The sequence below is a fragment of the Agrobacterium sp. 719_389 genome (assembly GCF_900188475.1).
Lineage (GTDB): Bacteria > Pseudomonadota > Alphaproteobacteria > Rhizobiales > Rhizobiaceae > Agrobacterium > Agrobacterium radiobacter.
In genome coordinates this window covers 1-113,839 of record NZ_FYEM01000014.1, presented here as the reverse complement: position 1 = coordinate 113,839, position 113,839 = coordinate 1, and the positions used below count along the sequence as shown (strand labels likewise).

General features: G+C 60.8%; 107 protein-coding genes and 1 pseudogene (1 of these 108 cut by a window edge). 59 read left to right on the top strand and 49 right to left on the bottom strand.

Annotated elements, in window-relative coordinates; genetic code table 11:
- On the top strand, positions 1–592 hold the 3' portion of the coding sequence (locus CFB10_RS22285) for a carbohydrate ABC transporter permease (RefSeq protein ID WP_020008934.1). It extends 404 nt beyond the left edge of the window; the window shows 592 of its 996 coding nt (coding positions 405–996); its start codon lies off the left edge, out of view; the stop codon is at positions 590–592.
- 2 nt (positions 593–594) lie between these two features.
- Entirely contained in the window at positions 595–1,644 is a 1,050-nt protein-coding gene (locus CFB10_RS22280; RefSeq protein WP_020008935.1) for a carbohydrate ABC transporter permease, read from the top strand.
- A gap of 9 nt (positions 1,645–1,653) precedes the next feature.
- On the opposite strand, the gene CFB10_RS22275 is transcribed toward CFB10_RS22280, so the two are convergent.
- The 10 genes from CFB10_RS22275 to CFB10_RS22225 all read right to left on the bottom strand — a co-directional run bounded on the left by CFB10_RS22275 (position 1,654) and on the right by CFB10_RS22225 (position 12,161).
- The gene (locus CFB10_RS22275) at positions 1,654–2,700 is read right to left on the bottom strand and encodes a LacI family DNA-binding transcriptional regulator (RefSeq protein ID WP_026372485.1); all 1,047 of its coding nucleotides are present in this window, start codon (positions 2,698–2,700) and stop codon (positions 1,654–1,656) included.
- A gap of 213 nt (positions 2,701–2,913) precedes the next feature.
- Entirely contained in the window at positions 2,914–3,699 is a 786-nt protein-coding gene (locus tag CFB10_RS22270; protein WP_020008937.1) for a TIM barrel protein, read from the bottom strand.
- A gap of 8 nt (positions 3,700–3,707) precedes the next feature.
- The gene (locus CFB10_RS22265) at positions 3,708–4,718 is read right to left on the bottom strand and encodes a Gfo/Idh/MocA family protein (RefSeq protein ID WP_020008938.1); all 1,011 of its coding nucleotides are present in this window, start codon (positions 4,716–4,718) and stop codon (positions 3,708–3,710) included.
- Between the two features lie 10 nt (positions 4,719–4,728).
- A complete protein-coding gene (locus CFB10_RS22260) occupies positions 4,729–5,628 on the bottom strand; it encodes a sugar phosphate isomerase/epimerase family protein (RefSeq protein WP_088567176.1) in 900 nt (299 codons plus the stop codon).
- Positions 5,629–5,793: 165 nt separating this feature from the next.
- A complete protein-coding gene (locus CFB10_RS22255; RefSeq protein ID WP_020009025.1) occupies positions 5,794–6,708 on the bottom strand; it encodes a substrate-binding domain-containing protein in 915 nt (304 codons plus the stop codon).
- Between the two features lie 152 nt (positions 6,709–6,860).
- Positions 6,861–7,802: a sugar ABC transporter substrate-binding protein gene (locus CFB10_RS22250; protein ID WP_026363366.1), complete on the bottom strand. Its 942-nt coding sequence runs from the start codon at positions 7,800–7,802 to the stop codon at positions 6,861–6,863.
- Positions 7,803–8,081: 279 nt separating this feature from the next.
- Positions 8,082–9,110 carry a LacI family DNA-binding transcriptional regulator gene (locus CFB10_RS22245; protein WP_020009027.1) on the bottom strand — a complete coding sequence of 343 codons (1,029 nt, stop codon included), beginning with the start codon at positions 9,108–9,110 and terminating at the stop codon, positions 8,082–8,084.
- Positions 9,111–9,545: 435 nt separating this feature from the next.
- A complete protein-coding gene (gene pcaF / locus CFB10_RS22235; RefSeq protein WP_020009028.1) occupies positions 9,546–10,751 on the bottom strand; it encodes a 3-oxoadipyl-CoA thiolase in 1,206 nt (401 codons plus the stop codon).
- A 10-nt stretch (positions 10,752–10,761) separates the two neighbouring features.
- On the bottom strand, positions 10,762–11,457 hold the full coding sequence (locus CFB10_RS22230; protein ID WP_020009029.1) for a CoA transferase subunit B: 696 nt from the start codon (positions 11,455–11,457) through the stop codon (positions 10,762–10,764).
- Positions 11,454–12,161 (bottom strand): 3-oxoacid CoA-transferase subunit A, encoded by a 708-nt coding sequence (locus CFB10_RS22225; RefSeq protein ID WP_020009030.1) that lies wholly within the window; start codon positions 12,159–12,161, stop codon positions 11,454–11,456. Before CFB10_RS22225 ends, CFB10_RS22230 begins: the two co-directional genes overlap by 4 nt.
- A gap of 136 nt (positions 12,162–12,297) precedes the next feature.
- On the opposite strand from CFB10_RS22225, the gene CFB10_RS22220 reads away from it, so the two are divergent.
- A complete protein-coding gene (locus tag CFB10_RS22220; protein WP_020009031.1) occupies positions 12,298–13,059 on the top strand; it encodes an IclR family transcriptional regulator in 762 nt (253 codons plus the stop codon).
- Here CFB10_RS22220 and CFB10_RS22215 read toward each other — a convergent pair.
- Positions 13,029–13,952 (bottom strand): helix-turn-helix domain-containing protein, encoded by a 924-nt coding sequence (locus CFB10_RS22215; protein ID WP_020009032.1) that lies wholly within the window; start codon positions 13,950–13,952, stop codon positions 13,029–13,031. The genes CFB10_RS22220 and CFB10_RS22215 overlap by 31 nt on opposite strands.
- A gap of 117 nt (positions 13,953–14,069) precedes the next feature.
- Here CFB10_RS22215 and pobA point away from each other — a divergent pair, with 117 nt between their 5' ends.
- Positions 14,070–15,242: a 4-hydroxybenzoate 3-monooxygenase gene (gene pobA / locus CFB10_RS22210; protein ID WP_020009033.1), complete on the top strand. Its 1,173-nt coding sequence runs from the start codon at positions 14,070–14,072 to the stop codon at positions 15,240–15,242.
- 122 nt (positions 15,243–15,364) lie between these two features.
- On the opposite strand, the gene pcaQ is transcribed toward pobA, so the two are convergent.
- Positions 15,365–16,300 carry a pca operon transcription factor PcaQ gene (pcaQ, locus tag CFB10_RS22205; RefSeq protein WP_020009034.1) on the bottom strand — a complete coding sequence of 312 codons (936 nt, stop codon included), beginning with the start codon at positions 16,298–16,300 and terminating at the stop codon, positions 15,365–15,367.
- Positions 16,301–16,394: 94 nt separating this feature from the next.
- Here pcaQ and pcaD point away from each other — a divergent pair, with 94 nt between their 5' ends.
- The 12 genes from pcaD (at position 16,395) to aroQ (ending at position 25,663) form a co-directional block, all read left to right on the top strand.
- A complete protein-coding gene (gene pcaD, locus CFB10_RS22200; RefSeq protein WP_020009035.1) occupies positions 16,395–17,192 on the top strand; it encodes a 3-oxoadipate enol-lactonase in 798 nt (265 codons plus the stop codon).
- Between the two features lie 3 nt (positions 17,193–17,195).
- Entirely contained in the window at positions 17,196–17,615 is a 420-nt protein-coding gene (gene pcaC, locus CFB10_RS22195) for a 4-carboxymuconolactone decarboxylase (protein ID WP_020009036.1), read from the top strand.
- Positions 17,612–18,352, top strand: a complete 741-nt coding sequence (pcaH, locus tag CFB10_RS22190) for a protocatechuate 3,4-dioxygenase subunit beta (RefSeq protein WP_003505508.1) — start codon at positions 17,612–17,614, stop codon at positions 18,350–18,352. Before pcaC ends, pcaH begins: the two co-directional genes overlap by 4 nt.
- A gap of 2 nt (positions 18,353–18,354) precedes the next feature.
- Positions 18,355–18,975 (top strand): protocatechuate 3,4-dioxygenase subunit alpha, encoded by a 621-nt coding sequence (gene pcaG, locus CFB10_RS22185; RefSeq protein ID WP_020009037.1) that lies wholly within the window; start codon positions 18,355–18,357, stop codon positions 18,973–18,975.
- Positions 18,976–18,987: 12 nt separating this feature from the next.
- A complete protein-coding gene (locus CFB10_RS22180) occupies positions 18,988–20,049 on the top strand; it encodes a 3-carboxy-cis,cis-muconate cycloisomerase (protein WP_020009038.1) in 1,062 nt (353 codons plus the stop codon).
- Positions 20,050–20,413: 364 nt separating this feature from the next.
- Positions 20,414–21,082, top strand: coding sequence for an amino acid ABC transporter permease (locus CFB10_RS22175; RefSeq protein ID WP_003505505.1), 669 nt, complete (start codon positions 20,414–20,416; stop codon positions 21,080–21,082).
- Between the two features lie 10 nt (positions 21,083–21,092).
- Positions 21,093–21,743, top strand: a complete 651-nt coding sequence (locus CFB10_RS22170) for an amino acid ABC transporter permease (RefSeq protein WP_020009039.1) — start codon at positions 21,093–21,095, stop codon at positions 21,741–21,743.
- Positions 21,744–21,783: 40 nt separating this feature from the next.
- The gene (locus CFB10_RS22165; protein ID WP_020009040.1) at positions 21,784–22,623 is read left to right on the top strand and encodes a transporter substrate-binding domain-containing protein; all 840 of its coding nucleotides are present in this window, start codon (positions 21,784–21,786) and stop codon (positions 22,621–22,623) included.
- Positions 22,624–22,653: 30 nt separating this feature from the next.
- Positions 22,654–23,493, top strand: a complete 840-nt coding sequence (locus CFB10_RS22160) for a transporter substrate-binding domain-containing protein (protein WP_020009041.1) — start codon at positions 22,654–22,656, stop codon at positions 23,491–23,493.
- 29 nt (positions 23,494–23,522) lie between these two features.
- On the top strand, positions 23,523–24,281 hold the full coding sequence (locus tag CFB10_RS22155; protein ID WP_026363367.1) for an amino acid ABC transporter ATP-binding protein: 759 nt from the start codon (positions 23,523–23,525) through the stop codon (positions 24,279–24,281).
- Between the two features lie 72 nt (positions 24,282–24,353).
- Positions 24,354–25,223 (top strand): shikimate dehydrogenase, encoded by an 870-nt coding sequence (locus tag CFB10_RS22150; protein ID WP_026363368.1) that lies wholly within the window; start codon positions 24,354–24,356, stop codon positions 25,221–25,223.
- Positions 25,220–25,663 (top strand): type II 3-dehydroquinate dehydratase, encoded by a 444-nt coding sequence (gene aroQ / locus CFB10_RS22145; RefSeq protein WP_020009044.1) that lies wholly within the window; start codon positions 25,220–25,222, stop codon positions 25,661–25,663. The genes CFB10_RS22150 and aroQ overlap by 4 nt, the downstream gene beginning before the upstream one ends.
- On the opposite strand, the gene CFB10_RS22140 is transcribed toward aroQ, so the two are convergent.
- The gene (locus CFB10_RS22140; RefSeq protein ID WP_020009045.1) at positions 25,635–26,330 is read right to left on the bottom strand and encodes a TetR/AcrR family transcriptional regulator; all 696 of its coding nucleotides are present in this window, start codon (positions 26,328–26,330) and stop codon (positions 25,635–25,637) included. The genes aroQ and CFB10_RS22140 overlap by 29 nt on opposite strands.
- A gap of 119 nt (positions 26,331–26,449) precedes the next feature.
- On the opposite strand from CFB10_RS22140, the gene CFB10_RS22135 reads away from it, so the two are divergent.
- The gene (locus tag CFB10_RS22135; protein ID WP_020009046.1) at positions 26,450–28,351 is read left to right on the top strand and encodes a bifunctional sugar phosphate isomerase/epimerase/4-hydroxyphenylpyruvate dioxygenase family protein; all 1,902 of its coding nucleotides are present in this window, start codon (positions 26,450–26,452) and stop codon (positions 28,349–28,351) included.
- A gap of 62 nt (positions 28,352–28,413) precedes the next feature.
- On the opposite strand, the gene CFB10_RS22130 is transcribed toward CFB10_RS22135, so the two are convergent.
- The gene (locus tag CFB10_RS22130; RefSeq protein ID WP_026363369.1) at positions 28,414–28,716 is read right to left on the bottom strand and encodes a putative quinol monooxygenase; all 303 of its coding nucleotides are present in this window, start codon (positions 28,714–28,716) and stop codon (positions 28,414–28,416) included.
- A gap of 211 nt (positions 28,717–28,927) precedes the next feature.
- On the opposite strand from CFB10_RS22130, the gene CFB10_RS24100 reads away from it, so the two are divergent.
- From CFB10_RS24100 to CFB10_RS22105, 6 genes are all read left to right on the top strand, one after another.
- Complete coding sequence (locus tag CFB10_RS24100; protein WP_020009048.1) at positions 28,928–29,065, top strand: hypothetical protein; 138 nt, start codon at positions 28,928–28,930, stop codon at positions 29,063–29,065.
- 138 nt (positions 29,066–29,203) lie between these two features.
- Positions 29,204–31,024, top strand: coding sequence for an ABC transporter ATP-binding protein (locus tag CFB10_RS22125; protein ID WP_020009049.1), 1,821 nt, complete (start codon positions 29,204–29,206; stop codon positions 31,022–31,024).
- Between the two features lie 41 nt (positions 31,025–31,065).
- Positions 31,066–32,601 (top strand): ABC transporter substrate-binding protein, encoded by a 1,536-nt coding sequence (locus CFB10_RS22120; RefSeq protein WP_026363370.1) that lies wholly within the window; start codon positions 31,066–31,068, stop codon positions 32,599–32,601.
- 89 nt (positions 32,602–32,690) lie between these two features.
- Complete coding sequence (locus CFB10_RS22115) at positions 32,691–33,614, top strand: ABC transporter permease (RefSeq protein ID WP_003505487.1); 924 nt, start codon at positions 32,691–32,693, stop codon at positions 33,612–33,614.
- A gap of 6 nt (positions 33,615–33,620) precedes the next feature.
- Positions 33,621–34,469 carry an ABC transporter permease gene (locus CFB10_RS22110; RefSeq protein ID WP_004430999.1) on the top strand — a complete coding sequence of 283 codons (849 nt, stop codon included), beginning with the start codon at positions 33,621–33,623 and terminating at the stop codon, positions 34,467–34,469.
- Positions 34,470–34,474: 5 nt separating this feature from the next.
- On the top strand, positions 34,475–36,208 hold the full coding sequence (locus tag CFB10_RS22105; RefSeq protein ID WP_020009051.1) for a M14 family metallopeptidase: 1,734 nt from the start codon (positions 34,475–34,477) through the stop codon (positions 36,206–36,208).
- Between the two features lie 27 nt (positions 36,209–36,235).
- Here CFB10_RS22105 and CFB10_RS22100 read toward each other — a convergent pair whose 3' ends face one another.
- Positions 36,236–36,607 carry a hypothetical protein gene (locus tag CFB10_RS22100; RefSeq protein WP_020009052.1) on the bottom strand — a complete coding sequence of 124 codons (372 nt, stop codon included), beginning with the start codon at positions 36,605–36,607 and terminating at the stop codon, positions 36,236–36,238.
- Between the two features lie 377 nt (positions 36,608–36,984).
- Here CFB10_RS22100 and CFB10_RS22095 point away from each other — a divergent pair, with 377 nt between their 5' ends.
- The 11 genes from CFB10_RS22095 (at position 36,985) to CFB10_RS22040 (ending at position 49,664) form a co-directional block, all read left to right on the top strand.
- Positions 36,985–38,157 (top strand): ABC transporter substrate-binding protein, encoded by a 1,173-nt coding sequence (locus CFB10_RS22095; RefSeq protein WP_020009053.1) that lies wholly within the window; start codon positions 36,985–36,987, stop codon positions 38,155–38,157.
- 88 nt (positions 38,158–38,245) lie between these two features.
- The gene (locus CFB10_RS22090; protein ID WP_026363371.1) at positions 38,246–39,109 is read left to right on the top strand and encodes a branched-chain amino acid ABC transporter permease; all 864 of its coding nucleotides are present in this window, start codon (positions 38,246–38,248) and stop codon (positions 39,107–39,109) included.
- A 1-nt stretch (position 39,110) separates the two neighbouring features.
- Positions 39,111–40,118 carry a branched-chain amino acid ABC transporter permease gene (locus tag CFB10_RS22085; RefSeq protein WP_020009055.1) on the top strand — a complete coding sequence of 336 codons (1,008 nt, stop codon included), beginning with the start codon at positions 39,111–39,113 and terminating at the stop codon, positions 40,116–40,118.
- The gene (locus CFB10_RS22080; protein ID WP_003505479.1) at positions 40,115–40,879 is read left to right on the top strand and encodes an ABC transporter ATP-binding protein; all 765 of its coding nucleotides are present in this window, start codon (positions 40,115–40,117) and stop codon (positions 40,877–40,879) included. Before CFB10_RS22085 ends, CFB10_RS22080 begins: the two co-directional genes overlap by 4 nt.
- Positions 40,860–41,576 carry an ABC transporter ATP-binding protein gene (locus tag CFB10_RS22075; protein ID WP_020009056.1) on the top strand — a complete coding sequence of 239 codons (717 nt, stop codon included), beginning with the start codon at positions 40,860–40,862 and terminating at the stop codon, positions 41,574–41,576. The genes CFB10_RS22080 and CFB10_RS22075 overlap by 20 nt, the downstream gene beginning before the upstream one ends.
- A 168-nt stretch (positions 41,577–41,744) precedes the next feature.
- Positions 41,745–42,560, top strand: a complete 816-nt coding sequence (locus tag CFB10_RS22070) for a MurR/RpiR family transcriptional regulator (RefSeq protein ID WP_026363373.1) — start codon at positions 41,745–41,747, stop codon at positions 42,558–42,560.
- A gap of 203 nt (positions 42,561–42,763) precedes the next feature.
- The gene (gene iolC / locus CFB10_RS22065; protein WP_020009058.1) at positions 42,764–44,680 is read left to right on the top strand and encodes a 5-dehydro-2-deoxygluconokinase; all 1,917 of its coding nucleotides are present in this window, start codon (positions 42,764–42,766) and stop codon (positions 44,678–44,680) included.
- Positions 44,677–46,503 (top strand): 3D-(3,5/4)-trihydroxycyclohexane-1,2-dione acylhydrolase (decyclizing), encoded by a 1,827-nt coding sequence (gene iolD / locus CFB10_RS22060; RefSeq protein WP_020009059.1) that lies wholly within the window; start codon positions 44,677–44,679, stop codon positions 46,501–46,503. Before iolC ends, iolD begins: the two co-directional genes overlap by 4 nt.
- A 1-nt stretch (position 46,504) precedes the next feature.
- Positions 46,505–47,413 carry a myo-inosose-2 dehydratase gene (iolE, locus tag CFB10_RS22055; protein WP_020009060.1) on the top strand — a complete coding sequence of 303 codons (909 nt, stop codon included), beginning with the start codon at positions 46,505–46,507 and terminating at the stop codon, positions 47,411–47,413.
- A 95-nt stretch (positions 47,414–47,508) separates the two neighbouring features.
- Positions 47,509–48,321, top strand: a complete 813-nt coding sequence (gene iolB, locus CFB10_RS22050; protein WP_020009061.1) for a 5-deoxy-glucuronate isomerase — start codon at positions 47,509–47,511, stop codon at positions 48,319–48,321.
- 215 nt (positions 48,322–48,536) lie between these two features.
- Positions 48,537–49,664, top strand: a complete 1,128-nt coding sequence (locus CFB10_RS22040) for a Gfo/Idh/MocA family protein (protein WP_020009062.1) — start codon at positions 48,537–48,539, stop codon at positions 49,662–49,664.
- A 232-nt stretch (positions 49,665–49,896) separates the two neighbouring features.
- On the opposite strand, the gene CFB10_RS22035 is transcribed toward CFB10_RS22040, so the two are convergent.
- The 3 genes from CFB10_RS22035 to CFB10_RS22025 form a co-directional block, all read right to left on the bottom strand.
- A complete protein-coding gene (locus CFB10_RS22035; protein ID WP_026363374.1) occupies positions 49,897–50,859 on the bottom strand; it encodes a 2-hydroxyacid dehydrogenase in 963 nt (320 codons plus the stop codon).
- A gap of 495 nt (positions 50,860–51,354) precedes the next feature.
- A complete protein-coding gene (locus tag CFB10_RS22030) occupies positions 51,355–52,377 on the bottom strand; it encodes a LacI family DNA-binding transcriptional regulator (RefSeq protein ID WP_003505469.1) in 1,023 nt (340 codons plus the stop codon).
- Positions 52,378–52,510: 133 nt separating this feature from the next.
- On the bottom strand, positions 52,511–53,020 hold the full coding sequence (locus CFB10_RS22025; protein WP_003505467.1) for a MarR family winged helix-turn-helix transcriptional regulator: 510 nt from the start codon (positions 53,018–53,020) through the stop codon (positions 52,511–52,513).
- 79 nt (positions 53,021–53,099) lie between these two features.
- Between CFB10_RS22025 and CFB10_RS22020 the strand changes: the two genes are divergently transcribed.
- From CFB10_RS22020 to CFB10_RS22005, 3 genes are all read left to right on the top strand, one after another.
- Positions 53,100–53,900 carry a creatininase family protein gene (locus CFB10_RS22020; protein WP_026363375.1) on the top strand — a complete coding sequence of 267 codons (801 nt, stop codon included), beginning with the start codon at positions 53,100–53,102 and terminating at the stop codon, positions 53,898–53,900.
- 113 nt (positions 53,901–54,013) lie between these two features.
- Positions 54,014–55,129, top strand: a complete 1,116-nt coding sequence (locus CFB10_RS22015) for a GTP-binding protein (protein ID WP_020009065.1) — start codon at positions 54,014–54,016, stop codon at positions 55,127–55,129.
- 484 nt (positions 55,130–55,613) lie between these two features.
- Positions 55,614–56,606: a WD40 repeat domain-containing protein gene (locus tag CFB10_RS22005; RefSeq protein ID WP_020009067.1), complete on the top strand. Its 993-nt coding sequence runs from the start codon at positions 55,614–55,616 to the stop codon at positions 56,604–56,606.
- Positions 56,607–56,794: 188 nt separating this feature from the next.
- Here CFB10_RS22005 and CFB10_RS21995 read toward each other — a convergent pair whose 3' ends face one another.
- Positions 56,795–57,976: an MFS transporter gene (locus tag CFB10_RS21995; protein ID WP_020009068.1), complete on the bottom strand. Its 1,182-nt coding sequence runs from the start codon at positions 57,974–57,976 to the stop codon at positions 56,795–56,797.
- A 210-nt stretch (positions 57,977–58,186) separates the two neighbouring features.
- Positions 58,187–58,834, bottom strand: a complete 648-nt coding sequence (locus CFB10_RS21990) for an outer membrane protein (protein WP_020009069.1) — start codon at positions 58,832–58,834, stop codon at positions 58,187–58,189.
- A gap of 269 nt (positions 58,835–59,103) precedes the next feature.
- Here CFB10_RS21990 and CFB10_RS23870 point away from each other — a divergent pair, with 269 nt between their 5' ends.
- Entirely contained in the window at positions 59,104–59,301 is a 198-nt protein-coding gene (locus CFB10_RS23870; protein ID WP_141097746.1) for a hypothetical protein, read from the top strand.
- Positions 59,302–59,375: 74 nt separating this feature from the next.
- Here CFB10_RS23870 and CFB10_RS21985 read toward each other — a convergent pair whose 3' ends face one another.
- Positions 59,376–59,663, bottom strand: coding sequence for a hypothetical protein (locus CFB10_RS21985; RefSeq protein WP_003505460.1), 288 nt, complete (start codon positions 59,661–59,663; stop codon positions 59,376–59,378).
- Between the two features lie 270 nt (positions 59,664–59,933).
- Between CFB10_RS21985 and CFB10_RS21980 the strand changes: the two genes are divergently transcribed.
- The 3 genes from CFB10_RS21980 (at position 59,934) to CFB10_RS21970 (ending at position 62,904) form a co-directional block, all read left to right on the top strand.
- Positions 59,934–61,112 carry a hypothetical protein gene (locus CFB10_RS21980; protein WP_020009070.1) on the top strand — a complete coding sequence of 393 codons (1,179 nt, stop codon included), beginning with the start codon at positions 59,934–59,936 and terminating at the stop codon, positions 61,110–61,112.
- A gap of 107 nt (positions 61,113–61,219) precedes the next feature.
- Entirely contained in the window at positions 61,220–61,861 is a 642-nt protein-coding gene (locus CFB10_RS21975; RefSeq protein ID WP_020009071.1) for a DUF1007 family protein, read from the top strand.
- On the top strand, positions 61,855–62,904 hold the full coding sequence (locus CFB10_RS21970) for a nickel/cobalt transporter (protein WP_020009072.1): 1,050 nt from the start codon (positions 61,855–61,857) through the stop codon (positions 62,902–62,904). The genes CFB10_RS21975 and CFB10_RS21970 overlap by 7 nt, the downstream gene beginning before the upstream one ends.
- On the opposite strand, the gene CFB10_RS21965 is transcribed toward CFB10_RS21970, so the two are convergent.
- From CFB10_RS21965 to CFB10_RS21950, 4 genes are all read right to left on the bottom strand, one after another.
- Positions 62,895–63,125, bottom strand: coding sequence for a hypothetical protein (locus CFB10_RS21965; RefSeq protein ID WP_020009073.1), 231 nt, complete (start codon positions 63,123–63,125; stop codon positions 62,895–62,897). The genes CFB10_RS21970 and CFB10_RS21965 overlap by 10 nt on opposite strands.
- The gene (locus CFB10_RS21960; protein WP_020009074.1) at positions 63,118–63,804 is read right to left on the bottom strand and encodes a GNAT family N-acetyltransferase; all 687 of its coding nucleotides are present in this window, start codon (positions 63,802–63,804) and stop codon (positions 63,118–63,120) included. The genes CFB10_RS21965 and CFB10_RS21960 overlap by 8 nt, the downstream gene beginning before the upstream one ends.
- 273 nt (positions 63,805–64,077) lie before the next feature.
- Positions 64,078–64,773 carry a tellurite resistance TerB family protein gene (locus tag CFB10_RS21955; RefSeq protein WP_003505454.1) on the bottom strand — a complete coding sequence of 232 codons (696 nt, stop codon included), beginning with the start codon at positions 64,771–64,773 and terminating at the stop codon, positions 64,078–64,080.
- Between the two features lie 108 nt (positions 64,774–64,881).
- Positions 64,882–65,520 carry a 2-dehydro-3-deoxy-phosphogluconate aldolase gene (locus CFB10_RS21950; protein ID WP_020009075.1) on the bottom strand — a complete coding sequence of 213 codons (639 nt, stop codon included), beginning with the start codon at positions 65,518–65,520 and terminating at the stop codon, positions 64,882–64,884.
- Between the two features lie 170 nt (positions 65,521–65,690).
- On the opposite strand from CFB10_RS21950, the gene CFB10_RS21945 reads away from it, so the two are divergent.
- From CFB10_RS21945 to CFB10_RS21935, 3 genes are all read left to right on the top strand, one after another.
- Entirely contained in the window at positions 65,691–66,179 is a 489-nt protein-coding gene (locus tag CFB10_RS21945) for a CYTH domain-containing protein (RefSeq protein WP_003505452.1), read from the top strand.
- Entirely contained in the window at positions 66,163–67,071 is a 909-nt protein-coding gene (locus CFB10_RS21940) for a CHAD domain-containing protein (protein WP_020009076.1), read from the top strand. The genes CFB10_RS21945 and CFB10_RS21940 overlap by 17 nt, the downstream gene beginning before the upstream one ends.
- Before the next feature lie 276 nt (positions 67,072–67,347).
- The gene (locus CFB10_RS21935) at positions 67,348–68,292 is read left to right on the top strand and encodes a rhodanese-related sulfurtransferase (RefSeq protein ID WP_020009077.1); all 945 of its coding nucleotides are present in this window, start codon (positions 67,348–67,350) and stop codon (positions 68,290–68,292) included.
- Positions 68,293–68,508: 216 nt separating this feature from the next.
- Here CFB10_RS21935 and CFB10_RS21930 read toward each other — a convergent pair whose 3' ends face one another.
- The 12 genes from CFB10_RS21930 to CFB10_RS21865 form a co-directional block, all read right to left on the bottom strand.
- Complete coding sequence (locus CFB10_RS21930) at positions 68,509–70,752, bottom strand: bifunctional diguanylate cyclase/phosphodiesterase (RefSeq protein WP_020009078.1); 2,244 nt, start codon at positions 70,750–70,752, stop codon at positions 68,509–68,511.
- 197 nt (positions 70,753–70,949) lie between these two features.
- Entirely contained in the window at positions 70,950–71,729 is a 780-nt protein-coding gene (locus tag CFB10_RS21925) for a MetQ/NlpA family ABC transporter substrate-binding protein (RefSeq protein ID WP_020009080.1), read from the bottom strand.
- A gap of 33 nt (positions 71,730–71,762) precedes the next feature.
- Positions 71,763–72,431 (bottom strand): methionine ABC transporter permease, encoded by a 669-nt coding sequence (locus tag CFB10_RS21920; RefSeq protein ID WP_020009081.1) that lies wholly within the window; start codon positions 72,429–72,431, stop codon positions 71,763–71,765.
- Positions 72,421–73,461 carry a methionine ABC transporter ATP-binding protein gene (locus CFB10_RS21915; protein ID WP_081629427.1) on the bottom strand — a complete coding sequence of 347 codons (1,041 nt, stop codon included), beginning with the start codon at positions 73,459–73,461 and terminating at the stop codon, positions 72,421–72,423. The genes CFB10_RS21920 and CFB10_RS21915 overlap by 11 nt, the downstream gene beginning before the upstream one ends.
- Before the next feature lie 368 nt (positions 73,462–73,829).
- A complete protein-coding gene (locus CFB10_RS21910) occupies positions 73,830–74,459 on the bottom strand; it encodes an NAD(P)H-dependent oxidoreductase (protein WP_020009083.1) in 630 nt (209 codons plus the stop codon).
- A 239-nt stretch (positions 74,460–74,698) separates the two neighbouring features.
- Positions 74,699–76,078: a GH1 family beta-glucosidase gene (locus CFB10_RS21905; protein WP_020009084.1), complete on the bottom strand. Its 1,380-nt coding sequence runs from the start codon at positions 76,076–76,078 to the stop codon at positions 74,699–74,701.
- 815 nt (positions 76,079–76,893) lie between these two features.
- Positions 76,894–78,204 carry a xylose isomerase gene (gene xylA, locus CFB10_RS21895; protein WP_020009085.1) on the bottom strand — a complete coding sequence of 437 codons (1,311 nt, stop codon included), beginning with the start codon at positions 78,202–78,204 and terminating at the stop codon, positions 76,894–76,896.
- Between the two features lie 240 nt (positions 78,205–78,444).
- The gene (gene xylB / locus CFB10_RS21885; protein WP_026363377.1) at positions 78,445–79,899 is read right to left on the bottom strand and encodes a xylulokinase; all 1,455 of its coding nucleotides are present in this window, start codon (positions 79,897–79,899) and stop codon (positions 78,445–78,447) included.
- 104 nt (positions 79,900–80,003) lie between these two features.
- Entirely contained in the window at positions 80,004–81,026 is a 1,023-nt protein-coding gene (locus CFB10_RS21880; protein WP_020009087.1) for a LacI family DNA-binding transcriptional regulator, read from the bottom strand.
- Positions 81,027–81,143: 117 nt separating this feature from the next.
- Positions 81,144–81,794 (bottom strand): pyridoxamine 5'-phosphate oxidase family protein, encoded by a 651-nt coding sequence (locus CFB10_RS21875; protein WP_020009088.1) that lies wholly within the window; start codon positions 81,792–81,794, stop codon positions 81,144–81,146.
- A 228-nt stretch (positions 81,795–82,022) separates the two neighbouring features.
- Positions 82,023–83,606, bottom strand: a complete 1,584-nt coding sequence (locus CFB10_RS21870) for a DHA2 family efflux MFS transporter permease subunit (RefSeq protein WP_020009089.1) — start codon at positions 83,604–83,606, stop codon at positions 82,023–82,025.
- A 34-nt stretch (positions 83,607–83,640) separates the two neighbouring features.
- Complete coding sequence (locus CFB10_RS21865) at positions 83,641–84,855, bottom strand: HlyD family secretion protein (RefSeq protein ID WP_020009090.1); 1,215 nt, start codon at positions 84,853–84,855, stop codon at positions 83,641–83,643.
- Between the two features lie 160 nt (positions 84,856–85,015).
- On the opposite strand from CFB10_RS21865, the gene CFB10_RS21860 reads away from it, so the two are divergent.
- The 6 genes from CFB10_RS21860 (at position 85,016) to CFB10_RS21830 (ending at position 94,290) form a co-directional block, all read left to right on the top strand.
- Entirely contained in the window at positions 85,016–85,708 is a 693-nt protein-coding gene (locus CFB10_RS21860; protein ID WP_020009091.1) for a TetR/AcrR family transcriptional regulator, read from the top strand.
- Positions 85,709–85,890: 182 nt separating this feature from the next.
- The gene (locus tag CFB10_RS21855; RefSeq protein ID WP_020009092.1) at positions 85,891–86,652 is read left to right on the top strand and encodes a TerC family protein; all 762 of its coding nucleotides are present in this window, start codon (positions 85,891–85,893) and stop codon (positions 86,650–86,652) included.
- A 279-nt stretch (positions 86,653–86,931) separates the two neighbouring features.
- Positions 86,932–88,704 (top strand): SLC13 family permease, encoded by a 1,773-nt coding sequence (locus CFB10_RS21850; RefSeq protein WP_020009094.1) that lies wholly within the window; start codon positions 86,932–86,934, stop codon positions 88,702–88,704.
- A gap of 245 nt (positions 88,705–88,949) precedes the next feature.
- The gene (gene gltX / locus CFB10_RS21845; RefSeq protein WP_020009095.1) at positions 88,950–90,407 is read left to right on the top strand and encodes a glutamate--tRNA ligase; all 1,458 of its coding nucleotides are present in this window, start codon (positions 88,950–88,952) and stop codon (positions 90,405–90,407) included.
- A 252-nt stretch (positions 90,408–90,659) separates the two neighbouring features.
- The gene (gene lysS, locus CFB10_RS21835) at positions 90,660–92,159 is read left to right on the top strand and encodes a lysine--tRNA ligase (protein ID WP_020009096.1); all 1,500 of its coding nucleotides are present in this window, start codon (positions 90,660–90,662) and stop codon (positions 92,157–92,159) included.
- Between the two features lie 391 nt (positions 92,160–92,550).
- A complete protein-coding gene (locus CFB10_RS21830; RefSeq protein ID WP_020009097.1) occupies positions 92,551–94,290 on the top strand; it encodes a patatin-like phospholipase family protein in 1,740 nt (579 codons plus the stop codon).
- Positions 94,291–94,344: 54 nt separating this feature from the next.
- On the opposite strand, the gene CFB10_RS21825 is transcribed toward CFB10_RS21830, so the two are convergent.
- Positions 94,345–95,256 (bottom strand): hypothetical protein, encoded by a 912-nt coding sequence (locus tag CFB10_RS21825; RefSeq protein WP_020009098.1) that lies wholly within the window; start codon positions 95,254–95,256, stop codon positions 94,345–94,347.
- Between the two features lie 314 nt (positions 95,257–95,570).
- Here CFB10_RS21825 and CFB10_RS21820 point away from each other — a divergent pair, with 314 nt between their 5' ends.
- The 5 genes from CFB10_RS21820 to CFB10_RS21800 all read left to right on the top strand — a co-directional run bounded on the left by CFB10_RS21820 (position 95,571) and on the right by CFB10_RS21800 (position 99,342).
- Positions 95,571–96,461: a metal ABC transporter substrate-binding protein gene (locus tag CFB10_RS21820; protein ID WP_020009099.1), complete on the top strand. Its 891-nt coding sequence runs from the start codon at positions 95,571–95,573 to the stop codon at positions 96,459–96,461.
- Positions 96,458–97,366: a manganese/iron ABC transporter ATP-binding protein gene (locus CFB10_RS21815; protein ID WP_026363378.1), complete on the top strand. Its 909-nt coding sequence runs from the start codon at positions 96,458–96,460 to the stop codon at positions 97,364–97,366. The genes CFB10_RS21820 and CFB10_RS21815 overlap by 4 nt, the downstream gene beginning before the upstream one ends.
- On the top strand, positions 97,347–98,207 hold the full coding sequence (locus CFB10_RS21810) for a metal ABC transporter permease (protein WP_003505419.1): 861 nt from the start codon (positions 97,347–97,349) through the stop codon (positions 98,205–98,207). Before CFB10_RS21815 ends, CFB10_RS21810 begins: the two co-directional genes overlap by 20 nt.
- Positions 98,204–99,058: a metal ABC transporter permease gene (locus CFB10_RS21805; protein ID WP_020009101.1), complete on the top strand. Its 855-nt coding sequence runs from the start codon at positions 98,204–98,206 to the stop codon at positions 99,056–99,058. The genes CFB10_RS21810 and CFB10_RS21805 overlap by 4 nt, the downstream gene beginning before the upstream one ends.
- A gap of 110 nt (positions 99,059–99,168) precedes the next feature.
- Complete coding sequence (locus CFB10_RS21800; RefSeq protein ID WP_003499086.1) at positions 99,169–99,342, top strand: DUF1328 domain-containing protein; 174 nt, start codon at positions 99,169–99,171, stop codon at positions 99,340–99,342.
- Positions 99,343–99,400: 58 nt separating this feature from the next.
- On the opposite strand, the gene CFB10_RS21795 is transcribed toward CFB10_RS21800, so the two are convergent.
- The gene (locus tag CFB10_RS21795) at positions 99,401–100,132 is read right to left on the bottom strand and encodes an SDR family oxidoreductase (RefSeq protein WP_003499083.1); all 732 of its coding nucleotides are present in this window, start codon (positions 100,130–100,132) and stop codon (positions 99,401–99,403) included.
- Positions 100,133–100,331: 199 nt separating this feature from the next.
- On the opposite strand from CFB10_RS21795, the gene CFB10_RS21790 reads away from it, so the two are divergent.
- Positions 100,332–101,105, top strand: coding sequence for an IclR family transcriptional regulator (locus CFB10_RS21790; protein WP_020009102.1), 774 nt, complete (start codon positions 100,332–100,334; stop codon positions 101,103–101,105).
- Positions 101,106–101,211: 106 nt separating this feature from the next.
- On the opposite strand, the gene tal is transcribed toward CFB10_RS21790, so the two are convergent.
- Complete coding sequence (tal, locus tag CFB10_RS21785; protein WP_003505415.1) at positions 101,212–102,177, bottom strand: transaldolase; 966 nt, start codon at positions 102,175–102,177, stop codon at positions 101,212–101,214.
- A gap of 205 nt (positions 102,178–102,382) precedes the next feature.
- On the opposite strand from tal, the gene CFB10_RS21780 reads away from it, so the two are divergent.
- Positions 102,383–103,357, top strand: coding sequence for a sugar-binding transcriptional regulator (locus tag CFB10_RS21780; protein ID WP_026363379.1), 975 nt, complete (start codon positions 102,383–102,385; stop codon positions 103,355–103,357).
- A 264-nt stretch (positions 103,358–103,621) separates the two neighbouring features.
- On the opposite strand, the gene CFB10_RS21775 is transcribed toward CFB10_RS21780, so the two are convergent.
- Positions 103,622–104,494 carry a bifunctional helix-turn-helix domain-containing protein/methylated-DNA--[protein]-cysteine S-methyltransferase gene (locus CFB10_RS21775; RefSeq protein ID WP_020009104.1) on the bottom strand — a complete coding sequence of 291 codons (873 nt, stop codon included), beginning with the start codon at positions 104,492–104,494 and terminating at the stop codon, positions 103,622–103,624.
- A 94-nt stretch (positions 104,495–104,588) separates the two neighbouring features.
- Positions 104,589–105,071, bottom strand: a complete 483-nt coding sequence (locus tag CFB10_RS21770; protein ID WP_003523126.1) for a DUF2244 domain-containing protein — start codon at positions 105,069–105,071, stop codon at positions 104,589–104,591.
- A gap of 37 nt (positions 105,072–105,108) precedes the next feature.
- Here CFB10_RS21770 and nth point away from each other — a divergent pair, with 37 nt between their 5' ends.
- Entirely contained in the window at positions 105,109–105,891 is a 783-nt protein-coding gene (gene nth / locus CFB10_RS21765; RefSeq protein ID WP_020009105.1) for an endonuclease III, read from the top strand.
- On the opposite strand, the gene CFB10_RS21760 is transcribed toward nth, so the two are convergent.
- On the bottom strand, positions 105,853–106,590 hold the full coding sequence (locus CFB10_RS21760) for a sulfate transporter family protein (RefSeq protein ID WP_020009106.1): 738 nt from the start codon (positions 106,588–106,590) through the stop codon (positions 105,853–105,855). The two genes, nth and CFB10_RS21760, sit on opposite strands and share 39 nt — an antisense overlap.
- Positions 106,591–106,888: 298 nt before the next feature.
- Here CFB10_RS21760 and CFB10_RS21755 point away from each other — a divergent pair, with 298 nt between their 5' ends.
- Entirely contained in the window at positions 106,889–107,722 is an 834-nt protein-coding gene (locus CFB10_RS21755) for a MurR/RpiR family transcriptional regulator (protein ID WP_020009107.1), read from the top strand.
- 211 nt (positions 107,723–107,933) lie between these two features.
- Here the strand turns inward: CFB10_RS21755 and CFB10_RS21750 are convergent, their stop codons facing one another.
- The 6 genes and pseudogenes from CFB10_RS21750 to CFB10_RS21725 all read right to left on the bottom strand — a co-directional run.
- The gene (locus CFB10_RS21750; protein WP_020009108.1) at positions 107,934–109,508 is read right to left on the bottom strand and encodes an FGGY-family carbohydrate kinase; all 1,575 of its coding nucleotides are present in this window, start codon (positions 109,506–109,508) and stop codon (positions 107,934–107,936) included.
- A gap of 60 nt (positions 109,509–109,568) precedes the next feature.
- Entirely contained in the window at positions 109,569–110,288 is a 720-nt protein-coding gene (locus tag CFB10_RS21745; protein WP_026363380.1) for an HAD family hydrolase, read from the bottom strand.
- 7 nt (positions 110,289–110,295) lie between these two features.
- A complete protein-coding gene (locus tag CFB10_RS21740; RefSeq protein ID WP_020009110.1) occupies positions 110,296–111,780 on the bottom strand; it encodes a mannitol dehydrogenase family protein in 1,485 nt (494 codons plus the stop codon).
- A 61-nt stretch (positions 111,781–111,841) separates the two neighbouring features.
- A complete protein-coding gene (locus tag CFB10_RS21735; RefSeq protein WP_020009111.1) occupies positions 111,842–112,618 on the bottom strand; it encodes an L-iditol 2-dehydrogenase in 777 nt (258 codons plus the stop codon).
- A complete protein-coding gene (locus CFB10_RS21730; RefSeq protein ID WP_088567174.1) occupies positions 112,615–113,613 on the bottom strand; it encodes an ABC transporter ATP-binding protein in 999 nt (332 codons plus the stop codon). Before CFB10_RS21730 ends, CFB10_RS21735 begins: the two co-directional genes overlap by 4 nt.
- Positions 113,614–113,625: 12 nt before the next feature.
- Positions 113,626–113,839, bottom strand: a pseudogene (locus tag CFB10_RS21725) (carbohydrate ABC transporter permease); the annotation flags it as partial.

Here is a 113,839-nt window from a genome sequence, read left to right as displayed (position 1 = left end):
GGCGATCGCCGCGCGCGGTTTCTTCCGGGCCATGTTCTTTTACCCGGTCCTGCTGTCACCCGTCGTCATCGGCCTCATCTGGAAATGGTTCCTCGACCGCAACGGCCTGCTCAACGCCTTTTTCCAGATGCTCGGCGTACCGCCGGAAATCTTCCTGCTGGATGTCGGCTGGTCGCGTTTCTTCGTCGTAGTGGTCTCGGTCTGGTTCCACATGGGCTTTTATACGCTGATCCTGCTGGCGGGCCTTCAGGCCATCCCGAAGGACCTCTATGAAGCAGCAGCCATCGATGCCGCCTCGCCCCGGCGCACGCTCTTCCGCATCACCCTGCCATTGCTTGGTCCCAACCTGCTCGTTGTGCTCATCCTGTTGATGATCCGCTCGGTGCAAATATTTGATGAAGCATGGGTTCTCACCAATGGCGGCGGGCCGGGCACGGCCAATACATTCGTGGTGCAATATATCTACCAGATGGCCTTCGGCAGCGATCTGAGGCTGTTCGGTCTTGCATCCGCCGCATCGGTTCTCATGGGCCTTGTGCTTCTTGCGCTGACGCTCGTGCAATTGCGCCTTGGCAAAAAGATGGAGTCCTGACCATGTCCAACGCCGTCTCCTTCCTCACGCGCACCCGCCGCCCCGGCCGGATCGGCATCACCGATATCCTCTCCTGGGTCTGGCTCATCGGCGGCACGCTTGCCGTCCTCATCCCGGTCGTCTGGGCCGCCATGTCTTCGCTGAAACCGGAAGCCGAGATCACGCGGTTTCCGCCGAGCCTTCTGCCGCGCGCCGCCGTGCAGGTGGAGGTGCAGGGTTACGACAAGCCGCTCAGCCTGTGGAAAGCCAGCATCGATGGCGTGGAACGGGAAATGGCCATGATCCGCCGCGTCGGCCTCAAAGCCCAGATGGTCGACCCGGCCAATCCCGGCCCGCCCGTCAGCGTCGACACGCGCGGAATAACGCCGGTTCAGAAACTGACCATTGCGACGGAGAACTTCACCGATCCGCTGACACAGTTCAGCTTCTTGACCTTCCTCAAGAACTCGGTCTTCGTTACCTTTGTCGCGACGGTTCTGACCTTGATCGTCAACGCCATGGCGGCCTTCGCGCTCTCGAAATACCGTTTCCGTGGCGAGAAGGCGATTTTCGTGCTGATCATCTCGACGCTGATGATCCCGCTCACCGTCGTCATGGTGCCGGCCTATCTTGTCATCGTCGGTGTCGGCCTCGTTGACAATCTCTGGGGCGTCATCATCCCCACCGTCGCAACGCCGACGGGCGTGTTCCTGCTCCGGCAATATATGCTGACCATCCCCGACGAGCTGATCGAGGCGGCGCGCGTCGATGCCGCCAGTGAATTCCGCATCTTCTGGCGCATCATCCTGCCGCTGACGGCCCCGGCGCTTGCGGTTCTCGCCATCTTTTCGGTGCTCTGGCGCTGGAACGACTTTCTCTGGCCGCTGATCGTTCTCAGCAGCCGCGAAAACTTCACGCTACAGGTGGGCCTCAATGCCTTCCAGGGCGAGTTCTCGGTGCAATGGCACTATATTCTCGCCATGACCTTCCTCAGCCTGGCGCCCGTCACCGTCGTGTTCCTGTTCCTGCAGCGCTACATCACGACGGGCATTGCCGGCACGGGAATGAAATAAACCCTGACATCACTTGGGGGGCGGTGCGATGCTGCCCCTCAACACCAGCCGACAACCGAGCTCGAGCCGGTGCGCCGGACGTGTCGGATCGGCCGCCATAAGCCGCTGCTCCAGCAGCGCAAGCGCCGCACCGCCCAGCCTGTCAGCGGGCAACTGGATGGTGCTGAGTGGCGGCGCACTGAAGGCTGCCGGCATGATATCGTCAAACCCCAGCACCGAGATATCGTCCGGCACTCGAATTCCTGCCTCCGTCAGTGCCTTCAGACAACCGAGCGCCAGATTGTCGGCGGCGCAGAAAATGGCGGTGGCGTTTCTGAGCGGCTTGTCTTCGGCGAGCAGACGGCGGATGGCGGCTTCCCCCCATTCGGGCTCGTAACTTTCCACCTCGATGACCATATCGGCGGGAACTGTCAGGCCCGCCGCAAGAAAGGCGTCGCTATAACCGTCATAACGGCGGCGAATCGTCGTGCGGCCCTTCCAGGTGATGTGCAGAATATTGCGATGCCCGAGCGACAGCAGATGCTCGATACCAAGCCGCGCGCCAAAACGGTTCTCGGCCGTCACCGTATCGACGATCATGGCCGGATCCTCGCCATTGATCAGAACCACCGGCCGCGCAAGCGCCGACAGCGCCTCGACCAGCTGCGGCCTGTCATCGTTCAGGATCACGATGCCATCGACATTGTCGGCATCCGCCGCCGCTGCCACCAAGGCGGGATCGAGCCGGCTCGTCGCGCTCACATAGGGAACGATACGAATGCCGCGCCGCTCGCATTCGCGCCGGAAGCCGTTCAGCATCGTCCAGCTGACCATGTTAAGATCGCTCTGCGGTGCCGCATCATTGGTCATGGCGAGCAACACGACGCGCAGGGTGGCGATCGTCGCCTTCTGCCTGCGGTTTTCGAGGTAGCCGAGCGTGCGGGCCGCCTCCAGCACCCGGTCGCGAACCTGCGTGGTCAAGGGTGCCGTGCCATTGATGGCATGCGACGCTGTGCTCAGCGAAACATTCGCTTCCCGCGCCACGTCCTTAAGCGTCGTTTTCCTATCCGCTTTCATATAGGGAAAATTCAACCACTCTTCTTCAGACGGTGCGGGCAGAAAGCCTGCCTCGCGCAGTCGATCTGGAGAATACCCGTGCCTGTTTACTGCTCTCTCGTCAGCGGAAGACTACAGCATCATCCGTAAATGCGGAATTGATTTCTCTGGGTTTTTACCGATCGTTTATCCCCCGGGAACGCCGCCCGCAGCAAACCGCGGGCGGCAAGGCGGTCAAAGCGCCCGGGAGATATGGTCGATGCTATCTTTCAAGGCAGCGACCGGGTTCTTCAACGCGTGCACCTCCGCCGCAAAGGGCTCGAAACTGTAAAGCCCCATGTAACCGGCCGCCTCAAGCGTTCTGATCTGGGCAATATTTTCCAGCCGGTCACCGCCATCCACCAGTACACGGTGGGCGTCCAGCATATCGGCGACGGAGACGGCGGGGTCGGTAACGCCGGAAACATGCACGAGGCCGGTACGTTCGGGGAAGAACTCTGTCTCGCCCGCAAGATGGTGGTGGAAGGTATCGTGCACCAGCCTGTAGACATCACCGCCGCCTGCCGCGTCGATGGCCTTGATGGCCTCGGCCTTGGTGCGCAGCGACGAGACAGGGAAACCGAGCGGCTCGACGAGGCCGGTCAGTCCACGTTCCGCAAGGATCGGCTTCATGGCCTTCAGCGCGGCCACGAGATCATCGAATGAGACTTCCTTTCCGTCGTTGAGCGGGCACATGACCAGCGCCTTCGCACCGCTTGCCGCTGCATAGTCCGCCATGGCAACAGCCCGTTTTGGCAAATCGCCCGACCAGACGTTGAAGGGATAAAGCGCGTTTATCGAGATGATCGTCACGCCGGCCTTTTCGGCCGCCGCCTTCACGGCAGCCGGCTGCACCGTGCTGACGATGTCAGGCAGGTCGTTGCGGATTTCAACTTCGGTGAGGCCGAGTTCGCGGGCTGTGGCGAAGAACTCCTCAAGGGAGAGCTTCGGGGCGGTGATGTGGTTGATGGCGAAACGCATGAAAGACCTCACTGATAAAGGGCGGGACGCGTGGGAAGCTTAATTGCGACGGCTGCTCCGTCGGTCTCCTGCGCGGCCACGCAGGCGTCGGAGGTGATGGCCGCCACATAGCCGTCCCAGGAGCTGGGACCCGATGCCGTTCCATTCGCCGCCGCGTGGATGAAGTCCTGCAATTCCACATCGTAGCTGGCGATGAAGCGATCCTTCCAGTCGGTGAGGATATCGTTCTGCAGCTTGGCTCCGAGGCGCGTCTGCACCGACATCGGCTCCGGCAGGCTGGCAATGCCGTCCTCGCCCACCACCTGGCACTGGATATCGTAGCCATAATGGCAATTGACGAAGATTTCGACGTCGATGATCGTGCCCTTCGCCGTCTCCAGAATGACGATCTGCGGGTCCTTCAGCCGCGCATGGCTTCTGGCCGCCGAGCGGGGAAAGAGAACCCGGGCCGAAATATAGTCATCATCGAGCAGCCAGCGCAGCACGTCGATCTCGTGGATCATCGTGTCGTGGATCGCCATCGGGGTCACATATTGCTCCGGAACCGCCGGGTTGCGATGGGCGGCATGCACCATGATCGGCGCGCCGATCCTGTTGTCGACGGCCTGTTTCAACGCCACGTAACCGGCGTCATACCGGCGCATGAAACCCACCTGAACCAGCCGTCCGCCATGGGCCACCTCGGCATCGACGATGCGTCTTGCACCTTCCGCCGTTGTCGCCAGCGGCTTTTCGCAAAAGCAGGGCTTGCCGGCGGCGATTGCCGCCAGCACATATTGCTCATGCGTCGCGCCCCAGGAGGTGACGAGCACGGCATCCACATCGGGTGAGGCGATCAGCTCCTCGCCGGTGGCGAAGATTTCCGCGTCCGGGGCGATGTCATCACGCACCGCTTCCGCCGATCCATGATTGACATCGCTCAGCGCGACGACCTTTGCGCCGCCGAGGACCCTGTTGATGCGGCGGGCATGGTCGCGGCCGATGGCGCCGGTGCCGATAACACCAATTCTCACAGTCATTTTCAAAACCTCACTTCCGGTATTTTTCGATGTAATTGTTGATCTCGGCACACATGAACTTGCTCGATTCATCGGCCCTGTCCTCCCAGGCGAAGACGCAGGAGGTCATGATGCCGTCGAAACCGATTTCGGCGAGCGTGCCGAAGAAGTCGTCCCATGGCACTTCGCCCTGGCCGATATTCAAGTGCTGATGCACCCGCGCCTGTGTGCCCGGTGGATTGAGAATGTAGCGCAGCCCGGAACTGGCCTTGTGGTTGAAGGTATCCCCCACATGCACATGCGCCAGCACATCCTTCGCCTCGCGCAGCATCGCTTTGGTGTCGTCGCCGAAATAGAAGGTGTGCGGCGCGCAATAGAGGAATTTGACGTTCTTCGAATTGACGGTGCGTATGATGTCGAGCGCCGGCTGCAGCGTTTCGCACCAGTCTTCCGGATGCGGCTCGACATGCAGGTTGATGTTTTCGCGTTCGAAGATCGGCACCAGTTCTTCCATCGAGCGCCACCATGCATCCTCGCAGGCTTCGATCATCGAGCCGGTGTGGCAGCAATAACATGACCCCTTGTCGGGATGCGGACCGCGGCCGAATTCGGAGTTCATCGTGTCGACCTCCAGTTCGATGGCGATCTCGATGGCGCGTTTCCAGTGTTTAACCGCCGCCTGCCGTTCGGTCTCGTCATTGGAGGCCCAGCGATACATCGGCAGCAGCGAGGCGATACCGACATCGGCATCTTTCAGCGCCTTCTTGAAGGATCGGATGCGCTCGGGAAACACACGCGGCGCCTTGAACCATTCGAGGAAATCGGCGCGCGGGCTGAGTTCGATCCAGTCGTAGCCGAGTTCCTTCACTTTGGCCGGGAGGGCTTCGAGGCTGAGATGGCGGTGCATGAAAGGGTCGATGGCGATGCGCATATACGCTTCCTTGTCATTATTGTCTGTCGAAGGGCCCTTGCGGGCCGGTTATGTAAGGCCGCGGTCCGGGAGAGGAGACCGCGGCCTTTGGCCGACTTTTTCGCGGGCGGCCATGTTTGTGCTCTGCCGACGGCATTCGGTCAGCATGCCGGCCAAAACTCCGGTTCAGTTCCGGGCCTGATATTCCCCAAGGTTTTCGGGCATCACCAGTTCGAAGGGCACCCAGAGCGTCTTTTCGACTTTTTCACCGGCAGCGGCTTTCACCGCCGTCTGAACGGATACTTCGCCCTGCTTCGTCGCGTTCTGGTAGACGGTGATGTCGAGATCGCCTGTCTGCATGGCGGCGAGGCCGTCAGGCGTGGCGTCGATGCCGGCGATGACGACATCCTTCATGGAAACGCCCGCCGCCTTCAGCGCCTGCGCGGCCCCGATCGCCATTTCGTCATTGTTGGCGATGACGGCATCAAACTGCACACCCGCCGTCAGCCAGGAGGAGACGAGATCCTGCGCCTGCGTGCGGCTCCAGTTCGCCGTCTGCTTTTCGAGGATGTCGATCTTGCAGTCCGGCCGGGAAAACACCGTTTCCACATCCTTGGTGCGCACCAGCGCGGCATGGTTCTCCAAAGGTCCCATCAGGATGACGGCCTTGCCCTTGCCGCCCATCAGCTTGCAGGCCGCTTCCGCCTCCATGGTGCCGGAATCGAGCTCGTTGGAACCAACGAAAGCTGTCCCATCAGGCAGGCCGGTTTCCAGTTCGGCTGGCGGATGATTGACATAAACGAGCGGAATTTTGGCGGCGGACGCGGCTTTGGTGATCGCGGCCGTGGCATCACCGTCAACGGCATTGACGATGATCGCATCGACGCCATTGGCGATAAAATTCTGCACCTGATTGAGCTGCTTCGATGGATCGAGCTGGGCGTCTTCCACCAGAAGTCCGATATTTTTATCACGCCCGGCCTCGGCCCTGATGCCGTTAAGCAGGATCGTCAGAAACGGATTGTCGAAAGACGTCATGGAGACCGCAACGCGGGTCTCGGCAAGAGCCGGCGTTGCGAAAATGCAGAGCGCCGTCGCCATCAGTAATTTTTTCAAGGTTTCCTCCTGCGGAAATCGCCGCTGGTTGCATCATTCTATGTCGCCGGAGCCGGCCATTCCGCCGGCTCCGGCGCGTTCGGCCCGCCCGGCGGCGCTCCCCGGGAGCGGAGAAGCCGCCTGGGCGAGGCCATGGCTCAATTCCTGGCCTGATAGTTCTTGAGGTTCGCCGGCGTCACCAGCTCGAAGGGAACGAAGACCTTCTTGTCGACCGCATCGCCCTTGGCGAGTTTCAGCGCCGCATCCAGGGCACCCTTGCCCTGCCCGGCGGCATTCTGGAAAACGCTCACATCCAGATCACCCGCCGCCATGGCGGCAAGCGCGTCCTGCGTGGCGTCGATACCGGCGATGATGACACTGTCCATCGACCGGCCAGCCGCCTTCAGAGATTGAATAGCGCCGATGGCCATTTCGTCATTGTTGGAAATGACGGCATCGAACTGCACCCCGGCAGAGAGCCAGTTGGTCATCAGATCCGACCCTTGAGTACGCGACCAGTTGGCGGATTGTTCCTCGACAAGCTTGAGGAAGCTGCAATCGGGGGTGGCCACCACATCCTTGATATCCTGCGTGCGCATGCGGGCCGCCTGGTTGGAAAGCTCGCCCATCATCACCACCGCCTTCGCTTCCGTCTTGCCGGCCGCCTTCAGCAAACGGCAGACTTCCTGCGTCTGCAGGGTGCCCGACTGTTTTTCATCGGAGGCAACGAAGGCCTGTTTTTCCGGCAGGCTGTCGAGATTGACCGGCTGGCGGTTGACATAGACGAGCGGAATGCCGGCGGCCGCGGCAGCCTGCGAAAGGGCCACGGTCGCATCCGTATCCACCGGGTTGACGATGATGGCGTCGACGCCGGCGGCGACGAAGTTCTGCACCTGGCTCAGCTGTTTGCCGACATCGTTCTGCGCATCCTCGATCTGCAGCGAAACGCCGTTCATGCCCTTGGAATAATCGACCATGCCATTGCGCAGCACGGTCAGGAAATTGTCATCGAACAGGGCCATCGAAACGCCGATGGTCTCAGCCGACGCGGTGGTCGCCAGCATGGTGGCGAGCGCTGCAATCGCTAAATGTCTTTTCATGTCGTTCTCCTCCAAAACCCTTGAAAAGAAGCCGGCCACGCAAACTTCGTCACATCGTGCTGCAACCGCGCCGGCAAAGGAATACCGGTCACCGGAGACGGTCATCTGCGGCGTGCGGCAATCCGGAAACATCGTTGGTGTCGTGGACCAGCCTCCTGCCCGTTCCACATGCGGCCAAGATTTCCCAGTCCGCGCCCGGCGTCAACGGGTCAGCGACAGCCGAAACCATCAAGGCTGATAGAAAGAGACGCGGAATTTATGATGGAATCTATCAAACCATCAAAGGCTTTCAGGAACCCATAGATGGGAGGGCACAAACCGCTGCCCCGGCGTTTCCGCCATGCCATGTTCGATGGTGTGCACCATGGTCGCGATGAGATCGGTGCATAATTCGCGAAGCGGCGTCTGGAATATGCCGCTGATACGCTTTTCCAGCAGCGCCTGACGTGACTCGGGCGTCAGTTCGTTGACAAGACAGACAATGCTCTCCTGCCGGTTTTCCTGCTGCAGCGCCTCGATCACGCCTTCCATGCCGCCGCCGACGCAATAGATGCCGACCAGGTCCTTGTGCTTTGCGATGGTGTCCATCACTAGCTCATAGGTCAGCCGCCGCGTTTCCAGCGTGATCAGCGCATCCATCACCTCGAATTCCGGCGCATATTCGCGCATATAGCTGCGAAAGCCGGTCTCGCGCAGCGAATGGCCGTGAAAACGGTGACCGCCGAGCAGCAGAAGTACCTTGCCCTTGCTGCGCGCCAGCCGCGAGATCATCCAGGCCGCCGTGCGCCCCACTTTCATGTTGTTGGCGCCGAGATAGGCTTCCCGCACCCCCTGGGCGAAATCCGAAAGCAGCGAAAATGTAGGAATGCCCTTCGCCTTCAGGGCCTCGACGGCGGCAGTGACATCGTGATGGTCCGGCCCGGTGGCCGCCACGGCCTGCACGCGGCCCTTCATCCCCGTCAAAAGGGCTGCAAGCTCGCTCGGCTCGCCCGACTGGGCAAATTCGATGCGCAGATTGAGATGGCGATCCCGGACGTTGCGCGCCGCAAGCTCCAGCTCGTCGGCAAAGGTCTGGTAGAAGGCGTGCCGTTCCTTGCGCAGGATGATACCGAGACTATAGGAAGGCAGATCGGCCAGCATGCGCTGGCGAATGATGTTGGTTGCGTGAAAACCGATCTTCTCCGCCGCCTCGAACACCCGCCGGGAGGTTTCCTCACGCACCGGCAGCCGACCGTTCAGCACGCGGTCGACGGTGGCGACGCTGACGCCTGCGGCCTTTGCCACATCTGTGATGGTGGGACGTTTCATGCGGGCACCCCATAGACGGAAAGATTCCTGTCATGTCTTGCAAAACATGTCACGGATGGTGATGGAATCCAACATGTGCGAAGGGATAAGGGCGTGGAGTACTTTATCAGGGAATAATCGACCGGGGCCTGCATCGCAGGGCCGGCTTGCTTGGCCCAGCACGCCTCCTCCCCTCATCTCTGTGCTTGTCACAGAGATCCAGCCAACCCAAGTCGTTGGGCTGAAAGGAGTCCTTCCGCCGCGCAGACGCGCGTCGGCTGGATTCCTGTGACAAGCACAGGAATGAGGGGGCTGGGATGCGTCAGATCAAAAAAATCACCTGCCGAGTAACCTGAATGGCCACTGTCACACGTAAGGAAGCTGCGGCAGCGGGCATTCGTACCGTTTTACGGCGGCATTTGCACCGTTATCACGACGCCGAATGCCGCTATCCCGTCAGACCCGCTCCAGCGCCACGGCAATGCCCTGCCCGACGCCGATGCACATGGTGGCGAGCGCAAGGCGCTTGCCGGTCAGCGAAAGTTCAAGCGCCGCGGTGCCGGCAATGCGCGCACCGGACATGCCGAGCGGATGGCCAAGCGCGATGGCGCCGCCATTCGCATTCACCCGTGCATCGTCATCCGCAATGCCGAGTTGCCTCAGCGTCGCAAGGCCCTGGCTGGCGAAAGCCTCGTTCAACTCGATCACGTCAAGCTGTTCCTGCTTCAGCCCGAGCCGCGCCAAAAGCTTGGCCGAGGCCGGGGCCGGGCCGATGCCCATGACGCGCGGCGGCACGCCGGCGGCGGCGCCGCCGAGAATGCGGGCGATCGGCGTCAGCCCGTATTTCTTCGCGGCTTCCGCCGATGCGACGATGAGTGCGGCCGCACCGTCATTGACGCCTGATGCGTTGCCCGCCGTCACCGTCGCGCCTTCGCGCCTGTTGACCGGCTTCAGCTTCGCCAGCGATTCGAGGCTTGTGGCGCGCGGATGTTCATCCTTCGATACCACCAGCGGATCGCCCTTGCGCTGCGGGATCGTCACCGGCACGATTTCCCTGTCGAGACGGCCATTGGCCTGCGCGTCGGCCGCCTTCTGCTGGCTGCGAACGGCGAAGGCGTCCTGATCCTCGCGGGAGACCTGATAATCAACGGCGACGTTATCCCCGGTTTCCGGCATGGAATCGACGCCATATTGCGCCTTCATCAGCGGATTGACGAAACGCCAGCCGATGGTGGTGTCATAGATTTCGGCATTGCGGGAAAAGGCGCTCTCCGCCTTCGGCAGAACGAAGGGCGCGCGGCTCATGCTTTCGACGCCGCCGGCGATCATCAGTTCCGCCTCGCCGGATTTCACGGCGCGGGCGGCCGCGATGAGGGCATCCATGCCCGAACCGCAAAGGCGATTGATGGTGGTTCCGGTAACCGAAACCGGCAGGCCGGCAAGCAGCAGCGACATGCGTGCGACATTGCGGTTATCCTCGCCCGCCTGGTTGGCGCAGCCGAAGATCACGTCTTCGACGGCTTCCCAGTCAACGGACGGGTTGCGCTCGACAAGCGCCTTCAGGGGAATTGCACCGAGATCGTCGGCCCGCACCGAAGAAAGCGCACCGCCGAAGCGGCCGATCGGCGTGCGGATATAGTCGCAGATGAATGCATCGGTCATCGGTTTTTCCTCACAGTTCCGGGGCGACGAGATCAACGACCTCGCCATCGACCGTCAAAGGCGCGCCGGTCATGGCCTGCAATTCGTCAAACGTCATCGACGGCAGTTTTTCACGCAGCACGAAGCGGCCATCCACCACGTCGATGACGGCATGGCTGGTATAGATGCGGGTGATGCAGCCGACGCCGGTCAGCGGGAAGGCGCATTTTTCAACGAGCTTCGGCTCGCCATTCTTGGTCACATGTTCGGTGATGACGAAGACCTGCTTGGCGCCATGCACCAGATCCATCGCGCCGCCCACGGCCGGCACGCCCTTGGAGCCGACGCGCCAATTGGCGAGATCACCATTCTGCGCCACCTGATAGGCCCCGAGGATCGCCACATCCAGATGCCCGCCGCGCACCATGGCGAAGCTGTCGGCATGATGAAAGAAGGCCGCACCCGGCTTCAGCGTCACGGCCTTCTTGCCGGCATTGATGAGGTTCCAGTCCTCTTCGCCTTCCGGCGGCGCTTCGCCGAAATTCAGGATGCCGTTTTCAGTGTGGAAAATCGCCTGACGGCCGGGCGGCTGGTAACGCGCCACCATTTCCGGAAAGCCGATGCCGAGATTGACGTAGGCGCCGTCCTCGATGTCCTGCGCCGCGCGCCAGGCGATCTGGGCGTTGGAAAGCTTGATGTCTTCGCGGGTGTCGATGGTCGTGGTCATGCGTAGGCTACTCCCGCGCGAATGAGGACTTCTTCCTGTTGCGGATCGGGAATTTCCACGACGCCGTTCACGAAAATGCCGGGCGTCACGACATGCTCCGGATCGATCTCGCCGGCTTCGACGATCTTCGAAACCTGCGCGATGGTGGTCTTCGCGGCCATGCACATCAGCGGGTTAAAATTGCGCCCCGCCTTGTTGTAGGTGAGGTTGCCATAGGTATCGCCAAGCTCCGCCTTGACGATGGCAAAATCCGCCTTCAGCCAGCGTTCCTGCACGTAAGACCGCCCGTCGAATTCCGCGATGACCTTGCCTTCAGCCAGTTCCGTGCCGAAGCCTGTGGGGGTGTAGAAGGCCGGAATGCCGGCACCGCCGGCGCGGATGCGCTCGGCAAGCGTGCCCTGCGGCACCAGTTCCAGCTCGATATCGCCTGCCAGATAGCGATCCGTAAAGGCGCGCGGATCGGACGAGCGCGGGAAGGAGCAGATCATCTTCCTGACCATGCCCGCGTCGATCATCGCCGCAATGCCGATGCGGCCGTTGCCGGCATTGTTGTTGATGACCGTCAGGTTCTTCGGCCCCTTGTCGATCAGCGCATGGATCAGCTCGATCGGCGCGCCGGAGCCGCCGAAACCGCCGATCATGATCGTCGCACCATCACCGATGCCGGAAAGCGCCTCTTCAGCGCTCTTGATTGTCTTGTCCATTAAAACCTCCATCCAGCCGGACGGATGAAACCCGCAAGGCTGCCTGACCGTGAGGTAAATCCGAAATTGCCTCGACGGCAAGGATTTTGTGCGTTATATGATTTTTGTTCGTATATCGCACAAATGGAGCCGTGACATGGCCGTCAACGAAAGAGACATGATGGGCGGTCTCGCCAAGGGATTGTGGGTGATCGAGGCCTTCAGCGCCGAACGGCCGCGCCTGTCGATTTCCGATGCCGCCGAGATTGCCGGGCTGGACCGCGCCACGACACGGCGTTGCCTGCTGACGCTTTCGGAACTCGGTTATGCGGCTTATGACGGCAAGTTCTTTACCGTGACGCCGAAGGTGCTGCGGCTCGGCACCGGCTGTCTTGCCACCATGCCGCTGCCGCGCATCGTGCAGCCGCTGCTCGACCGGCTGTCGGAGGAAATCGGCCAGAGCACCTCCGTCTCCATTCTGGATGAGACCGAGATCGTTTATGTTGCCCGCGCCGCGCAGCAGCGGGTGATGTCGATTGCGCTGATGCCGGGTTCGCGCCTGCCCGCTTATTGCACCTCCATGGGCCGGGTTCTGCTTTCGGCGCAGACGGCCGAGCGGCAGCGCGACATTCTCGAAGCCTCCCGGCTGGTGGCGCGCACGGAAAAGACCATTATTGCCATGGACGCCCTGCTCGCCGAAATCCAGGCCACCGGCCATCGCGGTTATGCGCTGATCGATCAGGAGGTCGAGATCGGCCTTCGCTCCATCGCCGTGCCGCTGAAAAGCGTGCGCGGCCAGACGGTTGCCGCGCTCAATGTCGGGCTTGCCGCCTCGGTCGCCTCGATGGAGGATCTGGTGGAGCGATACCTGCCCGCCCTTCTTGCCGTTCAGCGCGAACTGGCAAGAATGCTGGTCTGAGACGGCGCCTGCCGAACACCGGAATCCCCCATTTTCCGCTGCTCCGCCAGCCGCCAGGCGCGCGGCGTCATGCCGGTCTCGCGCTTGAAGAACCGGTTGAAATAGGCCGGATCGGCAAAACCCAGTCCCTCGGCAATCATCTGCACGCTCGAGACCGTGAAGATCAGTTCCTGCTGGGCAATCTCGATCTGACGCTTAGCGATCAGCCGCTGCAGGCTGAGGCCGGAAACGGAACGGACGAGGCGATTAAGATGCGTCTCGGAAAGACCGAGCTTTTTCGCATAAAACTCCGCCTTTTGCGGCTCGCGAATATGGCGTGCAATCAGCGACAGCAAAAGTTCGAAACGCTGCTCCGCAAGACCTTCGCCGGTTCCCTCAAGCAGAGGCCGCGCCGCCCGCGCCAGAAGCGCCGTCACGATGGCGAACTGGCCTTCGATGATGGCATCCCGGCCTGTTTCGCGGGTTTCATATTCGGCGGAAATCTGTTCGAACCCGCTGCGCAGGCGTTCGCCATCGGTAAAATCCCGCAGCGGCAACAGGACGGGCCGCTGAAAATTCCGCAGCAACAGCGCCTGCACCGATGCCGGCAACGCGCCCGGCAGCACGGTGACGATAACCCCGCCAATATCGCGCGAAAACCGGAAGCCGTGTTCGAAACCCGGCGGCACGACAATGGCAACCGGCGGGTGGATCGCCTCGATGCGGCCATCCAGCAGGGCATCGCCCTCACCGCCCCAAATGTACAAGATTTGTTGAAAGGCAGCGTGACGGTGCAGGCCGATTTCAAAGCGGTGCAGGCTGCTTCTGGAAAAAAGCGTCTCGCAATGAAAGCGAAAATCAGTGCCTTGCGCCGCTTCTTCGCCATACAAACCTTCACTTGCAGCAAGCCGCATGTTCGTTCGCTCCTCCTCACAATGGTCGGATTGTGCAATTTGCAGATCAGAAAGTCCATTGAGCTTTCCGCATCCCCTCGGCAATTTCTTGATAGGAGACAAGTTCGGGAGGAAACAATGCGCACCCAGGTCGTCATCATCGGCTCCGGCCCGTCAGGGCTTCTGCTTGGCCAGCTTCTGGCCAGAGAAGGCGTCGAGACCGTCATTCTCGACCGGGTCAGCAAGGACTACATCCTCGGCCGTGTCCGCGCCGGCGTGCTGGAAGAAGGCACGGTGCAGCTCATGGAAAAGGTCGGCGCGGATAAGCGCCTGCGCCGCGAAGGCCTGCCGCATGACGGTTTTTCTCTCACCTTCGACGGCCGCGACCACCGTATCGATCTCTTCGACCTGACCGGCGGCAGCCATGTGATGGTCTATGGCCAGACCGAGGTGACCCATGACCTGATGGATGTGCGCGACGCAGCCGGCCTCGTGACCATTTACGATGCATCTGATGTCGAGCCGCATGATTTTAATGGCGCCAGCCCCTATGTCACCTATCAGAAAGATGGCGTAACCCACCGGATCGATTGCGATTTCATCGCCGGCTGCGACGGCTTCCACGGGGTCAGCCGCAAATCGGTGCCTCAGGGCGCGATCAAAGAATTCGAGAAGGTCTATCCTTTCGGCTGGCTCGGCATTCTCGCTGACGTGCCGCCCGTCAACCACGAGCTCATCTACGCCAACCATCCGCGCGGTTTTGCGCTCTGTTCCATGCGGTCGCACACGCGCAGCCGTTATTACATCCAATGTTCGCTGGATGACCGGCCGGAGGACTGGAGCGACGAGCGTTTCTGGAACGAAATCCGCCGCCGCCTGCCGGAAAATCATGCGGACGCCATGGTGACGGGCCCATCCTTTGAAAAATCCATCGCACCGCTCCGCTCCTTCGTCTGTGAACCGATGCGGTTCGGCCGACTGTTCCTTGCCGGAGACGCCGCCCACATCGTGCCGCCCACCGGCGCGAAGGGTCTCAACCTCGCCGCCAGCGATGTGCATTATCTGAGCGAGGCGCTGATCGAATTTTACCGCGACCGGTCAGAGGCCGGTATCGACGGCTATTCGCAGAAGGCGCTGTCCCGCGTCTGGAAGGCCGTGCGTTTCTCGTGGTGGATGACGACGATGATGCATCGTTTCCCCGATACCGGAGATTTCGGCCAGCGCATACAGGAGGCGGAACTGGATTACCTCGTGCAATCGCGCGCGGCGTCGACCGCGCTTGCGGAGAATTATGTGGGGCTTCCCTATTAGGTGGGCCACGCCACTTGTGTCGAAGTCATCCTCGGGCCTGTCCCGAGGATCTGCAACGTAGTGATTTTACTCGACGTGATTAAATCCTCGGCACAAGGCCGAGGATGACGTCGAGAGCGTGATCACCCTTCAGCCCTACCATCCAGCAACTCGCCCGCCGCCTCGCGGATGGCCTGCATCAGCAGCGACAGCGGCAGCGTGGGCTGCGTGTCGGCCCTCACCGTCAGCCCCACCGGGCCGCTGGTATCGCCGGTCTCAACAGGCAGGATTGCGAGAATACCATCCGCCACATCCGCCGCCACCACACCTTCCGAGATGATCCAGATCGCATCGCTGGTGCGCAGGAAGGCGCGGCCGAAGGCGTCCGATACGGTTTCGATGCGGATAGGCAGGGCCGGAACGCCGTTGGCGATCAGGAACTGCTCGACGACGGGGCCGATGACCGATTGCCGTGTTGGCATCAGCACCGGATATTCGTGCAGATGGTCGAACACCGAAAGGCCGGGCGATAACAGCGGGTGGCCGGCGCGCACCACGAAGCGGACCTTTTCCGAATAGAGATGCTCAAAGGAAAAGCCCGCCATTTTCTGCGGCGCGGCCAAGCGGCCGACAACAAGATCGAGATCGCCGACCCGTAATTGTTCCAGCAGCACGGCGTTTTCGCCCGTGACGATCTTCACCGGGCTGCCGGTCTTTTCCGCCAGAAAACCGGCCATCGCCTTCGGCATGATTCGCACCGAAACCGTAGGCAGAGCGCCGACCCGCACCGGCGGACCGGCGCGCGCGGCCTCCTGCGAAACGGAATCAACCGCCTGCCGCAGCGCCGTCATCGTCGCGCCCGCATGACGCAGGAACACCTCGCCATAACGGCTGATGCGGATGCCGCGCCCCTCCCGATCGAACAGCGAGACACCGAGAATATCTTCCAGCTCACGGATCGTCTTCGTCACCGCCGGCTGGCTGACATGCAGGATTTCCGCAGCCCGGATGACGCTTTTCTGCCGCGCCACCTCCACGAAAGTCTGCAGGTGGCGGAACTTGATACGTTGATCGACCATCGTTCATATAATCCACAGGTTATGATTTTCATCGATAATGTCATTTTACTTAACCGGAACACGCTTGCAATATCCCTGACAGGAGGAGCACATCATGCATTTTCTGCGCTGCGGCGAGACCGTGATCCATTATAGCGTCAAGGGATTGGACACAGGCAAGCCGGTCATCGCCTTCATCAATTCGCTCGGCACCGATTTCCGCATCTGGGATGCGGTGATTGAAGCGCTTGGCGATGATTATGCTTATGTGCTGCATGACAAGCGCGGCCACGGGCTTTCCGATGTCGGGCATGCTCCCTATTCCATCGACGATCACGCCGTTGACCTGATCGCGCTGCTCGATCATCTCGGCGTAAAAGGCGCAATCATCTGGGGTCTGTCCGTTGGCGGCCTGATTGCGCAGGGGCTTTATGCCCGCCGTCCCGATCTCGTCCGCGCGCTTGTACTCAGCAACACCGCCCACAAGATCGGCACGGCCGAGATGTGGAATGCCCGCATCGACAAGATCGCCGCCGATGGCCTCGCCTCGCTGGTCGATCCCGTCATGGAGCGCTGGTTCACACCCGCCTTCCGCCAGCCTGACAATGCCGCCTATGCCGGCGCGCGCAATATGCTCTCGCAACAACCGGAAGCCGGTTATAGCGGCACCTGCGCCGCCATCCGCGATGCGGATTTTACCGAAAAGGCCGGGCGTATCGCCGTTCCGGCGCTTTGTATCGCGGGTGATCAGGACGGCTCGACACCGCCGGAACTGGTGCAATCGCTGGCGGGTCTCATTCCCGCAAGCCGCTTCGTCACCATCGCCGGCTGCGGCCACATTCCCTGCCTTGAACAGCCGCTCGCTTACGCGCAGGCAGCCACCATTTTTATCAAGACATTGCCGGAGCATTGACCGATGGCGGACCATATCGACAAGAACGAACGTTTCGAACAGGGCATGAAGACCCGCCGCTCCGTGCTCGGCGACGCCCATGTGGACCGGGCGCAGACCATGACGTCCGGTTTCGACCAGCCTTTCCAGCAGCTCATCACCGAAGCCGCCTGGGGAACTGTGTGGTCCGGCAACCACTGGACGAAGCGGGAGCGCTCGATGGTCACCATCGCCCTGCTCGCCGCGCTGGGGCAGGATGAGGAGCTGGCCATGCATGTTCGCGCCACCGCCAATACCGGCGCCACCGAGGCGGATATTCGCGAGGCGCTGCTGCATGTGGCGATCTATGCCGGCGTGCCCGCCGCCAACCACGCTTTCAAGATCGCCAAGCTTGCCCTGGCCGGTATGAAAGCCGATAGTTCCAGCGAGGAGGAGACGAAATGAGCAACCAACCGCCCGAAACCGGGCCGTTCTTCGCGCGCAACCGCGATATTCACCCGCTGGCCTATGCACCCGGATACAAGACCTCGATCCTGCGCTCGCCGCAGCGCGCTCTGATTTCGCTTGAGGGCACCAAGAGCGAGATCACCGGGCCGGTCTTCGGCCATGGCATGCTGAACCCGCTGGATAACGATCTCATCCTCAACTATGCCCGCCCCGGCGAAATGCCTGTTGGCCCCCGCATTCTGGTGCACGGCCGGGTGCTGGACGAGCGCGGCCGCGGTGTGGATGGCGCACTGGTGGAATTCTGGCAGGCCAATGCCGGCGGCCGCTACCGCCACAAGAAGGAAAGCTACCTCGCCGCCATCGATCCGAATTTCGGCGGCGTCGGCCGCACGATCACCGATGAAAACGGCTATTACTGGTTCAAGACCATCCAGCCGGGCGCTTATCCCTGGCCGAACGGCGTCAATGACTGGCGGCCGGCTCATATTCACTTCTCGGTCTTCGGCCACGGTTTCGCCCAGCGTCTCATCACCCAGATGTATTTCGAAGGCGATCCGCTGATCTGGAAATGTCCGATCGTCAAGACCATTCCGGATGAGGATGCGATCAGAAGACTGATCGCGCCGCTGGACATGAATGCGACGCTGCCGATGGATATGCTCGCCTACAAGTTCGATATCGTCCTGCGCGGCCGCCGCTCGACCCTTTTCGAAAACCGCATGGAGGGCAACTGACCATGGTTCAGCCGCTCAACTATTTCAAGGAAACCGCCTCGCAGACGGCGGGCCCCTATGTGCATATCGGCTGCACGCCCAACTTCGTCGGCATCGAAGGTGTGTTCGAAAAGGATCTCGGTTCCGGCCCGCTTTATAACGACAAGGCGCGCGGCGAACGCATCAGCGTGCGCGGCACGGTCTATGACGGCGCGGGAATGCCGCTCAAAGACGCGCTGATCGAAATCTGGCAGGCCGATACCGATGGGTATTACAACAGCCCCAGCGAAACGCGCGGCAAGGCCGACCCGAATTTCATCGGCTGGGGCCGCTCGCCCGGCGACATGGATACCGGCGAGTTCGTTTTCGAGACGATCAAGCCTGGTACGGTGCCGTTCCGCGACGGCCGGCCGATGGCGCCGCACATCACCTTCTGGATCGTCGCACGCGGCATCAATATCGGCCTGCAGACCCGCATGTATTTCCCGGAAGAACAGGAGGCCAACGCTGCCGATCCGGTTCTTGCCCGTGTTGAGCAGAAGAGCCGCATCGCCACGCTTGTCGCCCAGAAGGAGCAAGGTAACGTCTATCGTTTCGATATCCGCCTTCAGGGCGAAGGCGAAACCGTGTTTTTCGATATTTGAGCGAGACAGAAGATGAGCCTTTCCCCCTTCGAGCATCCGTTTCTGTCCGGCCTTTTCGGCGACAGTGAAATCGTCGAGCTGTTTTCGGCAAGAGCGGATATCGACGCCATGGTCCGTTTCGAGACGGGGCTGGCGCAGGCGGAAGCGAAGGCCGGCATCATCTCCGAGGATGTGGCGGAAGCGATCGTCTCGGGACTTTCGGACTTTGCCGCCGATATGACCGGGCTTCGCAACGGCGTCGCAAAGGACGGGGTTGTGGTTCCCGAACTCATCCGGCAGATGCGGGCCGCGGTCGCCGGTCAGGCGGCGGACAAGGTGCATTTCGGTGCAACGAGCCAGGATGTCATCGATACCAGCCTGATGCTGCGGTTGAAGATGGCGGCGGAAATCATCGCTGCCCGGCTCGGTCACCTCATCGACACGCTGGGAGACATTGCGGCCCGCGACGGCCATAACCCGTTGACGGGCTATACCCGCATGCAGGCCGCCATCGGCATCACCGTGGCCGACCGAGCGGCAAGCTGGATCGCACCGCTGGAACGTCACCTGCTGCGTCTGGAAACCTTCACGCAGGGCGGTTTTTCCCTGCAGTTCGGCGGGGCTGCCGGCACGCTGGAAAAGCTCGGCGACAATGCCGAAGCGGTGCGCGCCGATCTTGCAAAACGGCTCGGCCTTGCAGACAGACAGCAATGGCAGAGCCAGCGCGACGGCATCGCCGAATTCGGCAATATTCTCTCGCTTATCACCGGTACGCTCGGCAAATTCGGGCAGGATATCGCGCTGATGGCCGAACTCGGTGGGGAAATCCTTCTCTCCGGCGGCGGCGGCTCCTCTGCCATGCCGCACAAACAGAACCCGGTCAATGCCGAAACGCTGGTGACGCTCGCACGCTTTAATGCCGTGCAGATATCGGCGCTGCACCAGTCTCTGGTGCACGAACAGGAAAGGTCGGGCGCCGGCTGGATGCTGGAATGGCTGTCGCTTCCGCAAATGGTGACGGCAACGGGCGCCTCGCTGCTGATCGCCGAGCGATTGGCGGGGCAGATAGACAGGCTGGGCGCAGGCGAAAACTAGCCGCAAGGCGGTCCATTTGGTGTGCCAACAGGGCTTCCGGACACTGCCGAACGGCAGGCCGAAGGCGGCTCGACGACGCGTGGAAAGCGCTTGCGCTTCTTCGCATTAGTCATTGATAAAAAAGACTTTATTCAAAAATACAGAGAATGAAAAAACAGCGCGGAAGCTGCTTTTTAACCGGACATAGCGCTTGACACAAAAATGAACTAACTGGTACAAACATTAAGATTAACAGGACGCCGCCGACAAGGGTTTGAAACCTGCAGTGGCACCGACAAATGGAGGGCTTTGGCGCCGCAAGGTTTCCAAAGCGATGCGGGCAAGGCGAAACGCCTGTCCGGACCCGAACGGGTTGGGAGGAAGAATGTCTTACAGTCTCGATTTTTCGGCGGTCATAGACCGCCTGCCCGAGCTGCTTTTGGCGTGTCTGGCGACGATCGGCCTTGCGATTGCGGGCATGTCACTCGCCACCGTCATCGGCGTTCTGGGCGTGGTCGCCCGCCGCTCGCGGTTCAAGCTGCTGCGCGGGCTCGTCATCGGCTTTGTGGAAGCCATCCGCAACACGCCGTTTCTGGTGCAGATATTCTTCATCTTCTTCGCCCTGCCGCAGATCGGCATCAAGCTCAACCCGACGGTGACGGCCATCATCGCGCTGGCTCTGAACGGCGGCGCCTATGCGATTGAAATCATTCGCGGCGGTGTCGATTCCATTCCCAAGGGCCAGGTTGAAGCGGGACTGGCGCTCGGTCTTCACCGCACGCAGATCTTCCGCCATATCATCCTGAAGCCGGCGCTGCGGGCAGTCTACCCGTCGCTCACCAGCCAGTTCATCATGCTGACGCTGACCACCTCGGTCTGCACCTCGATCGCGGCTTACGAACTGACCTCGGTGGCGCAGAAGATCGAGGCGGATACGTTCCGGTCCTTCGAGGTCTATTTCTCGATCACGCTGCTTTATCTGGTCATTTCCTCGCTGATGATGGGCATTTTCTCGCTCATCTCCCGTGCATCCTTCAGCTATCCGGTCAAGTGAGGAAAAGACAATGGCATCCATCGGTCCCAACGAACTCTTCTTCCTGCTGCAAGGTCTGAAATGGACGCTTGCGCTGACCATCATCGGCTTTATCGGCGGCGGCGTTTTTGGCCTTTGCGTGGCGCTTGCCCGCGTCGCGGACAGCCCGGCAATCCAGCGCGCCAGCACCGGTTACATCGCCGTTTTCCAGGGCACGCCGCTCCTGATGCAGCTTTTCGTGGTGTATTACGGCGTGGCGCTTGCGGGCTTTAATGTCGATGCGTGGATCGCGGTCGCCATCGCCTTCACGCTGCATGCCAGCGCCTTTCTCGGCGAAATCTGGCGCGGCGGCATCCAGGCGGTGCCGAAGGGCCAGACGGAAGCCGCCAATGCGCTCGGCCTGCATTACATCTCGCGCATGAAGGACGTGGTCCTGCCGCAGGCATTCAAGATTTCGCTGCCGGCCACCATCGGTTTCCTCGTGCAGCTCATCAAGGGCACCTCGCTTGCGGCCATTGTCGGCTTCGTCGAGCTGTCGCGCGCCGGCCAGATCGTCTCCAACCAGACGTTCCGCCCGCTCACCGTCTTCGCCCTCGTCGGCATCATCTATTTCCTGATCTGCTGGCCGCTTTCCCTGTGGGGCGCCAGCGTTGAAAAGCGGCTGCAGACCGCAACCCGCTAAGTCGTGAAGAACTCATCAGCTTTGTAAGGAGGAGCCAAAGATGAAAACCACCAGCATGAAATTCTCTCGTCGCGCCCTGCTCGCGCTCGCCGCGGCAACGGTTGCCCTGCCCTTCGTCGTACCGGTCGATGCTTTCGCCGGCACGGTGGAAGAGGCCAAGGCCAAGGGCAAGGTCGTCATCGGCATTCAGGGCGACAACTCGCCGTGGGGCTTCGTCAATTCCAGCGGCGTGCAGGACGGCCTCGATGCCGATATCGGCAAGGCCTTTGCTAACTATCTCGGCGTCAAGGTGGAATTCGTGCCGCTCGCCGTGGCCAACCGCATTCCCGCTTTGCTGACCGGCAAGGTCGACCTGCTGTTCGCAACCATGGGCATGACGGCAGAACGCGCCAAGACCATTCAATATTCCAAGCCCTATGCCGGCAACGTGCTCTCCGTCTATGGCCCCAAGGACAAGAAAATCGGCGGCTATGACGATCTGACCGGTATTGACGTCGGCGTGCCGAAATCCAGCGCCATGGATACGGCGATTACCGCCGGCGCCGGCTCCAAGGCCAATATCCTGCGCTTCGATGATGACGCCGCCAATATTCAGGCGCTGATCTCAGGCCAGGTCGAGGTTGTCGGCGGCAACCAGTTCTACGGCGACCGCCTGAACAAGGCTGCCGAAGGCAAATACGAACCGAAGTTCGACCTGACGACGCTTTATAACGGCGCCGGCACCCGCCCGGGTGAAAAGGACTGGAACGAAACCGTCAACGCCTTCCTCGACAAGATCAAGTCCGACGGCCAGCTCGCCAAGATCTACGACAAGTGGATGAAGCGCGAAGTTCCGGCCTTCCCGGACAGCCTGCCCGACATCCCTTTCACCGTGAAGTAACGGCTGTCTGGATTTGGGAGGAGAAAAGCAATGAGTATCTTGAAAACCCTCACGGGTTGGCGAGCAACCGTTGCGGTGGGACTGGCGGCAGCTTTGCTGCCGGTTCTGACGCCCGCAGCGGCGGATGCCAGAACCCTTGACGAGGCAAAAGCCAGCGGCAAGGTCGTAATCGGTATCCAGGGCGATAATGCGCCCTGGGGTTTCATCAATTCCACCGGCGTTCAGGAAGGCTATGATGCCGATCTGGCGAGGGGGTTTGCGGATTATCTGGGGCTGAAGGTGGAGTTCGTGCCGCTCACAGTCGCCAACCGCATTCCTTCGCTGCGCACCGGCAAGGTGGACGCCCTGTTCGCATCGATGGGGATGACGCCGGAGCGCGCGAAGAACGTGCAATATGCGCAGCCTTACGCGCATAATGTCATGTCGGTCTATGCCACGAAGGACAAGAAGATCGCCAGTTTCGACGATCTGACGGGCATGACGGTCGGTGCGCCGAAATCCAGCCCGATGGACACGGCCTTGACCGCCGGCGCGGGTTCGAAAGCGAATATCCTTCGTTTCGATGACGACGCCGCCACCATCCAGGCGATCCTGTCGGGCCAAATCGAGGCGATCGGCGGCAACCAGTTCTATGGCGACCGGCTTTCGGCCGCCGGCGGCAAGGATTATGAGGTGAAGTTCGACCTCGTGACCCTCTATAACAGCGCCGCCACGCGCCCCGGCGAAAAGGACTGGAACGAAGCGCTGAACGCCTATCTGGACAAGATCAAGGCCAATGGCGACCTCGCGAAAGTCTACGCCAAATGGATGAAGCGCCCGGTGCCGCAGTTTCCGGCCTCGCTTCCCGACATTCCCTACACCATCAACTAAAACTGCTGCCAAGCATGAAGGAAAGTTCCATGCCGCAATCCGCCGCTCAGGCTCCGCTGATCGCCCTTGAAGGGGTAGGAAAGTGGTATGGAGCCTTCCACGCGCTTAAAAGCGTCAATATGACGGTTCGCAAAGGCGAAAAAATCGTTCTTTGCGGCCCGTCCGGTTCGGGCAAATCCACGCTCATCCGCTGTATCAACCATCTGGAGGAGATCCAGGAGGGCAAGATCACGGTCGAGGGAACGACGCTGTCGGATTCCAGCCGCGCCATCGATGCGGTTCGCCGCGAAGTGGGCATGGTGTTCCAGAGCTTCAATCTCTTTCCGCACAAGACCATCATGGAAAACTGCACGCTCGCACCCATGCGGGTGAAGGGTCTTTCCAAGGCCGATGCGGAGGCGACGGCGCGCAAATATCTGGAACGCGTGCGCATTCTCAACCAGGCCGACAAGTACCCGGCCCAGCTTTCCGGCGGCCAGCAGCAGCGCGCAGCAATCGCCCGGGCGCTGTGCATGGAACCGAAGGCCATGCTGTTCGATGAGCCGACCTCGGCGCTCGACCCGGAAATGGTGAAAGAAGTGCTCGACACCATGATCGGCCTTGCCCGCGACGGCATGACGATGATCTGCGTGACCCATGAAATGGGCTTCGCACGGCAGGTGGCCGATCGGGTGATCTTCATGTCGGAAGGCGAGATCATCGAGGAAGGCCCGCCGGAGGAATTCTTCCGCGATCCCAAGCACCAGCGCACGCGCACGTTCCTCGGCGAAATTCTCGCCCACCACTGAGGTTCGCGCGCTCTTAAGGCGGGCGGGAATAATCCCGCCTCTCCCACACCGTCCGATGAGCGACACGTGATCATGACAGAGAAAACATCCTTCAAGGTCGGCCTGATAGGCGCCGATATACAACTTTCCAAATCGCCCGCGCTGCACATGCGCGAAGGGGCGGCCCATGGTCTCGACTATTCCTACGAGCTTGTCGATGTCACCGCCCGCAAACTGCCGGCCAGCGCCCTTCCCGACCTGCTGGACGAGCTGGAGTCGCGCGGTTTTGCCGGCACCAACATCACCCATCCCTTCAAGCAGGCCGTCATACCGCATCTGCACGAACTGTCGGACGATGCCCGCATGCTGGGCGCGGTCAACACCGTCGTCTTTAAGGATGGACGCCGCATCGGCCACAATACCGACTGGTACGGCTTTTACGAAAGCTTCGTTCGCGGCCTGCCGGATGCCAAGCGTGACCGGGCGCTTCTGGTCGGCGCCGGTGGCGCGGGTGTGGCGGTCGCCCATGCCGCGTTGAAGCTCGATATTATCAGTCTCGACATTTTCGACCGGGATTTCCCGCGGGCGCAACAACTGGCCCGGGAACTCAATGCCCGCTTCGGCGAAGGCCGCGCGCATGCCGTGAACGATCCCGCCGCCTCGCTGCCCTTTGCCGATGGCCTGATCCACGCCACGCCAATGGGCATGCCCGCCCATCCCGGCATGCCGGTTGCGGCCGATCTCATCGAACAGCGGCACTGGGTGGCCGATATCGTCTATATGCCGCTCGTCACAGAGCTGCTGGCGACGGCGGCGAAAAAGGGCTGTCGCACCCTGCCCGGCGGCGGCATGACGGTGTTTCAGGCCGTTGGCGCATTCCGCCTCTTCTGCGGCCGCGAACCGGATGCCGGGCGCATGACCGCGCATTTCACCGAGCTTTGCATGGCGGAGGGGGTCGCATGAGCCTTTTCACCATCCTCAACGGCCCCAACCTCAACCTGCTCGGCCAGCGCCAGCCGGAAATCTACGGTTATGAGACGCTCGCCGACATCGAGGCCAACTGCCGCAGCATGACCGAAGCCGCCGGTCACACGCTGTTTTTTGCCCAGAGCAACCGGGAATATGAGCTGATCGACTGGATTCACGAGGCCCGCGGCAAGTCCGCGGGCATTGTCATCAATCCGGGGGCCTTCACCCACACTTCCGTGGCCATCCTCGACGCCCTCAATGCCTTCGAGGGGCCGGTGATCGAGGTGCATATTTCCAACATCCACAAACGCGAGGTTTTCCGGCACCATTCTTATGTCTCGACCCGCGCCGAAGGCGTGATCGCCGGTCTCGGCATCGAAGGTTATGACGTGGCGCTGCGCCACCTCATCGGCCGTCTTTCGCGCCCGTCGTGATATGGGCGGGCGTCAGCACATAACGCAACACCATGTCGCTGACATGCCGCGACAATGTCTCCTGGCCCCTGTCCGTATAAAGGCTGTCGCCGAAGATGAACGAGAAGGTCGCGACGTTCGAGACGTTGAAAAAGGACAGCGCGCTGATCTGCCAGTGCAGTTCCAGCGCATCGATGCCTTCACGAAAGATGCCGCGCTTCTGGCCGCGCAGCAGCACGCCTTCCAGCGCGTCGATGGCCGGGCGGTTCAACTGGCGGATCGTTTCGGAAGACTGCATGTGCCGGCCATGATGGATGTTCTCGATCATCACCATGCGGATGAAGGCCGGATTACGCCTGTGGTGATCGAAGGTGAACCGACAGAGCTTGTCGAGCGCCGCCGCCGGCTCCAGATCGTCCAGCTCCAGATCGCTTTCGCCGCCGCGCACCTTGGCATAAGCCTCCTCCAGCACGCGCTGGTAAAGGCTCTCCTTGTCGCTGAAATAATAATAGATCATGCGCTTGGAGGTTCGCGTGCGGGCAGCGATCTCGTCTATGCGCGCGCCCGACAGGCCGTTTTGCGAAAACTCTTCCATCGCGACCGAAAGAATGTCCCGGCGCACCCCTTCCGGGTCGCGTTTCGCCTGCCGGGTATCGCGGGCGTCGCTCAAGGTCGTGCTTTTGCTCATGCTTCATTCCCTGGACGGGGCTGCCATCCGGCGGCGTCCCCTTTATTAACCAATTAGTACATAAGGCTGAAAAGGAAGGCAATATGGCGAGCTATGACACAACAGGACACGGCATGCCAATGCGCACATCCATCGCAACCGTGTCGATCAGCGGCGAGTTCCCGGAAAAACTGGCGGCCATCGCCAAGGCGGGTTTCAGCGGCGTGGAGATTTTCGAGAATGATTTCCTCGCCTATGACGCCTCGCCGCGCGAGGTGAAGGCGCTGGCCGCCGACCACGGGCTGGATATCACCCTTTTCCAGCCTTTCCGCGATTTCGAGGGCATGCCGGAACCGCACCGCGCCCGCGCCTTCGAGAGAGCGCAGCGCAAGTTCGATATCATGGGCGAACTCGGCACCGATCTGATGCTGATCTGCTCGAATGTCTCGCCGGTCTCGCTCGGCGGCATCGACCGCGCCGCCGCCGATTTCCATCAACTGGGGGAGCTTGCGGCGAGACACGGCGTGCGCGTCGGTTACGAGGCGCTGGCCTGGGGCCGCCATATCAGCGATCACCGTGATGCCTGGGAAGTGGTGCGCCGCGCAGACCACGCCAATGTCGGCATCATTCTCGACAGTTTCCACACGCTGTCGCGCAAGATCGACCCGAATTCGATCCGCTCCATTCCCGGCGACAAGATATTCATCGTGCAGCTGGCCGATGCGCCGCTCATCGACATGGACCTGCTTTATTGGAGCCGCCATTTCCGCAACATGCCGGGCGAAGGCGATCTGCCGGTCGTGGATTTCATGCGCGCCGTGGCCGCAACCGGCTATAGCGGCCCGATATCGCTCGAAATCTTCAACGACCAGTTCCGCGGCGGCTCCGCGCGCCTGCTCGCCGAAGACGGTCACCGCTCGCTCATCAACCTTATGGATCAGGTGCGGCGTCTCGAACCGGATATCCGCATCGACGTGCCCGCCATGCCGGAACGGGTTGAGACGCAAGGCGTGGAATTCGTGGAATTCACCACCGCGCCGGAAGAAAAGGCCAATCTGGAGGCTCTGCTTGCCACGCTTGGTTTTGAGAAAACCGCACGGCATCGCAACCGCAGCGTCGATCTTTATACGCAGGGTGACATCCGCATCGTTATCAATACCAGCGATGACGGCGACAGTTTCGCCGGTGCGTCCTATTCCATCCACGGCACCAATGCCTATGCCTTCGGCCTGAAGGTGGATGATGCCGGGGCGGCGCTTGCCCGGGCCGCAGCGCTCGGCGCGCCCACCTTCGCCGAGCCGCGCAAATCAGGCGAAGTCGCCGTTCCCGCCATTCAGGGTGTGGGCAACGGCGTCATCTATTTCCTTGATGCTTCGCCGGCGCTCGCCTCCATCTGGGACAAGGAATTCGTCTCCACGGGCGCCCCGGAAACGGAGGGCGATGCCGGGTTGAAGCGCATCGATCATCTCGCGCAAACAACGCATTATGATGAAATGCTGACCTGGCTTCTGTTTTACACTTCACTGTTTTCCACCCGCCGCACGCCGATGGTCGATGTGGTCGATCCGGGCGGACTGGTGCGCAGCCAGGCCATCGAAAGCGTTCCCTCGCCGCATTTCCGCCTGACCATGAACGGTGCGGATAATCGCAAGACCTTCGCCGGCAAATTTCTGGCCGAGGGCTTCGGCACCAGCATCCAGCACATCGCCTTCGCCACCGACGATATTTTCGCGACGGCCAGAGCGATGCAGGCGCGCGGTTTCCACGCCCTGCCGATCTCGCGCAATTATTACGACGATCTGGAAGCCCGTTTCGGGCTGGAGCCGGAATTTTCCGACGCGTTGCGGGCCGCGAGCATTCTCTATGACCGCGACGACAATGGCGAATATTTCCAGATCTACAGCCGCACCTTCGGCGAGGGTTTCTTCTTCGAAATCATCGAAAGGCGCGGGGCCTATGGCGGTTATGGCGCAATGAACGCGCCCTTCCGTATTGCCGCACAACGACGGCTTGCCCCGCCGGTCGGCATGCCGAAGGAATAAGTCCCGGCGCAGAATCGGAACAGGCCGCAGCCGGCAGGAATGCCGCTGCGGCCTGTTTTCATTCACGCCAATGTCGTTATCTCGTAGTCGCGTGGAATGGCGGAAGTCATTGTGAACCACTCCGACGCCCGCGTCCGCTGCTGATGAAAATCGAAGGCGGCACGATCGGCAAAAAGCTCCTCCACCTGCCAGATCAGGGGATCGTCTGTCTCGGACACATCGAAGGAAAGACAGCCGGGTTCCGCTCTGGTCAGACGCAGATGTTCGGGAAGGTGGCGTCGCACCAGTTCGACATCATCCTTGGACAAGCACCGTAAAAAGCCCCTCAGCCTGACTGCGCCTGCCTTGTTGTTCATGCCCGGCATTCCCGTTCCTCATCGTTCTTCTCAAAGGTTTTTAACGACAATTATCCTGGAATACACGCATCATTGCGAAGCATTCTTCAGGAACTCGCGCTCAAAATCGATGCAGCTGCGTATTTGTAGAGCAGTACACAAAAATTGTTCAACACTCTGGACATGATTGTTCGGTTTTGTTAGCTTTTTCGGCAAAACAAGGGTGGGGAATTTAAGTTACATGCGCATCGTCGAATCTGCGGCCGACGCCAATCATCCGGCCGATACTGATGAGGTTGCCTTCGGCGCTTCGGTGACATCGAATGTGCCGCGTCTGCGGGCGACGGCCTATGTGCATTCCGCCGACAAAACGGCCTGAAGACATGCAGCTCTTCGCGACATCCCCGTCCTTGCCCATGGCGTCGTCCAGCACCCGCCTGCCCGAGACATTTTGCCCTTCCCCATTTTCAGATGGCCGCGCCAGCTTTGCCGCGTGCGCCACGCCGGAGACGCTGACATGACTGCCGCACACGCAAACGCCCTCCTCTCGGTCGAAGGCCTGAGCGTCGAGTTCGGCAATAGCCGCGTCGTGGACGATATCTCCTTCAGCGTGAAGCCCGGCCGCACGGTCGCGGTCGTCGGCGAATCCGGATCGGGAAAATCGGTCACATCGCTCTCCACCATGCGCCTTGCGGACATGATGGGCGCGACCTACCCCACCGGCAAAATCCTGTTTGAAGGCAGGGACTTGCTGAAGGCTTCGCAGAAAGAGATGCGCGCGATCCGCGGCAAGGAGATCGCCATGATCTTCCAGGAGCCGATGACCTCGCTCAACCCCGTCTTCACCATCGGCGACCAGATCTGCGAAGTGCTTGTGCTGCATGAGAAGATGGGCAAGCAGGCGGCGATGGCGCAGGCGCAGGAACTCCTCGAAATGGTGCGCCTGCCCGACGCGGCCGAACTTCTGAAACGTTATCCGCACCAGCTTTCCGGCGGCATGCGCCAGCGCGTGATGATCGCCATGGCGCTCGCCTGCCAGCCGAAGCTTCTGATCGCCGACGAGCCGACCACGGCGCTTGACGTCACCATTCAGGCGCAGATCCTCAACATCATGCGCGACCTGCAGAAGAAGCTCGGCATGGGCATGGTCTTCATCACCCACGACATGGGTGTGGTGGCGGAAATGGCCGACGACGTCGTCGTGATGTGGAAGGGCAAGAAGGTCGAGGAAGGTCCTGTAAAAGATATCTTCGCCAATCCGCAGCATCCTTACACGCGCGCCCTGCTTTCCGCCGTTCCGCGCCTCGGCAGCATGGAAGGCGAGGAGTTTCCAAAGCGCCTGCCCCTCACGGTGCTGCAGGACGGCCAGCCGATCGTGGTTGGTGAGGAGCGCGTGCAAAACACCGCGAAATACGACGCCAAGCCGCTGCTGTCGGTCAAGGACCTGTTTGTCCGTTTCGATATCCGCAAGAACCTGTTCGGCAAGGCGACCCACCGTTGCAGCGCCGTGCAGAAGGTGAGCTTTGATATTCATGCCGGCGAAACGCTGGCGTTGGTCGGCGAATCCGGGTCGGGCAAATCCACCATCGGCCGCACCATCCAGCAGCTGCAATCGGCGGTGTCAGGCGAAATATCCTTCAACGGCCGCAGCTATTCGCAGATGTCGGCGGCGGAACGTTTTCGCATGCGCCAGGAAGTGCAATATATCTTCCAGGACCCCTTCGCCTCGCTCGATCCGCGCAAGACGGTCGGTTTTTCGATTGCCGAACCGATCAACACCCATGGTTTGATCAATCATCAGAAGGCCGTAAGGCGGCGTGTGGATGAATTGCTGGAGCGTGTGGGCCTCTCCTCCGAGCACGCATCGCGGTATCCGCACGAGTTTTCCGGCGGCCAGCGCCAGCGTGTCTGTATTGCCCGTGCGCTGGCTTCCGATCCGAAGCTCATCATCGCCGACGAGGCGCTGTCGGCGCTCGACGTCTCCATTCAGGCGCAGATCATCAATCTGTTCATGGACCTGCAGGCCGAACGCGGACTCGCCTATCTCTTCATCAGCCACGACATGGCTGTCGTGGAAAAGATGAGCCACCGCGTCGCCGTGCTCTATCTCGGCCAGATCATGGAAATGGGCAGCCGCCGGCAGGTGTTCGAAACACCGACGCATGATTATACCCGCCGCCTGCTTTCGGCCGTGCCGGTCGCCGATCCGACCATCGAGCGCCGCATCGCCATGATCGAGGGCGAAATCCCCAATCCCGTGCGCCGTGTGGGCGACGAGCCGGCCATTCTCGCCCATGAGGAAATCAATCCGGGCCACTTCATCGCGAAGAGCGCCTGAATAACAACCAGAACCGCAACCATCTGAAGAGGAACAGGTAGATGACAATAATCAAGAAGGGGATGACGACAACGTTCGTCGCACTTGCCATGGCCGCCACGGCCTTCACCGCCGCACCGGCTCTTGCCGCCGGCAAGATGACCATTTCCAGCCCACAGGACCCGGGCAGCTGGGATCCGATCGACACCTTCCTCGTGCAATGGGCGGCTGTCGCCACCAACATCTTCGATGGCCTCACCTATCGCGGCCCGGACCTGAAGGTCGTGCCCGGCCTTGCCGAATCCTGGGAAGAGCTGGATGAAGGCAAACGCATCCGCTTCAAGCTGCGCCAGAACGTTAAGTTCCACAATGGTGAGCCCTTCAACGCCGCCGCCGTCAAGTTCACCTTCGAGCGCCTTCTCGGCGAACAGGGCGCCAAGGGCCCGCAGCGCTCCAACTATGTCGCCATCGAAAGCGTCGACGTTATCGACGATTACACCGTCGACATGAAGCTGAAGGCGCCCGATCCGGTGCTGCTGACCAAGCTTGCCGGTTATGGCGGCATGATCGTTCCGCCTGCCTATATCAAGGAAAAGGGCGAGGACAATTTCAACCTCAACCCAGTCGGCACCGGCGCATTCAAATTCGTTTCCTACGCGCCGAAGACCAATATCAAGCTGGAAGCCAACCCGGATTACTGGGGCGGCGCGCCAAAGCTTTCCGAACTGGAATACCGCTTCATCGCCGAGCCGGCGACCGCCGTTGCCGAGTTGCAGGCCGGCCGCGTCGATCTCGTCATTCCGCCCACCATCCCGATCGGCATGATCCCGGTTATCGAGGGCGATTCCAAGCTTGAGATCGTCAGTGTGCCCGGCCCGACGGTCGATGCGCTGCGCTTCAACACCCGTGACGGCATCACCGCCGATCCGAAGGTGCGCAAGGCGATCATCATGGCCGTCGACCGTGGCACCATCGTCAAGTCGATCCTTGCCGGCCAGGCATCGGAAATCGCAAGCTTCCAGAGCGCGCTGTCCTTCGGTTACGATCCGGAGCTGAAGCCGCTGCCTTACGATCCGGAAGGTGCAAAGAAGCTGCTCGCGGAAGCCGGCGTCAAGCCGGGTGCGGCGTTGCAGATCGATATCCGCGGCAATGACGCGACGATGAACGAGGTGGCGCAGGTCATTTCCAGCTACCTCTCCATGGTCGGCATCACCGCCACCATCAAGCCCTATGAAACCAACGTGCTGCTGAACGACATCATCCCGCAGGGCAAGACCGGCGCGATGTTCCAGCAGAAATGGGGCGGCTGGACCTTCGATTACGACAACACGGCCTATTCCATGTACCACTCGGGTGAAAAGTGGAACCCTTACGACAAGGACGAAAAGCTGGACAAGCTGCTGGAATCCCAGCGTCCGCTGACCGACCGTGCCGAGCGCGAAAAAATCCTCAAGGAAATCGGCAGCTATACCGCCGAACGCGCGCTGGAAATTCCGCTTTACAACACCAATGCCATTTACGGCATCAACAAGCGGGTCAAGGGTTTCGTCGCACCGCCGGATAACCGCCTGAAGCTGACCGACGTGACCGTCGAATAAGCGGGTTGATCCTCTGACACGCCGCCTTGTCCGCCTCTCGCGGGCAAGGCGGGATTTCTCTTCCCCCGTTTCCTCGCAAGGTAAAAAACGTGGCCGGTTTCCTCATCAAGCGATTGCTGCAGGCGATTTTTGTCGTCATCGCCATCACCCTTCTCGTTTCCTTCGCCATTCGCCTCACCGGCGATCCGGCTGTCACCATGTTCCAGGGCGGCGGCAGCATGACGGAAGACGATCTGGCGCGCATTCGCGCGGCGCTGGGCACTGACCGGCCGTTCTTCGTGCAATATTTCAGCTTCCTGAAGGGCCTTGTGACGCTGGATTTCGGCCGCAGCTTCACTGGAAGCACACCGGTCTCACGCCTCATCGCCGATGCCCTGCCCGCGACGCTGCTTCTCGCCTTCATCTCCATGGCGGTGTCGATTGCGCTTTCCATCCCGCTCGGCATCAAGGCCGCGACCTCGCGCGGCAAGACGGCCGATCAGGTGATCCGCATCTTCTCGCTCGTCGGCCTGTCCTTCCCGAATTTCTGGCTCGCCACCATGCTGGTGCTCTTGTTCTCCATCACGCTCGGCTGGCTGCCGCCCAGCGGCATGGGCGGTTTTGCAAGCTACATCATGCCGTCAGTCACCATGGGCGTGATCCTGACAGCCACCAATGTGCGTCTGGTGCGCACGGCCATGCTCGATACACTGCGCTCGCAATATGTCATGGTGGCGCGCGCCAAGGGCCTGAGCGAAAGCAAGGTTCTCTACAAACACGCGCTGCGCAACTGCGCCATTCCGCTCATCACCTATTTCGGCCTGCAATTCGGCGGACTGCTCGGCGGCATCGTCGTCATTGAGCGTGTCTTCAACTGGCCGGGCCTCGGCACGCTCGCCTTCGATGCGGTGGGCGCGCGCGATTATCCCGTGCTTCAGGCCGTCATCACCGTGCTGTCGCTGATGATCGTCGGCATCAACCTTCTGGTCGATATCGCCTACGGGCTGGTCGATCCGCGCATCCGCACGGAGTAATTGACGATGGCTGCCAAAACCTCGCGCCTGTCGCGCTTCAACAATCTCGAATTCATCCTCGGCGCCCTGCTTACCGTCGTCATCTGCCTTGCCGTTCTTCTTTCCGACGTGCTGTTTCCGGGCGGTGCCGAAAAGATCGACCTGATGGCGCGCCTTGCCAAGCCCTTTACTAGCGCCGCCCATCCGCTCGGCACCGATCCGCTCGGCCGTGACGTACTGGCCCGTGTCGTGGCCGGCGGCAAGATTTCGCTGCTCGTCGGTTTCACCTCGGTCATCGGGGCCGTGGTCTTCGGCGTGATCGTCGGCCTGGTCGCCGGTTATTATCGCGGCTTCTGGGATATGCTGGTCATGCGCTTTGCCGATATCCAGCTCGCCATGCCCTTCATTCTCTTGGCCATCACCTTCATCGCCATTGTCGGCGGCAGCCTCACCAACACCATCATCCTGCTGATCGTCTCGCAATGGGTGCAATATGCCCGCCTCGTGCGCGGCTCGGTGCTGACGCTGCGGGAGCGGGAATTCATCCTTTCCGCTCGCGCCATCGGCGTGAAGGACTGGCGCATCATTCTCCAGCACCTGCTGCCGAACCTGATCGGCCCTGTCATCGTGCTGATGACGCTGAATGTCGCAAACAATATCCTCCTGGAAAGCAGCCTCACCTTCCTCGGCCTCGGCGTTGATCCGACCATTCCGAGCTGGGGCGGCATGCTGGCGGATGGCCGCACCTATCTGCAGACGGCATGGTGGGTCAGCGTTTTCCCCGGCCTTGCCATTCTGCTCACCGTGCTTGGCCTCAACCTTCTCGGCGACTGGCTGCGCGACAGCCTCGATCCCACCGGCAGAACCTCGAGGTAACAGCGATGAGCCAGATTTTCGACCAGACCTTCGAACGCACTCTGGATGCTCTTGTCGCCAGTGCCGAGCCCGGCCAGTCCTTCGAGGCATGGACCTTCGATGACGCCAAAAGCCGCCGCGACGCCGAAAACAGGCTGAAGAAAAAGGGGGTCAGCGCCCGCATCCGCAGCGCCTACAAGCCGCTCCTCTTCACCTTTCTGGAAGAGATCAATCTGGATGGCGTCGACACCATCGCGGTGCGTTACCCGGTGCACGCCAACGCCCCCGCCAATCGTTTCCGGCTGGAAGCCTATCCGCTGGCGGCTTTGGTGGGCGATGCGAAAATCGATTTCATCGGCCGCGAGGACGACGCCTTCCATTACGACGTTACGCTGAGCCGCAACGGCAAGAAGGAAACCCTGAAGGTTCTCGCCCCAAACCGGGTTCACGCCGATATCGTCGGCGAAACCAATGTCTCGCCCACCGGCTGGTTCCGGCTTGCGGGCGATGCTGCGGGCGAGCGGCTGGAGACGGACTACGAGCGGTTGTTCAAAGCGGCGATCGATGCTGTCGCCAGCTATGGCTGGGGCGATGAAGAACCCTATTTCGAAGAGCTGAACATCCGCGTCGCGCACCCGGCCGAAGATCTGCCCCTCTCCGTCGGCGATGAGGTCATCAGCCTGCGTGAAGCGCTGCATGAGGATTTCTATTTCTCGCTGCTGGAATTCTTCCAGAAGAAGTCCGGCCGGGCGCTGGGTGACCGGGGCCTGAAGCCCGGCCAGATCGTGCCGGAAATCGTGAAAAGCGAAGGTGAAGTCTCCGTCCGCATCGAGGCCCGCACGCTCACCACCGCTTTTCTCGATGGCCGTGAACAGCCGATCGATACGGCCAGCGAACCGGTTGCGGCAGGCCAGCTGGCGGCGCTACTGGCGGATATCGGCGGCGAGGCCTTCGAGGCCCGCTCCCGCTCCGGTCGCATTCTTGCCGCCCGTTATGTCACCGGCAGCGATGCCGCGGTGATGATCAGCGGCGGCCAGCACCCCAACGAGACCACAGGCATCGTCGGCGCCATCCGCGCCGCCCGCAAACTCGCTGAGCGCAAGGGCGCGCATTTCACCATTTCGCCGCTGGAAAATCCTGACGGTTACGCGCTGCACCAGCGGTTGCGCGTCGATAATCCCCGCCATATGCACCATGCGGCGCGTTACACGGCGCTTGGCGACGATCTCGAATATCGCACGCAGGAAAATTCCGGCAGCCATATCAACGAGAAGGAAATCCGCTTCAAGGCGCAGGAGATGAGCGGCGCCAGCCTGCATGTGAACCTGCACGGTTATCCCTCGCATGAATGGACCCGGCCGCTTTCCGGTTATGTACCGCGCAATTTCGCCATGTGGACGCTGCCGAAGGGCTTTTTCCTCATCATCCGCCACCATGCGGACTGGGAAAGCCAGGCCGAAGCCCTGCTCGACCGGGTGACCCGCCATCTTGGCGCCATTCCCGGCCTGCTCGATTACAACAACCGCCAGATCGCACTTTACGAGACCCATGCCGGCGAAACCGGTTTCCGCATCATCAACGGCTTTCCGTGCCTGTCCTCCATCGACGACCGCCACACCGTGCCGATGACGCTGATCACCGAATATCCCGATGAAACGATCTATGGCGACGATTTCATCACCGGCCACACGGCGCAGATGGAAACGGTTCTCTCCGCCTATGAGGCATGGCAGGAGATTCTCGTCGGGGAAGTGGCCTGATATTGCAGGCCGCCCTCGATGGGCGGCCTATTTTCCCACCGTGCCGGCGAGTTTTTGGTCCCGCTGCTTCTGCAAAAGCCTCTTGCCCTTGCTCACAATATGCAAATTAGCGGCGTCAAGCTTGTTGTACCCGGCCTGAATAATATCGAGATCGGCAACGTGACCGATTGCTGCCAGTTCATGCATCACGTCGCCAATAGCGACATCGACACTCGGCTTTTGCAGGTTGACCACATCCTCCACCGCAGCGTGCATGCCTTGCGCGTCTCCGCCCATGACGTGATACAGCGCCAGCGCCTTGCGAAGAAATGCTTCGCGGCGCTCGATTTTATTGTTGAGTATACTTTCGCCAACGCGATCCCGCATCAACTCAACAACTCTATTTTGATATTCGCCCATCAGACACCAAATAAAGTTCACAATATGCTTCGCGAGGCTACAAACAATCCCCTTAGAACTGGTTAAGGCACGAGGCTTGCGCGGGTATGACCGTTATTTTCGAAACATGTTACAAAAGCTGGTTTTCATGAGGAAGCATTTCGATACCACCTGCCGCGAAAACACCGGTCGCGATGGCTGCAGCGGCGCTATACATTGAGAATCACGGGATGATCACTATTGTGCGATCTCGCATGAGACAAACCCGGTGAGACGGGCATTGATAACCGTCAGGTTATCTATTCCCCCCCTTATTTCATTTTACTTTGACCACCCCAGTCATCAATCTGACAGTCTGGATCGGTGGATGGGAGCCACGGATCAATTGGGAGGAAGTTATGAAACTACGGATCACCGCCGCCATCGCGGCCATTTGTTTTAGTTCCGTTGCCTATGCCGATACGATCAAGGTGGGCGTGGTCGGTCCGTTCTCCGGCCCCTTCGCGTTGCAGGGCAAGAACTTCAAGGCCGGCATCGATGCCTGGTTCGCCCTTCACGGCAACAAGGTCGGCGATGACACGGTCGAGGTCGTCTATCGCGATGTGCCGCAGGCCGATCCGGCACAGTCCAAGGCGCTGGCGCAGGAGCTGGTGGTGAAGGAAGGCGTGCAATATCTCGCCGGCTTCTATTTCACCCCCGACGCCATGGCGGTTACGCCGCTTCTGAAGCAGGGCAACGTGCCGATGGTCATCATGAATGCCGCCACTTCGGCCATCGTGACCAAGAGCCCCTATGTGGTGCGCACCTCGTTCACCACCTGGCAGACCTCCACCCCCATCGCCAAGGTGGCGTTTGATGGCGGCGTGAAGAAGGTCATCTCACTGGTCAGCGATTATGGCCCGGGCGTCGATGCGGAAAATGCCTTCAAGGCCGCCTTTACGGCCGCCGGCGGCGAAGTGGTGGAAACCATCCGCATGCCGCTTTCCACCAATGATTTCAGCCCGATCATGCAGCGCGTGAAGGATTCCGGCGCTCAAGGCGTCTTCGCCTTCCTGCCGTCGGGCCCGACGACGCTCGGCTTCGTCAAGGCTTTCAACGATAACGGCCTGAAATCTTCAGGTGTCAAGCTCTTCGCACCGGGCGATCTGACGCAGGAATCCGACCTGCCGGCGCTTGGCGAAGCCGCACTCGGCATGCAGACGACGTTCCATTACGCCGTCTCGCATGATTCGCCTGAAAACAAGACCTTCGTGGAAGCCGCCACCAAGGCGATCGGCAATCCGAAGGAACTGTCCTTCCCTTCCGTCGGCGCCTTTGACGGCATGTATGTCATCAGCAAGATGATCGAGGCCACCGGCGGCAAGCAGGATGCGGAAAAGGCTGTCGATGCGGTGAAGGGTCTTTCCTGGACAAGCCCGCGCGGCCCTGTCAGCATCGATCCGGAAAGCCGCCACATCACGCAGAACATCTATCTGCGCGAGGTCGCCAAGGGCGATGACGGCGCCTATTACAACAAGGAAGTCCAGACTTTCGAAAAACAGGGCGATCCGGGCCTCGCCGCCGCGAAGTAAACGACAGCTTTGACGACGTTGTCGGGCCGCCAGTAGCGGCCCGTCTCCGGCCCGGATGGGCATTGCAGCACCGGGAGGGTTTTTCAGCGTGCAGACGGTCTTCAGCATCCTCATCGATGCGCTTGCCTATGGCATGGTCCTGTTCATCATCTCCATCGGCCTTTCGGTCACGATGGGGCTGATGCGGGTGGTCAATCTGGCACATGGCGCCTTCGCCATGATCGGCGGTTATCTCGCCTCCTATGCCGCCCACGGCCTCGGCCTCGGTTACGCCCTGGCGATCATCGTCGCCATTGTCGGCACCATCGTCATCGCCATTCCGCTCGAACGTTTCCTCTATCGCCGCATCTATGGCGCGCCGGAGCTGACACAGGTGCTGATGACCATCGGCATCACCTTCTGCATCATCGGCATCGCCAATTTCGTTTTCGGCCCCACACTGAAGACCATCCCCTTGCCGCAGCAGCTGGCTGGCCCCACCGATCTCGGCTTCCGCACCATCGCCACGCACCGAATCTTCGCCATCGCCTGCGGTCTGGCTGTTGCCGGCGCATTGTGGTTCACCTTCGAAAAAACGGCCTTCGGCATCAAGCTGCGCGCGGCCGTCAATAATGCCGCCATGGCGGCCGCACTCGGCGTGCGCACCGAAATCATCTACGCCGTCAGCTTCGCCATCGCCGTCGGCCTTGCCGCCATGGGCGGCGTCATCGGCGCGGAACTTTTGCCGGTCGAACCCTATTATGCGCTGCGCTACATGGTCACCTTCCTGGTGGTGGTTTCGGTTGGCGGCGCAGGCTCCATTCCCGGCGCGCTGATCGCCTGTCTGCTGCTCGGCGCGATCGACACGACCGGGCGGTATCTCGCCCCCGAATATGGCGAATTCTTCTTTTACCTGGCGGTCATCGTGATCATCACGCTGTTCCCGCGCGGCCTTCTCGGAAGGGCGAAATGAGATGGCGGTGCTCATGAACGACGTGACTGAAACGGCAGAGATTTCGAAGGCGCGCTCGCCGCTGCGCGCGCTCGCAGGGCCGCTCCTCATCATCGCCGCCGCTGTCGTCGGTTATTATCTGTTTCCGGATAATCTGGCGCTGCTGACCCGCATCATCGCCATAGCGCTGCTGGTGCTGTCGATCGATCTCGTCACCGGTTATTGCGGCGTCGCGACACTTGGCCATGCCGCGCTCTTCGGCGCGGGCGCCTATGCCGCCGGCATTGCCGCCGCCCATTTCGAGATCACCGATCCGCTGCTGATGACCGCCATCGGCGCGGCTGCGGGCGGTGTGGCCGGGCTGGTCTCCGGCACCGTTCTGCTGCGCGCCCACGGCCTGCCGCAGCTCGTTCTCTCCATCGCCGTCATCCACCTGTTCCACGAGGCCGCCAACAAGGCCTCCGGCTGGACCGGCGGCAGCGACGGGCTATCGGGCGTCTCCCCCGACGCCCTGTTCGGCACTTTCGAATTCGATCTTTTCGGCCGCACCGCCTATATCTATGGCGTCTGTCTGCTGCTTATCGTCTTCCTCGCCCTCAAGGTGGTGGTCAATTCGCCCTTCGGCATGTTGTGCCGCGGCGTCAAGCAGGACAGCATCCGAATTCAGGCCATGGGCGGGTCGGTCAACGGCACTATTTTGAAGATGTTCGTCATATCAGGCATCGTGGCCGGTATTGGCGGCGCGCTGAACGCCATCTCCACCCAGGTCGTCGGTCTCGACAGCCTCAGCTTTACGCTCTCTGCCGAAGGGCTGGTCATGCTGGTGCTCGGCGGCGCGGGCTCGCTCTACGGCGCGCTGATCGGCACCGTCACCTTCATGTGGTTCGAGGACGTGGTTTCCGCCGCCAACCCGTTCCACTGGCTCACCATTGTCGGCCTGCTGCTGATCGCCGTCGTGCTTTTTGCGCCGCGCGGGCTTTATGGCGCGGGTGAAGAGATCATCACGCGCATCCGCGGAGGCCGCAAATGAGCGCCATTTTCGAAGTCTCCGGCCTGCAGAAGAATTTCGGCGGCCTCGTCGTCACCAATAATGTGTCGCTGTCGCTTTCGCCGGGAGACCGCACGGTGCTGATCGGCCCCAATGGCGCCGGCAAGACAACCTTCGTCAATCTCGTCACCGGCAACCTCAAGCCCTCGGCTGGCACAGTACGCATCGCCGGTGAGGACGTGACAGGCCTCAGTTCCAGCCAGCGGGTAAAGCGCGGCCTCGTCCGTTCCTTCCAGGTCACCCGGCTGTTTCAGGACATGACGCCGGAGGAACATGTGGCCCTCGCTATTCTCCAGCGTGAAGGCAAGACGGGCCGGATCTTCGGCCGATACCGCGCCATGCCCTCGGTGATGAGCGAAGCACGCGACATTCTCGGCACGCTGGGTCTGCTTGGCCTTGCCGAAACCCGGGTGCGCGAAATCGCCTACGGTCAGCAGCGGCTGATCGAGATCGCGCTCGCCATGGCGCTCCGCCCGAAAATCCTGCTGCTGGACGAACCGGCCGCCGGTGTGCCTTCCACGGAGACGGCGCGGATCGAACAGGCGCTCGACCGGCTGCCGGCCGATCTCGCCATATTGATGATCGAACACGACATGGATCTGGTCTTCCGTTTTGCCAAACGTGTGGTGGTGCTCGCCGCAGGCGCGGTCATCTTCGACGGTTCGCCGGATGAAGTGACCAGCAATGCGCAAGTCCGCCAAGCCTATCTGGGAAGTTACGCCGATGCCCGCAGCGCCGCTTGAAATCACCAACCTCACCGCCGGTTACGGCCCGACAAGGGTCATCGAGGGCCTGTCGCTTTCCGTGCCGTCGGGCTCGCGTTTTGCCGTGCTCGGCCGCAACGGCGTCGGCAAGACCAGCCTCTTCGCCACACTGGCCGGCCAGACGAAACGCTTCGCCGGCGATATCCGCCTCGGCGGACAGGATATCGCCACCCTGCCGAGTGCCGCCCGCGCCAAAGCCGGTCTCGGTTACGTGCCGCAGACCCGCGATGTCTTCCCCACGCTGACCGTTGAGGAAAACCTCTTCGTCGGCCTCAAGGGCAGGCCGAAATCGGCCATCGAGGAAGCCTACACGCTGTTTCCGCGCCTGCAGGAACGCCGCCGCAATCTTGGCTCGCAGCTCTCCGGCGGCGAACAGCAGATGCTCTCCACCGCCCGCACCATTCTCGGCCAGCCGCGCGTGCTGCTGCTCGACGAACCGCTCGAAGGCCTCGCCCCCGTCATCTGCGAAGAACTGATGGCGGCCTTCTCCAAGCTCGCCCAATCCGGCGAAATGACCATTCTTCTTGTCGAACAGCGCATCCAGATGGCCATCGACTTCGCCGACCACGCCATCATCATGGAACGCGGACGCATCGTCTGGGAAGGGCCGTCGAGCGAACTTGCAGAGAACCCTGGTATTATCGATACGCATCTTGGGGTTGGCGGGCTGCACTGAGTCCCCCTCACCACCCTCATTCCTGTGCTTGTCACAGGAATGAGGGGAGTATGCTGGCCATTCCTGCCCCAAATCCCGTCCATCACTCATACCTTAAAAAACCCAATGGAATAAAAATTCCATTGCAGTTAAAGTGCACACGATTTCAGTCTGCATGAGGGAATGACAATGACGGCAATCGAGGCGCCAGACTCCGTAAAGGCTTTTGAAGAGCGGCTGCTCCAGGTCGCGGAGGGTTTGCCGAAACGATTGCGGCAATGCGCCGATTATGTCGCTTCCAATCAGGATCGCATCGCCGTTTCCACCGTCGCCGAAATGGCCGAAGGCGCCGGCGTGCAGCCTTCGGCCTTCATGCGCTTCTGCCAGATCATGGGTTTTTCCGGCTTTTCGGAAATGCAACGCCTGTTCCGTGATTCCTATGTCGGCGGCTGGCCGGATTATGCCACGCGGCTCGACCATCTGCGTGAAAAGGGCGATGAAAGCGCGTCCGGCCTGCTGGCGGAATTCGTGGAGGCCGGCCGTTCCTCGCTGGAAATGCTGCTGAAATCGGCCGATACGCGGCAGCTTGACGAGGCGGTTTCTGCATTGGCAAAAGCGCGCACCGTGCATATCATCGGTTTGCGGCGCTCTTTTCCCATTGCCAGCTATCTGGCCTATGCCTTCGAGAAGATGAAGGTGCCGGCGGTTCTGCACAGCGCCGTCGGCGGGCTCGGCAATATCAGCGCCATTTCCCGCGACGACGCCCTGATCGCGATCACCTTTTCCCCCTACTCCGCGGAAACGCTGGAACTTGCGGAAAATGCCCGCGCCAACGGCATTCCGGTCGTGGCGCTTTCCGATTCCGCCGTCAATCCGCTCCGGAAGTCAGGCGCGACGCTGCTGACCGTGACGGAGATCGATTTCGGCGCGTTCCGCTCGCTTTCCGCCACGCTCTGTCTCGCCATCACGCTGGCGGTTGCTGTGGGAACACGCAAGACGGCCTGAATATTTTTATTGAAAACGGGAAAAATAGAATTTATGATCCAAATCCATGAAACGGGCGTTCCATAATCGTCCGTCTCGTGACGGGATATGTGAGCGGAGGAGGCTCACCGAAACGGGATGGCGATAGGTGGCGGCATGATTGCCTGATCCGCCCGACACCATGAGGCACACCGCGCAAAAGCGCGGTGCTAAGGAGGAAGCTTTTGAAAAAACTTGATCTTATCACGATCGGGCGCTCGTCTGTCGATCTGTACGGCTCGCAGGTCGGCGGCCGTCTGGAGGACATGGCCTCCTTTGCCAAATATATCGGCGGCTCTCCCACCAATATTGCCGCCGGCGCTGCGCGCCTGGGGCTCAACAGCGCCGTCATCACCCGCGTCGGCGACGAGCATATGGGCCGCTTCATCCGCGAACAGCTGGTGCGTGAAGGCGTCGATGTGCGCGGCGTGAAGACCGACCCGGAGCGGCTGACTGCACTGGTGCTGCTCGGCATTCGCGACCAGAACCAGTTCCCGCTGATCTTCTATCGTGAAAACTGCGCCGACATGGCGCTCAGCGAAGACGATATCGATCCCGCTTTCATTGCCGAGGCAGGCTGCATCTGCGCCACCGGCACACATCTGTCGCATCCGAAAACGGAAGCGGCGGTGCTGAAAGCACTGAAACTCGCCCGTGAAAATGGCGCAAAGACCGCGCTCGATATCGATTACCGCCCCAATCTCTGGGGTGTGGCCGGCCATGGCGATGGCGAAAGCCGTTTCGTGGAATCGCAGAAGGTTACCGCCAAGCTGCAATCCACCCTGCATCTCTTCGACCTGATTGTCGGCACGGAAGAGGAGTTCCACATCGCCGGCGGCTCCACAGATACGCTCACGGCACTCAACGCCGTGCGCAAGGTCTCGAATACGACGCTGGTGTGCAAGCGCGGACCGATGGGCGCCGTCGTCTTCACCGGCGCTATTCCCGATAGCCTCGATGATGGCGAGACGGGCGAAGGTTTCCCGATCGAGGTCTTCAATGTTCTGGGTGCCGGTGACGGTTTCATGGCCGGGCTTTTCCGCGGCTGGCTGCGCGGCGAGGACTGGCCGACGACGCTGAAATACGCCAATGCCTGCGGCGCTTTCGCCGTCTCCCGTCACGGCTGCACCCCGGCCTATCCAAGCTGGGAAGAACTGCAATATTTCTTCAAGGCGGGCATCCGCAACAGGGCGCTGCGCAAGGACGAAGCGCTGGAGCAGGTGCACTGGTCCACCAACCGCAAGGGCGACTGGGAGACGATGCGCGTCTTCGCCTTCGATCACCGCATGCAGCTGGAGGCGATCGCCGACGAGCTTGGCGTCAAGCACGAGCAGATCGGCGCCTTCAAGAAGCTCTGCCTTCAGGCCGCACAGCAGGTTGCCGGCGGTGAGGCGGGTTATGGTATTCTCTGCGATGGCCGTCTTGGCCGCGATGCGCTGTTTGCCGCCAGCGGCTCCGGCTTGTGGATCGGCCGTCCGGTGGAATGGCCGGGCTCGCGCCCGCTGACGCTGGAACCCGATCTCGGCAAGGATTTCGGCGGCCTTTCGGAATGGCCGCTTGAAAATGTCGTCAAGGTTCTGTGTTTCTATCACCCCGATGATACCGAGGAGATGCGCGCCGCACAGGAAGAGACCGTGATGCGCCTGTTCGAGGCGGCACGTCGCAACCGGCTGGAAATGCTGCTGGAGGTCATTCCCTCCAAGGTCGGCCCGACCGACGATTTGACCGCCGCCCGCATCATCGAGCGCTTTTACGAGATCGGCGTCTATCCTGACTGGTGGAAGCTTGAGCCGATGAAGACCCGCGCCGCGTGGAAGAACGCCTGCGACGCCGTGCATCGCAACGATCCTTATGTGCGCGGCATCGTCGTTCTCGGCCTCGACGCACCGCAAAGCGAGCTGGAAGAGAGCTTCCGTCTTGCCGCCGGTTTCGATCTGGTCAAAGGTTTCGCCGTTGGCCGCACGATATTTGCCGACGCCGCCCGCGGCTGGCTTTCCGGCAAGATGACCGATGAGGATGCGGTCAGGGATATGGCGCAGCGTTACACCAGCCTGTGCCGTATTTGGGATGAGGCGCGCGCCAAAAAGGGAGAGGCAGCGTGAAGACAATCAGATTGACGGCTGCGCAGGCCATGGTTCGTTACCTGGCGGCGCAGATGAATGAACATGGCGAAACCTATATCGCCGGTATGTGGGCCATTTTCGGCCACGGCAATGTCGCCGGCATCGGCGAAGCGCTTTATGGCATCAGGGACGAGCTGCCGACCTATCGCGGCCAGAACGAGCAATCCATGGCCCATGCGGCCATTGCCTATACCAAGCAGCTGCGCCGCCGCCGCGCCATGGCGGTCACTTCCTCCATCGGCCCGGGTGCGGCGAACATGGTGACGGCGGCAGCGCTTGCGCATGTCAACCGCCTGCCGGTGCTCTTGATCCCCGGCGATGTCTTCGCCAATCGCGGCCCAGACCCCGTGCTGCAGCAGCTGGAAGATTTCGGCGACGGCACCATGACGGTGAATGACTGCTTCCGTCCGGTCAGCCGTTATTTCGACCGCATCATGCGGCCGGAACAGTTGCTGACAGCCCTGCCCCGCGCCATGCGCACCATGACGGACCCGGCCGATTGCGGCCCCGTGACGCTGGCCTTCTGCCAGGATGTGCAGGCTGAAGCCTATGATTATCCTGAAAGTTTCTTCGAAAAACGGGTCTGGCGTCAGCGCCGTCCTGAGCCTGATGTCGTGGAATTCGAAGAGGCCGTCGCTGCGCTCAAGGCGGCCAAGCACCCCATCATCGTTGCCGGCGGCGGCGTGCATTTTGCCGGCGCAACCGAAACGCTGAAGCGCTTTGCCGAAACCCATTCCATTCCGGTCGTCGAAACGCAGGCCGGTAAATCGGCGCTTGCCTGGGATCACGATCTCAATTTCGGCCCGGTCGGCGTCACCGGTGCGGAAAGCGCCAATATCATCAGCGAGAAGGCCGATCTCGTTTTTGGCGTCGGCACCCGCTTTCAGGATTTCACCACCGGCTCCTGGGCGCTGTTCAAGAACCCGAACCGTAAAATTCTTGCGCTCAACGTTCAGCCCTATGACAGCGCCAAGCATGATGCGATCAGCCTGACGGCGGATGCGAAGATCGGGCTTGAGAAACTCTCCGCAGCACTCGGCAGCCACCGTTTCGCGGCGCCGGATGCCGGTCTCAAGGCTGCATGGTTCGAAAAGGCCGATGCCGATACGGCGGCGCCGGGCGAGGACAACGCCAACAGCCTGCCGACCGATATGCAGGTGATCGGCGCGGTGCAGCGCCAGTCGCGTGACAATACCGTCGTCATGTGCGCGGCCGGCACCATGCCGGGCGAGCTTCACCAGCTGTGGAAATCCAAGCTGCCGCTCTCCTATCACATGGAATACGGCTTCTCCTGCATGGGTTATGAGGTCGCCGGCGGCCTCGGCATCAAGATGGCGGAACCGGACCGGGACGTCATCGTCATGGTCGGCGACGGCTCCTATATGATGATGAATTCCGAGCTTGCCACATCGGTCGCCATGGGCGTCAAGATCACGCTCGTCATCACCGACAACAGGGGTTACGGCTGCATCAACCGGCTGCAGATGGAAACCGGCGGCGCGGAGTTCAACAATCTCTACGCCCACACCAACGTCAACCCGATCGCCATCGATTTCGTGGCCCATGCCGGCTCTATGGGGGCGGATGCTCGCAAGGTCTCCACCATTTCCGAGCTGGAAGCAGCGCTCGCCAGCGCCCGGGAATCCACCCGCACGACCGTGATCGTCATCGATACCGACCCCTACCCCACGCCGCAGGCCGGCGGTCACTGGTGGGATGTCGCGGTGCCCGAAGTGTCCGACCGCGCCGAAATCGGCCCGGCCCGCGCCCGTTATGAAAACCATGTCAAGGAAAGACAGTAAGATGATCCGTTACGGAACCAACCCGATCGCCTGGTCGAACGACGACGACCGCACGCTGGGTGCGCATATCAGCCTCGAACAGTGCCTTGATGAAACCGCCAAGATCGGCTTCGACGGCATCGAGAAGGGCCACAAGTTCCCGACCGACCCGGAAGGCCTGAAGGGCGTGCTTTCGCCGCGCGGCCTCTCTTTCGTCTCCGGCTGGCATTCGCTGAACCTTCTGACCGACGACATCGAATCCGAAAAGAAGGCCATGCAGCCGGCGCTTGATCTCTTGAAGGCCATGGGCTCGAAGGTCATCATCGTCTGCGAGACGTCCAACGCCATCCACGGTGATGACGGGAAGGCGCTGGTCGACCGTCCGCGCCTTGCGGCCGAGAACTGGGCGAAATTCGGTGCCGGCGTCGAGGCGCTGGCCGCCTTTGCCGCCGAACAGGGCATCACCCTCGTTTATCATCACCACATGGGAACGGTGGTGGAGAGCGAAGAGGAGATCGACCTGTTGATGAAACACACGGGTCCGAAGACGCACCTGCTGCTCGATACCGGCCATTGCCTGTTCGGCGGCGGCGATCCCGTGCGCGTCGCTCAGAAATACATGGGTCGCGTCGGCCATATCCATGCCAAGAACGTGCGCCCTGCCATTGCCGATCAGGTACGGGGCGAGCGGCTTTCCTTCCTTGAAGGCGTTCGCCGCGGCGTGTTCACCGTGCCGGGTGATAGCGAAGGCGGCGTGAACTTCCCGCCGGTGCTGAAAGTGGCGGCCGAGCATGGTTACAGCGGCTGGCTGGTCATCGAGGCAGAACAGGATCCTGATGTGCGCAACCCGTTCGAATATCAGAGCCTTGGACTGAAATCGCTGAAGGCGTTTGCGCGCGAGGCGGGGCTGGACAAGGCTGAGGCTGCCTGAAGCCTTTCCTCATTCCTGTTCCCCGGGACAGGGATGAGGGAACGTCGGAACAGCCGCCCGATAAATTTTACGACTGACCAAAAAGGAACACCACCATGACCTCACTTCTGCGCAAGCCGGTCGCGACCAGCGGCAAGGTGCACGATATCACGCCCCAAAGCGCGGATTGGGGTTATGTCGGTTTCGGCCTCTACCGCCTGAAGCCGGGCGAAACGGCGGCGGAAAACACCGGCGATACGGAAGTCATCCTCGTGCTGGTCGAAGGCAAGGCGAAGATTTCCGCAGGCGGCAAGGAGTTCGGCGAACTTGGCGACCGCATGAATGTCTTCGAGCGCAAGCCGCCGCATTGCGTTTATGTTCCCGCCGGCTCTGACTGGTCGCTGACGGCGACGACCGACTGCACCGTCGGCGTCTGCACCGCACCCGGCGAAAAAGGCAGCCGTGAGGCGCAGCAGATTGGCCCAACCGGTGTGCAGCTGACCGAACGCGGCAAGGGCGCCAATACCCGTTATATCTTCCCCATCGCCATGGAAGAACGCGACGTGGCCGACAGCCTGCTGGTAACGGAGGTCTTCACGCCATCAGGCAACTGGTCGTCCTATCCGCCCCACCGGCATGATGAGGATAACTACCCCGACATGACCTATCTGGAAGAGACCTATTATCATCGCCTCAACCCGGCGCAGGGTTTCGGTTTCCAGCGTGTCTTCACTGAGGACGGCTCGCTGGACGAGACCATGGCGGTCTCGGATGGCGATGTCGTGCTCGTCCCGAAGGGCCATCACCCCTGCGGCGCGCCCTATGGTTACGAGATGTATTATCTGAACGTGATGGCGGGGCCGATGCGCAAATGGCGCTTCAAGAACCACCCGGATCACGACTGGATTTTCAAGCGGGATAATCCGTAATTCACTCACCTGTCCTCATTCCTGTGCTTGTCACAGGAATCCAGCCGGCGCGCGTCTGCGCGACGGGGAGAGTCTTCCCAGCCCAAGGACTTGGGCTGGCTGGATCCCTGTGACAAGCACAGGGATGAGGGCGGAGGGGCTTTGTTTCGCCTGCCACATTTCAATAAACGCTCAATACATTGATTTCATTATAAAACTCTCGGGAGGAAAATACCATGGCCGCTCTTGGCGTGGGCCTTATCGGCACGGGATACATGGGCAAATGCCACGCGCTCGCGTGGAACAATGTCACCAGCGTCTTCGGCGATGTGGAGCGCCCGCGCCTCGTGACGCTGGCGGAAGTCAATTCCGAACTGGCAGCAAAAAAGGCGGCCGAGTTCGGTTTTGCCCGCTCCACCGGCAATTGGCGCGATCTGCTTTCCGATCCCGAGATCGACGTCATCTCGGTCACCACGCCGAATGCGTTCCACCCGGAAATGGCCATTGCCGCCCTTGAGGCCGGCAAGCATGTCTGGTGCGAAAAGCCGATGGCGCCCGCCTTTGCCGATGCGGTAAAGATGCGCGATGCCGCCCGCCGTTCCGGCAAAGCGGCAGCCATGGGTTACAACTACATCCAGAACCCTGTCATCCGCCACATGCGCCGCCTGATCGACGAGGGCGCAATCGGCAGGGTCTATCACGTCCGCGCCGAAATGGACGAGGACTTCATGGCCGACGCTACCCAGCCCTTCTACTGGAAAAGCGAGGCGTCCTCCGGTTACGGCGCGCTGGACGATTTCGCCGTGCATCCGTTATCGCTGCTCTTTGCCCTGTTCGGCCATGCCGAAAGCGCCATCACCGATATGGTGAAACCCTATGAGACCCGCCCGCTTGCCGGCGGCGGCGAGCGCGCCGTCGAGACGCATGATCTTGCCAGCGTTCTCTTGAAGCTTGAGGGCGGCATTTCCGCCGTGCTCATCGCCAACCGCTCCGCCTGGGGCCGCAAGGGCCGCATCGCCATCCAGATTTATGGCTCCACCGGCTCGATCCTGTTCGACCAGGAGCGGATGAACGAATTCCAGCTCTACACCACGGACGGACGCCCCGAGGAGCAGGGTTTCAGAACCATCCTCACCGCCCCCCACCACAAGCCCTATGACCGCTTCATCCCCGCCCCCGGCCACGGCCTCGGCTTCAATGATCTGAAGGTGATCGAATGCCGCGAACTGATAGCGGCGATCGAGGGAAAGAAGGCCCATATCATCGATTTCGAGGAAGGGCTGAAGATCGAGCGCAGCATCCACGCCATGGCCCGGTCGTTTGCCGAAGGGCGCTGGGTGACGGCGGAGGAGATTGCGGAATAGGGACGGGTATGAGGTGAGCGCCAAGTTTCACCTCTTTCGTCATGCTCGGGCCTGTCCCGAGCACCTGCAACGCCTTGATTTTATTCGACGTGATTAGATCCTCGGCACAGGGCCGAGGATGACGTCGAGAGAATGTGCACCCCTCACCACCGACTTCAAGGGGACTGCAGCCTGTCTGGAAATTTAAACCGGGCAGCAGTGGGACAAGCCCGAGGATGACGCTGGAAAAGGATTACCCCTTGACCGGCGTTTCCGGCACCGGCGTCAGCACCGTGCCATCCCTGAACCAGCCGAGAATATTATCCGCCACCAGATCGGCCATCGCATTGCGCGTCGGAACCGAGGCGGAGGCGACGTGCGGCAGCAGGGAAACATTCGGCAGCGACAGGAAGGCTTCCGGCACCTTCGGCTCGGCATAGAACACGTCGAGGCCGGCAGCACCCACGGCACCACTCTTCAGAGCCTCCAGAAGCGCATCTTCATCGACGCTGGAACCGCGACCGACATTGATGAAAACGCCCTGCGGCCCGAGTGCGGAGAGGATTTCCGCATTGATTGCCTTATGCGTTTCCGGCGTGCCCGGCACAATGCAGATCAGGATGTCGACGGCTTCCGCCATCTCCTTCAGCGAACCGTAATAGGTATAGTTGAGGCCATCCCGCTTGCTGCGGGTGTGGTATCCGATCTCCACCTTGAAGGGCTCCAGCCGCTTGGCGATTTCCTGGCCGATACGGCCCATGCCGAAGAGACCCACCTTGCGGCCGCGCAGCGAGAAGGGAGAGAGGGCAAACGGCCCTTCGCCAACCCATTTGCCGTCACGCAGCCAGGTCTCGGCCTGATAGAGCCGGCGCACGGTATTGATCAACAGCGCAATCGTCGTATCGGCCACTTCATCGTTCAGCACGTCGGGCGTATTCGTCACCACGATGCCGCGCGTGGCGGCATGTTTGGCATCCACGCCATCATAACCCACACCGAAATTGGCGATGATCTCCAGCTTCGGCAACGCATCGATCCATTTGGCGTTGACGACGCCGGAAACGGCGACGGCATTGATGCGCTCCCCCGCACCCTCAGGCAGAACCGGCTCGGCGCCGGCAGGCACTGTCACGATCTCGACCTTGCCTTCGAGGCGTTCAAGAACGCGCGGGTTGATCTTGCCGGGAACGAGAACGACGGCCTTTTTGTCAGACATGAGCGGATATTCCTCCTGATAACATTCCAATAGCCGGAGCAGGCTTCAGGCGAACCTTTCGCCATCCCACTCCTCTGGGCGGCGATCTTTTCAAACAACGACGGCCGTGAAAAGGGCAATAAGGGGATGCTATGGGGGCAGACGGAAGTTTCATGCCAATTTTTTTGCGACACATGCACGTCCGTCATGCCGACCTGATCCGCCGGTATTCGGTATAAATCTCTTGAGAGGTTGCGCCTGAACGGAGGTCAAGCGCGAAGGATATGGTTTCTCGCGACGTCATCCTTGGGCTTGTCCAAGGACCTAATCACGTCGACAAAATCAAGACGTTGTAGATCCTCGGGAGCCCGAGGATGACGTCGGCGCAGGTGGCGGGACCATCTTCCTAAAAAAGAGTCCTTTCCCGCCGCGCGGACGCACCTCGGCTGGCTTTCGGGTCAAAGCGTGAGACGGGGAAGTGCGACGCCAAGACCACTCCTGCGCATCAGGTCAGGCTCACACCCGCGGCCGCACCGGCCCGGTCGATTGCCGGATACGCATTTCCGGCTTGATGAGGTGAATGCCGTCAGGCTCATGGCTGCCCGCCAGCCTGTCGAGCAATGCGCGGGCCGCTAAGCGCCCTACTTCGGCCTGGCCGTTGGAAACGGTGGTCAGCGCCGGGGTGGCGATCGCGGCTTCTTCCAGATCGTCGTAGCCGGTTACCGAGATATCGACACCCGGCACCAGACCCGCACGGGAAATGCCGTTCATGAGACCGATGGCGACGAGATCGTTCCAGCACACGGCGGCGGTCGGCTTCTGCGGCAGCGACAGGAAATGCACCGCCGCCTCGAACCCGCCCTGCTTGGAGCGCGGGCCGGGAATGCGCAGGTTCGGATCAACCTCGATGCCCGCCTTGCGCAGCGCATTGACGTAACCCTGGTAACGGTCACGGCCGGTCGAGGTCTGGTCCGTGCCGCCGACCATGGCGATGGTGCGGTGGCCGAGGCTGATCAGGTGGTTGGTGGCAAGCGAAATGCCGTAGCTGTCATCGCCGCGATAGGTCGGCATGTCGACGCCGTCCATCGAGCGCGCCACCAGAATGGCGGGCATGCCGTTTTCTTCGGCCAGCGTCATGTCCTCGATCGGCGTGCCGATGGCGGGCGACATGATGATGCCGTCGGAACCGAGCTGCAGCAGCGTCTCGATGAAGGTGCGCTGTTTTTCCACCGAATCATAATGGTTGGAAAGAATGAAGGTCTGGCGGCTGCGATCCAGCTCGCTTTCGATGGCTTTGAGGATTTCCCCGTAAAACGGGTTCATCACATCATGGAACACCACGCCGACAATGCCGGAGCGCGAGGTGCGCAGGCTGGCGGCGCGGCGGTTATAGATATAACCCAGCGCCCGCGCCTGTTCCTTGATCTTGTCCCGCGTATCGGCAGCGACCAGCGGGCTATCGCGCAATGCAAGAGAGATGGTGGCGGTCGAAAGACCGAGGCTTTCGGCAATCGTAGACAGTTTGACCTTTTGGGCCACGGCATTCCTCCCCAAACGCGTGTCACTGACGGATGTCTCCGTTTAAATTGCAATTAAACAATTTAAACAAAATCCGCAACCCGTTTAAGGAATACCCACAAAACAGATGGTTATTTTAAAAATTTCAACAAAATTATTGAAGATTGGCGTCGATTGCCTTGAGAAGTTTAACAACGTTGCGAATATCCTTGGCCGAAAGCCCTTCAATCGCCCTCGCTCCGCAATCGGCTATCGAGGTGTTGATGTGGTCGACGCTTTTCAGGCCCGTTTCCGTCAGCTTCACCAGCGTCACGCGGCCATCCTCGTCGTCGCCGCTGCGTTCCACGAAACCCTGGGCTTCCATGCGGCCGATGGTGCGCGTCATGGTGGGCGCCTTGACGCCGAGTTTCTGCGCGATCTGGCCCGGCGTCAGGCTGCCTTCCTGCGCCAGCGCCAGGATGACGCCGTCCTGCCCGGCATAAAGCCCGCTTTCGGCAAGGCTGTGGCTCAGCGCCGTGCGCATGGAGCGGGCGGCCTGGGTAATGGATTGCGCCAGCTCCTCGGGGTTGAAGTTCTCATCCCTCTTTTTGGCGTCCTTTACCTTCTTGCCGCCCTTTTCCTTCTTGGCGCTTTTGTCCTTATGCCCGGATTTGTCCTTGCTCATATGCGAGTGCCTTTTACCCTGTGGCGGAACCGATATATGTTGCTGGAAATCCTTACCGAATACACGCGCGGACTGCCAGATGCCAAACTCATACACGCATTATCACGACGAAAACGTAACAGACCCTCATCTTCGCGCAACAGGTGCAATTTCCGTGCTGCCGCTCGGCGCGCATGAACAGCACGGCCCCCACCTGCCCTTCGAGACCGATACGCTGATTGCCGAAGGCATTGTCGCCCGCCTCGCCGCCGCCCTGCCCCGCCATCTGCCTGTCTCCTTCCTGCCGGTGGAACCGGTCGGGTATTCCATCGAACACATGAATGCGCCGGGCACGAAGACCTTGCGTTACGACGAGGCGATTGAGCGCTGGCTCGGCATTGCCGAGGCGGAATATAAAAAGGGCGTGCGTAAATTCGTGATGCTGAACGCCCATGGCGGCAATTCACCGCTGATGACCATTGTCGCCACCGAGGCCCGCGCCCGTTTCGGCATGCTGGCGGTCGCCACAAGCTGGACCCGGTTCGGCGTGCCGGCCGATATCGTGAAGCCGCAGGACAAGGCGGTCGACATTCATGGCGGCGATATCGAGACATCGGTCATGCTGGCGCTTCACCCCGAACGGGTGGCGATGCAGAAGGCCGCAAACTTTCCCTCCCGCCAGAGCGATTTCGCCAGCCGCTTCAAACATCTGCGCGCCTATGGTCCACACGCCTTCGGCTGGCTGATGAGCGATCTGAACCCCGACGGCGTTGCCGGAAACGCCGCCGCCGCGACAGCGGAAAAGGGCGAAAGGCTGATTTCCCACGCCGTAAAAGGCCTTGTCGAACTGCTTGAAGATATCCACGCTTTTGACATAACGTTATTTCATAACAAAATTTGAGTGCCATGGCCGAATTCGGCCAAAATCTCTTTGAACTGCCAGGACGTCACGCCTATATGGACGACGACACATCTTCCTGAGGCCTGACGGCCTCTCTCCACGCGGGGTTTTCCATGACCGAAACAGCTATAGCCAAGCCCATTCCAGTCACCGTCCTGACGGGATATCTCGGCGCCGGCAAAACGACGCTTCTCAACCGCATTCTCTCCGAGAACCACGGCAAGAAATACGCTGTCATCGTCAATGAATTCGGCGAGATCGGCATCGACAACGATCTGATCGTCGAGTCTGATGAAGAAATCTACGAAATGAACAATGGCTGCGTGTGCTGCACGGTGCGCGGCGATTTGATCCGCGTCGTGGAGGGCCTGATGCGCCGCCCCGGCCGTTTCGACGGCATCATCGTTGAAACGACAGGCCTTGCCGATCCGGTTCCCGTCGCCCAGACCTTCTTCATGGATGACGACGTGCGCGCCAAGACCGAGCTTGACGCCGTTGTGGCGCTGGTCGATGCCAAGCACCTGCCGCTGCGCCTGAAGGACAGCCGCGAGGCTGAAGACCAGATCGCCTTTGCCGATGTCGTCGTCGTCAACAAGACCGATCTCGTTTCGCCTGAGGAAGTGGCCCGCATCGAGGATATCGTGCGCGCCATCAATCCTTCCGCGCGCATCTACAAGACCACCCGGTCCGGTGTCGATCTTGCCCGTGTTCTCGATCAGGGCGCCTTCAATCTGGAGCGCGCGCTGGAAAACGATCCGCACTTCCTCGAGCACGGCCATGACGACCACGTCTGCGGCCCCGATTGCGACCATCACCACCACGATCATGATCACCATCATCACGACCATGACCACGATCACGGGCATCACCACCACGATCACGACCATGGGCACGATCACCACCACGGCGCGGTTTCGCCGATCCATGACGTGACGGTGCAGTCGGTCTCGCTGCGCGGCGGCGAGATGAACCCCGAACGCTTCTTCCCGTGGATCCAGAAGGTCACCCAGACCGACGGCCCGAACATCCTGCGCCTCAAGGGCATCATCGCCTTCAAGGGCGATGCCGAGCGTTACGTGGTGCAGGGCGTGCACATGATCATCGAGGGCGACCACCAGCGCCCGTGGAAGGAAGACGAAAAGCGCGAAAGCCGCCTCGTCTTCATCGGTCGCGAACTGGACCGCGAGAAGCTGGAAAAGAGCTTCAACGCCTGCCTCGCGACGGCCTGATCCTTATCCCTCCGTCACCCCGGCCCTGAGCCGGGGTGCGGCTGCGTCCGTCATCCGCCCGACGCGCGTTCTTCGACACCCTACACGGCGGTTGAAAATCATTGACACTCCGGCGCTCCGGGCTCACCCCCCTCTGTCCTGCCGGACATCTCCCCCTCAAGGGGGGAGATCGGCAAGACGCTCTCTTGTCACTTCATTCTCGACCGTCGAGAGGTGCGAAACCTCGCCACGGAACGATCTCCCCCTTGAGGGGGAGATGTCCGGCAGGACAGAGGGGGGTGAGCCCGGAGCGCCGGAGTGTCAATGATTTTCAACTGCCGTGTAGGGTGGTTCCTCTACCACAAATCGCTCTATCTCCTTGATTTCACGAATCGTCCGAACGTAAAAGCGGTTCCGCTTTTGCCCGAAATGTTTTAGAACCATGCCTGCCGCCGGGGTCGACATCGTCACCCCATCCGACACAGATACGAAAGACCGATGCCCCATGCCGACTGTTGCCCCGCTTGATATCGAAGGCCACGTGGTCTCGACCCATTTTCTCGGCGACATTCCCCTGTTTGCCACCGCCGCCGGCACCATTCACCTGCTGGATGGCGGAGAGAAGGTGACAGAGGCGCATGACGGGCTTCTGACCTGCATTCGCGATCCCTACAGCGCCACGCTGCTTTCCGGCGGCGAAGACGGCCGTGTGCTGCGCATCGGCCATGATGGCAGCATCAGCGAGCTCGCCAATGTGCCGCGCAAATGGGTGGGCGTCGTTGCCGGCGGGCCGCAGAAGGCGGTGGCTTATGGCGTCGGCAAATCCAGCTTCGTGCGGCTATCCGACGGTACGGTCAAGGAATTCAAGGAAGAGCGCACGGTGGAGGCCATCGCCTTTGCGCCCAAGGGCCTGCGCATTGCGGTGGCCCGTTATAACGGCGTGACGCTGCATTGGGTGGCAAGCGCGGGAGATCCGGTCGATCTGGAATGGAAGGGCGCGCATACCGGCGTCACCTTCTCGCCCGATGGCAAGTTCCTCGTCACCACCATGCAGGAAAACGCCCTGCATGGCTGGAAGATGGAAGCGACCAAGGGCGGCATGGAAGCCCGCCACATGCGCATGACCGGTTATCCCGCCAAGGTGAAATCCATTTCCTGGTCGGCAAAGGGCAAATGGCTCGCCTCATCAGGTGCGCCCGCCGCCATTGTCTGGCCATTTGCCGGCAAGGACGGCCCGATGGGCAAGGCTCCGGAAGAACTCGGCAGCCGCGCCAACATCATGGTCACCAATGTCGCCTTCCACCCCGTGGAAGACGTGCTCGCCATCGGCTTCATCGACGGTATGATTCTTGGTGTGCGCCTGGCCGACGGCAAGGAAGCCCTGCTTCGCCGCCCCGGCAAGGGCGCCATTACAGCCATGGACTGGAGCGCCACCGGCAAGCTGCTCGCCTTCGCCTCGGAAGCGGGCGATTGCGGGATCATCGATATTTCGGCGTGAGGGCCAACACCCTGCCCCTCATTCCTGTGCTTGTCACAGGAATCCAGCTGACGCGCGTCTGCGCGGCGAGAGACCTCTTTTTTCAGCCCAAGGACTTGGGCTGACTGGATTCCTGTGACAAGCACAGGAATGAGGGATGATCGGGCCGCAAGGCCAGATGAAATCCTCCCTACCCCCGCCCGAACACCCTAATCCGCCACCTGCCGCCGCGTCAGAAACAAGAGCAGCAGCGCAGCACCCGCACCGACCGAAGCAAGCCGGATCGAGGTGCCGAAGCTTGCATATTGCGACACGAACCCCATCAGCGGCACCGCAAAAAGTGCTGCAAGGAAGATCGAATTCATGTAGAGCGCCGTCGCCCGCGCCGTGCGCCCGCGGGCAAAGCCCTGCACGAAGGTGAGAGATGTGCCGGCGAAAAGGCCGTAATAGGAACCTTCCATGGCAGCCCCCACCAGCATGGCCGGCAGGGTCGTGACCGAAGCGATGATGTTGAAAGCAACGATCGCCGTCACCGCCGCGATGCTCAGAAGCAGCCGCGCGCTGATCCGGCGCATGATCCTCGGCGCGAGCAGGATAAGCAGGACTTCCATGGCGCATTTGACGCTGAGCGACAGGCCCGGCGCATAGTCCGGCAGGCCCACCTCACGCACCAGAAATACCGGCAGGGCCGAGGCGCAGAGAGCATGGGCGAAAGACATGCAGAAACTGGCCGTCGCCGCCATCAGCAGCGGCAGGTTGCGCCCCGCATCGGCTCCGCCCTCATCCCGCCGCTCCATCGGGCAGGTCTGCCCACGCGGCACGATGGCAAACGCAAGCGCCCCCCAGATGGCCGCCATCAGCATGGCATTCACGAAGACGGCTTTTGCGCCGGCGAGATCAACGATCAGGAAAGCTGCAGCCGGCAGCAGCATCCAGGCCAGCGACACCGTCATTCTGAGGAAGGCGTTATAAGCGGTGGTATCGAGCGCCTCGACCCGGCCATGATAACGGCCGTAACTGAAGACGAGGGTGGTGGCGGCGTTGGAAAGCCCCATGCCCGTCGCCGTTACCGCAACCAGCAGCGCCAGATGCCCGAAACTTGCGGCCGCCGCCGCCACGAAGGCGCCTGCGACGGAAAGCATGAGCAGCGGCCTGATCCGCACGCCGGAATCCACCCGCTCGCCATAAAGACGGCTGGCAGCGATGGAGGCCAGCGCCGCCGTTACACTGTAAAGACCAAGCGTCGCCGGCGGATGGCCGAGCACCTGGATGATGTAGAACCCGATAAACGGCACGATGGCCGCATTTGTGCTGCCGGCGATGAAAACCAGCAACGCGATCAAATAGGCCTGACGGTCAAAAGCGCCCGGCGAAGTGCTTTTCTGTAGCATGGGAATCGACTGGAGACTGGCAAGCGGGAGTGGAGTGGAACCCACCATCACATCAAAACGGCCCGCTGTTCAAGCCTGCGCGGAAGGCAATGCGCGTTTTCGTTTCCGGCGGAACGCCTTCAAGTTTCGCCGGATCGATGCCGGCGCCACCGCATCAGGCGTGTGGGGCGTCGCAACGCTGCGCCGCCCCTGTCGAAAACGGAATAACCGTCAGAACTTCACGCCAAGTCCAACCTTGACGACGTGTTCGCTGACATCACCGGTCGAAGTGATCGGACCGGTATGGTAGGTTGCCTTGCCGAAATCGTTGTAACGATATTCGACGCGCCCGAACAGGTTGTTGGTGAAGGCATAGTCGACGCCCGCGCCAACCGTCCAGCCGTGCAGGACCTTGCTGTCCTGACCGAACGGGGCTTTGACTTCGCTGTCCGTCGCGGTGTAGCCGGCGGCGGTATAGATCAGCGCGCGGTCGATCGCGTAACCGGCGCGCAGGCGCGCAGAGCCGTTCAGGCCTGCCGAAACCTCGCTGGTGACAATGGTCTTGTCTCCCCAGGCGTAACCGAGATCGCCTTCAACGCCAAGAATGACGGAGGGGGCAACTTCGGCATTATAGCCTGCGAAACCGGAAAAACGGCCGCCGTCAAATTCATGTTTCGTGGTGACGCCAAAAGTCGTCGACTTGACCCGGTTCCAGCCGTAACCCGCAGACGCACCGAGATAAACACCATCCCAGGAAAAGGCGGGCGCAACGTCGTTGACAACAGGTGCGGACGGAATATCGCTGACGGCGTCGGCGGCAGCGGCCACGCCGGAGAGAACGCCGAGCAGGCCGAGCGCGAGAAGAGATTGTTTCAACATGCGATAGCTCCTTGAAAATAACATCCCGTCACCTGCGGGCTGCGAGTATTTCGCGACCAGAAGCGCAGCATCATGACGGGGTTAGCGCACCCACAGATTGAAGAACATCGTGGTTAAAATCGCGTAAATAGCTTAGACAAAAAGGCCGCCGCGGAACGTATTCCCATTAATATCTGCAATATTTACCAAATATAAACCGGAATTCACGCGGACATTCATAGGGCGTCCGCTCTGCCGCAACTGGGCTCTCACGACTTCACAAAACCATCATGAGTAGTGGTCTTCAGGCACTTTTGTGTGGGTCGTTCCTGTCGGCGACCCGGACAAAAAAAGAGGGCCGCAAGGCCCCCTTCCAGTCATGCGATGCGCCGTTTGTTCTTGCCGGAAATGCCATGCGTCAAACACACGCAACTCGTGGTTCATTGCTGGCTTATGCGCTGCGCATCGTTCGCGTCGAAAATCCCTGATGATTTTCGAACTGTTTCGCTGGAGCGGGATGGAGAAAAGCCCGATGGTTTCGCCATCCCGCTTCATGTTTCGGTTAGTGCCGGCGCTTCTTGCCGCCGTCATTCTTGTTGTCGATGACATCGACTGACGTCTTGTTGCCGTTCAGCAGGCCGTTCAGGATGCCGGTCTTGTTGCCGTTCAGAATCCCGTTATTGGACAGGATGCCGCTGACGCCGAGATCGATGCTCGGCGAGACGACGACAAGGGCGCCGCCCTTGTTGCTGTTGCCGGACAGGATGCCACCCAGAAGACCGCCCGCATTGGCCTGACCAACGGAAGCGACAGTAAGAATAGCGGCTACACAAGCGAACTTTGCAATCATTTCTCTCTCCTCTTTTGTTTGATCACGCCATCTGGCGTAACTGAACTGTATATTTAGAGGATTCTAATTCAAGCAAAGGCTAATATTACAATAAACAGTTAACTTTAATACTGGTGATTTTAATAGAATTTTACATATCGTCTTTTCGAACCCGCCATCTCTATTTTGACATAGACGCCATGAGTTTCAGTTACGAAAGTAAAACGGTGCGGGAGACTTTATTAACCATCCAAATATAAGATATTGCTTAATTAGCGACCGGAGATGCGAATGCGGCTGGGGGGATATATCGCGCTTGTTCTCGGCCTTGCCTGCGCCTGCGGCGCGCGGGCGGGTGAAAAGGCTGATGAGCATAATGTCACCTATAAGTCCGGTATTGCTTATGACACCAATTATTTCGCCGACACCAACAGGCTGAGCGCAATTTCGCTGCGCGCCGGCTTCGGGCTCAACGGCAAGGTCGTGCTTGATGGTGCGGAGCTGCGTTATTCGCTCGAACACGAGGAAGTCCGCCTCCCCCGTTACCGCTTCGCCAATGAACACAACACCATCGCGGCGCTGGGACTGACGAAACGGTTTTCCGAAAAGCTGGAATGGGCCATCGAGCTGCGCGGCACCCGCAGCGATGCCGGCGATATCTTCCTGCATCTGCCCGAAGAAGACATTGGTTACCGGCAGCTCGATCACAAGCTGGAGGCCTCTTCCCAGCTTGGCGTCCTTGCGCTCGGCGGCAAGAACACGCTGACGGCAAGCTTCGCCAGCCTGATGAAGGGCAAGGCGCGGTTCCGTCCGGCCTATTTCATGCCCACCCGGCTGGAGGCAAACGAGGCGCTTTTATCGCTGAAGGCCGAACATGCGCGGCCGCTGGCCGGCGGCGAGGCGGGCCTGACGCTTGCTTATGACCGTATCGTCGTGCCCGAGGGGCAACAGGAAAAATATGAGCGTTTCCCCGCCAATACGCTGCGCGGCTCGCTGGCCTATGGCTACAAGTTCTCCGATCGCTTCGCGGTTCTGGCCGAGGCGGGCTTCACATCCATTTCCGGTGATGAGATCAGCGACAAGGTAAAGCGTACCCGGCCCTATCTCCGGGCTGAAGCCGAGGTGAAGGCCACCGAGCGCATCGCCTTCGGCGTCGGCTATTCGCAGGACTATGCGCTTTTCGATCCGGATGATCCGATTGCCGAGTTTCACCGTCGCTGGCAACTCGTCATGAAAAGCCGGCTCACCGAAAAGGTCGGGCTCGATCTTGCGTTGAACCGGGTCCACAAGGACTGGATCTATTATAATTACGATACCAGCGAGCGAAGACTGGTCGCAACGCTGTCCTTCGATACCGGCAAGAACAGCAAGCTGGAGCTGGAGTTCAACCGCCTGCTGCATGGTGAGCGCGACACCGACCTCGCCTATAGCGGCTCCAGCATCACCTCGCGTTTCAGCGGCACCTTCTGAAATTCCCTGGCGACCCGCGCGAAGGATCAGACGCATCAGGTCGAAATTCGGTCCCAATTTCTGCTAGAGTCGGGTCTTCAAGATTCGAAGGCAGGACAGACCGGATAATGAACAGACGCTTTTTGCTCCTCGCGGCCGGCCTCGCCTGCGTTCCTGTCGCCGCGGCTGCGCATCCGCACATCTTTGCCGAAGCCCGGATGGAAATCGTCGAGGGGCCTAACGGCACCGTTCAGGAAGTGCGCAATATCTGGCGTTTTGACGAGATGTTTTCGGCAAGCGTGGTGATGGATTACGACAAGAACAGCGATCTGAAGCTGGACAAGGACGAGCTGGCCGAGATCGGCAATACGGTGCTGGAATCGCTCGCCGAATATTCCTATTACACCTTCATCACCGCCAATGGAAAACCGGTGGAGTTTTCCAAGCCCGACGCCATTCACGTGGACTACAAGGACCAGCAGATTCTGATGTTCTTCTCCGTGAAGCCGACCAAGCCGCTCGCTGTCAAGGGCAAGCTCAGCTTCGGCGCCTGGGATCCAACCATGTACACGGCGATCGATTTCGCCAAGGACAGCGATATCGCGACGCAGGGCAAGGATCTGAACGCCTGCAAGCATCATATCATCCGCCCCGATCCCGACGAGGTGATCTCGCAGAACCAGAGTTCGCTGACCGACGCCTTTTTCAACGATCCGACCGGCACCGACATGACCAAGCTCTTCGCCACTCGGCTGGAGGTCTCATGCTGAGGAGCCGGGCACACCTTGCCGCCGTCGCCATCGGCCTCATCGCCGTGGCCGGTGTCGCCCATGCGCAGTCGCCGCTCGGCATCGGTTCGGCCGAGCCTTCCTTTTACGTCGGCGGCCCGTTTGCGCCGCTGATGCAATGGATCAACGTGCACCAGCAGATGTTTTACCGGGCGCTGACCGGCGCGTTGAAGGCCATGCGCGAGGACAGCTGGGCGCTCGGTTCGCTGATCGGCCTTTCCTTTGCTTATGGCGTTTTCCATGCCGCCGGCCCCGGCCACGGCAAGGCGGTCATTTCGTCCTACATGATCGCCAATGAAACGCAGCTGAAACGCGGCATTCTCATTTCTTTCGTTTCGGCGCTCATTCAGGGTTTGATGGCCATTGGCCTTGTAGGCGCCGCCTGGCTGGTGCTGCGCGGCACCTCCATCACCATGACCAAGGCGACGCAGGCGATGGAGATCGCCAGCTTCGCGATGGTGGCGCTGTTCGGCGCCTGGCTGCTGGTGCGAAAGCTCTGGTCGCTGCGTATCCGGCGCGAGCCGGTCGCCGTTTTTGCTGCAGCAGGTGAAGCCACGGCCGGCAGAACCACCGGCATGGGCACCGGGCTGCGCTTTCAGGGCAAGCCGGTTTTCGCAGATCATGAGCATAACGGCACGGGTGATCTCTGCAACGCCTGCGGAAAGTCCCATGCGCCGGACCCCATGCTGTTGAAGGGCAAGAACTTCAGCCTGCATGAAGCATGGTCAGCCATCATCGCGGTCGGCCTCCGGCCATGCTCGGGCGCGATCATCGTCATGAGCTTTGCGCTTCTCAACGGGCTTTATCTCGGCGGCGTGCTCTCCGTGCTCGCCATGTCGCTCGGCACCGCCATAACAGTGTCGGCCCTCGCCATCATGGCCGTCTCGGCCAAAGGGCTCGCCGTGCGTTTCGCCGGCCCCGGCAGCCGCAAGGCGGCCGGCGTCAGCCATGCGATCGAAATCGCCGGCGCGCTTTTCGTGCTGATCATGGGGCTGCTGCTGCTCGGCGCTTCGCTTCAGTTCTGATCATCGCGGCGGCGCTGGTAACGGGCGCGCAGCCAGAACAGCAGGAAGAAACACAGCACGGCAACCGCGCCGAAGGCGGCGGCGAGCCAGGGCGAATAATCGCCCAGCCACAGCATGATCTTCGGCATGACGAAGAACACGAGCCCAAAACCGACGATGATAAGGGCGGCGGCAATGGCCGGCGACCTGTCCTTTTTCCCTGATGTCGGCGTTTCAGGCATTGGCAAGCTCCGCGCGAATATCCTCAAGCTTGCGCTTCTGCACCCCGTCGGCTGCAAAATTGTCAGGCGACAGCCACGCTTCGAAGGCCTTGCCGATCAGCGGCCATTCGCCGTCGATCATCGAAAACCACGCCGTATCGCGATTTTGCCCCTTCGAGATCATGTGCTGGCGGAAGACGCCCTCGAAGGTGAAGCCATAACGCTTCGCCGTGATCTTGGAGGGTTCGTTTTCATTGTGGCATTTCCACTCGTAACGGCGATACCCCAGATCCTCGAAAACATGTTTCGCCATCAGGTAATGCGCTTCGGTGGCAAGAGGCGAGCGCTTCATCTTCGCGCCATGGGCGACGGAGCCCACCTCGACCACGCCATTGGCCGGATCAGGCCGCATATAGCTCGCCATGCCGACGATATCGCCGGTCGTGTTTTCAACGAAGACCAGCGTAACCCAGTTGAGCCTCTCGCCAGCGCTGATCAGCCAGTCGCCAAAGGCGTCGGCATCAGGGAAGGCGTTTTGCGGGAAATATTTGAGAAGCGCATTGGTGCCCTCGCCGCCAAGGGCTGACCAGAGCTTTGCGAGATGTTTTTCACGATCAAACGGCTCGGCCGTGACGTAGCGGCCCTTCAACACCACCGGCTGCGGCGGCGGACATCCCTTAAAATCACTCAGATCGCGCATTCTCTTCCCCATTTGCTGGGAGAAGGATTAGGGCAAGCGGGGCGGGATGACAACAGTGCATGTGGGGTGGGATGCGGTGGTCTCGGCGGCTGTGGTTCACCCCCCTCTGCCCTGCCGGGCATCTCCCCCTCAAGGGGGGGGAGATCGGCAGGAGGCACTACCACCACTTCATTTGCAAATGTTGAGACAGGCGGAACATAACCGCTTGTCGATCTCCCCCCTTGAGGGGGAGATGCCCGGCAGGGCAGAGGGGGGTGAGCCCCAAACTCCGACCTAGACCTTCGCCGCCACCACCGTCGCTTCGATATGGTCCACCAGCGCATCCGGCAACCCAAGCCGGCCGGCAAGCAGGTCGAGATACCCCCGCTCCGCCCGCGTATCGGCCTCAATGGCAAGGCGCGAGGCGGTGTAAAGCTCAACCTTCTGCTCTTCCGTGCGGGCGGCGGCCACCAGCGCGTCGATGTCGAGCGGATCGGCCAGTTCCTTTTCGAGGAACCGCTCGGCTTCATCATCGATGCCGGAGACCTGCACCTTGTCCATGATATTGGCGCGCTCCTTCTCATCGATATGACCATCGGCCTTCGCGGCGGCGATCATCGCCTGGATGAGTTTCAGCGCGAAATCATTTGAAAGGGCCGGCGATTGCGGGTGAAAGGCGGAATCGGCGGGCGGGGCGAGAAGCTCCGGCTCGGGTTTCGGCGCGGCTTCCGGGGCCTGGCCGGACTTGTAATTCTTGTAGGCGAGATAACCGAGGCCGGCGATCGCAGCCACACCGCCGATGGTGGCGACATTGCCGGCGAGCTTGCGGCCGGTCTTGGTGCCTAAGATGGCGGCGGCGAGCGCACCGGCCTTCAGGGGATTGTTTTTGGCGATATCGGCGGCCTGCCCGGCTCTGTCACGGACGCTTCCCGAAAGGCCCGGCACCTGAGAGCCGAGGAATTGTTCAAGAAGCTTCTTGGCGTCGAACATCAAAATCTCCTGTAAAGGTCAAATCTACAGGGGAAATAGGAAGTCGTGGGCCGAATACAAATGTCAAACCCGCTCACGCCTTCGTGAACGGGTTTGACGGGACGCAAATCAGGCGCGCAGTGCGGCGGCTTCGGCGGCAAGCTTGGTGATGCCCGCCCAGTCACCGGTCGCCACCAGTTCGCGCGGGGCAACCCAGGAACCGCCGACGCAGACGACGTTCGGCAGGGAGAGATAATCATTGGCGTTCTTGAGCGACACGCTGCCGGTCGGGCAGAACATGGTGCCGGCGAGCGGTGAAGACAGCGCCTTGAGGTAAGGTGCGCCGCCAGCCTGTTCGGCCGGGAAGAACTTCAGCACTTTATAACCCTCGTCGCGCAGCGCCATGACTTCGCTGGCTGTGGCCGCACCCGGAAGCAGCGGCACCTTGGAACCGCGCGCGGCTTCCAGCACGCTTTTATTGATGCCGGGGCTGACGATGAAGGTGGAGCCGGCTTCGGCCGCCGCTTCGAAATCCTTCGCGTTGAGAATGGTGCCTGCGCCGACATTGGCGCCCTCCACTTCCGCTGCAACCGCGCGGATGGCGTCGAGCGCCGCCGGCGTGCGCATGGTGATCTCGATCGCCTTCAGGCCGCCTGCGACCAAAGCGCGCGCCAAATGCACGGCGGAAGCGGCGTCATCCACGATCAGCACCGGCACGACCGGCTGGAGCTTGAGGATGGAGAGCAGTTTTTCGGAGTCCTGGGCCAAGATGAGCCTCCTTGCGCGTTTGAAACGATTGAAATTCCGTCTACGAATTAGCCTGCCTCGGCTTTCATGTCGAGGCGCGCCAGCCGCATTTTTATCCAGATACTTCAATCAATTCGCTTCATCATAATGTCATAGTGCGATAATCTGCAGCACCAGTTCGCGGAGACAGCATGGCCAAGGAAATTGAACGGAAGTTTCTGGTTGCAGGCGGTGAATGGCGTAATGAGGTAACGCATAGCATGGCTTTCCGGCAGGCATATGTCGCCTCGGTGGAAGACCGTTCGGTTCGGGTGAGGATCGTCGACCAGCGTGACGCGACCCTGACCATCAAGATCGGCGCAAGCGCGCTTGTCCGCGACGAATATGAATATTCCATACCCCTCAAGGATGCCGAAGAGCTGATGGCAAGCGCGCCGGGCGTGGTGATCGAGAAAACCCGCCACACCGTCGATCACGGCGGCTTCACCTGGGAGGTGGATGTTTTCGAAGGGAAATATCACGGGCTGATCGTGGCGGAAGTGGAAATGAATGACGAGAATGCCGATCCCGCTCTGCCGTCATGGCTGGGCCGGGAAGTAACCGGAGACAAGCGTTTCTCCAACCAGTCGCTCGCCATGGACTGTCCGAACGGAGACCTGTCGGATGCCCTTCAGAATTGATCCGAAAAAGCCCTTCGACGACGAAATCCGTCGCGCCGGGCTGGAACTGATCGACGATGCGATCACGATCCTGCGCGATCAGCCATCGGGATCGCACGAGGCGGTGCACGACGCCCGCAAACGCTTCAAGCGGCTGCGCGCCCTCTACCGCCTCATCCGCGAGGCGGCGCCGGATTTCGGCCGCGAGGAAAATGCCCGTATTCGCGATATCGCCCGCTCCCTCGCCTTTGCGCGGGATGCGACAGCGCTGGTGGAGACGGCGGAATATCTCGATGCCTTCGCGCGCTCGGACGCGCAGGGCGAAGCGTTGCGATCGATCACCGCGATGCTGCGCACACGCCGCGACGACGCCATAGAACATGAAGCGGGTCTCGACGAGGCCATTGCCGCCGCCATCGCTGGCTGCCGGGAAGCGCGCAGGAAGCTCGAAGCGCTGTCGCTGCCGGATGAGTTGAAAGACACCGCCCGGCTGATAAGAACCGCCTGGGCGAAACAGCGAAAAAGGGCGCGCAAGGCGCTCACCGATTGCCACGAGCAGGCCGACGTCGAACATTTCCACGAATTGCGCAAGGCGGGGCAGGCCTACTGGATGCATCTCGGCCTGATGCGCCGCCTCTGGCCTTCCGCCATGCGCGCCAAGCGGGCCGATACCAAGCGGCTGGTGGATATTCTTGGCCACGAGCACGATCTTTCGGTTCTCGCCGCCGTCGCCGACCGCGAGCCGGACCGGTTCGGCAATGGCGAGCGGCTGGCCCTGCTGCTTGACGCCATCATCCAGCGGCAGCAGGCGCTGCGCGCGGAAGGCCTTGCGCTGGCAGGCGAGGTCTTTTCCGAATCCGCCCGCACCGAAAGCCGCATCGTCGGCCTGCTGTGGCGGCGGGCGGCCAAATAGGCTGGAGACGGCGTGAAAACGTCCCGCCGGGCTCGGCGTCATCCTCGGGCTTGTCCCGAGGATCTGCAACGTTTCGATTTTGCGCGACGTGATTGGATCCTTGGGACAGGCCCAAGGATGACGGAAGACAGGTCTTGCGCTTTCGCCAATGTCGGGATTTGAGGCATGAAGCGCCTCCCATTTGCCCCACTCCGTCAGATATTTGACGATTTTCAAAATACCCGGACCCGCTGATAAATATTGCTTTGCGGCCGCCGTCGCTGTATTTCAGCGCCCATGACCGACACGACCATTCTCCCCCGCCCGGAAACCTCTGGTGATTTCCTTGTGGCCGCGCTTTATCATTTCGCCCGCCTGCCGCGGTTTGAGAGCCTGCGCGAGCCGTTGTTCGAGCTCTGCCAGAAGAACGGCGTCAAGGGCACGCTGCTGCTTGCCGCCGAAGGCATCAACGGCACGATTGCCGGGCCGGATGCGGGCATTCACGCCGTGCTTTCCTTCCTGCGCGCCCAGCCGGAATTTGCCGCGCTGGAGCACAAGGAAAGCCGCGCTTCGCACATGCCTTTCGTGCGGCTGAAGGTGAAGCTCAAGAAAGAGATCGTCACCATGGGCGTGCCTGATATCGATCCGAACCGCATCGTCGGCACCTATGTCGACCCGCGCGACTGGAACGAGTTGATCTCCGACCCGGACACCATCGTCATCGATACCCGCAACGATTACGAGACCGCCATCGGCGTCTTTAAGGGCGCGGTCGATCCGAAGACAAAGACCTTCCGCGAATTTCCCGACTGGGTGAAGAACAATCCCGGCCTGCACAACAAGCCGAAGATCGCCATGTATTGCACCGGCGGCATTCGCTGCGAAAAGGCCACCGCCTTCATGAAGGAACAGGGGTTCGACGAGGTCTATCACCTCAAGGGCGGCATCCTGAAATATCTGGAAGAGGTGCCGCAAGAAGAGAGCCTGTGGGAAGGCGCCTGCTTCGTGTTCGACGAGCGCGTCTCCGTTGTCCACGGCCTTGCCGAAGGCGACCATCAACTCTGCCACGCCTGCCGCAACCCGATTACGCCGGAAGTGCGCCTGTCTCCCAAATTCGAGGAAGGCGTATCCTGCCCGAGCTGTTACGACGAGCGCAGCGACGAGGACCGCCAGCGGTTCCGCGACCGGCAGCAGCAGATCGAACTGGCAAAGAAGCGCGGCGAACAGCATCTGGGGCGGTAAGCCGGGTCGGCTAGCGGACTGCATTTGGATCGAGCGGGTGCCGCTCGTTTCTTCTCCCCGCCGGGAAGAAGTCCGCGGCAGCGGGATGAGGGGGAAAGCTCTCCGAAATCCGGCAGCGTGGCCCCCTCATCCGACCCTTCGGGCCACCTTCTCCCCGGGGGGAGAAGAAATGGGCCGCACCTTCAGGTGATCAAGAATGGGTGGAAGTAATCAGCCTCACGCCCCTGCCCGCAACGCAAAGAGCGGTGCATCCTGCCCATCCAGCATGACGGTAATCTCCTCGGCTGCGACCGGCCTTGAGAACAGGTAACCCTGCAATTCATCACAGCCGCACAGATGCAGGATGGCCGCCTGCTCTTCCGTCTCCACGCCTTCGGCCGTCACCGGAATATCGAGCGACTTCGCCAGCGCCACGGTGGCCTGCAGCATTTCCAGCGACCGGCCGCCCTTATCGAGCGCCATGATCAGCGAACGGTCGATCTTCATCCGGTCGAAACCGAAGCGGCGCAGATACCCGACACTGGCGAAGCCGGCGCCAAAATCGTCGAGTGCAATATGCAGGCCAAGCTGTTTCAGCTTGTCGATCGCCGAACTTGCCCGCTCCGGATGCTGGATGAAATAACCTTCCGTCATTTCCAGCCGCAGCCTTTCGGGCGGTGTCTGCGTCGCGTCAAGAATATCGGCGATATGGCCGGAGAAGGCCGGATTGCGGAACTGTACGGGAGAGATATTCACCGACAGCTTGATGGACGGCCATTGCCGCGCCGTTTCGCAGGCCTTGTGCAGGACGAGAAGGCCGAGCCGGTCGATCAGGCCGCTGGTTTCGGCAGCCGCAATGAAGATATCCGGCGGCACGAAACCATATCCCGGCCTCTGCCAGCGGGCCAGCGCCTCCACCCCGGTGATGCAGCGCGTGGCGGCGCTGACGACCGGCTGATAGACCACCTGTATTTCGTCGTTCAGGATGGCGGAGCGCAGATCGGCTTCAAGCTGCAGCTTTTCCTCGCGCAGCGCATCCATCTTCAGTTCATAGGAAACATAACGCCCGCGTCCGTTTTCCTTGGCCTGATACATGGCCATATCGGCACGCCGCAGCAATTCCTCGCCATTGATATCGCCGGCGCGGGAAACCGAGGTGCCGATGCTGCAGCCGATGCTCGCCACCCTTTCACCGATGCTGAAAGGCTCGGTAAAGAGTTCGAGAAGCGCCAGACACAGTTTTCGGCCTTCAGACCAGACGTCATTGCCCTGGATGGCAATGGCGAATTCGTCGCCGCCAAGCCGCGCCAGAACAGCGCCCTCCGGCACCAGCACCCTGAGCGCCGCCGCCACCCCCTTGATCAGCCGGTCACCGGCGGCATGGCCGTAGGAATCGTTGATTTCCTTGAAGCCGTCGAGATCGAGATAGAGAAGCTTGATATCCGTCTTGTCGTGGCGGCCGTTGTCGACCATGCGGTTCAGTTTCGCAAAGAGACCCGCGCGGTTGCTGAGCCCGCTCAACCGGTCGCGCAGCGCTTCCTCCCGCGCTGCCGCCTCATCCGCTTTCAGCCGGTCCAGCGTGGCCGAACCGATGATGAGCAGCACGAGGAAAAACGTGCCGGCAATGCCAAGCGCGGTGAAGACCACAGGCCGCGCCTCATGAAAGCTGACATCCCCCGGCAGGTGCGAGCGCCAGACGAGCCGCGCCAGCACCTCGCCTAAGGGATTGACGATATCCACATGGTTGGCGGCAGGTCCGTCGCCATATTGCAGTTCCAGCCCCTCGATGACGTAGTTGCGGGCAAGCTTGTCCACCGTCGCCTGTTTGAAGTGACGGGCAAAAACCAGATAACGCCGCTCCGCATCGACCGGCGGCAGCGCTCCGGATTTCAGCCGCACGAGCGCAACACCGGCTGCGGCGATGCCATCGCCGGTTTTGACGAAACCCGTGACCTGCGAGGTGATGCCGGGACGCATGGACCGCACGCGATCGATCATTTCCTTAAGGCCGCCGGCGAAATAGACGTCTGGCCTCCATGTCGCCGGCTTGCCATTCTGATAGGCCATGCGAACCTTGTCATCCTCGTCGATGATCACGGCAGTATCGAAAAGATCGTTATTGACCGTCATCTCGCCGTAATTGCTCGCCACCCAGTCAAAACGATCAGGGGCGTAGACATATTCGGCGGCATCATCCCAGGCGGCGTAGTCATTCAGCGTTGCGCCGAGCTGTTCGCGAAAGGTGACGAGAGCACCCGCCGTCGTCTCGCGCGAACGGGCATTGTCGAGCAAATTCGCCTTTTCGCGGACCTGGCTGAGGGCGGACAGGACCAGAGCGGTGACGATGAGAAGCACCAGCGCGAAGGTGGACAATACAACACCCACGGCGGTTCTGCGCCCGACCGGCAAATAGTCCCCAATGTTGCGCGGCGCAATCCGCATAAAATCCCCTTCGAAAGCATCATCTTCCGAAGGAAACATTCAGAAGCCGTTAAACCGCATCGCGGCCCCGCCCCAAAAAAACACGGGTATAAAACGACAGTCCGGCAGCGACTCTGAAAAATTCTTCCCTGAAATGCTCCGGGTTTTTCATGGAACGCGGATTTGCGCCCGCCCGGAAACAAAAAACCTCCCCCGCGAACGGGAGAGGTCGTCATTTTTTACAGTGCCGGAGCGGCTTACCAGGACGGGATGACCGTGCCGTTGTACTTTTCCAGAATGAAGGCCTTCACTTCCGGGCTCTGGTAGGATTCCACCAGCGTCTTCACCCAGGGCTTGTCCTTGTCCTGCGCACGAACGGCGATGACATTCGCGTAAGGGGACTTTTCGCTTTCGACGGCGATGGCGTCCTTCTTCGGGTTCAGGCCGGCTGCCGTCGCATAGTTGGTGTTGATGACCGAAGCGTCGGTGTCATCAAGCGAGCGCGGCAGCTGGGCGGCGTCAAGTTCGACGATCTGGATGTTCTTCGGGTTTTCGGTGATATCGGCAGGCGTTACCTTCAGGCCGGCTTCTTCCTTGACCTTGAGGACACCCTTGGAAGCAAGCACCAGCAGCGCGCGGCCGCCATTGGTCGGGTCGTTTGGAATGCCGACGGTTGCGCCGTCCTTCAGCTCGTCAAGGCTCTTCACCTTTTTCGAATAGACGCCCATCGGCGTGGTGATGGTGGTGCCGACGCTGACGAGATCGAATTTGCGGTCAGCGATCTGGTTGTCGAGGTAAGGCTGGTGCTGGAAGGAGTTGGCCTGCAGCTCACCATCGGCCAGCGCCTGGTTCGGCACGACATAGTCGGAGAATTCGATGATATCGATATCGAGGCCCTTGGCGGCCGCGATCTTCTTCACCTGCTCCATGATCTGCGCGTGCTCGGCGGGGGTGACGCCGATCTTGATGGTCTCGGCCAGCGCCTGACCGGCGGTGAAGAGAGCGGCGAGCGAAGCCGCGAGGATGAGTTTCTTCATGGGTGTCTCCTTGGGTTGTTATTATAAACGCAGTTAATTCTTGCGGGTCCGCTTGTCGAAGCTGCGCGCCAGCCTGTCGCCGGCGCTCTGCACCAGCTGCACCAGCACGATCAGCACCAGAACCACCGCCAGCATCACGTCGGGCATGAAGCGCTGGTAACCATAGCGGATGCCGAGGTCGCCCAGCCCGCCGCCGCCGACTGCGCCGACCATGGCCGAATAACCGATGAGGCTGACCAGCGTGAGCGTGAGCGCCAGCGTGATACCGGGCTTGGCCTCCGCCAGTAGTACCTTGGTGACGATCTGCAGCGGGGTGGCGCCCATGGCGCGGGCGGCCTCGATGAGACCCTTGTCCACCTCGCGGATCGCCGCTTCCACCAGCCTTGCGATGAACGGCACGGTTGCGACGGTGAGCGGCACGATGGCGGCGCTGGTGCCGATCGACGTACCGGCAACGAGGCGGGTGAAGGGAATGATCGCCACGACAAGAATGATGAAGGGTGTGGAGCGCGCCGCATTCACGATGAGGCCGAGGATGCGGTTGGTCATCGGCGCGGGAAACAGTTCGCCCTTGCCGCTGGTGGCAAGGAAAACGCCCATGGGCACGCCGATCAGCGAGCCGACGATGCCGGCGACCGCGACCATGTGCAGCGTCTGCCACAGGCCCTTGGAGAGAAGGTTGAACAGCATATCAGGCGACATAACCGAGCACCTCCGTGTGAAGACCGGTCTCAGCATAAAAGCGGCTGGCGCGGGCAGTGACCTCAGTCGAGGCCGGGTAGGAGACGACGAGCGAACCGAAGGGCTGGTCGGAAATTTCCTCGATGGTGCCTGCAAGGATGTTCACGTCGGGGCCGATTTCGGCAACCAGTCGGGCCGTGAGCGGCTGGAAAGCCGTTTCGCCGAAGAACACCAGACGAACCAGAACACGATCGCCTTCCGTGGCTTCAGGCTTCAGCCCTGAGGTAACCCAGTGCGGCAGCTTCACGCCGACCGAGGACGACAGCAGGCTGCGGGTCGTCTCGTGTTTCGGCGCGGTGAAAATATCGAAGGTCGTGCCTTCCTCGACGATCAGGCCCCTGTCGATGACGGCCACCTGCGAGGCGATGGTCTTCACCACCTCCATCTCGTGGGTGATGAGCAGCACGGTGAGGCCGAGTTCAGCATTGATGCGCTTCAGAAGCTCAAGAATGGATTGAGTCGTTTCCGGATCGAGCGCCGATGTCGCCTCGTCGGAGAGGAGCAGCTTCGGCTGGGTGGCGAGCGCACGGGCAATGCCGACACGCTGCTTCTGGCCGCCGGAGAGTTCCGCCGGATAGCGACTGGCCTTGTCCGAAAGCCCGACGAGATCGAGCAGCGGCGCAACGCGGGTTTCGATCTCCCTTTTGCCCATGCCGGCGATTTCGAGCGGCAGCGCCACATTGTCGAAAGCGGTACGCGACGACAAAAGGTTGAAGTGCTGGAAGATCATGCCGACGGAACGGCGCAGCGTGCGCAGGCTCTTTTCATCGAGCGCCGCGACATCGACGCCATCAACGACCACACGGCCGGTCGAGGGCTTTTCAAGGCCGTTGGCGAGGCGGATCAGCGTGGACTTGCCCGCACCCGAGCGGCCGATGATGCCGGTGATGGAGCCTTTCGGCACGATGTAATCGATACCGGCAAGGGCTGCGAAGCCGGGCTTGCCGCCCGTGCCGCCAAAGGTCTTGGTCACGCCTTCAAACGTGACCATCGGCTCCTTTGCCGCCCCTTCCGGGACCGCCTGTTCTGAACGCGCGGGCGATGCCGCACTGGATGGAAAACTCATTGTGAACTCTGGGAATGCGTGACGGATCGGGTCTCAAAAAATCCTGTTGCGGTGCTGAACCGCTCTCTTCATGCAGCCTTCGGGCACATTCGATGACAGCTGATTTTCCGGGTCATTTCGTCAGGCTTTCACTCAGAAATGCCGGGGATCGGCAATTCGATGGCGCATACTTGCCTGCACACGCCACCTTTTAACAGGGATGTTTTTTCAATTATCTGAAAAGAGAGGAAAAATCTACCGCAAAGCCGCGTGTGCGGCCCTGCGGCAGTCAAGATTTCACGACGATATGAAAATCACACGCGGCTGGTGAATTCCTCGAGCGGGCGGCGGACCTTTTTCAGGTTCACCAGCCAGTCGCCTTCCGGTTCACGGTAGCCGAGCGGCAGAATGGTGACGGAGCGCAGACCCTTTTCACGCAGGCCGAGGATTTCATCGAGCTTCGCGGGATCGAAGCCTTCCATCGGGGTGGAATCCACACCCTCGAAAGCGGCCTGCGCCACGGCCATGCCGAAGCCGATATAGGCCTGACGGGCGGCGTGTTCGAAATTCACCTGCTGCTCGCGCTGCGGATAGGTGGAGAGCAGCATCTGGCGATAGGCTTCCCAGCCTTCATTCTTGATGCCGCGTTCTTCATTGACCAGATCGAACATGTGGTTGATCCGCTCTTCGGTGTAATTGTCCCATGCTGCAAAGACCAGCAGGTGCGAGCCATCGGTGACCTGCGCCTGGTTCCAGGCGATCTCACGGATCTTTGCGCGCACTTCAGGATCGGTAACAACGATCACTTCGAAGGGCTGCAGGCCGCTGGAGGTGGGCGCAAGCCGCGCCGCTTCCACGATCCGTTCAACCTTGTCTTCAGACACGGCCTTGGAAGGATCCATTTTCTTGGTGGCGTAACGCCAGTTGAGTTTTTCGATTAGCATGTTCGTTTTCCCTGGGAGAACCAGCCCGCCCTGCCCCTTGACCGGCAGAAACGGGCGCTACGCCGTCGTAGCCCGTCTGACATAGGAGACGGGACGGCGCGTGCAAGCAGGCACCGCGCGGTAACCGGTAAAAAAGTTTGGAAAACTGATAATAAGGGGAGAGAACTTTCTGGCCTGCCCTCGTAGCATCTTCTCGACGTCATCCTCGAGCTTGTCCCGAGGATGACGGTGGAGAGGTCTCACCCCTTCGTCACGCCATGGTTGCCCTTCGGAAAACCGGAGGCCAGCGCGCTGTACCACTTGCCGCTGTTCTTCAGCGTGCGCACCTGCGTGTCATAATCCACATGCACGAGGCCGAAACGCATGCGATAGCCCTCGGCCCATTCGAAATTATCCATCAGGCTCCAGGCGAAATAACCGCGCATCGGGTAACCGTCGCGGATGAGATCGGCGACGACGCCGAGGTGTTCGGCATAATAATCGAGACGCGGCTGGTCATTCACCTCACCGTTTTCAACGCCCATATTGTAGCAGGCGCCGTTTTCGGTGATGTAGCATTCCGGCAGGTCGTAACGCTTGTAAAGCGTCTCCACCAGCGACTTGAGCGCCGGCGCGTAAACCTCCCAGCCGATATCGGTCTTCACATCACTGACGGCGGGGGCCGGTGTGGTCGCGGGGAACTCCGCGCCCGGCGCCGCATCGTCGGCAACGCGCATCGGCGTGTAATAATTCAGGCCCCACCAGTCGAGCTTCTGGCTGATGATGGCAAGGTCTTCCGCCTCCACCACAGGCATACGGTCGCCCAGCGCTTCCATCATCTCGGCCGGATATTCGCCCTTGAAGACAGGATCGAAAAACGCGCCGTTGTGGAACTGGAAGGCCCGTTCGGCCGCCTTGAGATCGGCTTCGCTATCGGAAGCCGGGATGACGGAATGGGCGTTGAGCACCAGTCCCGCCGGCACCTTCGGCGCGACATGGCGGGATGCCTCCACACCGAAACCGTGGGCGAGGTTGATGTGGTGCATGGCGGCAAGGGCCGCCTCCATGTTGCGCTCGCCCGGCGCATGAATGCCGTAGAGATGGCTGAGCCACACCGCGCACCAGGGTTCGTTGAAGGTCGCCACCGCATCCAGCCGGTCGCCGAGGCGGGCCATGACGGTCTTGGCGTAACGCTGGAAGGCGTGCGCCGTGGAGCGCGAGGCCCAGCCGCCGTCGCCCATCAGGGTCAGCGGCAGGTCCCAATGGTAAAGCGTCGCATAGGTCTTGATGCCGCGCGCCTTGCAGCCGTCAACGAGGCGATCATAAAAATCCAGACCCTTCTCGTTGATCGGCCCGAAACCATCGGGAATGATGCGCGGCCAGGCGATGGAGAAACGATAGGCCTCGACACCCATGTCCTTGATGAGATCGAGATCCTGTTCCCAGCGATTGTAATGATCGCAGGCGACATCGCCATTGTGACGCTCGAAGACATGGCCCGGCATGTTGCAGAAGGCGTCCCAGATGGAGGGCTTGCGGCCATCCGCCCTGGTGGAGCCTTCGATCTGGAACGAGGCAGTCGCGACGCCGAAGAGGAAGTCGCCGGGGAAACGGGCTGCTAGCGTTTTGGGATCGGTCATCGGAGAGGCCCTTGTCGTCCATCGGGTGTAAAAAGATCAGCAGCGGTTTAGACCATGCCGCCTGCGAGGTACAGTCGGGCCGCAAAGAATCTACAACGTTTCAGGCTGCGCAGTTAACAAGTCCAAAGCGCTTTGCATGCGCCAATGCCGCCGCAGCGGTTGGCCGGCGGCGCAAGAGGCAGGCCCGGCGAATGCGGGTGGAATGGGAAGTGGTGGAGGTATTTGCATTCACCGGGCCGCATCATAGAGACCATAATCACGGCCTCTCGCTTGCAGCCTTTTCACGGCATCTATCCGATCGGCTCTCCCCGCCTCTGGCCGTACGGGACGCCTCTCCGAAACACGGTCTGCCAGAACCATGCTTGTCGATGCCGGCAGCCGGTTCGCAAAAGGCGCCGCGCGTCTCGCCCTTCCGTTCCGGTTGCGGGAGGAATGATGCGGCCAAAGGGGGTGATGGGGATGGGAGGGGAAGGATTTTTTCGGAAGTGGCTGAAAAGGAAGGAGGCTTGGCGCAGAGTTCTCCTCACCCGTCAAAGCCTGCCAAGGAGCGAGCCGCCTTATCCGGCGTGCGACCTTCTTAGTCTCGCTATGGAATGGTATCTGCAGCATCAGGGCAGGAGACCGCGTGGGCGGCATCCTGCATATTCAACGTCATCCTCGGGCTTGTCCCGAGGATCCAAGCACCTCTCAATCAATTGAGACGTTGCAGATGCTCGGGACAGGCCCGAGCATGACGGAAGAGAGGTTTCGCAACTTAAACCAGCCAGTGAATGGGGGAGGTTCCCCCAATCACTGGCTTTGTACGAACCGGGCCGTCAAACGTAACGATTGACCACGTTTTCGAGATATTCCTGACGTCCGGACTTCGGCTGCGGATTGATATCCTCGCGCTCCACCAGTGCCGCAATCTCGTCAAGCTTCAGCTCGCCACGCAGCATCTTCTGGGCTTCAGCCGAATCCCACCTGGCGTAACGCTCGGAAAGCGGCTTCGAAAGCGCGCCGTCCTCGATCATCTTCGCCGCCGCCTTCAGGCCTCGGGCGCAGCAATCCATGCCGCCAATATGGCCGATCAGCAGGTCCTGCGGATCGAGCGACTGACGGCGCAGCTTGGAATCGAAGTTGGTGCCGCCATTCTTGAAGCCGCCGCCGGCCAGAACATGGTAATAGGCAAGCGCCATTTCCGGCACGTTGTTCGGGAACTGGTCGGTATCCCAGCCGGACTGGTAATCGTTGCGGTTCATGTCGATGGAGCCGAAAATGCCGAAGGCGTTGGCCATGGCCAGTTCGTGCTCGAAGGAGTGGCCGGCGAGGATGGCGTGGCCCTGCTCGATATTGACCTTCACTTCCTTTTCCAGACCGTTCTTCTGCAGGAAGGCATAAACGGTGGCGACATCGTAGTCGTACTGATGCTTGGTCGGCTCCTGCGGCTTCGGCTCGATCAGGATCGTGCCTTCAAAGCCGATCTTGTATTTGTATTCCACCACCAGATTGAGGAAGCGGCCGAGCTGGTCGAGCTCGCGGGAAAGATCGGTGTTGAGCAGGGTCTCGTAACCTTCGCGGCCGCCCCACAGAACATAATTCGCGCCGCCAAGCTTCTTGGTGGCGTCCATGCAGGTCTTCACGGTTGCGGCGGAGAAAGCGAAGACATCCGGGTCGGGATTGGTGGCGGCGCCGGACATGAAACGACGGTTGGAGAAGAGGTTCGCCGTGCCCCACAGAAGCTTCACGCCGGTATCGGCCTGCTTCTGCGCGAAATAGTCGACGATCTCATTGAGGTTCTTGGTGTTCTCAGCGAAGTTCTTGCCTTCCGGGCGCACGTCGGCGTCGTGGAAGCAATAAAACGGCGAACCGAGCAGCGAGAAGAATTCGAAAGCCACATCTGCCTTCAGCTTGGCGGCCTGCATCGTATCTTCAAACCACGGGCGCTCAAATGTCTGGCCGCCGAAGGGGTCACCGCCCGGCCAGGTGAAGGTGTGCCAATAGGCGACCGCAAAACGCAGGTGATCTTCCATGCGCTTGCCGGCGACGACTTCGTCGGGGTTGTAATGGCGGAAGGCCAGCGGATTGGTGCTGTCGGGGCCTTCATATTTGATCTTGGCTATATCGCCGAAGAAGCCTGTGGTCATTGGGTGGTTCCTCCATGGTGGGTTTGGGTGGTGTTCGAAAATTTCAGGGGCGGCGTTTGCCGCTCACCCCCCTCTGTCCTGCCGGACATCTCCCCCTCAAGGGGGGAGATTGACTCGTGGTTAGCTCTTCACCTCTCGCGAGGCTGAAGATGAAGCGAGGTGTCCACCGCTTGCCGATCTCCCCCCTTGAGGGGGAGATGCCCGGCAGGGCAGAGGGGGGTAAACCCCGCACTCAACGCCTCAATGCGAAAGCGGCCGAATAGCCGGATAAAGCGCGTGATAGCGCCGGTAAGCCTCCTCATAGGCACCGGCCAGATCAGCCACCGGCTCGATCGTCCGCGCCGTCTCCGGCTGCGAGCAGACCGCCACCGGATCGGCCCCCGTCGCGGCGATGAGGCCGAGGCGAGCCGCACCGAAGGCGGCGCCGAAATCGCCCTCTGCCGGAATATCGACGGGCACGCCAAGCGAGGTGGCGATGGAGGCCAGCCAATAGGCCGAGCGCGAGCCGCCGCCAATGGCGGTGACGCGGGAAATAGAGGTGCCGGCAGATTTCAGCGCTTCGAGATTGTCCCTGATCGCGAAGGTGACGCCTTCCAGCACGGCCTGCGTCAGCGCCTTGCGGTCGCTTTCATGCGAAAGGCCGATGAAGGAACCGCGGATGGCGGCGTCGTTATGCGGTGTGCGCTCACCGGAAAGGTAGGGCGCGAAGGTGACGCCGGTCGGCGCAAGCAGCGTCTCGCCCAGCTCACCGGTCAGATCGGCGGCGGATTGCCCGGTGAGGCGCGAATACCAGTTCAGCGCATCCGTCGCGGAAAGGATAACGCCCATCTGGTGCCAGGTGTTGGGCAGCGCGTGGCAGAAGGCATGCACGGCGCTTTCCGGCTTCGGCAGGTAAGATGCATTGGCGGCGAAAAGCACGCCCGATGTGCCGAGCGATACGAAGGCGTGGCCTTCCTTCACCGTGCCCATGCCGCAGGCGGAAGCGGCATTATCACCTGCGCCGCCGGCGACGACGGCACGGCCGGAAATGCCCCATTCGGAAGCAAGCTCGGCGCGCAGCACGCCCGCCTCATCCGTGCCTTCCACCAGCGACGGCATGTGCTTTTCGTCCAGCCCGGTGGCGGCGAGCAGCTCGGAAGACCATTTGCGCGCGCCAGTATCGAGCCAGGAGGTGCCGGCGGAGTCGGACATCTCAGAGATGTATTCACCCGTCAACCAAAGACGCAGATAATCCTTCGGCAGCAGTACCTTGGCGACTTTCGCGAAGATATCGGGTTCGTTTTTCGCCACCCAGGCAAGCTTCGGCGCGGTGAAGCCGGGGAAAACGATATTGCCGGTGATCTTGCGGAAACGCGGATCGGCATCCAGCGCGGCGGCCTCGGCATGGGAGCGCGTGTCGTTCCACAGGATGCAGGGGCGCAGCACCTTGCCATCGGCATCAACAAGCGTCGCACCATGCATCTGGCCGGAAAGGCCTATGCCCTTGACGGCGCCAAGCTCTTTCGCAAACTTCTGCTTCAGGCCGGCAACGGCTGTTCTGGTCGCGGCAATCCAGTCCGCCGGGTCCTGTTCGGACCAGCCGTGATGCGGGCGCGAAACGTCCAGCGAGCCGTTGGCCGAACCGATGATTTTCTGATCGCCGTCCATCAGCAGGGCTTTGACGCCTGACGTGCCAAGATCGAGACCGAGATACATGTATTTCTCCATTCCGGCGCGCCATGCGCCGCTTTCAGCGTTTTTTAAAGTCGCCGCATTTCCGGACGGAAAACCGGCGGCCACTTTTCCTGGAAATGCTCTCCTCAGGGCAGATTGTCCCTGAGGAATATGTCGATACGGATACGTTCCTGCGCGGCGATGACGGGCAGGCCATCGGCGCGCGCCTTCAACACGCGGATGGCGCTGCGCACCTCGTGGCCGGCATCCTGGTTGAGCACGGCATCGAGCAGCCCTTCCCGCAGCGCATTGGCGGTGTTTTCCGTCAGTTCATGGGCGATGACCGAAAGCGCCCTTTCGCCATCTGCGGTCCCAAGCGCCCGGATGAGGCCGCGATTACCCGCACCGAGACTGTAGATGCCTGACAGTGCGGCATTGCCGAGCGCCTCGCGCACCAGCGTCTCGACGGTCAGCGGATCGTCCCTGCCCTCCAGCACCGGCAGCAACCGTAGCTGGGGAAATTCCGATTCGATCACGGCGCGAAATCCTTCCAGACGCTCGCGGTGGTCGCGCACCAGCATGGAGCCGGCGACAACAGCGACATCGCCGCCGCGTCCGGAGAGGAAACGTCCCATCAGGCTCGCCGCCGTGCGCCCGGCCGCGACGTTGTCCACACCGGCATAATGATCGCGCCGCGAACCGGAGAGATCGGACACCAGCGTCACCGTGGCGATGCCGTCTTCCGCCAGCCGGTCGGCGACTTCCGCCACATCTTCGGAATCGGTGGCGACGAAGGCGACGCCAGAGGGTTTTTCCCTGCGTGCAACTTCCAGAGCTTCCGTCAGTGCCGCGGCATTAAACGGCGGCACCTCGATGACACGGATGGCCGTGCGCTCCAGATGCGAGCGACTGGCGGCGGCCCGCACCTCGGCGCGCAGCGTCGCCATGAAGGAATTGTCATTGCCGGGAAGGATGAAGATCATGGAATAACTGCGGCCCTTGGCCAGATTGGCGGCCGCGATATCGCGCACGTAACCCAACTCGGCAATGGCGGCTTCCACCCGTGCCCGCGTTGCGGCATGCACACCGGGGCGCATGTTCAGCACCCGGTCGATGGTGGCGAGACTGACGCCCGCGCGCTCGGCGATATCGTGAACTGTAGGCTTCATGGCTCCTCCCTCCCCCTTGCATATCCAGCTTTGCCGCCGCCGTAAATCGAAAAATGATGTACGTACCTCACAATTCATCAAATGGCTGCGGAATATCAAGAGCGGCATGGGCTGCGGTTAATAAAGGGTCCGCCGGTAGTCCTGCTCCAGCTGCTCGTCCATCTTCTGCATCTCATCCCCGTTCGTCGGCGCACCTGTCGTCTCATCGAGAATGATCTTGATAAGCGAGGGCATTTCCGACCGGACCTGGAAATGTGCGGGATCCCACAGGTGGGAGCGCCTGAACGCCTTGGCGCAATGCATGAAAACCTCGTCCACCTTTACGACGATGGCAAGTTTGGGGGTACGATCAGCGATGTTCATGAGCTTCAATATCTCGGGATCATTGCTCAGTGTCGCGCGCCCGTTCACCCGCAGGGTGTCGTCGAAACCGGGCACGATGAACAACAGTCCGACAATAGGATTGGCGATGATATTGCTGAGGGTATCGAGGCGATTATTGCCCGGCCGGTCCGGTATCGCCAGGGTGCGGGCATCGAGAACCTTTACAAAGCCCGCCGGATCGCCGCGGGGGCTGACATCGGCCTTTCCTTCGAGATTCTGGGTGCCGATGCAGAGAAACGGCGACCGCCTTATGAATTCCTGCGCATGCTCGCCGAGCCTGTCCTGACACTTCTGTACCGCCAGGGCATGTGTCGGCTCGAACAGCCCGCGAAGCGACTGCTCATCCGTGATTGCAAAGTCTGGATTGAGTTGCAAGGCCATCATGATCTCCCCCTCTGAACTGCCCCGCCCAGCCGGCCCAAATGCGGGTCAGCCGTCCTCCCGGCCCCGTTTTCGCTCCCCTGCGCATTTTTGAGGTACGTACCTCAAAAATTGATATACATCGCTTGCGCGCTGCGATCAACAGGCGAAATCGGGATTTCGGCCGGATATAAAAAAGGGGCCGTCATTTCCGACGGCCCCAGCTCTGCGGTGGATGGGAGGGGATTGTTATCAGTGCGCCGCGTCTGGCGGCGGCGCTGCCTTGGGTTTCTGGATCAGCACGGTCATGAAGATCAGGCTGGAGAACAACAGCGTCAGTGCGAAGAACACATCGGCAAAGGCCAAAATCCAGGCCTGCTGCGAGACCATGCCGACCATTTTCTTGACGGCGACGGAGGCGCCGTCCAGCCCGTAGGAATCATAGTTGGCGCCGACATTGTTCAGCCATTCCAGCGCCTGCGGGTTGGAGTAGCTGATATGTTCGGCCAGCCGCACATAATGGTCGTCGGTGCGCTGCGACAGCATGGTGTTGATGACGGCAAGACCGACAGCGCCGCCGAGGTTACGGGTGAGGTTGAACAGGCCCGACGCATTACGGATACGGGCCGGCGGCAGCGTGCCGAGCGCGATGTTGTTGATCGGCACCATACACATCATCAGGCCGAAACCGCGCAGGATCTGCGGGATCAGCAGCTCGTAAAAGTCCCAGTCGGTCGTCACATGCGTCATGATCCAGGTGCCACAGCCGAAGCTGATGAAGCCGATCGCCATCATCGCCCGCGGATCGAGCTTGGTCGAAACCTTGCCGGCAATCGGCGCGGTGAAGAACATCGCAAGACCGGATACGAACATGGTCTCGCCGATCATCAGCGCATCATAACCCCTCACCCGGCCAAGATAGAGCGGGTAGAGATAGGTCAGGCCGTAAAGCCCGATGCCCATGACGAAGGAGAAAAGCGAGCCGATGGAGAAGTTGCGGTCCGCAAAGGCGCGGATGTCAACCACGGGGAATTCCACCTTGAAGGCACGCCAGAAGAAAACCACCGCACCGATGACCATGGCGACCGTTCCCATGACGATATGCTCGTCGTTGAACCAGTCCTTGTTGTTGCCCTCTTCCAGCACATATTCCAGCGAGCCGAGGAAGACCGCCATGGAGATCAGCCCCCACCAGTCGAACTTCTTCCAGAGCGAGTGCTCCGGCTTGTCGAAATCAATGAGGCTCCAGGTCAGGATGGTGACGATGATGCCGGGAATGATGTTGACGAGGAACAGCCAGTGCCAGGAAAAGGCATTGGAGAGATAACCGCCGACCGTCGGGCCGATGGTGGGTGCAAGCGTGGCGACGAGACCGATGATCGGAGAGACGACCGAACGCTTGGACGGCGGGAAGATGGTGAAGGCGGCCGCAAAGACAGACGGGATCATGCCGCCGCCGATAAAGCCCTGGATCGCCCGATAGACGATCATCTGGTCGATATTGGTGGCGGTGGCGCAGAGCGCGCTCGAAATCGTGAAGCCCGCAGCACAGGTGGCGAAAAGCACGCGCGTGGAGAGGATACGCGCCAGCGTGCCCGAAAGCGGGATCATGATCACTTCGGCGATCAGGTAGGAGGTCTGCACCCAGGCGATCTCGTCCGAGCCGGCGCCGAGGCCGGCCTGGATTTCCGCCAGCGAGGCGGAAACGATCTGAATGTCGAGAATGGACATGAACATGCCGAAGACCATCGCGAAGAACGCGATGAGCCTGCGCCTGTCCATCGGGGGATCGGCGGGGATGGACGCCCCGCCCGTACCGACAACCGTAGCCGCCATGATCTTGCCCTCAACGGTGCGTCAAAGACGCGCCTTACTTGGCTTCCGGGTTGACTTGCGCCGTTCTGGTGGTTTCCGGCGCCGTGCGGGTATCAACATCGACAACGACGCTGAGGCCGGCGCGGAGATTGTGCTTTTCAAGGTCTTCCTTGGAGAAGACGATACGAACCGGCACGCGCTGGATGACCTTGGTGAAGTTGCCCGTCGCATTTTCCGGCGGCAGCATGGAGAAGACCGAGCCGGAACCGGGCGAAATCGACTGCACCGTGCCTTCGATCGTCGCGTCATCAAACGCGTCGACATGCACGCGCACCTTCGAACCGGGCACGACGCGGGCAAGCTGCGTTTCCTTGAAATTGGCGTCGATATAAAGCTCGTTCATCGGCACCAGCGAAGCCAGACGCTTGCCGACAGACACCAGATCGCCGTTCTGCACACCGAGATTGCCGATGACGCCGTCATAAGGCGCCTTCAGAACCGTGAAGGCCAGATCGCGGGCGGCCTTGTCCCTGGAAAGCTGCAGCGAACGGATGGTGCTTTCGGCTTCCTCGCGCTGGGCGCGCAGAAGCTCGACATTGGCCTTGGCCGACGCAATCGCCGCCTCGCCCGCCACGACATTCGCCCTGGCCTGATCGAGCGCGACCTGGGCGCTGTCGGAAGCGGCAACCGTGCCGACATCCTTCGCCTGCAGTTCGCTGGCGCGCTTCTGGGTGATTTCCGCGCCGCGAAGGGCGGCGTCGAGCGCGCCCTTCTGGGCAACGGCCTGTTCCTGCGCAGCTTCGCCGCCGATGATCTGCGCGTCGATACGCTTCAGCGACAGTTCCTCGGTGCGGATCTGGGCTTCGGCCTGTTCCAGAGCGATGCGATAATCGCCGTCATCAAGCGTCACCAGCGGGTCACCCGCCTTGACTTCCTGGTTTTCGACCACGTTCACCTTGGCGACGTAACCGGAAACCTTCGGCGCGATGACCGCGATGTCACCTTCTATATAGGCATCATCCGTCGACACCATGAAACGGCCGTCGACCCACCAGTTGTAACCATACCAGCCGCCGGCGGCGAGAATGGCAAGGGCGAAGACCGGCAGAAGCGGCGAACGCTTCTTGGCCTTCGGTGCTGCAACGGTCTGGGCCGGCTGCTGCGGCACGGCCTCGGCCGGCTTTGCGGGAGAGGTCTCGGCCTTGGCGGAGATATCCGCCTCTTCCGCATCGTTGACGGCGCGAACCGCGCTATTCTTCTGGGCCGACATGAGAATGTACCGTGATAAATTGAAGAAAGTTTTTCGAACTGAACCGTTCGGTTCGATTGACATAATCTCTTTCCTGACACATATCAAGTGTTATCGAACCGATTGGTTCGACGTTCGGTTAATTTTTTTTACGCCATTACGATGCTAAGAGGCAGCAGGGATGGCAGGTGAAGACAGGGATATGGAGACGGAGACGGAAACGGAAACGGGCTGTCCGGGTAATACCGCCGGGCGTTTTGCGGCGGGCGAAGACCCGGCCAAACGCGACCAGATTCTGGCCGGCGCCTGGCGCGTGTTCAAGCGCAAGGGCTTCGACGCCGCCAGCATGAACGACATCACCCGGGAAGCGGGCGTTTCCAAGGGCACGATCTATGTCTATTTCTCCAACAAGGAAGATTTGTTCGTTGCCCTCGTCGACCATCACCGCAACGAATTCGCCACCTCCATGCGCCATATTCTGGAGGGCACCGAGGAGGTCCGCGAGGGGCTGGAACAGTTCGGCAAGGCTTTTGCCAACAAGATGATCTGTTCCGACATGATCCCCGCCATGCGCTCGGTGATCGGCGTCATCGATCGCATGCCGAAGCTGGCGCAGCGTTTTTTCCTCTCCGCGCCAAATAATGTGCGCACGGTGCTCTTGGATTTCATCCAACATCAGGTCGAGATCGGCCATCTGAAGGTGGATGACCCCGAGTTGGCCGCGCGGCAATATATCGAGCTTTCCACCGGCACCTTCTTCAAGCTGCGGCTGTTCGGCGAGCTGGAAGGCCCGGTTCCCGAAGAGGAACTGGACCGGATAATCGGCAGCGCCATTAACGTGTTCATGGCTGCCTACGGAACCGACAAGGCGTAAAATCATTCAGCAACGGGCGAACGGACCGGCAACGGCACGGCGCCAGATACGCGGTTTGCGCGAAATTTCGATGAAATCTTGCCCATCACAGGGGCGGTCTCCTTGTTTCTCGCGTATTGCGCTATAAATTCCACCCACCGAATGTTTCGGGTGGCCTTGTTGCTGAAAGGAAAAATTCCCTGATGGAGTCCGTTCTCCCTCTACTGTCCGACCCCGCCGCCTGGGTGGCGCTCGTCACCCTGATCGTCATGGAGGTCGTGCTTGGTATCGACAACCTGATCTTCATCTCGATCCTCACCAACAAGCTTCCGCCTGAACAGCGCGAAAAAGCCCGCAAGATCGGCATCGGCCTTGCGCTCGTCATGCGGCTTGGCCTGCTCGGCACCATCGCGTGGATCGTGCAGCTGACCACCCCGGTCTTCGAGCTCTTCGGCCATGCCTTCTCGTGGAAGGACATGATCCTGATCGCCGGCGGTCTCTTCCTGATGTGGAAGGCGACCAAGGAAATCCACCACAATGTCGACCCGGAAGACCACAAGGAAGACATGGTCGGCGGCCCCGTGGGCATGAATTTCGGCGCCGCCATCGGCCAGATCCTGCTGCTCGACCTCGTCTTCTCGGTGGACAGCATCATCACCGCCGTCGGCATGACGCCGCATCTGCCGATCATGATCGTCGCTGTCATCGTCGCCGTCACCGTGATGCTTCTGGCCGCAACGCCGCTTGCCAACTTCATCGAGCGCAACCCCACCATCGTCATGCTGGCCCTCGCCTTCCTGATGATGATCGGCACGACGCTGATTGCCGAAGGCATGGGCTTCCATGTTCCGAAGGGCTACGTTTATGCCGCCATGGCGTTTTCGGCGCTGGTGGAACTGCTCAACATGCTGGCCCGCAATGCGCGGCGTCGAAAGAAGGCGGAAGCCGCCGGCGACGTGCATTGATGTTGCCGTAACGTTTCCCTGATTTTCCGGGGCCCGTTTGCAGACGGGTCTCGGATTGAGGAAGGACCGCCTCATACTCATCCTCGGCTCAAGGCCGAGGATGACGGAAAGCTTTAGGCAGATGGGCGGCCATCCAAAGCCTTCTGCGCGAAGCACGCTTCCACCGATCGGCATCTTTATTTCCGTCCGGAACCTCAAAGCCGCGGCTTGCGTTTCAATGCATCCTCGCCGTACACCCGGCGACGGCGCGTTTTTCTCCTTCGAAAGCAAACAGGCAGCATGACAACCGACCAGATCCTCGCCTTCACCGTGATCGCCGGCATGATGGTCGCGTTCATCTGGGACAGGTTCCGTTACGATGTCGTCGCCTGCAGCGCATTGCTGGTGGCGGTGGCGGTGGGGGTCGTGCCTTTCGAGAAGGCTTTCTCCGGTTTTTCGGACGATATCGTCATCATCGTCGGCAGCGCGCTGATCGTCAGTTCGGCCGTGGCGCGCTCCGGCATCGTCGATATGACGATCAAGAAATATTTTCCCGAAATGCACTCCAAGAGCCTGCAGCTTGCCTTTCTGATGATCGTCGTCGCTGTCATGTCGGCCTTCATCAAGAATATCGGCGCGCTCGCCATCATGATGCCGGTCGCTTTTCAGTTTGCCCGCAAATCCGGCAGCCCCGTTTCCTATTATTTAATGCCCATGGCCTTTGCGGCACTTCTGGGCGGGCTGATGACGCAGATCGGCACCTCACCCAACATCGTCGTCTCGCGGCTGCGCGAGGAGATGACCGGGCAGAGCTTTTCGATGTTCGACTTCACTCCCGTCGGCGCGGGACTGACCGTCATCGGCATCATCTTCCTGACCTTCGGTTATCGCCTTCTGCCGGTCCGCAACCGCCAGCAGGCATCGGTGGAGGATATTCTCGACCAGTCGGCCTATACCGCAGAAGCGACGCTGCCCGCCGACAGCACCTATACGGACAAGCCGCTGCGCGAATTGCTCAAACAGGCCGATGGCGACGTCATCGCCAGCACCATCCTGCGTGGGCCGAGGCGCATCTCCCCCTTCCCCGATGTGAAGCTCAAGGCCGGCGACACCGTGCTTCTCGAAGGCAGCCCGGAAGGGCTCGACCGCATCGTCTCGCAGGCAAAGCTGCTGTTGTCAGGCAAGCCGCTGATGGAGAACGGCCAGAAGACCGCCGATCTCATTGCCATGGAAGCGGTCATCAGCAATGAATCGGTGCTGAGCGGCATTTCGGCGCGCGAGCTTTCGCTCTCCTATACGCGCGGCGTCAATCTGATCGCCGTCAACCGCCGCGGCCAGCGCGTCAGCCAGCGGCTCTCCGAGCTGACATTGCAGGCCGGGGACGTCATTCTTTTGCAGGGCAGCCGCAAGAACCTGCCGCAGGTCCTGCAGGAGTTTTCGCTCTTACCACTGGCGCAGCGGGAAATCCTGCTTGGCGTGCAGCGCCGCGCACTGCTGCCCGTCATCGTGCTCGCCGCCGCCATGATCGCCGCCGGCAGCGGACTGGTGCCTGTCTCGGTCGCATTCTTCGCCGCCGCCTTCCTGATGATCGTCGTCGGCGCGATCCCGCTGACCGAGGTCTATAAATCGATCGACGGACCGATCCTCGTCATGCTCGCCGCCCTCATTCCCGTCAGCGACAGTCTGCGCACCAGCGGGGCGAGCGAGTTGATCGCCGCCTGGCTCGGCCATGCGGCGCAGGGGTTGCCGCCGTTTGCGGCGCTCGGCATGATCCTGCTCACCGCCATGGCGGTGACGCCCTTTCTCAACAATGCCGCGACCGTTCTCGTCATGGCCCCCATCGCCGCCGGTTTCGCCACCACGCTCGGCTTCAGGCCCGAGGCCTTTCTGATGGCGGTGGCGATCGGCGCGGGCTGCGATTTCCTCACCCCCATCGGCCACCAGTGCAACACGCTGGTGATGGGCCCCGGCGGTTATCGTTTCAGCGATTATCCGCGTCTCGGCCTGCCGCTGTCGATCATGATCGTCATCGCCAGCATTCCCATGCTGCTTTACGTCTGGCCGGTTTCCTGAAACTTTTCCCGAAAAAGCGCGGCATCCTTGCATCGCTGCAATGCGTCGAGGCAAGACGGCAAATATCCTTATTTCCTTGACGCCTGCGGCATAATATGGCCTAAGCCGATGCCGAACGGGAATGTGCAAAAGCGCGCGTGATACGTGTCTTTCCGCATGATTTCCTGCCGCATTCAAACGAAAACTCCGTGATATAAGGGCTACTTCGCCCCCATGTCACTGCCACGTCACGACGAGTGAATTTCATGACCACTTCCGGCGTTCGCGTCCGCATCGCACCTTCCCCCACCGGCGAGCCCCATGTCGGCACCGCCTATATCGCGCTGTTCAACTATCTCTTCGCCAAGAAACACGGCGGCGAGTTCATCCTGCGCATCGAGGATACCGACGCCACCCGCTCAACGCTGGAATATGAGCAGAAGGTGCTCGAGGCGCTGCGCTGGACCGGCCTCACCTGGTCGGAAGGTCCCGATGTCGGTGGCCCTTACGGTCCCTATCGCCAGTCCGAGCGCAAGCCGATGTACTGGCCCTATGCCGAAGAGCTGCTGGAAAAGGGCCATGCCTTTCGCTGTTTCTGCACGCCCGAGCGGCTTGAGCAGATGCGCGAGGCGCAGCGCGCCGCCGGCAAGCCGCCGAAATATGACGGCCTTTGCCTCCACCTGAAGGCCGAGGAAGTGACCGCCCGCGTTGCCGCCGGCGAAGCCAACGTCGTGCGCATGAAGATCCCGACCGAAGGTTCGTGCGATTTCCATGACGGCGTCTACGGCGATGTCTCTATCCCGTGGGATTCGGTCGACATGCAGGTGCTGATCAAGGCCGACGGCATGCCGACTTACCACATGGCAAACGTCATCGATGACCATCTGATGAAGATCACCCATGTGGCGCGCGGCGAAGAATGGCTGGCATCCGTGCCCAAGCACATCCTGCTTTATCGTTATTTCGGCTGGGAGCAGCCGGTGTTCATGCATCTGTCGCTGATGCGCAACGCCGACAAGTCCAAGCTCTCCAAGCGCAAGAACCCGACCTCGATCTCCTATTACTCCGCGCTCGGCTACCTGCCGGAAGCGCTGATGAACTTCCTTGGCCTCTTCTTCATCCAGATCGCCGAAGGCGAAGAGCTTTTGACCATGGACGAGCTGGCGGCGAAGTTCGACCCGGAAGCGCTTTCCAAGGCCGGCGCCATCTTCGATATCCAGAAGCTGGACTGGCTGAACGGCCGCTGGCTGCGCGAGAAGCTCACACCGGAAGACTTCATTGCCCGCACGCTGGAATGGGCGATGGAAAATGCCCGTCTGACCGAGGGCCTGAAGCTTGCGCAGAGCCGCATTTCCAAGCTCGGCGAATTGCCGAACCTTGCCGGCTTCCTGCTGGCAAGCGATGCCGGCCTGACGCCGGCCTCCTTTGCGGGCCTGAAGAGCAAGCCGGAGGAAATCCACGAAATCCTCACCACCGTTGCCGCCGATCTGGAAAAAATGCCGGACTGGAACGTGGAAGCGATCGAGGCCGAACTGCGCGATGTCGCCGAACGCACGGGCAAGAAGCTGCGCGTCGTCACGCCGCCGCTTTTTGTCGCCATGTCCGGTTCGTCGCGTTCGCTGCCGCTGTTTGACAGCATGGCGCTGCTCGGCCGCTCCGTGGTGCGCCAGCGGCTGAAGGCGGCGATTGCCGTTGTGGCCACGATGGTCGGCAGCGGAAGCTGATAATTTGATGCTGGCGGTGACGGCAGCATTCTAGAATACGCCCTCTGCCTGGGGCTTACCCCCCTCTGCCCTGCCGGGCATCTCCCCCTCAAGGGGGGAGATCGACAAGCGGCTGACACCTTGCCCATGGAACGGGCGGGCGCGGCATCCGATCTCCCCCCTTGAGGGGGAGATGCCCGGCAGGGCAGAGGGGGGTAAGCCCAGCGCACAGAGGCCACCCGCAACAAACAAAGCCCGCTAAAGGCGAACACAATGAACGACAAGACAACCGAAACCACCGCCCTTTCCTCCGACGCGACAGAAGTGCGTCGCCAGAAACTTGCGCTGCTGCGCGAGCAGATCGGCGACGTTTATCCGGCGCATTTCCACCGCACGCTGACCAATGCGGAGCTGGCGGAAAAATATGCCGATATCGAAGCCGACGTCGAAACCGGCGACACGGTGACGGTGGCGGGCCGCGTTTATTCATCGCGCAATTCCGGCATGTTCATGGATATCCATGACGCCTCGGGCAAGGTGCAGATCTTCTCCCACAAGGACACGACGCCGGAAACGGCGCGCAATCTGCTGCCGATGATCGATATCGGCGACATCATCGGCGTGACCGGCAAGGTGCGTCGTACCAAGCGCGGCGAGCTGACGATCAACGCCGAAGAAATCACCATGCTCACCAAGTCGCTGCTGCCGATGCCGGAGAAGTGGCATGGCGTTTCCGATATCGAGCTGCGTTACCGCAAGCGCCATCTCGATATTCTCGCCAACGAGGAATCCAAGCTGCGCTTCCTGCAGCGCTCGAAGATCCTGTCCGGCATTCGCCGTTTCATGGAGGCCGAAGGCTTCCTCGAAGTGGAAACGCCGATGCTGCAGACCGTCTATGGCGGCGCGACGGCCGATCCGTTCAAGACTTTCCACAACACGCTGAAGATGGACATGTATCTGCGCATCGCGCCGGAACTGTTCCTGAAGCGCACGCTGGTATCTGGCCTTTCCGACAAGGTCTTTGAAATCAACCGCAACTTCCGCAATGAAGGTGTTTCCACAAGGCACAATCCTGAATTCACCATGATGGAGTGCTATTGGGCCTATGCCGACTACGAAGACATCATGGGTCTCGTGGAGCGGCTGTTCGAGACGCTGGCGATTGCCCTGCACGGCACGACCGAAGTTGAATTCCAGGGCCAGACGATCTCCTTCAAGGGTCCGTTCAAGCGCGTGCCTATGCCTGACGCGGTAAAGGAAGCGACCGGTATCGACTTTCTCGCCATCAAGACCGATGAAGAAGCCCGCGCTGCCGCCAAGGCCGCCGGTTTTGCCGTCGAGAAGGACTGGACCTGGGGCGAATGCCTTGCCTTCATCTTCGAAGAGAAGGTTGAAGGCACGCTGATCCAGCCGAGCCACGTCACGCATTTCCCGAAGGATATCTCGCCCTTCGCCAAGGAAGTGCCGGGCGAACCGCGCCTCGTCGAGCGTTTCGAGAGCTATTGCAACGCCTGGGAAGTGGGCAACGCCTTCTCCGAACTCAACGATCCCGAAGAACAGCGCCGCCGCATGGTGGAGCAGCTGGAGCAAGCCCATGCCCGCGGCGAAAAGGACAAGCAGCTCGACGACGAATTCCTCGACGCCATCGACCAGGGCATGCCGCCCGCCGGCGGCCTCGGTATCGGTGTCGATCGTCTGATCATGCTGCTCACCAACGCGCCCTCGATCCGCGACGTTATCCTCTTCCCGGCCCGCCGCAACAAGGCGGACTGATCAGACGAAACCGGGGGCGGCCTCGCGGCCGCCTGCCGCTCCCCGATTTTCTCGCTGGTGGCGAAGGGGACGTATTTTTTCGGCGTCATCCTCGTGCCTGTGCCGAGGACCTAATCACGTCCAATAAAGTCAATCCGTTGCAGATCCTCGGGACAGGCCCGCGGATGACGCCGGAGTGTGTGGCGAGGCTTCGCCCCGTTTGCTGTCGGCTTTCCTCTCCCTACATAGACACGGCAAGTAACTATTCGGCCATCTGTGAGCGGATCGAATAAATTCATATAACTTTTAGTAGAATATACTGGCGATATCGCCTCAACTTGTGATACCCATTCCGCATCATTCGCATTGTGTTTGACGGCTTTCGATCAGGAGCCGCCGGGGGGAAATACGCATGCCCGAGAATGAGCTTCCCAGATACCAGCCTGATATGTTCGCAACCCCTGAAAAGGAATGCGACGTGGTGATGAAGGGCGGCATCACCTCCGGTGTCGTTTATCCCTATGCGGTTCTGGAACTGGCGCGCCGATACCGTTTCCGCTCGATTGGCGGCACATCGGCCGGGGCGATTGCCGCCGCTTTCGCGGCTGCGGCAGAATATTCCCGCACCGTCAGGAAGGATCCCGATGGGTTCACCCGCCTGCAGGCCCATTGCGACACGATACCCACTATTCTGGACAGGCTTTTCCAGCCGGAGCGCCGTTTTCGCCCCCTGATGCGATATCTGCTCTGGGCGCAGGCCGGTGGCTGGCCGGGCAAGGTTTTGGGCTTGCCCATGGCTTTTCCGCTGGCGGCCATAACAGGCATTGTCATCGGCGCCGGCATCTTGTGGGCTCTGGGTGGCGGTTGCGCCGGGTCCGTTCTCGGCGGGCTGGTGGGCATGCTGGCCGGCATCCTTGGCCAGATGCTGTGGCTGGTTTTTCACCGGTTGCCGAAGGACGGCTTCGGCTTCTGTTCAGGACTGACGGTTTCCGATGCGGAGGTTCCGGGCCTGACGGAATGGCTGCATGCCTCGATCCAGGACATTGCTTTCGGCAGCGACGCCGCAACGGCGCCGCCGCTGACCTTCGGCGATCTCATTGGCCCGGAGCCGGAGAAGCCGGTCATAAACCTGAAGATGGTCACGACGAACCTGTCAATGCGGCGGCCGCACACGCTTCCGACCACGAATCTCATGGTGGCCTACGACCCGAAGGAATGGAGCCGGCTGTTTCCCGCCGGCGTGATGGACTGGCTGAAGCAGATCGCGACACCGGGCGGACCCTTTCCCGAATTCAAGGCCTTTCCGGAACCCGCCCAGCTGCCGGTCATCATCGCCACGCGCATGAGCCTGAGTTTCCCGGTCCTGTTCAAGGCGATTCCGGCCTATACCAATGATCGCGGCACGCTGGATATCGTGCGGCGTATCAGCGGCGACGCACGGCCTGTCATGAAGGCGAAAATCTGGTTCTCCGATGGCGGCATCAGCAGCAACTTTCCCATTCATCTTTTCGACGCCCTGCTTCCGTCGCGTCCGACTTTTGCCCTCAGCCTTGATGAATTGCCGAAATCCATCGCCGGCAGCATGAAGCGCGTCACCATCCCGCAGGCGGCTGGCGAAGGGATAGGCGTGCCCGTTCACAAGATGGAAAAAATGAGCGGCTTCCTGGGCAGCATCCTCAGTTCCGCGAAGGACTGGCAGGACCAGTCCCTCGCCACCATGCCCGGCCAAAGGGAGCGCATCGCCCGCGTTTTCCTCAATGAGGAGGAAGGCGGGCTAAACCTGACGATGCCGCCGGAACGCTCGGCAAAACTGATGAGCTACGGCCTTGAGGTCGGATCGCTTTTTGCAAATGGCGCGCTGGATTTCGACGAGCATCGCTGGCGACGGACGCTTGTTGCCTATGACCGGCTGGAAGACGCGGTGTTTGCGACTGAGCGGCTGTGGAGCGAAGGCAAATATGAAGAATGGCTGACGGGTTACATCGACGAGATCAAAAGCTACGAAGCCGTGACAAAGGGTGAGCGGGAAAAGCTGATCGCCCGAATTGCCGCCTTTGCCGCCCTGTCGCAGAGTTTCTCTCCGGCAATCGTCAACAAGCGCAAGAAATTTCCAAATCCGGCTGGCCGTCTGCGGATCGGACCCGATATCTGACGCGACCGGGGGCAAGGTCGCCGGAAGGTTTCTCCGAGAACCGCCCTCGCCCGCTTAGTGGCTTGCGGCCTTTTTCTCCGCACCCGGTTCTTCCGCAGGCGCATTTTCGGTCGCCGGCTTCTCTTCCGCCGCCTGTGCGGTCGTTGAGCCTTTTCCGAAGATCAGCGATTTCAGGTAGGACAGGCTGAAGATGCTGCCGCCATCGGCTTCCGGTGTCGAGGTCAGAAGTTCATCGGCGGTGGGTTCGCCATGCGCTTCGGGAGACGGGGTTTCGCCATGGGCTTCCGCACCGGCGCCGCCTTCCTTGGTTTCCGCCGGCGCGCCGCCGTGGCCGCCTGCGCCATCATCCTTGGTTTCGCCGTGGCCCGTCGCGCTCTTTGCGGGTTTTGCGTCGTGACCTTCAGAGCCGGCATCCAGAGCCGGGGTTGCGCAATCGGCTGAATCGCTGAGGCTTGCCGCCAGCGCTTCGGTATCTTCCAGCGGCAAATCGATGCGCAGCCCGTAAAATTGCCCGGCGCCGTTTGCCGCGCCATCGTAATAAAAGGCCGAATAACGCCGCGCCTCCGCACCCTCAGGGATTTTGGCGAGGTCCGGGATGAAAACCACCTGCGCGGCAATGGCGCGGCCGCGCATTTCCGAGCGCAGCTGCGGACCGTTCTTGTCGAGCACGGAGACCTGAACCAGATCGGGTTTCTGCTTGTCGTAAACCGCCTGGGCGACGCGCAGTGCGGTCTTCAGCCGCTCTGTGCCATCACCGCCCTGGGTACGAATGAATTTACGGACCCATAAAGAACCGTTCTTGCGAATGTTGACTGTCTGGACCGCGTCGCAGGAGAGCCCGTTGGTGGAAGCGTAGGATGGACCAAGCAGCCGATCGCTGCCGATGAATACGGCAGCAGAACCGGTCGCACCCGCCAAAAGCAGGATCCCGCCTCCAATCATAACGAGCTTGCGCGAAAACCGCATTCGTCCGAATACAGCTTTCACCCGCAACATCCTGACATCAAGTACCCCGTCTTACGCCCTCATCCCAAAACGTGGCTCGATGGATGAGGAACACACGCGGGACAAGCTACGGACCACGCTGTCCGAGCCCTGCGATAGTGCCGCTTTCTCATTGAAAAAAGTTTAATCCCACCGGCGCGTCACCGGCAAAAACGCACCATTTTCAGACATTCTTGAAATCCACTAATTTGCGAATGATTTGCAATAGCGTTGACAAGGGTGATTTTATAACAGATGGTATTGCGAATTAATCGCAACAAAATCTGGTGAGCCCCGTGAACTTTCAAAAAATCCGGCATGCAGTTTTCGCCCTCTCGCTTTTTCTCCCCGGTGCGGCCCTTGCCCAGGAAAAACCTGTTGTCGTGACCACCTTCACCATCATCGCGGATATGGCGCGCAACGTGGCGGGCGATGCGGCCGAGGTGGAAAGCATCACCAAGCCGGGTGCGGAAATTCACAATTACCAGCCGACGCCGCGCGATATTCTCAAAGCCCGCAAGGCCGATCTGGTGCTTCGCAACGGCCTCAATCTGGAATTGTGGTTTGAGAAGTTCCTGGTCAACCTTTCCGGCGTGCCGAGCGTGACGGTGAGCGAGGGCGTGAAACCCATGGCCATCAGCGGCGGGGCATACCAGGGAAAGCCCAATCCGCACGCCTGGATGTCGCCCGATAACGCCTTGATCTACGTGGAAAATATCCGCAAGGGCCTGACGGATATCGACCCCGCCCATGCCGATGTCTATGCCGCCAATGCAAAGGCCTATTCGGACAAGATCAAGGCCACCGTGCAGCCGATCCGCGACACGCTTTCCGTCCTGCCTGAAAACAAGCGCTGGTTGGTAACGAGCGAAGGCGCTTTTTCTTATCTCGCCCGTGATTTCGGCCTGAAGGAACTGTTCCTGTGGCCGGTCAATGCCGACAGCCAGGGCACACCGCAGCAGGTTCGCGGGGTGATCGACGCCATGCGCGAGCACAATATCAACGTCATCTTCAGCGAAAGCACGGTTTCCGCCGATCCCGCCCAGCAGGTGGCCAAGGAAACCGGTGCGGCCTATGGCGGCATTCTTTATGTGGATTCGCTGAGCGAAGCCGATGGTCCGGTTCCGACCTATCTCGACCTCCTGCGCGTGACGAGCGAAACCATCGCCAAGGGGCTGTCTTCATGAGAATGGGCAGTAAAAAATCAGGCGGCGGCCTGACGGTTCAAAATGCGACAGTGACCTATCGAAACGGCCACACCGCATTAAGAAATGCCAGCTTTTCCATCCCCCGCGGAACGATCACTGCACTTGTCGGCGTCAATGGCGCCGGCAAGTCCACGATTTTCAAGGCGATCATGGGTTTCGTGCCTTTGGCCGCCGGTTCCGTCTCGATCTTCGACCTGCCGGTGAAGGAAGCGCTCAGGAAAAACCTCGTCGCCTACGTACCGCAGGCCGAGGAGGTGGACTGGAGTTTTCCGGTGCTGGTGGAGGATGTGGTGATGATGGGTCGTTATGGCCATATGAATTTCCTGCGCATCCCCTCGAAACGCGACCACCAGATGGTGGAAGAGGCGCTGAAACGCGTCAACATGCTCGATTATCGCAAGCGCCAGATCGGTGAGCTCTCGGGCGGGCAGAAGAAGCGGGTGTTTCTGGCCCGCGCGCTGGCGCAGGAGGGTCAGGTGATCCTGCTGGACGAGCCTTTCACCGGTGTCGATGTGACAACGGAAGAGCAGATCGTCACGCTTCTGAAGGCGCTGCGCGACGAGGGCCGGGTCATGCTGGTCTCCACCCATAATCTCGGCAGCGTGCCGGAATTCTGTGACCGCGCCGTCTTCGTCAAGGGCACGGTTCTGGCATCGGGCAAGACGGCGGATACCTTCAACGAGGAGAACCTGCAAAAGGCTTTTGGCGGCAGCCTGCGCCACTTCGTGCTTGGCGGGGCCGACCTGCATAACGACGCCGATCCGCGCCGCGTTAAGGTCATAACCGATGACGAGCGGCCCTTCGTGATCTATGGCAAGAACGGCCAGAACGGGCGCGATCCTGAGGCTCCGAAAGAAAAAGTCGATGATAAACAGCCTTCTTGAGCCCTTCACCTATGGTTACATGCTGAACGCCATCTGGGTCAGCGCACTGGTGGGCGGCGTCTGCGGTTTTCTCTCGGCCTATCTGATGCTGAAGGGCTGGTCGCTGATCGGCGATGCGCTTTCCCATGCCATCGTTCCCGGCGTTGCGGGCGCCTATATGCTGGGCCTGCCCTTTTCGCTCGGTGCGTTCCTGTCCGGTGGGCTTGCGGCCGGCTCCATGCTGTTCCTGAACCAGAAGACACGGCTGAAGGAAGACGCCATCATCGGGCTGATCTTCACCTCGTTTTTCGGGCTCGGGCTGTTCATGGTGTCGCTCTCGCCCACCTCGGTGAATATCCAGACCATCGTGCTCGGCAATATTCTCGCGATCACCACCGAAGACACGATCCAGCTGGCGCTGATCGGCGGCATCAGCCTCATCGTGCTGGCGCTGAAATGGCGTGACTTCATGGTGGTGTTCTTCGATGAGAACCACGCCCGCACCGTGGGGCTGAAACCGGAAGTGCTGAAGGTGATCTTCTTCACCCTGCTGGCCGCCTCCACGGTTGCCGCCCTGCAGACGGTCGGGGCCTTCCTCGTCGTTGCCATGGTGGTGACGCCGGGCGCCACCGCCTATCTCCTGACCGACCGTTTCGAGCGGCTGATCCTTATGAGCCTCATCATCGGCGCGGCCACCAGCTTCGTCGGTGCTTACCTCAGCTATTTCCTCGATGGCGCAACCGGCGGCGTCATCGTCGTGCTGCAGACTGCGATCTTCCTTGCCGCCTTCGTTTTTGCGCCCAAACACGGGCTTCTCGCTTCGAGGGCCAAGGCCCGCAAGGCGCTGGAGGAAACGCCATGAGCGACTATCTCGAACTCGCCATCCTGCCGTTTCAATTGCCCTTCATGCAATATGCCTTCGTGATCACGCTGATGATCGCGGTGCCGATGGCGATGCTGTCCTGTTTTCTGGTGCTGAAGGGCTGGTCGCTGATGGGCGATGCGGTTTCCCACGCCGTGCTGCCCGGCGTGGTGGTGGCCTATATTGTCGGCATCCCGCTTTCCATCGGTGCGTTCATCGCCGGCATGATCTGTGCGCTCGGCACCGGTTTCATCAAGGAAAACAGCCGCATCAAGGAAGACACGGTGCTCGGCATCGTCTTTTCCGGCATGTTCGGGCTGGGGCTGGTGCTTTATGTGAAGGTGCAGAGCGACGTGCATCTCGATCACATCCTCTTCGGCGACATGCTGGGCATTGCGCCCTCAGACATGCTGGAAACCGGTCTGATCGCGCTTTTCGCGACGCTGTTCCTCGGCATGCTGCGCAAGGACCTGCTGGTCAACGCCTTCGATGCGCAGCACGCCAAAGCCATCGGCCTGCCGGTGCGTATCCTGCATTATGGTCTGTTGATGGTTCTGTCGCTCACCGTGGTCGGCGCGTTGAAGGCTGTGGGCATCATCCTCTCGGTCGCCATGCTGGTGGCGCCGGGCGCAATCGCCTTCCTGCTGACCCGGCGTTTTTCCGCCATGCTGCTGGTGGCGATTACGGTGGCGGTCGCCTCATCGCTTTCGGGCATATGGCTAAGTTTCCTGATCGACAGTGCGCCGGCCCCCACCATCGTCATGTTCATGAGCCTTGCTTTCGTCGCCACCTTCATCCGCACCACCTGGAAAGCCCGGCGGATCGACGCGGCGGGGGAAACAGGCTTCTAAAACAACGATTTTTGCGGGCGTGTGGAACATTTTCCCCTTTTGCGCGTCATTTTTACTGAGCCAGTCGCGGGGCGGCGGGCTCGGGAAAATTATGCAAAAGGGGAAGCACCATGCTGAAGTGGGCTCTTATTTTCTTTGTCATTTCTTTGATCGCAGGCGTATTCGGCTTTACCGGCATTTCGGCAGCCGCGGCGGGCGTGGCCCGCATCCTGTTCTTCATCGCTGTGGTGATCTTCCTGGTCTTCCTCGTGCTTGCACTGATGGCCGGAAGCGCCGTCGTCTGAATGAAAAAAGGCGACCGGGTTTTACGCCGGTCGCCTCTCCTCTCTCCCGTAATGGATTTCAGCCTGTCCAACCGCCGTCGATCACATGGATCTGGCCGGTGGTGAAGCCCGCTTCATCCGAAGCAAGATAGGTGACGAGCGCGGCGATTTCTTCCGGCGTGGCGATACGGCCCATCGGCTGGCGGGCGATGAAATCGGCCAGCGCCTGTTCGTAATTGCCGGTGGCGCGCAGGCGGTCATGCAAGGACGGGCTGTCGACCGTGCCGGGGCAGATGGCGTTGCAGCGGATGCCCTTGGTGACGAAGTCAGCGGCGATCGCCTTGGTCAGGCCCACCACGGCCGCTTTCGAGGCGGTATAGGCGAAACGATTCGGCACGCCCTTCACGCTTGATGCAACCGAAGACATGTTGACGATCGCGCCCTTGCCCTTTTCCAGCATGCCCGGCAGGAAGGCGCGGCAGGTGCGGTACATGGCCTTGGCGTTGAGATCGAACGAGAAATCCCAGTCTTTCTCTTCGCAGTCCAGAATGGTGCCGGAATGAACGAAACCGGCGCAGTTGAACAGCACATCCGCATGGCCGATATCGGCGGCGAAATCCTTGACGCCATCTCCATCGAGCACGTTCAGAACCCGGGTTTCCGCACCCTTGAGGGTCGAAAGCGCCTGCTCGTTGATATCAGTGGCGATGACGCGCGCGCCGAGCGAGATGAACCGCTCCGCCGTCGCCCGGCCGATACCCTGACCGGCGGCGGTGATCACCACTGTCCGGCCGTTAAAATCCTGCACCATGAATAGCCTCCCGCTAAGGCGCGCCCGCCCTTCGGGGACCGGACCGCTGAATTTCGATGATCTCAAATATGGATCGACAATTCATATGTAAACGCGGTATTCATATGGCGTCAAGCAAACTTGCGCGGATGTCGGGTATCGGGCAACCATATTTTATGGCGCCTCCGCCGGGCACTCATAGAAAACACATCGAGGCCAGATGACCGACGACGACAGCGAAAGATATCGCGCTCCCGCCCTCGACAAGGGTCTCGACATTCTCGAGCTTCTGGCCCGCACCGATGGCGGGCTGACGCAGATCGAGATCGCCAAGTCTATCGGTAAAAGCCCGAACGAGCTTTATCGCATGCTGGACCGGCTGGTGCGCCGCGGCTACGTGCAGCGGCTTGACGGCGACCGGTTCTCGCTGACGCTGAAGATGTTCGGGCTCGCCCATTTCCATGCGCCGATACGCCGGCTGGTCTCCTTCGCCGCGCCGGTGATGCGCGATTTTTCGGCGAGCGCGGAGCAGGCCTGCCATCTGGCCGTTTATGACCGCGGCAGCGTCGTCGTCATCGCCCAGCAGGAATCCGCCACCTATTGGGCCATGTCCATGCGGGTCGGCGCGCAGATGAGCCTGTTCCACACCGGCTCCGGCCATGTGCTTCTGGCCTTCCAGACCGAGGCGCAGCGTGAGATCATGATAACCGAACAGGTGCGCGGCAGCGGCGAAACCGTGCCGCCGGAGCTTGCCGGGCGGCTGGCGGAGGTGCGCAAAAACGGTTTCGAATCCATGGACAGCCTTCAGACCGCCGGCGTGCGCAATATTTCCGCGCCGGTACTGACGCTCGATGGCACGGCGCTCGCCGTCATCACCTGCCCCTATATCACACCGCTTGGCGGCAAGGCGCCGACACGTGAGGCCTGCGAAGCACTGATCCGCGAGGCGGCAAAGCGGATTTCCGAAGTGGCGACCGGAAACGGAAATTCCTGAAACGCACAAAAAAACGCGACCGGCAGGGACCCGATCGCGTTTTGAGTGACTGGAGATTATATCTCTTAAACGTCGGGGGAACGTGGATGGTTCCCCCTTTTTTGCATCAGGCCGCAGCCAGCGTCAGCTCCTTGCGGACCATCTCACGCAGCGTCACCAGATCCTTGGCGAACAAACGGATGCCCTCCGAGAGCTTTTCCGTGGCCATCGCGTCTTCGTTGAGCGCCCAGCGGAACGCCTTCTCGTCGAGCGACTGCAGCGGCTCTGCCTTGACGTTGTCAGCCGAAAGCTTGCGCTCCAGCTTGCCGCTGTCCTTGTCCAGCTCTTCCAGCAGCGCCGGGCTGATCGTCAGGCGGTCGCAACCGGCCAGCGCTTCGATTTCGCCGACATTGCGGAAGGACGCACCCATGACGACGGTGCTGATGCCATTGGCCTTGTAATAGTTGTAGATGCTGCGCACCGAGACGACGCCCGGATCGGTCTCGGCGGTGTAGTTCTCGCCGGTCGACTTCTTGTACCAGTCAAGGATACGGCCAACGAAGGGCGAGATGAGGAACACCTTGGCTTCGGCGCAGGCAATCGCCTGGGCCTGCGAGAACAGGAGCGTCAGATTGCAGTCAATGCCTTCGGACTGCAGCACTTCGGCAGCCTTGATGCCTTCCCAGGTGGAGGCAAGCTTGATGAGGATGCGTTCACGCTCGATGCCGCGCTCCTTATAGGCCGCGATGATGTGGCGCGCCTTGGTGATGGAGGCTTCCGTATCGAAGGAAAGGTCGGCATCGACTTCGGTCGAAACGCGGCCCGGAACGAGGCCGGCAAGCGCCGCACCGACAGAAATGGCCAGACGATCGGCAACAGCGGCAACAACGGCGTCGGACTGGCCGCCCTGCTTCTTGCCCCATGCGACGGCTTCCTTCACCGCATCCGCAAAGGCAGGCGTGCCGAGTGCTTTCAGAACGATGGTGGGATTGGTGGTGCAATCCACCGGCTTCAGGCGCGCAACCGCCTCGATATCGCCGGTGTCGGCAACAACCGTGGTGATGGCGCGAAGTTGTTCGAGTTTGGACGTCATATCGAATGATCCTTCATGATCTCTTGAAAACTTGCTCACCCGTCTTTTCGTTCCCGCACCATGGGTGCGCCCAAGGCCGAAATCGCGGTTTGTCCGGCTCCGACTATCGCAAGCGGCACGGCCCAAAGTCAAGACATTTGCGCATCGCAATTGACATAAGTTTCACGCCTGCGATACTCCGCCGACATAAAGAATGGCGGAAACCGTGGCGAAACTGAGAAGAGAAACCCATACGGCCTATTCGGAAGCGGCTTCGCTGAGGCTGCGCGCCGCATGGCTTTATTATAATCAGGGCATGACGCAGAAAGACGTCGCCGAAAAGCTTGGCATCAGCCGCTCCACCGTCATCCGCCTTCTGGACGAGGCGATGAAGCGTTCCGAGGTGCAGATCTGGATCAACGAGGGCATCGAGGATTTCGTCGAACTGGCCGGCCGGCTGGAGGCGGCTTACGGGCTGGATGAAGCCGTCATCATTCCCTCCCCGGATAAAGCAAGCGTCGAGGGCACGGCCAAGGCCGTGGGTCTGGCGCTCGGGCAATTCCTCTCCGAAGCGGTGCCGAACGGCGCCACCATCGGCGTCGGCTGGGGCCGCACCATGACCGCTTCGCTTTCCAGCTTCCGCCCGCCGCGCCGGGAAAACTGCAAGGTCGTCTCGCTGCTCGGCGGTATCGTCGCCGTACACCAGACCAACCCGCTCGATTACACCTGGCGGCTGGCAAGCGCGCTCGGGGCGGAATGTTACATGTTCCTCGCGCCGCTTTTGGTGGATTCCGTCGAGACCAAACGGGCGCTGATCGAAAAATGCGGGCTTGCGACGCTTTATGATCTGGCCGAAACGCTCGACCTCGCCATCGTCTCCTGCGGCGATATCGGCCCGCATTCGACCTCGCTGTCGGAGGGTTTCATTTCCAAAGCGACGCTGCAGGAACTCATCGACGCCGGCTGCGTCTGCGACACCATGTTCAACTTCATCGATGCGGAAGGCCGTTCCGTCGATCACCCGATCAATCAGCGCGCCATGGCCATCGATCTCGATACGCTGCGCAAGGCCAAACACATCGTGCTGGCCTCCGGCGGCGCCCACCGCGCCGTCGCCATCCGCGCCACGATCAAGCGCATCGGGTGCAATACGCTGATAACGGACGAGGCAGCGGCCCGGGCGTTGATGGAATTGGTTTAAGCCTCGTCGGGCCATTCGCGGGCAGTCATCCAACCTCCACCGTTATCCTCGGGCTTGTCCCGAGGATCTGCAACCGATTGATTTTATTCTACGTGATTAGATCCTCGGCACAGGGCCGAGGATGACAATACGCGAGAACTCCGGGCATTTCATGCCTTGGCATATTTGCTCAAAACAACGCCGATCTCTTCTGCAGTAACGAACTCTCCGGCAGCGCATCTTCTTTAGTGCGTCTTGTTGCGGGGCTCGAACGGTCGTCCAAACTCACACCTTCCCCGTTTCCCAGCCGAGCAGCGCCCGCTTGCGGGTCAGGCCCCAATGATAACCGGTCAGCGCCCCGCTTTTACCGACCGCGCGATGGCAGGGCACGACGAAGGAGACCGGATTGGCGCCGACTGCCGCACCCACGGCGCGGGAAGCCGTGGGCTGGCCGATATCGCAGGCGATGTGCGAATAGGTGACGGCGCGGCCCATCGGGATTTTGAGGAGGCTTTCCCAGACCCGCACCTGAAAATCCGTGCCGAGCAGCACGACGCGCAGCGGCCTGTCCGCCGACCACATGGACGGATCGAAGATGCGGGTAGCATAGGGCGCGGTCGCTTCGCGATCCTCGACATAGTCAGCATTCGGCCAGCGACCGGCCATGTCCTCGAAACAGGCCCTTTCCTCACCCGGATCGGCAAAGGCGCAGCCGGCAAGACCGCGATCGGTCACCATGACCAGCGCAAGACCGAAGGGCGAGGTGTGAAACCCGTAACGGATCGTCAGCCCGCCGCCCTTGGCCTTCCATTCGCCGGGTGACATGGCTTCATGGGTCACGAACAGATCGTGCAGGCGTCCCGGCCCCGACATGCCGACCTCGATCGAGGTTTCCAGCAGCGGGAGGTCCTCTTCACGCAACAGCCTCTTGGCATGATCAAGCGTCACGGCCTGCAGGAATGCCTTGGGCGAAAGACCGGCCCAGCGGGTGAAGGTCTTCTGCAATTGCGTCGGCGACTGGCCGAGCTCTGCGGCGATGGCTTCAAGGGAGGGCTGCTCGCGATAATCCAGCGTCAAAAGCTCGATAACCCCGCGCACCGTATCGTAGTCGGATCCGATGGGCGTAATGTCTTCGTTCAGCGTAATATTGGCGTTCATCGCAAATCTCCTAACGGGTAAGAGAAAACCATTAAAGCGACTTCGTCTCCACCCGTTTCTTGCGCGGTATCACGATACGCAAGGAATGTTCGTTTCACATCCGCCGCCGCACAGTCGCCAGCGCGCCGCCGAAAGCCTTGGCGAAGCTTTCACGGTCATCGGGATTGAGAAACGAACCGATATCGGTCGCCCGGCCTTCACCCGTCACATGCATGGAGACGATGCCGATCTCGTCGTGCCGCCTGACCCTGAAGCGCGCCCAGAAGGGATTGAAGCGATGCTCGACCATACGCCCGGCCGGCGAAAATTTGCGGATCGACAGGCTGGTGCGCGAAACGCTGACCTCTTCCCGCGCCTTCGCCGCCCGGTAATTGGCGCGGAAGGCGGCATAAAGCAGCAGAAAATCCAGCCCGAAGAACAGGCCGACGGGCCATGCCCCGGTGGCGAGGAAAAAGCCGCCATAGACAAGGCAGGCCAGACCGGAGAAAAGCAGGAGCAGCCGGAAACCCCTTCTGCCAAGCGAACGGTGCGGAACGAGTTCCGCCGCGAAAATCGGCTGGTCGTTGAGCGTATCCACGTTGCTTTCCTTTGGGCGGGCTGGCTATAAATAGTCCATGACAGTCGCCAAAAAACGATCCAGCACCCAAACATTGAAAAAGTCAAATCCGGCATCCGTCCGCAAGCCGGCGCGGGTGAAAACGGCCTATTCCAAGGATGAGCTGACCGAAATCTTCCGCCGTTTTTCCATTCAGCGGCCGGAGCCGAAAGGCGAGCTGGAACACACCAATCCCTTCACCCTGCTGGTCGCCGTGGCGCTTTCCGCACAGGCGACCGACGTGGGCGTGAACCGCGCCACGCGCGCGCTGTTCAAGGTGGCCGATACGCCGGAAAAAATGCTGGCGCTCGGCGAAGAACAGCTGATCGGCCACATCAAGACCATCGGACTTTACCGCAACAAGGCGAAAAACGTCATTGCCCTGTCGCAGATGCTGATCGACAATTTCGGCGGCGAGGTGCCGAGAACCCGCGAGGAGCTGGTGACGCTGCCCGGCGTCGGCCGCAAGACCGCCAATGTGGTGATGTCCATGGCTTTCGGCGTGCCCACGCTTGCGGTAGATACCCACGTCTTCCGCATTGCCAACCGGCTCTGTCTTGCGCCGGGCAAGACCCCTGACGAGGTTGAAGACCGGCTGATCCGCATCATTCCCGAACAATATCTGTTCCATGCCCATCACTGGCTGATCCTGCACGGGCGTTACTGCTGCAAGGCGCGCAAGCCCGAATGCGAACGCTGTGTGATCGCCGATATCTGCAAATCGCCGGAAAAGACCTTTGATATTCCGGCGCCGCTGGTGGAGTTACCCGCGCAGCTGTTCGGTGCGGCCGGCGGCGAATGAGGGATCGCGCCGGCTGACGGCCTTGTGCAGATGCACCATCATCGAGGCGGCAAAAAGCGGCGTCAGCAGATTGAGGAACGGCACCGCCAGAAAGGCCGCGATCACCAGCCCGGCCATGAAGACGGTGGCGCGGTGTTTTGAGCGGAACTGCCTTGCTTCCAGGGGTGTTCGGAAACGCATCGCCGCAAATTCGAAGAATTCCCGGCCGAGCAGATAGCCGTTCACGAGGAAAAACGCGATGAGGTTGACGCCCGGCACCAGAAGCAGCAACAGCGCGACGAGGTTGCCGGCAATGACGACACCAAAAAACTTGATGGAAGACAGCACCGCCTCGCCGATCGGCATCGCCTTGCCCGGCGGATCGTTCGGATAGTTCTTTTTCTCAACCACTTCGGCGACATCATCGAGAAACAGGCCGGCAATGACGGCGGTGACCGGCGAAATCAGCAGCGCGAGCGCCAGTGCAAGGCCTATTCCCGCGAAAATGGCGAAAACGAAGCTCAGCCAGCCCGCCCAATCAGGCACGCCGGGTATCAGCGTATCCACCCACGGCAGGGCGAAATAAATGAAGATCGAGCGGATGGCGAACCAGAGCGCCGCCAGCACGAGAAGCGTGAGCCCCAGAACCTTCCAGAACACCGACCGGGTTTCGGCGGCAAAGAGATTGTGAAAGGCAAGCCTCGCCGCATCAAAAATCATTCGGAACTCCTCGACGCCTTTAGCGTTGAAATACTCTTACCAGGCGAGAGATAAGCGCTGCCCGCCCGCTCTGCAAGACGGGCGGAAAGATGCCGGATATCCGGATTTAAACCGCAGATGGAATTTCTCTTGAATAAAAGGTATCTCTAAAATATAATAATCCATCTATTATAATTCGCATTCCGGTCCGGTGGAGGACAAGGCCGGAGAAGCTATCCCCCACCGTCAAATTGCGGTTCGCACGCTCGTTTGCGCGCGCGCATGCATCATCGTTCAATAAAGATAAAAGAATGAGGCGTTGGTGGAAAAGCTGCTGTTGAACCTTACGCGCGCCATGAAGGCAGGCACCCCTTCCGAGCGCAAGATCGCCAAATATCTGATCGAACATCTGGACGAATTGCCGTTCGAGACGGCGCAGACGCTGGCCGCCAAGCTCAGCCTCAGTCCGATGACGGTCGGCCGTTTCCTGCGCTCCCTGGGATACCGGCAATTCAGCGATATCCGCGCCGATCTGCGCCATGCCGAAGAAGCCGCCGGTGCGGATCAGCCAGCAACGGCAGAAGCCGGTGAACGCCAGTCCAACCCGTTTTCGCAGCTTCTGTCTCAACAGATACAGGCCATTCAGACCGCCTTCGACATGACCACCCAGTCGATCTGGCGGATTGCCATGAACGAGATCGCCACGGCGGGCGATGTTTTTCTGGCAACCTCCCCGGAAGGTCTCGACGCCGGGCGTCATTTTTACGGGCGACTTCTGGAGAGCCGGGGCCATATCCATTATCTCGGCAGCGACAGCGCGGCCTATGTCGCGCTGTGGGATTTCGACGCCGCTCACACCCTGCTCGTCATCATGGATTGCGGCGGCAGCCTGTCGCCGCTGCAACGCCTGTCGGCAATGGCGCGCAAGAGCGGTTACAGGACATTGCTGATCACCACACGCTTTTATGAATGGGGGCCGGAAAGCACCGATCTCTGTCTTGCCATGCCGCAGGCGCAGAATGGCGGCCAGGGCCTGCTGCAACTGGTTTCCCTGCTGGAATTCACCCTCTGTGCGCTTGGCGCCAGCGCCGATGACAGCGGCAGGGCAAGGGCAAAGAACCTCACCGCCCTGAAACGCTCGCTGCGCGGCTGATTGCGCTTAGCAGCAGCGGCAGCATACGGATCGAACGGTCGCCGCTCGTTTCTTCTCCCCGCCGGGGAGAAGTCCGCGGCAGCGGGATGAGGGGGCTAAGGTGCGTTCTATCGCTGGCGTTCCCCCTCATCCGGCCCTTCGGGCCACCTTCTCCCCGGCGGGGAGAAGAAACGCGCGGCACCCACTCGGCCTTGTATTTTCCTTCAGAAAATCAAAGGCTCTCCAGTTCCTGCCGATGCCGGTACATGGCGAGGAAACGCCTGTAATCCCGCTCATAACGGGGGGCGAGCGCCGGGTTGCCTGTTATTTCCGCATTGCCCGGATACATGGCAGCCCCTGCAGCAGCAAGGCTCGCATGCACCCCGCCGGCCGTCGCCGCCGTCATTGCCGTTCCGAGAAGCACCGCGTCGGCGGTTGCGGGAACCACGATGCGCTTGCCCGTCACATCGGCGTAAAGTTCCATCAGCAGCGGGTTCTTCACATGACCGCCCGTGACATGCAGGGTTTCCACCGCATAACCGAAACGCTCCATCGCATCGAGCACATGGCGGGCGCCAAGCGCAATCGCGACGGCTGTGCGCCAGTAAAGACGGCAGAGACTGTCGAAAGACGTATCCAAAGTCAGGCCGCTGATGACGCCGACGGCATGCGGATCGGCAAGCGGCGAGCGGTTGCCGTGGAAATCCGGCAGCACATGCAGCCGCTCGGCGAAGGCCTCGCCCTCAAGCGCGCGCAATTCCGTTACCCGCGCAACGATGCGGGCATGCACCGCCGTATCCGGCTCACCGCCTGCCGCATGCATGCGTACGATATGGTCGAGCAGCGCACCGGTGGCTGATTGCCCGCCTTCCACCAGCCAGTGCCCGGGCAGGATCGCCTGCCAATAGGGCCCCCAGAGGCTGTGGCCGGGCATCTGCCGCTCCGACATGGCGACAAGGCAGCTCGAAGTCCCGGCGATCAGCGCCACATGCCGGCCGACATCTGCCGACAGGCAGCCGCCAAGCGCGCCAAGCGCGCCGGCATAAGCGTCAATCATGCCCGCCGCCACCGCACAGCCGGTATCGAGACCGAGCTCGGCGGCAGCTTCGGGCGAAAGCGGGCCGATGCTTTTCCCCGGCATCACGGTGGTTTCGGGAAGACCCGCCCGCTCCTTCAGATCGGCAAGGCCCGCCAGTTCCAGATAATCCGCCTGCCAGCCGGGATTTTCCTGCGCCAGAAAATTCCACTTCGCCGTCTGCGTGCAATTTGAACGCTGCGCTGAACCGGTCGCCTTCCATGTCAGGAAATCCGCCAGATCGAAAGCGAAGGACATGCGCGACCAGCTTGCCGGCATATGTGTCTTCAGCCACATCAGCTTCGGTATCTGCATTTCCGGTGAGACGCTGTTGCCGGCGAAATCCAGCACCCGGTGTCCGGATGCCGTCAGCCGGTCGGCCTCACCTATCGCCCGGTGGTCGAGCCAGACGATGGTGTCGAACCGGTCTTCACCGGTAACGGAAACCGAAACGGGATCACCCCGCCCATCACGGATGACGAGCGAGCAGGTGGCGTCAAAACCGATGGCGGCGATGCTTTGCGGCGAAACGCCGGCCTCGGCAAGCGCTGCTTTGACTGCGATGCAAACCGCGTTCCATATATCGGTGGAATCGTGTTCGGCGTGGTTTTCCTGCGGCCTCTGCATCAGGATCGGATGGGTGGAACGGGCAAGCAGCCGGCCGGCCGGATCAAAAATTCCGGCCCGGGCGCTGGCGGTGCCGACATCGACAGCGACGAGATTTTGACGCATCAAGACTGCAATTCCATCCCTTGCGCAACGACCTCCGGACGGCAGCAGGCAGAGTCCCGCTCAGCCTGCATCGCGTTCCGCCCGCCTGTCAAAACCGCCCTTCCCCACATAATTGCCGACAAGTTGGACCAAATCCGGCATCGCGTCAAACACGGTATCCGCCCCAAGCCCGGCGATCTTTTCGCGGAATGCGGGAAAGCGGGCATGCGAACCGCCGGTAAAGGCAAAAACGCCCATGCCGGCTGCCTTTGCGGCGGCAATGCCCGCCGGGCTATCCTCGATCACGATGCAGTGACGCGGATCAGCACCCATTTGGCGCGCCGCATGCAGGAAAAGATCAGGCGCCGGCTTGCCGTTCTTCACCATGGTGGCGCTGAAGACATGGGGCTCGAATTTATCGATCAGGCCGGTCAGCCCCAGCGAATAACGGATGCGCTCCGGCTGGCTTGAGGAAGCGACGCAGCGCCGCAGCGGCAGGAGCCTGTCCAGCGTTTCGGATATGCCGTCAATCGGCCGAAGCTCGGTGCGGAAGCGCTCGAACAGCGTCGCGCGCATATGATCGAGAAAATCGATGTCGGTCTCGACGCCGTAATCCTCAAACAGCGTCGCCGTCATGCTGGCGACGCTGCGGCCGAGAAAGCGCTCATAGGCCTCCTCCTCCCCCATCGTCACACCGAGATGGGAGAGCATATCGAGAAGGACGGAGATGGAGACCGGCTCGCTGTCGACGAGAACGCCGTCACAATCGAAAATCAAAAGGGGCCTGGTCTCGTCTTCCATCTCATGGTCACTTTTCAGCCAGCTTGTCATCCAGATAAAGCTGCAAGGTCTTCGCCGTGCCTTCTTGCCACAGCGTCTTCAATGCATGGGCGAAGCGTTTACGGAAAAGCTCCGATTCGGCAACCGTTCCGAAGATATCGTCGAGTGCGAGGAAGGCCATCGGATCATCCTTGGCCTTGACGGCCGCCGCCTGAAGGCGCTCGGCGCTGGCGTCGTTGAAGGTGATTTCCTTGCCGCTGTCGGAGGTGCCGTAGAAATAACGGCACCAGAGCGCCGAGACCAGCGACAGGCCGATAATATCCTCACCACGCGCCAGACGGTCAGCGGTGGAGGGCAGGATGAATTTCGGCTGGCGGTTGGAGCCGTCCTGCGCTAGGCGCGGAATGGTGTCGCCGATTTTCGGATTGAGGAAACGCCGTTCGATCAGCCCGAAATAATCCGCAAGATTCGTGTCGGGAACGAGCGGAATGACCGGAATGATCTCTTGCCTTTCGAGCTTTGCCAGAAATGCCCGGATCAGCGGATGCTCCATCGCCTCATGCACGAAATGAATGTCGAGCAGCGCGGCCGGATAGGCGATTGCCGCGTGGCCGCCGTTGAGGATGCGGATTTTCATATGCTCATAGGGCGCGACATCCTTGACGAACTGCACGCCCGCCTTTTCGAGCGCCGGGCGACCTGCGGGGAAATTATCCTCCATCACCCATTGCTTGAACTCCTCGCAGAAGACCGGCCAGTTGTCCTCGATGCCGAAATCGTCGCGGGCAATATTGCGTTCGCGCTCGCCGGTGGCGGGCGTGATGCGGTCGACCATCGAATTGGGGAAAGCGACGTTTTCGCCGATCCAGTTGGCAAAGGCCGGATCGGAGAGAGCCGCGAGCCCCACCACCGCATTCTTGGTGACCTTGCCATTATGGGGAATGTTGTCGCAGGACATGACGGTGAAGGGTTGCAGACCCTTGTCGCGCCGCGCCTTCAGCCCGGCGACGATGAGGCCGAACACGGTTTTCGGCGAGGCCGGGTTTTTGCCATCCTCGGCAATGGCCGGATGCTGCGGGTTGAAGGAGCCGGAAGCATCGATGAAATAACCGCCCTCGGTAATCGTCATCGAGACGATGCGGATTTTCGGATCGGCGAGCGTATCGATGATGCGCTGCGTATCGCCAACTTGCAGAATGTCGATCATCGGCCCGGTAACACGCGCACCGGTGCGGTTATTGTCCTGCTCCACCACCGTCGTCAGGAAATCCTGCGCGGCAAGCTTTTCACGCATCACCGCATCGGATGGCAGAACACCCGCGCCGATGATGGCGAAGTCATGGTCCGCGCCCGTGTTGAAGAGGTCATCCAGATAGACCGCCTGATGGGCGCGGTGAAAATTGCCAACGCCGAAATGCACGATGCCGGCGGAAAGATCGGCCCGGGAATAGGCCGGAACAGCCGCGGTTTTTCTGGCGTCGTCAAGCGTTGCGAGGGAGAGTTTGCATGTCATGTCACGATCCTCGAAGGGGAAACGTTGTTCGTGCCAAGACCGGGCGGCAAACGCCCGGTACTCAGCTCATCCAGTTGCCGCCATCGACATTATAGGTCTGGGCGACGATGTATTGTGCCTCATCGGAGGCAAGGAAGATCGCCATGCCGGTCAGGTCCTCGGCACGGCCCATGCGGCCAAAGGGCACAGCCTCCCCGACCAGCCGCTTCTTTTCACCAGCAGGGCGGTTTTCATATTTCGCAAACAGCGCATCCACGCCGTCCCAGTGTTCGCCATCGACCACGCCCGGCGCAATCGCATTGACGTTGATGCCGTGTCTGATGAGATCGAGCCCCGCCGATTGGGTGAGGCTGATGACGGCGGCCTTGGTGGCGCAATACACCGCCACCAAGGCCTCGCCGCGCCGGCCCGCCTGGCTTGCCATGTTGATGATCTTGCCGCCTTTTCCCCGAGCAATCATTGTTTTTGCGGCGGCCTGCATCATGAACAGCGTGCCGGACACGTTGATCGAAAACAGTCTTTCGTAGCTCTCGCGTTTGATCTCGACAATCGGTGCGAGATCGAACAGCGCGGCATTGTTGATAAGGATATCGAGGCCACCGGTCTGGCCCTCCACCGTGCGGATGGCGGTGTCGATGGAATGCTGTTTGGTCACGTCGAGTTCGACGGCATAGGCATTTTCGCCGATCTGACGGGCCGTCTTACTGGCGCGATCGAAGTCGATATCGGCAATGGCGACCCGCGCCCCCTCACGTATATAGGCTTCGGCAAAGGCGCGGCCGATGCCGCGCGCCGAGCCTGTTATCAGCGCGGATTTGCCTTCCAGTCTCCCCGTCATATCGCGATACCCTTATCATCGAACCTGTGGATCTTGCTGTCATCGGGTGTGATGAAGACGGTATCGCCATGCCTGCATTCGAACTCGCCATCGGTGCGGGCGGTGATCGGGCCGATACCTTGGACGTCGAGATGCAGGAACGTATCCGATCCGAGATGTTCGGCAACGGTGACCTTGCCCTGCCACAGGCCGCTGTCCTTCGACAGCTTCAGGTGCTCGGGCCGCACGCCGGCGGTGGTGGCGTTTTTGCTGCGGGCGTAATCACCGGTCACCAGGTTCATGCGCGGCGAGCCGATGAAGCCGGCGACGAAGAGGTTGGCGGGGGAGCGGTAAAGCTCCATCGGTGAGCCGACCTGCTCGATATTGCCGCGGTTCAAGACCACGATCTTGTCGGCCATGGTCATGGCCTCCACCTGATCGTGGGTAACGTAGATCATCGTTGTCTTCAGTGTATTGTGCAGCTCGGAGATTTCCAGCCGCATGGTGCCGCGCAGCGCCGCATCGAGGTTGGAAAGCGGTTCGTCGAACAGAAAGGCTTTTGGTTCGCGCACGATGGCGCGGCCGATGGCGACGCGCTGGCGCTGGCCGCCCGACAGTTGCGAGGGCCGGCGTTCGAGATAATCGGTGAGGTTGAGGATGCGGGCCGCGTCTTCGACCTTCCTGTCGATGACGGCCTTGTCGAGCTTGGCCATCTTCAGCGGGAAGGCGATGTTGTTCCTGACGCTCATATGCGGATAAAGCGCATAGGACTGGAACACCATGGCAAGGCCGCGCTCGGCCGGGGCCTTTTCGGTGGCGTCGTTGCCATCGATGACGATCTTTCCGCCGGAGACGTCTTCGAGCCCGGCGATCAGGCGCAGCAGCGTTGACTTGCCGCAGCCGGACGGGCCGACGAAGACGACGAACTCGCCGTCATGGATATCGAGATCGATCGACGGGATGACTTTTGCCTCGCCGAAGAGCTTGGACACGTTCTGAAGGGAAATGCTGCCCATTATTGTCGTTCCTTATTTCACGGCGCCAAAGGTGAGGCCACGCACGAGTTGTTTCTGCGAGAACCAGCCGATGACGAGAATGGGGGCGATCGCCATCATCGAGGCGGCCGAGAGTTTTGCCCAGAACAGCCCCTGCGGCGAGGAGAAGGAGGCGATGAAGGCCGTCAGCGGGGCTGCATTGGTGGTCGTCAGCCTGATAGTCCAGAAGGATTCGTTCCAGGCGAGG

What these genes read in the sequence shown, in the direction of transcription:
- CFB10_RS21935 (WP_020009077.1), top strand. Translation starts at nt 67,348, where the DNA reads ATGACCGACACGACCATTCTCCCCCGCCCGGAAACCTCTGGTGATTTC.
- CFB10_RS21960 (WP_020009074.1), bottom strand. Translation starts at nt 63,804, where the DNA reads ATGCGCGATCTGAGTGATTTTAAGGGATGTCCGCCGCCGCAGCCGGTG.
- pcaG (WP_020009037.1), top strand. Translation starts at nt 18,355, where the DNA reads ATGGTTCAGCCGCTCAACTATTTCAAGGAAACCGCCTCGCAGACGGCG.
- CFB10_RS21910 (WP_020009083.1), bottom strand. Translation starts at nt 74,459, where the DNA reads ATGCTAATCGAAAAACTCAACTGGCGTTACGCCACCAAGAAAATGGAT.
- gltX (WP_020009095.1), top strand. Translation starts at nt 88,950, where the DNA reads ATGACCACTTCCGGCGTTCGCGTCCGCATCGCACCTTCCCCCACCGGC.
- CFB10_RS22245 (WP_020009027.1), bottom strand. Translation starts at nt 9,110, where the DNA reads ATGAAACGTCCCACCATCACAGATGTGGCAAAGGCCGCAGGCGTCAGC.
- CFB10_RS22155 (WP_026363367.1), top strand. Translation starts at nt 23,523, where the DNA reads ATGCCGCAATCCGCCGCTCAGGCTCCGCTGATCGCCCTTGAAGGGGTA.
- CFB10_RS22085 (WP_020009055.1), top strand. Translation starts at nt 39,111, where the DNA reads ATGGCGGTGCTCATGAACGACGTGACTGAAACGGCAGAGATTTCGAAG.
- CFB10_RS22140 (WP_020009045.1), bottom strand. Translation starts at nt 26,330, where the DNA reads ATGAGCAAAAGCACGACCTTGAGCGACGCCCGCGATACCCGGCAGGCG.
- pobA (WP_020009033.1), top strand. Translation starts at nt 14,070, where the DNA reads ATGCGCACCCAGGTCGTCATCATCGGCTCCGGCCCGTCAGGGCTTCTG.
- CFB10_RS21870 (WP_020009089.1), bottom strand. Translation starts at nt 83,606, where the DNA reads ATGGCGGCTACGGTTGTCGGTACGGGCGGGGCGTCCATCCCCGCCGAT.
- CFB10_RS22095 (WP_020009053.1), top strand. Translation starts at nt 36,985, where the DNA reads ATGAAACTACGGATCACCGCCGCCATCGCGGCCATTTGTTTTAGTTCC.
- CFB10_RS22265 (WP_020008938.1), bottom strand. Translation starts at nt 4,718, where the DNA reads ATGACTGTGAGAATTGGTGTTATCGGCACCGGCGCCATCGGCCGCGAC.
- CFB10_RS21825 (WP_020009098.1), bottom strand. Translation starts at nt 95,256, where the DNA reads ATGCGGTTTTCGCGCAAGCTCGTTATGATTGGAGGCGGGATCCTGCTT.
- CFB10_RS23870 (WP_141097746.1), top strand. Translation starts at nt 59,104, where the DNA reads ATGAGTAGTGGTCTTCAGGCACTTTTGTGTGGGTCGTTCCTGTCGGCG.
- CFB10_RS21980 (WP_020009070.1), top strand. Translation starts at nt 59,934, where the DNA reads ATGCGGCTGGGGGGATATATCGCGCTTGTTCTCGGCCTTGCCTGCGCC.
- CFB10_RS21805 (WP_020009101.1), top strand. Translation starts at nt 98,204, where the DNA reads ATGAGCGACTATCTCGAACTCGCCATCCTGCCGTTTCAATTGCCCTTC.
- CFB10_RS24100 (WP_020009048.1), top strand. Translation starts at nt 28,928, where the DNA reads ATGCGCATCGTCGAATCTGCGGCCGACGCCAATCATCCGGCCGATACT.
- CFB10_RS21830 (WP_020009097.1), top strand. Translation starts at nt 92,551, where the DNA reads ATGCCCGAGAATGAGCTTCCCAGATACCAGCCTGATATGTTCGCAACC.
- CFB10_RS22220 (WP_020009031.1), top strand. Translation starts at nt 12,298, where the DNA reads ATGGCCGTCAACGAAAGAGACATGATGGGCGGTCTCGCCAAGGGATTG.
- CFB10_RS22135 (WP_020009046.1), top strand. Translation starts at nt 26,450, where the DNA reads ATGCGCACATCCATCGCAACCGTGTCGATCAGCGGCGAGTTCCCGGAA.
- CFB10_RS21920 (WP_020009081.1), bottom strand. Translation starts at nt 72,431, where the DNA reads ATGTCGCCTGATATGCTGTTCAACCTTCTCTCCAAGGGCCTGTGGCAG.
- CFB10_RS21800 (WP_003499086.1), top strand. Translation starts at nt 99,169, where the DNA reads ATGCTGAAGTGGGCTCTTATTTTCTTTGTCATTTCTTTGATCGCAGGC.
- pcaH (WP_003505508.1), top strand. Translation starts at nt 17,612, where the DNA reads ATGAGCAACCAACCGCCCGAAACCGGGCCGTTCTTCGCGCGCAACCGC.
- CFB10_RS22175 (WP_003505505.1), top strand. Translation starts at nt 20,414, where the DNA reads ATGTCTTACAGTCTCGATTTTTCGGCGGTCATAGACCGCCTGCCCGAG.
- CFB10_RS21810 (WP_003505419.1), top strand. Translation starts at nt 97,347, where the DNA reads ATGATAAACAGCCTTCTTGAGCCCTTCACCTATGGTTACATGCTGAAC.
- CFB10_RS21860 (WP_020009091.1), top strand. Translation starts at nt 85,016, where the DNA reads ATGGCAGGTGAAGACAGGGATATGGAGACGGAGACGGAAACGGAAACG.
- CFB10_RS21945 (WP_003505452.1), top strand. Translation starts at nt 65,691, where the DNA reads ATGGCCAAGGAAATTGAACGGAAGTTTCTGGTTGCAGGCGGTGAATGG.
- CFB10_RS21730 (WP_088567174.1), bottom strand. Translation starts at nt 113,613, where the DNA reads ATGGGCAGCATTTCCCTTCAGAACGTGTCCAAGCTCTTCGGCGAGGCA.
- CFB10_RS22215 (WP_020009032.1), bottom strand. Translation starts at nt 13,952, where the DNA reads ATGCGGCTTGCTGCAAGTGAAGGTTTGTATGGCGAAGAAGCGGCGCAA.
- CFB10_RS22255 (WP_020009025.1), bottom strand. Translation starts at nt 6,708, where the DNA reads ATGGCGACGGCGCTCTGCATTTTCGCAACGCCGGCTCTTGCCGAGACC.
- CFB10_RS22250 (WP_026363366.1), bottom strand. Translation starts at nt 7,802, where the DNA reads ATGAAAAGACATTTAGCGATTGCAGCGCTCGCCACCATGCTGGCGACC.
- CFB10_RS21975 (WP_020009071.1), top strand. Translation starts at nt 61,220, where the DNA reads ATGAACAGACGCTTTTTGCTCCTCGCGGCCGGCCTCGCCTGCGTTCCT.
- CFB10_RS22120 (WP_026363370.1), top strand. Translation starts at nt 31,066, where the DNA reads ATGACAATAATCAAGAAGGGGATGACGACAACGTTCGTCGCACTTGCC.
- CFB10_RS21735 (WP_020009111.1), bottom strand. Translation starts at nt 112,618, where the DNA reads ATGACGGGGAGACTGGAAGGCAAATCCGCGCTGATAACAGGCTCGGCG.
- CFB10_RS21990 (WP_020009069.1), bottom strand. Translation starts at nt 58,834, where the DNA reads ATGTTGAAACAATCTCTTCTCGCGCTCGGCCTGCTCGGCGTTCTCTCC.
- CFB10_RS21940 (WP_020009076.1), top strand. Translation starts at nt 66,163, where the DNA reads ATGCCCTTCAGAATTGATCCGAAAAAGCCCTTCGACGACGAAATCCGT.
- CFB10_RS21925 (WP_020009080.1), bottom strand. Translation starts at nt 71,729, where the DNA reads ATGAAGAAACTCATCCTCGCGGCTTCGCTCGCCGCTCTCTTCACCGCC.
- CFB10_RS21795 (WP_003499083.1), bottom strand. Translation starts at nt 100,132, where the DNA reads ATGGTGCAGGATTTTAACGGCCGGACAGTGGTGATCACCGCCGCCGGT.
- CFB10_RS21790 (WP_020009102.1), top strand. Translation starts at nt 100,332, where the DNA reads ATGACCGACGACGACAGCGAAAGATATCGCGCTCCCGCCCTCGACAAG.
- CFB10_RS22110 (WP_004430999.1), top strand. Translation starts at nt 33,621, where the DNA reads ATGGCTGCCAAAACCTCGCGCCTGTCGCGCTTCAACAATCTCGAATTC.
- pcaC (WP_020009036.1), top strand. Translation starts at nt 17,196, where the DNA reads ATGGCGGACCATATCGACAAGAACGAACGTTTCGAACAGGGCATGAAG.
- pcaD (WP_020009035.1), top strand. Translation starts at nt 16,395, where the DNA reads ATGCATTTTCTGCGCTGCGGCGAGACCGTGATCCATTATAGCGTCAAG.
- CFB10_RS22180 (WP_020009038.1), top strand. Translation starts at nt 18,988, where the DNA reads ATGAGCCTTTCCCCCTTCGAGCATCCGTTTCTGTCCGGCCTTTTCGGC.
- CFB10_RS22040 (WP_020009062.1), top strand. Translation starts at nt 48,537, where the DNA reads ATGGCCGCTCTTGGCGTGGGCCTTATCGGCACGGGATACATGGGCAAA.
- CFB10_RS22225 (WP_020009030.1), bottom strand. Translation starts at nt 12,161, where the DNA reads ATGGACAAGACAATCAAGAGCGCTGAAGAGGCGCTTTCCGGCATCGGT.
- CFB10_RS22270 (WP_020008937.1), bottom strand. Translation starts at nt 3,699, where the DNA reads ATGCGTTTCGCCATCAACCACATCACCGCCCCGAAGCTCTCCCTTGAG.
- CFB10_RS21905 (WP_020009084.1), bottom strand. Translation starts at nt 76,078, where the DNA reads ATGACCGATCCCAAAACGCTAGCAGCCCGTTTCCCCGGCGACTTCCTC.
- CFB10_RS22035 (WP_026363374.1), bottom strand. Translation starts at nt 50,859, where the DNA reads ATGTCTGACAAAAAGGCCGTCGTTCTCGTTCCCGGCAAGATCAACCCG.
- CFB10_RS22070 (WP_026363373.1), top strand. Translation starts at nt 41,745, where the DNA reads ATGACGGCAATCGAGGCGCCAGACTCCGTAAAGGCTTTTGAAGAGCGG.
- CFB10_RS21985 (WP_003505460.1), bottom strand. Translation starts at nt 59,663, where the DNA reads ATGATTGCAAAGTTCGCTTGTGTAGCCGCTATTCTTACTGTCGCTTCC.
- CFB10_RS21915 (WP_081629427.1), bottom strand. Translation starts at nt 73,461, where the DNA reads ATGGTCACGTTTGAAGGCGTGACCAAGACCTTTGGCGGCACGGGCGGC.
- CFB10_RS21760 (WP_020009106.1), bottom strand. Translation starts at nt 106,590, where the DNA reads ATGATTTTTGATGCGGCGAGGCTTGCCTTTCACAATCTCTTTGCCGCC.
- CFB10_RS22260 (WP_088567176.1), bottom strand. Translation starts at nt 5,628, where the DNA reads ATGCGCATCGCCATCGACCCTTTCATGCACCGCCATCTCAGCCTCGAA.
- CFB10_RS22025 (WP_003505467.1), bottom strand. Translation starts at nt 53,020, where the DNA reads ATGAGCAAGGACAAATCCGGGCATAAGGACAAAAGCGCCAAGAAGGAA.
- CFB10_RS21930 (WP_020009078.1), bottom strand. Translation starts at nt 70,752, where the DNA reads ATGTTTCCTTCGGAAGATGATGCTTTCGAAGGGGATTTTATGCGGATT.
- CFB10_RS22230 (WP_020009029.1), bottom strand. Translation starts at nt 11,457, where the DNA reads ATGACCACGACCATCGACACCCGCGAAGACATCAAGCTTTCCAACGCC.
- aroQ (WP_020009044.1), top strand. Translation starts at nt 25,220, where the DNA reads ATGAGCCTTTTCACCATCCTCAACGGCCCCAACCTCAACCTGCTCGGC.
- CFB10_RS22005 (WP_020009067.1), top strand. Translation starts at nt 55,614, where the DNA reads ATGCCGACTGTTGCCCCGCTTGATATCGAAGGCCACGTGGTCTCGACC.
- CFB10_RS21740 (WP_020009110.1), bottom strand. Translation starts at nt 111,780, where the DNA reads ATGACATGCAAACTCTCCCTCGCAACGCTTGACGACGCCAGAAAAACC.
- CFB10_RS22080 (WP_003505479.1), top strand. Translation starts at nt 40,115, where the DNA reads ATGAGCGCCATTTTCGAAGTCTCCGGCCTGCAGAAGAATTTCGGCGGC.
- CFB10_RS21745 (WP_026363380.1), bottom strand. Translation starts at nt 110,288, where the DNA reads ATGGAAGACGAGACCAGGCCCCTTTTGATTTTCGATTGTGACGGCGTT.
- CFB10_RS21750 (WP_020009108.1), bottom strand. Translation starts at nt 109,508, where the DNA reads ATGCGTCAAAATCTCGTCGCTGTCGATGTCGGCACCGCCAGCGCCCGG.
- iolB (WP_020009061.1), top strand. Translation starts at nt 47,509, where the DNA reads ATGACCTCACTTCTGCGCAAGCCGGTCGCGACCAGCGGCAAGGTGCAC.
- lysS (WP_020009096.1), top strand. Translation starts at nt 90,660, where the DNA reads ATGAACGACAAGACAACCGAAACCACCGCCCTTTCCTCCGACGCGACA.
- CFB10_RS22015 (WP_020009065.1), top strand. Translation starts at nt 54,014, where the DNA reads ATGACCGAAACAGCTATAGCCAAGCCCATTCCAGTCACCGTCCTGACG.
- iolE (WP_020009060.1), top strand. Translation starts at nt 46,505, where the DNA reads ATGATCCGTTACGGAACCAACCCGATCGCCTGGTCGAACGACGACGAC.
- CFB10_RS21965 (WP_020009073.1), bottom strand. Translation starts at nt 63,125, where the DNA reads ATGCCTGAAACGCCGACATCAGGGAAAAAGGACAGGTCGCCGGCCATT.
- CFB10_RS21995 (WP_020009068.1), bottom strand. Translation starts at nt 57,976, where the DNA reads ATGCTACAGAAAAGCACTTCGCCGGGCGCTTTTGACCGTCAGGCCTAT.
- CFB10_RS21970 (WP_020009072.1), top strand. Translation starts at nt 61,855, where the DNA reads ATGCTGAGGAGCCGGGCACACCTTGCCGCCGTCGCCATCGGCCTCATC.
- CFB10_RS21875 (WP_020009088.1), bottom strand. Translation starts at nt 81,794, where the DNA reads ATGATGGCCTTGCAACTCAATCCAGACTTTGCAATCACGGATGAGCAG.
- CFB10_RS21880 (WP_020009087.1), bottom strand. Translation starts at nt 81,026, where the DNA reads ATGAAGCCTACAGTTCACGATATCGCCGAGCGCGCGGGCGTCAGTCTC.
- CFB10_RS21775 (WP_020009104.1), bottom strand. Translation starts at nt 104,494, where the DNA reads ATGAACGCCAATATTACGCTGAACGAAGACATTACGCCCATCGGATCC.
- tal (WP_003505415.1), bottom strand. Translation starts at nt 102,177, where the DNA reads ATGACGTCCAAACTCGAACAACTTCGCGCCATCACCACGGTTGTTGCC.
- CFB10_RS22075 (WP_020009056.1), top strand. Translation starts at nt 40,860, where the DNA reads ATGCCCGCAGCGCCGCTTGAAATCACCAACCTCACCGCCGGTTACGGC.
- CFB10_RS22280 (WP_020008935.1), top strand. Translation starts at nt 595, where the DNA reads ATGTCCAACGCCGTCTCCTTCCTCACGCGCACCCGCCGCCCCGGCCGG.
- xylB (WP_026363377.1), bottom strand. Translation starts at nt 79,899, where the DNA reads ATGTATCTCGGTCTCGATCTTGGCACGTCAGGCGTCAAAGCCCTGCTG.
- CFB10_RS22170 (WP_020009039.1), top strand. Translation starts at nt 21,093, where the DNA reads ATGGCATCCATCGGTCCCAACGAACTCTTCTTCCTGCTGCAAGGTCTG.
- CFB10_RS21955 (WP_003505454.1), bottom strand. Translation starts at nt 64,773, where the DNA reads ATGTTCGACGCCAAGAAGCTTCTTGAACAATTCCTCGGCTCTCAGGTG.
- CFB10_RS21850 (WP_020009094.1), top strand. Translation starts at nt 86,932, where the DNA reads ATGACAACCGACCAGATCCTCGCCTTCACCGTGATCGCCGGCATGATG.
- CFB10_RS22100 (WP_020009052.1), bottom strand. Translation starts at nt 36,607, where the DNA reads ATGGGCGAATATCAAAATAGAGTTGTTGAGTTGATGCGGGATCGCGTT.
- CFB10_RS21815 (WP_026363378.1), top strand. Translation starts at nt 96,458, where the DNA reads ATGAGAATGGGCAGTAAAAAATCAGGCGGCGGCCTGACGGTTCAAAAT.
- CFB10_RS22150 (WP_026363368.1), top strand. Translation starts at nt 24,354, where the DNA reads ATGACAGAGAAAACATCCTTCAAGGTCGGCCTGATAGGCGCCGATATA.
- CFB10_RS21865 (WP_020009090.1), bottom strand. Translation starts at nt 84,855, where the DNA reads ATGTCGGCCCAGAAGAATAGCGCGGTTCGCGCCGTCAACGATGCGGAA.
- pcaF (WP_020009028.1), bottom strand. Translation starts at nt 10,751, where the DNA reads ATGACCGATGCATTCATCTGCGACTATATCCGCACGCCGATCGGCCGC.
- CFB10_RS22020 (WP_026363375.1), top strand. Translation starts at nt 53,100, where the DNA reads ATGCCAAACTCATACACGCATTATCACGACGAAAACGTAACAGACCCT.
- xylA (WP_020009085.1), bottom strand. Translation starts at nt 78,204, where the DNA reads ATGACCACAGGCTTCTTCGGCGATATAGCCAAGATCAAATATGAAGGC.
- CFB10_RS22165 (WP_020009040.1), top strand. Translation starts at nt 21,784, where the DNA reads ATGAAAACCACCAGCATGAAATTCTCTCGTCGCGCCCTGCTCGCGCTC.
- CFB10_RS22275 (WP_026372485.1), bottom strand. Translation starts at nt 2,700, where the DNA reads ATGAAAGCGGATAGGAAAACGACGCTTAAGGACGTGGCGCGGGAAGCG.
- CFB10_RS22160 (WP_020009041.1), top strand. Translation starts at nt 22,654, where the DNA reads ATGAGTATCTTGAAAACCCTCACGGGTTGGCGAGCAACCGTTGCGGTG.
- CFB10_RS22125 (WP_020009049.1), top strand. Translation starts at nt 29,204, where the DNA reads ATGACTGCCGCACACGCAAACGCCCTCCTCTCGGTCGAAGGCCTGAGC.
- nth (WP_020009105.1), top strand. Translation starts at nt 105,109, where the DNA reads ATGACAGTCGCCAAAAAACGATCCAGCACCCAAACATTGAAAAAGTCA.
- CFB10_RS21855 (WP_020009092.1), top strand. Translation starts at nt 85,891, where the DNA reads ATGGAGTCCGTTCTCCCTCTACTGTCCGACCCCGCCGCCTGGGTGGCG.
- CFB10_RS22105 (WP_020009051.1), top strand. Translation starts at nt 34,475, where the DNA reads ATGAGCCAGATTTTCGACCAGACCTTCGAACGCACTCTGGATGCTCTT.
- CFB10_RS22130 (WP_026363369.1), bottom strand. Translation starts at nt 28,716, where the DNA reads ATGCCGGGCATGAACAACAAGGCAGGCGCAGTCAGGCTGAGGGGCTTT.
- pcaQ (WP_020009034.1), bottom strand. Translation starts at nt 16,300, where the DNA reads ATGGTCGATCAACGTATCAAGTTCCGCCACCTGCAGACTTTCGTGGAG.